Origin of the sequence: Bacillus sp. FSL K6-3431 (assembly GCF_038002605.1) — a bacterium.
Lineage (GTDB): Bacteria > Bacillota > Bacilli > Bacillales > Bacillaceae_C > Lederbergia.
In genome coordinates, this window is record NZ_JBBOCT010000001.1 from 2,938,772 (window position 1) to 3,054,114 (window position 115,343).

The window sequence follows — 115,343 nt, forward strand, 5'->3', positions numbered from 1 at the left end:
ACCAGTCCAGACGGAGTGTCGGTCCCCATGGTAGACCATCTACATTTTTATACTCTCCTATTAGTTGTAAATACTGATCTTCTGTACCCTCTTTTAGATTCATAATTGGACCTGGAGGAAGCGATTCTAACATTTTCATATAACGTGGAGCATATTTTTCCAACATTTCTTTCGGAATTGTTCTAGTTAAACCAGAATCAAATAATTCCTGTGATGTTTGTCCTCCTGTTGTGAATGCAAATGTATCTGGCAGATCACCTGAAGCAACCATTAAATTCACTTGGTCAGCATTCCAAGTATCTACTTTTACATTTTTAATTTTTACGTTAAATTGCTCTTCTAAACGTTTTTGAACATAGCTTCCTTCCTCAACTTTACCTCTCGTAAATGATCCGGAAAGTTCTAATGTAAGTTCTTCAGAAAAATCACCTGCATCTGGTAATACCGACACGTCCACTTTTTCTTCTACTTTTTTGCCAGCACTAGAGCTACAGCCTGCGATAACTAAGACCGATGCCAAGAATATCCCTAAAAAACAATGGTATATTTTCTTCATTTTTTTCTCCTCCTTATTATCCTTTTAGTGATCCAATCATAATACCTTTAATAAAGTATTTTTGTATAAACGGATATATCAAAACAATTGGCCCAATCGAAATCATCACGGTTGCTGCACGCACATTACTTAACAGCAAATTCTGACTTGATCCTCCTCCACCTCCAATGGCAGCTGCGTTGGTAGATTGTGATAAATCCATTGCAGTTAACATATCTCTTACAATCATTTGCAGAACCGTTTTTGCATCATCTTGAATATAAATCAATGCATGGAACCATTCATTCCAGTGAAACACTGCTGCCCATAAGGCAATCGTTGCAATAACAGGCTTCGATAATGGCAAGATGATTTTTGTTAGAATCGTAAAATAGCTAGCCCCATCCATGACTGCGGATTCTTCGATTCCTTTATCAATAGTCATGAAGTAGTTTCTCATAATAATGACGTAGAAAACATTGACAGCTGTAGGTAAAATCAAAGCCCATCTTGTATCCAATAATCCCAAGTTTTTAACTAATAGGTAATCCGGAATCATTCCACCAGAGAAAAACATGGCAATCAAGAAAAAGATTGTAATTGTGTTACGGTAAGGCAATTCCTTTTTCGATAAAGGATAAGCTGCCAACATAGTAAACACAACAATTAAAAATGTTCCTACTACAGTCCGAACAATCGTATTTACATACGCCCTCATTATTTCTCCATATCCGAACACATATTGATAGGCATCCGGTATCCATTTCTCAGGCCAAAGATTCATCCCAAGGCTAGATGCTTGGTTTGGATTTGAAAAAGATAAAACAAGCGTTTGCCAGAAGGGATACAGTACAGCAATTGAGAATAAGACAAACCCGATAATTAATACGCATTCAAATAACGAAAACCTTTTTTTACTAACCATGCTCTTTCACCCTTTCTACCAGATTCCATGCTCACTTCTTCTGCGGATGATCGCATTGGCACCCAATATGAAGATAACTCCAATGATGTTTTTAAATAAACCAACTGCAGTAGCGTAATCAAATTGAAATTGTTCCAAACCACTACGATACACATAAGTATCAATAATATCTGCCACTTCGTAGACAAGCGGATTATACAAGTTCAGGATTTGGTCGAAACCTGCATTCAGGATTCCCCCTAATCGAAGAATGAACATGATAGTCACCATCGGCATAATAGAAGGAAGTGTAATATGAATCATCTTTTTAAATCTGCTCGCTCCATCCATTTCTGCAGCTTCATAAAGTGCAGGATCAATAGAAGCAATCGAAGCTATATAAATAATTGCCCCGTATCCTATTTCCTTCCATATATCGGTTAGTACAATTGCAGGTATAAAGTAGAGCTTACTGGATAAAAAGTTTATCGGATTACCACCAAAAGCGGTGATAATATAGTTTATTATTCCTGTTTGTGGTGAAAACACCTCTATGACCATGGCTGATAAAATAACCCATGACATGAAATGAGGTAAGTACGAGATTGATTGTGTTACTTTCATAAATCTTTGACTCCGAATTTCATTGAGTAAGAGGGCAAAGATAATCGGTGCAGGAAATGAAATCAATATTTTCAAAAGACTGATAACGAGTGTATTCTTTAGTGCCCTAATAAACATGAAATCATCGAATAACCTAATAAAGTGTTCAAAGTTATTCCAAGGACTGTTCCAAATCCCTAAACCTGGTGAAAAATCTTTAAACGCGATAATAACACCATACATTGGTATGTAACTAAAAATAAATAACATAACCATAGGAAATAAAAGCATTATATACAGTAATTTCATTTTTTTCATTTGTTGCCAATTAGACTGTTTAGGACTTTTTACTTCTATAGATGGCTTCTTTGTAGCCATTGCTTCTGTTGCCATTATTTCACTTCCTTTCACGTTCGTAGAAGGTTCAATTACATTTTAAGAGTAAGATTTTATTGAACTCTCAATCTCTTCGTTAAGTTTTCTTAATTCTTCAAAATCCTCTTCTCTAACTGGTAATAACGGTAATCTTGGAGCTCCAGTTTCAATTCCTCTCAAGCTTAATATTGCTTTGGTAGCACCATATAATGAAGGATAACTTAATAGTCTTGTAATTATAGAATTAATCTTAGCCTGCAATAGTTGCGCTTCTTCGACCTCACCTTGTTTATAATAAGCATCAAGCTGGCAAAATAATTCAGGCATAACACCATATGTTCCACCTATTCCACCGTCCGCTCCCATAATTCTTCCACCTAAGTATTGCTCGTCCGGTCCGTTATAAACTAAGAACTCTTTTCCCGCATTTGCTTTAAATTGTTGGAGTTCGAATACGCTTTCACCAGACATTTTAATACCGATAACTTTATCTTGTGCAGCCATTTTCTTAAATAGAGTTTGTGTTAAATGAAAGCCTGTTGTTTGCGGGATATTGTAAATAATGAATGGCAATGAAGAACTATCGATCATTACCTGCCAATGCCTCTCTACCGAATCTTCAGATAATCGGTAATATATGGCCGGAACTGCCGATATGGCATCTGCCTTAACTTGTTCCGCATGAATCGCTAACTCCGCACTTTCTTTTGTCGAATTAGCACCGATATGAACAATAATTGTTAATTCATTTCCTACCTCTTCCATTACCGCTTCTAACACCTTTTTTCTTTCATCCACTGTTTGAAGGATGCCTTCTCCTGAACTTCCACCTACATATAATCCTTTCACACCAGTATTCACATAATAACGTGCTAGTTTCTTCACTCTTTTCTCACTTACTGCTCCCGTCTTATCGTAAGCAGAATACATTGCAATGAATACACCTTTAAACTTGTCCAAATCCCATGCTGTCATTATTGTCATCTCATTTCTATTTATGTATTATGTAACATTGTCATATTATGGTCCTACCAGATTACTAGAATAAATCATCCATCGTTATTCTTTAGTTGATGTTATATTTTTCATATTGTAATATGGTCTTACCAGTTAATTTAAATATTCTCATGACTTATACTTAAATTAACCGCTTTCATTAAATTTGTCAAGCCTTTTTAAATTTTGAAAAAGTGAGCTCGCACTCGTTTAGATAATAGTATACTATACTGGTAAAACCATCCATAAACATCCAATACATTAGGGGAGAAAATAATGCTAGAACGAAAACAAACTTTAGCCGAAATTGTTAGTGATCGAATTAAAACCTTCATTGCAGAAAATAATTGTCAACCCGGTGAGCGCCTACCTTCAGAGAAAGAAATAATTGACATGTTAGGTGTGAGCAGAACCATTGTGAGAGAGGCGTTAAAGACGTTGCAATCACAAGGGATCATAGAAATTAAACAAGGGATAGGGATTTTTGTAAAGGAAATAAAGCTACAAGGGTATTTTAAAAATATATCTCCTTTTTTAAAATTAGATAAATTAAAGTTTAAAGAACTAATAGATACACGGATTATTTTAGAATTGGGCGCGATTGAATTAGCTGTTGAACAGTATCATTTAGATAAAATAAAGCAAATGTCACACTGGAATAACCTCTTTCTTGAAAAGGTCAAGAATGGAGAGAAACCAAAGAACGAAGATTTATATTTTCATCGTTCTTTATTTGATGCTACCTGCAACGAGACTTATATTCAGCTATCTACTATTATCGCTGAATACTTTAATATGAACCAACTTGAACAAATCGTTGATTTTGAAGATTATATTTCTTCCTACGAGGAGCATAAATCAATTATTACATTGCTTATTAATAAGGAGACCGAGAAAGCAAAGCAAGCAATGAAGGTTCATTTACATCATCTATACGATATACTCCATGAATGGGAAGAGAATATTCCATCACGTAAATGATTGATTAGAACCACGGAAGATCAGGAGATTTCCGTGGTTCTTTGTTATTATCAAACTAAAGCGATGCTTTTTAAGAATGTAGAAATTGAGACAATTGTTGAGATAAGATTAACATTATTTGTTAATATGGTAAAATAAAAAGCAAGGTGGTCCTACCACGACTATTATTTTGTTCCCTTTCTATTATACATATCGATATTACATACTAATTTAAAAGCGGTGAATACAATGAAACCTATTGAAGATAAAGAAAGATATACATTAAGTAAAATAGTTAGCGATAATCTACGCAAGTATATTATGGAAAACAAGATGACTACAGGCGATAAACTTCCCTCTGAGAGAGATTTGGCAAGCATGCTTGAAGTGAGTCGAGTAATTATAAGAGAAGCACTAAGATCTTTGGAATCAACCGGGATTATTGTTATTAGACATGGAGAAGGAGCTTTTGTTAATACAGATGATTCAAGTATCATTTTCAATCATTTACTTTTTTTCTGGCAAATGAATAATGAAAAGATTGAGGAATTGTTTGAACTTAGACATCTCTTAGAAAAAACAGCAATTGAACAACTTATTGCCAATACCGAAGCTGAGCATTTGGAAAAACTTAATAATATTATTGATAGAATGAGCCACACAACTGACCCAAAATTATTTAAACAATTAGATATTGAATTCCATAGAGGTCTAATACAAGCTACTAACAATGAATTATTCTCACAGCTGACAGATATTATCGTTCAGTATTTTTCAAGTGTTCCACATTCACAAATGGACCAAGATAATAGAAATAAAACAGTATACGAACACAAAATGATATTAGAGGCTCTCAAAAATAAAAATAAAGAGCTTGCCCTTCAACTTTTAAGCGAGCATTTACAGTACTCCAAGAAATTTAAAATAAGCCATACGGAAAATTAGAAAAAGTACTTAGTTTAACACTTACAAAAAGCGGCTACTATTGATGATCTCAATGAGTGCCCCCAAAAAAGCAGCCTTTTTCTTCTACGAATTGGCTGCTTTTATATAGATCTATACTAGATTTTTACCGTTCAAATCAGAGGAGGGTGATTCAAGAATCAAGGAATTGGTCTAGTCTAGCAAACAGTAGATATTGAATCTATTCTGTCTACAGATGCCCGAATCTCAACCTGTTCAATATTCAAGAAAACTTTTTCCATTGTATCCGTCATAACTATAATAAAACGGATCTTTTATCTCTAGAAGCCATGAACGTAGTTTTCTATCCAGCTCTTCTGCAATTGGATGGTTTTTAAGCTCATTGTCTTGCTTAGGGTGAAGTTGGAATTTGTCATCTTTTAAATTATAAAGCAATCTTACTTGTTCTTCCCCCGGCACATAACCATTATGAATAACGTACGTATAGTTATGTGTCCGAACCGCTCTCCACCCATACGCTCGGTTATCTAATCCAGCTTCTCGGAAATTTTCAATTGCTTCCTTCCGACCTGGATATCCACAAATGTATGCAGCTTCAGGTCCATCACTTCTTTGATTGGTGATCAAATTTGATACATCAGTACCTTCTACCGAATTGGGAATTTCCAAATCAAGCAGACCAAGTAATGTCGGCATAATATCAACTGTATTTAGCAATACATTCGATTTCGCATATGGAATCTCCCTTGGCCAGCGAATAACAAAAGGCACACCAATAGATTCCTCATACCACACATGCTTCGCCATCAAGCCATGCGATCCCATCATCTCTCCATGATCAGAGGTCAATACAACAATCGTATCCTCTTCCAACTTCTCGTCTCTCAACAATTGCAGGATTCTCTCAAACTGATCATCAATACCCGATATTGCAGCAAAGTAATTAAGCTGATTTCTTTTTAACTCTTCCAAGCCTCCATCCACAGATTCACCAGTATGAACAATATATTTTGAGTCATGTACGTTTTCCCGTAAAGGTAAATCTTTTTCTTTATATAGCTCCCGGTATTTTTCTGGAACTTGTTCGAATGGGCTATGTGGAGGATTCCATGATATAAAAAGACCAAATGGCCTATCACTCTTCCTATCTTTTATAAAATCCAGCGCTCGATCTGTTTCATGCTCTACTGACCATTGATTTACTTTGACCTTCTCTGAGCTATCCTGCCAATAATGCGGGGAAAAATGATCATCCCAAGCCCCGTATGAATACCAATACTGAAATCCATGCCTTTTCGGTCCTGGAGGCGTATATGCGTCCCAGCCCATCGCCCCCGATTCAGGTTCATCCGTCACATTTAATTCCGGTAAATCAAGATGCCATTTCCCAATATAACCCGTTTCATACCCCGCTTTAGAAAGTACATCACTCACACATATTTCTTCTGGGCTTAGCATAAGGTCTGCACCCACTTTGCAATTCGTATACACCCCAGTGTTAATCGGATATTTGCCGGTAAGTAAGGAGCCTCGATGGGGCGAGCACAATGGAGAGACTGTGACTGCATCTGTTAAAACTGTACTTTCGCGGGAAAAAGAATCAATATTTGGCGTATGTACTGGGTCTTCGCCTTCATATCCTACTGCCTGACGGCGCCATTGATCTGCAAAAATATAAATGAGATTTGGTTGCTCTCTATTCCCCATTTTAGCCCCTCTCCTTTGCTTTATTTTTCTTTCGTTCATCATTTTATTCCTGTGTTTGCCACTCCCTCTATAAAGTGATCTTGGGCAAAGAAGTAAACAATGATCGTTGGTACAATAGCTGAAACAGCAGCTGCCATAAGCAGTGCGTATTCTGTGTTGTACTCAGTGATAAAGTGCTGGATTCCTAGCTGTAATGTGTATAAGTGATCTGATGTTAGATAAATCAACGGTCCAAGGAAGTCATTCCATGAGTGCATGAAAGAGAAAATGACCAGCGTGGCAATTGCCGGTTTTGATAACGGCATCATAATTTTCCAATAGATTCCGAACTCACTAAGGCCATCAATTCTCGCCGCTTCTAATAGTTCATCAGGAATGGATAAGAAAAATTGACGGAATAAGAATACACCAAACGGATTAAATGAACCAAGTAAGATCAATGCCCAATGGGTATTAACGAGTCCTATCTCCTTCATCAACATAAATTGCGGAATCATCATCACTTGATAAGGAATCATCATTGTTGCAACATATATGAAAAATAAACGATTGCTTTCTGGGAACTTAATTTTCGCAAAAGCATATCCTGCAAGCGAACTGTTGATAACAATCAAAATAGTTGTCAAGACAGCTATCTTCAACGTATTTAAGTAATAAAGATGGAATGGTACCTTTGTCCACACATCTTTATAGTTGCTCCAATGAAATGTTTCCGGGATCCATTTAATTGGAAATCCAAAAATTTCCGATTCTGCTTTTAACGAAGCTGATAGCATCCAGACAAATGGAAGAACCATCATCAATGAAACTAAAATAATCACCATATATTTAACTATTTTTTTTATCGGTACTTTTCGGACTTTTTGAGTAGATGTGTTACTTGAAGCTTTAGTTGCGATTTCCATTGAAAATGTCAGCTCCTTTCTGTTTTTATGATTATTTCCTGAGAATAACGATCAATCATTACCCCATTTTTTTTGGCCTTTAAATTGAAAAAATGCAAATAATAAAATGAGCATGAACAAGACATAAGCCATTGATGATGCGTACCCGTATTCAAATTGTTTGAAGGCCGTGTTATAAATGTCGTACACAAGCACGTGTGTAGATCTACCTGGTCCTCCGCCTGTCAGAATATAAATAAGATCAAATACTTTAAAGGAATTAATTACACCGATAATCGTTGTAAAAAAGACTATGGGAGAAAGCATCGGCAATGTAACATTGAAAAACTTAGAAACTGCACCTGCTCCATCCAAATCCGCAGCTTCGTAAAGATAGTTAGGAATACCTTGCAAACCTGCCAAAAATAGAATCATATAATAGCCGATAGAATGCCATATATACACGATTGAAACGGAAACTAACGCCCAACTGGGGGATGATAGCCAACCAGGGGGATTATCTATACCAAGTGTCATTAGAAATCCATTGATCGGTCCCATCGAGGGATTAAAAATGAGCTGCCACACAGCTGCAACCGCAATAGTTGCAGTTACATAAGGTAAAAACACTGCAGTTCGAAATACTTTTACAAATCGGATTCCTTTATTTAATGCAATAGCTATTAAAACGGACAATAATAAGGTAATTGGGACAGAAATTACTGTAAAAAGAATACTGTTAATAAATGAAATACGAAAGTTTTCATCAAAAAATAGATTTTTATAGTTTTCCAATCCAATAAACTCTATCTTTCCGAAGCCGTTCCAATCTGTAAAACTCATCACAAAGGAGGCTATAACAGGAATGAGTATAAATATTAAAAAGCCTAAAATGTTTGGCAAAAGGAATGTATAAGCAATCAGACGATTTCGTCTTACCACTTTTGATTTTGGCTTACTAATTTGCTTCATGGTGTTCAGTCCTTTCCATTAAAAAACCGGGCACTGCATATGGGATATACGGATCAACAGTGCCATATTTTACTTTTTACTTATCTTCATACTTGCTCGCCCATTCATTTTTTACACGTTTTGTAATGTTCTCGATTGCTTTATCAACAGATTGCTCGCCGATTATGGCTAGCTCACCTTCTTGTGTGAAAATTTGTCCGACGACAATATTTTTAACACCAAGTAGCATCGGATATTCAGGATATTCTTTCGTTTCTAGGAAGTAGTGAAGGTTTTCCGGTTTTTGCGATCCATCACCGAGGTAAGCTTTTTCAACATCCTCATTCATATATCCTGTCAAATATCCTTCAGAGGCAAATAGCTCGGCACCCTCTTTACCTGTCATGTATTGCATGAACGCAAATGCTTCTTTCGAATGCTTTGTATTTTTATTCATCATAATTGTTACTGGCAGCGCCAATGATGTGTTTTTCGCGACACCTTCAGGATGTGGAATTGGTACAACATCCCAGTCGAAGTCTATTGTTCCCTCTGCTTCCGCTTCGCGAAGTTGGGCAACATGCCAGTCCCCAATCAAGTTCATCGCAATATTCCCTTTTTGGAAAGCCGCATTGTAATGTGCTCCCGTTGTTACTTGTTCAGACCAACCCATGATTGACCCATCCTTTTCAAGGTCTATTCGTATTTGTAGCGCGTCTTTAAAAGGAGTCAAATCTTTATCGATAATGGAAGCACCAGCCTGAACAGCGCTCATATACCATGTCTGTGGCCATTGTTGTAGAAACGCGCCGTACACTTTTCTTTCTCCGCTCCCATTCGTCATTTCTTTCGCCAATTCACGGAATTCTTTCCACGTCATGTCATCACTAGGATAGTCTATACCTTTTTCATCAAATAAATCTTTATTATAATAAAGCATCCAGTTTGATTTTCTGTAAGGAAGACTCAATACTTCATTCTCCGACTTATACGTGTCATACATCGTTCCATATCCTGAAACATCCATTCCGCTTTCTTTAATATAATTGTCCAATGGTGCCAACAATCCCGTGTCAATCATATTATCCATTTGGCCAGTGAATAAATCGTATCCTTCTCCACTTGATAGCTGCATTCGAATTTTTTCATAGTATTGCTGTTGAGGAAAGGATTCAAATGTAATATCAATGTTAGGATTATTTTTCTTAAACTCTTCATATCCCCTTTCAAAGGTTTCTTGATCATCGGGAAAAACTGCCATTTTCAAGCTAATTTTTTCATTAGAATTTTCATTTGTATCTCCCGATCTTCCCTTTTCTGCACTGCCCTTTTTTGAACTGCCACCAGCGCAGCCCGCGAGCAAAACAAAGCAGACAAATAAAATTGCCAATATACTGAATCCCTTTTTCATGGAAATGATCCCCCTTAATTTTTGTGGTAAATTGTTGTATATTAAATGTAAGGGGTTTCAGTCGTAATAATAAGTAGAAAGTTTTATTCCCCCTTTAAGCGCATATTCAAACAGTCGCCGAATTAGAAACAAGAAGCTCGAGCGCGAAGGTTTAAGGATCGATCTTGCACACGATGTGCTTGACCTCTGTGTTGCTCACAGGACGGACTTGCACACGATGTCCTGACCTCTGTGTTGCTCACAGGACGGACTTGCACACGATGTCCTGACCTCTGTGTTGCTCACAGGACGGACTTGCACACGATGTCCTGACCTCTGTGTTGCTCACAGGACGGACTTGCACACGATGTCCTGACCTCTGTGTTGCTCACAGGACGGACTTGCACACGATGTGCTGACCTCTGTGTTGCTCACAGGACGTGAGCGTTCTTAACAGAGGTTCTTTTTAGTACAGTGGTTCCTTTAGTAGAGGTTCCTATCCAGATTCCTTTTACCTCATTGCCAAAGAAGAAAGTCGCCGTATATCATTTGATGATTTTTTGAAAACATTAGGAGTGACCATTATGATTTTCTTGTTTTTTGTATGTATCGTGCTTTTGATTTTTTTCATATATAAAAACTTAAGAAGTTCGTCTGTATTTTATTTAAGTACATTAACGATTGGCTGGATTTTGGCTTATACTTCTTTTACTCTCTACTTGTCGAAGTTCAATTACTATTTTAATATTGTTAATCAGTTTATTGATTTTAGTCCTGGTACGTGGAATAACCTCGTTCTACAAAACTTCCATGCGGATACATTAATTCGCCTCTTTAATTTCGGAATTGTTCTTTTTTATTTTTCCTTCTTAAGTTTCGCTATTTCTTTCGTAAGTACGCTGAAAATGAAAAGAAAGCAAGTCTATTTATATTTAATCTTAGGCGTTATCGGCATTATTCAATTTGTATATTACGATCCAAGTATTCATCTGATGCTTCAGGATTATGCGGTCGATACGGATAAGCTTCAAGAATACCAGTTATACAGCCATACTGGGGATATCATCTTTCAATCTATCAATTTCTTACACCTTATAGGAGGATTCGCTTTATTTTCCCATCATTTCGTTCTTTATTATAAGTTAAGATATATCCGCCATTACACGCTTTATAATGTCATCAGTCTTATTCCGCTAACATTCGTGCACTTGCTTATGTTTAATTGGGCTCCCATTAACTTTGTGAAGACTACGTTTAGCAGAAACTATACAAACTATATGCAGCCGCCAATCAATTTGTTTTTAGTTGAATATCGCTTTTTTCCCTTGATTGCTCTATTTGCAATCGGCATCATGATCTACAATGTATTTAAATATAAGTCGATTGAGGCGCATTATTCGAGCATTAATATTATTACAAAGAAAAAAATCGATACGGCTTCACTAGGAGTAAAAGCATTCACACATGCCATCAAAAACCATCTGCTTGCCATTCGTTCTGAAGCAGAATATTTACAGGAAAAGTTCGCTGATGATGAGGATGCATTATATAGCTTGAAATTGATGATAAACTCCTGTGAAACGTCCTTTCAAAGTATCGATGAAGCAAACCATAAGCTAAAACATATTACATTGAATATGAAGGCAGCTTCTTTGACCGTGCCGATTGAAAAAGCAATTGATCGTTTCCATACCAAATCCATGAACGCCACGATTCATTACAAACAACCGAGTCGAGACATCATGGTCTATATCGATGAAGAACATTTTCATGAGGCTATACATAATATTCTTAAAAATTCAGTGGAAGCTGTTGCACATCGCAAAGGAGATATTTGGATCAGTATTAAAGAGGTGGGTCAATGGGGGACTGTGACAATCGTGGATAACGGTACGGGCATCGCTGCTGAAAATGTGGATGAAATATTCACGCCTTTTTTTTCAACAAAACCAACCATTACTAATTGGGGAATCGGTCTTTCATTTTGTCATAAAGTGATTACGGCCCATGATGGGAAAATTGAAGTTACCAGCGAGAAAGGAAAATCAACTCAATTTGATATTTTATTACCTCTTTTTAAAAGGGTATAAAAAAAGCCCCCTTGGGTAGCTATTCCAAACGTCTTTATGATCTATCGTGCTTTTATTATACAAAAAAGGGGCTGCCCACCTAAATCGCCATTTATCTGACTTATGGAACAGCCCGCCTCGAATTCGTTATTACAATCCACCATTCTTCTTTAAGATTACTTCATTTTCAAACTGCCTTGGAAAGCTTGATCGTTAATTTCTATTGCTGGTTCCCTATCTTCTGCTTCACCTGTCCATACACGGACTGAAAGCTGCGACGATGATTTTGATATGATGTTCATTATCAACTGTACCGTATATATATTATTGTTTTTATCGAAAGCTTTTGCTTTTATTTCAGCATGATTTTTATCGAATCTGAGCAATTCGGCTTCCTTCAAATCTAAATGCAGCCCTTGAGGAGTAATATGAATACTGGCATTCCCAACTACTTTATTGTCTGCTCCAGTTGTCCATTTACTTTTAATATGCAATTTCTTTCCAGGCTCGATTTTTTTTGGAAGCACGACATGACCGTTTGCTTGGATTGTAATACCTGGCTTTATTGGTTCGGGACTGTCGCTAGTCATTTGAAGCTTAGCTGTGAACGATTCACCCTGGGCTTGATTCACATTTACTTCTAGTTTTATTAACTTATTGACTTGTTCTATTTTAATATTTTCATCTACTTCCAATACTTGGACCATTTGTCCATCAATATCGATGTCAATTACCCCTTTATTCTTCATCGTTGGGTCAGAAACAGCAATCTCAACAACTCCATCTTTCTCTTGGATTGTAACGGATGCTTTTTGATACACTGTGAGTGGTCCGACCGTTTGCTTTTCATCATTCCAGAAGTTTGCACCTGTAATATTTCCCTTGACGTCCTGTACAGCTTGAACAGCTGAATCGTTTCTTAAAATTTGAACATCAGGTTGTTTGACGTACTTCTCGATTTGCTTTTGGCTTTGTCCTGGAAGAAGAACATACGAATATGTGTCATTATCAGGATTGATGCCATGATCAAACCACATGGTTGCGTAGGATCTCTTTATGGAGTCAGCTGGTTCACCATAATTAATATCTTTCCAAGCGCCAGTACGTTCTTCTTTTTTAACTGTTAGTGCTTTTCCCTTTGGGAAATAATAGCCGATATCCGCGCCTTCAACATTCCCTTCAAGAAAAGCCCACTCGGCATCAATTATTTGCTCCTCGCCGCTTAAATCAGGTGCTTCACCATTAATAACAAGTTTATTAGAACCATCATCCCGAATCTTTCGATTTTCCACGATCGTTTCTATATTCCGTTCTTCGTCGCTATTAATGCCTGAGCCAAGCGCAACAATTTCATCATCGAACATAAACCAAGATTTTTTCGCAGTGAGTGAACTATTCCACCCTTTATAAGACATGCCGGTTGTTCCAAAGCGAGCGTTTAATGTTGAACCACCGACCCATGTTTCAGATGAAGTGTGTTCCCCACTTCCGTCCGCTCTTTTCATCGTATCGACTGTTGTTCCCGGCATCCGGTAAGGATCCACTGTCGGCCAAAACTCATTGCTGTATTGGCCTAAATCTGCATTGTATAAATACGTCATGCCGTCACCTGTATACCAGCCCTTACGATTTTCGTTGTTCATATCTTCATAGTTTTGAATGCGGTCTGAATACATACTGATTCCAAAAGCATAGCCTGGTTTTCTGTGGACTACACGGTCCATTGCTGCAAATGTCTTATGAAAGTCGAGATCTCCCCTTGCTGTTACTTGTTGGTTATCCAACAGCTGCTTTGCCAAGGTCATATCCCGGAAATTCCCTTCATTCTCAATATAATTTGAAAATGTATCTTCTTGCAGCCAGTATTTTGCCATTCGCTCGTATTTTTCAGCAAATGGTTCTGGTGCAAATTGTGCCATTCGTATTACACTTTTAATGATTGTATGACCTGCAATATGGTCCTGAAGGAAGCTCCTGGATATCGCTCTGCCTCTCACCATATCCATTAAAGCGCCTTTATACATAAAGAGCTCATAGGCATTTTCTATCCACTTATACACATTATTTACTTTAGGATCAGTAACGTCCCAAGTAGAATCGCTTAATAGATCTAGTAGTACAGTCAAGCCTTCGATTAAGACAATCCCGTATGACCCGTTATAGGCTATATTTTCATGTTGCACAAAGGAGCCATCTTTATAAAAACCGTCCCCTTCCGTGACATTTTCAAAGGTCTGACTAAGTGCATCACGTGCTGAAGCAATTTTATCTGCATCCTTCACTATGACCCCACGGACTCCTACTACTTTACTAACATCAATACGGTTCGCCCCAACGGCTTCGCGGTAATTTCCAGGAGTAGTTGCTCCAGATTTCGTCGGATCAGGCTGAAAATGATCCACAACTTTTAAATATCGATGTACGGTGTCTTTATCCATATAATCATATAAAAGAACCATGATATTATTTAATTCATTAGGTACACCAATTTCCCAATGCCACCAATTGCTGTACTGAACGATATTTTCGTTATATTGGTTTTGATATAACCACTCAAGTGCCGATAGAATATCCTGCAATAATGCCGGATTACGATAAAGTGATGAATGTTCATTAGCAAAAGCATGAGCCATTGCAGTTAGATTACGGTAATTGGCTCTTATGTCCGCGGAATCATCTTTACTGGAAAAATCAGTCCACAGATATGAACGGTTTTCATTTTTGACCATACTTTTCCACGTTTTCTCTGCTGTTTTTGTTTTGTTTTCAATGACCTCAACCATACGTTCATTCGTTGCATCAAAGTAGTCAAGACTTGTGATCTGACTTTCCCATTTTTTACGAAGTTGGTCATATTCGTCCTGCTCAGTATCTATCACAGTAATCTGGCTCTCACTTTTGATCCTTCCATCTTCTGTCTCGACCGTAATAGTAGCGGTTCCTGCAAAATGTGCTTCTACAATACCTTTTTGTACAGATGCTACTTCTTTATTTGAAGAACCCCAGATCAACTTTTCTGTATTCGCATTTTGGGGAGTAGTACTTGCATTTAGTAAACGGACTTGACCTGATTCCAATTTGAGTTCTTTAGGATGTAATTCAATCTCCTCAATAGCAGGGGCTTCTATCCCATCCTTCCCGACAACTTTTACAAGACTGCTAGCAGATAATCCATTATCTGTGGAAGCAGTAATTACAGCCTCACCTGCTCCAAGTCCAGTCACAGTGCCGTTTTCAACTGTGGCAACTGTTTCATCTGTAGATGACCAAGAAATGGCTGAACTAGTATCAACAGGATCCACCTGTACATTCAATAATGCTGTTTCTCCCTCTTTAAGGATCATTTCACTCTGTTCAATCCCGATCGATTGTGCGGGATTGATTAATTCTAATGAAACATCATCAAACATAGCTGTACCAGTTCCCGTTTCAAAAAAGAGCTGTACCCGAATGCTATCTGCATTAACTGGGATTTTCAATTCCATTTTGATCTGCGACCAATCATGAGTGCCTGTCAGTCGATTGGAATATAGCAAGTCAAGCTGCTGATTACCTTCATACAAAACAACTCTCATTCTTACACCTTGACTGCTAACAATATCCTCTGTTTTTACCCAAGTGCTAAGCGTATATGACTTCCCGCCTTCGACAGACACATCCTGTGAAACGGCTGCTCTACCATTATCAATAGCGGAAAATTTCAATCCGTAATCGCCTGTGTAGCTTGCATCATTTGATATCGACACAATAGGGCTTCCCATTGGTTTCCACACACTCCACTTTGAAACTCCTAATTGATCCCAACCTGTGTTTGCGATTTCAGTCTCTTCAAAGCTAGTGTTGAGTAATGGCTTTGATTCACTTGCACGCACACCATGCACATTTACTACCATTACCAGTAGTAAGGAAAGGCTACTAATAATAGATAAGCCCTTTTTCATCAACTGCTTCCTATTCATTGGTTTCTCTCCCCTATCCCTAAAGTTTTAGGGTTAATTATCATTTTCCTGCCTTTTTAAGCAACTTGGAATCATTCGATACAAAGTTCATCCACTATATATATCAGAATATACAGATAATTAAACTCACCATCTTTCTTTTCAAAAAGTAACATTAGTGTATAATAATTGTAAGGGGTTTCATCAATAAGGCTAAGTGGAAAATATTATCCCCCCATAAATAGACTTTATATATTCTTCTATTATAAATCCAATCTCTTATACTATATGTTTCATTATGTTTCAGCCACAGTGCAACTGAAAGAAGCAAAGGAAACGTCTCCAAAATTGTTTTTAAACAAGGTTAAAGGCGTGCGCATTCACAGTAGTAGCTTTTCAAAAACTACACGCAGACTTTCATTTTACATATGTATCTTTATGGATTAAAAGGTCATCAAATACTTTCATTAACAAAAGGGGGTGTAAACTGTACCACCCTGATATATGTGTTGGAGGGAATCTATTGGAAACTATTAGTATATTAATTGCAGATGATATGGAAGCCCACCGCAGGCGGCTTGAGAGGATTATAGGCAGTCAAGCAAAGCTAACGCTAACCGCTTCTGCCAAAAGTGGATATGAAGCAATTGCGTTTGCCGCAATCAAAAAACCTGACATTGTTTTAATGGATATCGAAATGGAAAGCCAAATGGCAGGGATTAAAGCAGCGGCAGAAATTCATAAAATCTTTCCGGATACCAAAATCATTATGTTAACTGTACATCATGATAATAATATCGTATTTGCAGCTTTTCAGTCAGGCATCATTGATTACTTAATAAAATCCGCTCCAAAAGAAGAAATTCTAGAAGCAATATATTCCGCTGCTAATAACCAATCCCCTATTCGCCCAATTATTGCAGGGAAAATTAGAGAAGAATTCGCTCGTATCAAAAAATCAGAAGATCATTTAACGGAATTTTTCAAAATCATTGCTACACTTACCCCATCAGAGCTAGAAGTATTAAAACTGCTTTGCAGTGGCTTAAAAAGAAGAGAAATTGCAAAAGAGCGTGCTGTAGAAATAGATACCGTAAAAAAACAGGTTACTAGTTTACTGAGGAAATTTGATAGGATAAGTACAAAAGAAATTGTGGAAGAAGTAAATGAGCTAAAACTATTCGATATGATTAAAGATATTTCATAACGAAATAAAACGAAGGAGCAGCAAAAAGCGCCCCTTCGTTATGTATTCTTAGCCTCCAAATCGTTTCTTTCTCAAGCTCAATTTAGGATAGAGCTTCTTCAATTGCTGTATTTATTTCTTCTCTTATGTTAAAAATATATGCACCTTCTTTAGGATACTCTGTAAATGTAATCTTTTCATTTTTTTCAATGATGTCCATTACATATTGTTTTCCTTTCAGTTCTTCCAGCCACTGAAACGCCCGTAGATCTTGCAATGCCTGATAAAAGACTCTTAAGCGGATAGATGGAATTGCTTCTCCATTTTCCCCTGGATAGACGAGGAACGGGTCACCAGATGGAAAACCTTTTTTAGCGTCAGTAACTAAGTAAGGATCAATCGGTTCAATGGAATATTGACTATTGTAAAAGTTATAACCCCAATGTAGGAACCCTTCTATGTCATATTTAAATAGTTGAGTAGCAATAATTCGGTTTCTGTAAGAAGGCATTGCCATGAATCGATTACTCACATCTTTGTTTTGTGAACAACAATAATAAGTCCATAAATTTGGTACATTATGATCGATGAATGGTTGAATATGGTCCGATGCTACTATTGGTTTCGTCACAATCCCCTTTTCGTAAAAGGAATAATTGCTTAAGGCATCAATAATAGTAAAGCCCTTAAGATAAGGCTCTGCCATTTCCTTGGCTTTTGAATATGTTTCAGTGTAATCTTCGTATGGTTCGTCAGAAATATGAAAATAAACATTTTCTTGCTCCCAATTTTCTTTTAGAAATGTAGTTAGAGATGGAAGAAAGGCATGTAAAAATACTCGATAGTCTTCACTATCTGCATGGACATCCCACCCGAATTTCCGTATTAGCTTTCCATCTTCCATAATCATAATTTTCGGGGTGAATTCTGCTCCCCACTGGGTGAATAGATGGGCAATTTCAATATACTTTATATTAGAACGCTTACAAATATCCAACCATTTTTTCAGTAGCGTAAAGTCAAAAATATATTCGTTATTTTCCAAAGATATTTGAACAAGTTGAACCGTTGTTCTCTCTCCACCAACTTTAGTATCTAATGGCGGTGTGAACACAGGGGTAAGAAGCATATTCATTCCATTTTCGCTAGCTATTCTAATAAAGTTCTCGATTATTCGCCAATGCTCTTCCGAAAACACTTCTACATGATAATAATCTGCCAAGCAATCTGCATGAAACCATTCTGTATGGATCAGTTTTTGCTCGGGAAGCTGATGTGGGATCACATGGATATTCAACGTTTCTTTAAAGAGAATTTGATCTTCCTCATTAATTACCTGAACCATGATCGGCTTCTCACCATTAGCAACATGGTCTGGCTGGATATCAATCCAAATTGCATTCCAACCATTTATCTCCAGTTCGATTGCCCCTTCGGAAACCGGCTCTAGTAGATCAGGAAATAATCCAGGAGTGATAGAAAGATAATTTTCATCATGCCGATCCTCGTATGCAGGTAAATCAGATGGGACACTTTTTACTTTGCTCAATGATTTTTTTACCGAATCGTCTGTTCTCACTTGAATCTTTACTTTTTGCTTCGCTTCATCGTTGCAACGATAAGCGAGTTGAAAAGAAAATTGTTCGTTTTGAAAAAGTGTTGCATGCTTTAGTGATAATTTTGCTGGTTCGTTTGTTGAAAATACCTTTTCTAACGAGTCTACTAGGTGAAATTCAATATTCTTCATCATTTCCCTCCATCTTTTCAAACTATGCATGCGCGACTCGCGGCATTGGCATTACTTCTTTGCCAAGCTCTGCCGACACATATTTCAACATTAGTTCCAGTTTTAAAGATTGATAATCTGGATTATGCCATAGATTGTTATATTCTTCTGGATCCGTTTGCAAATCAAATAAATCACCATATGTCTGATTATAATAAACCGTCAATTTATATCGATCATTCACATATGTCTTTTGGTGAATCGTCGTCGGTTCATGTCTAAATTCACATATGACATGATCCCTCACATACTCCTCTTCTCCACTCCACACTTGTGTTTGATCCATTCCGGTCATTTGAGTAGGAATGGAAATCCCAGCCATATTTAAAAATGTCGGCGCAAGATCAACAAGGCTTTGCATAGCTTTTGATACTCTTCCTGCTGGTACTTGCTCAGGGTAGCGGACGATAAAAGGAACCTTGATCAAATCCTCATAATGAAAACCGCCTTTATATTGAAGCCCATGTTGGCCAAAAAAATGCCCATGATCACTTGTAAATACGATAATTGTATTGTCAGCAATTCCAAGTTCATCAAGCTTATCGAGAATTTCTCCAATATATTTATCCATTAAGCTAATCATTCCATAATAAGTGGCCGTCAATTTTTTATGATCCTCTTCGCCTACATCTTTATGTGTGTGGTATCCATGAATGCCAAATCCAGTTTCTTGATAGGAAGAAAAATCCGGATTCTTTTCTTGTGTCATTTGAAAATGGGGCGGGTTTTGATCGTGCTCCCCTTCTTCCCCCCTTGGAATCGTTAACCGTTCAGGGTCATACATCGTATCCCACGGTTCTGGCACAAGATAAGGTGGATGAGGGTCAAAAAAGCTTGACCATAAAAAGAAGTTTTCATCATTTTGAACATACTGTTCTAGTAAAGAATTCGTCCGTTCTGCAATCCATGTATTATAATGATACTTTTCAGGGATGGCCCATTTATACTTTTCCTTGGGATCCATATTCCCTGTAGGTGCTAGAAAATAATCTCGCCAATTAGAACAACCCTTTTCTTCCATCCACAACGCATAATGTTGCCCTACTAAATGTTCATTCGTATGATTTCTTGCAAGTTCCACTTTTTCAAATCCATAAAAGGAATCATCAAACTTCTTCCAATACTCTAGATTACTTAACAATGGATACGATTCGATAGATGGATATTCTTCGGAATCCTTTGCTTGTTGAAAATGGGCCTTGCCGATCAATGCGGTTCGGTAATCATGTTCTTGGAATACTTCTCCAACTGTTAAGCGATCCTCTAATAACTTTGTTCCAAGTGTCCATGCACCATGCTGGCTTGGATAAGTACCTGTGATAATCGATGCTCTTGTTGGCGTACAGGTAGGATTAGGGCAATAAGCTCGATCAAACATCGTTCCTTCTTGGACCAATCGATCTAAATTCGGCGTTTTGATCTCTGGATTAAAAGCTCCGATCGTATGAAAATGCTGCTGGTCGCTCGTAATTAATAAAACATTGGGTTTCTTCATCAATAGCCACCTCTTTATTTTATCAGCTGATTGGCTGCAGCATATGCTCCGCATAAGGCAGCATCATTATGTAGTTGCGCCAACACGAGCTGCGTCGACTGCTTGTAAACATCCATCACTTTTTCATCGTATTTTTCCTGCATATCCTTTAAAAATATCTCACCTTGTTCGGTAATTCCACCGCCAATAATAATGATTTCAGGATTATATAAATGGGCAATATTGACGAGACCCGTCGCTAAATAGTCTAGGAAAATATGATATGCCTCAAGGGCCATTAGATCGTTTTTATGAACTAGATCCATAATCTCTTTCCCTCTTAATTCATGTCCGGAAAGGCTTTTATAAAATCGCACGAGAGCGGAGGTGGATGCGTATCTTTCTAAACAGCCTGCTCCACCACATGGACAGCTTTCACCGTTATGAACAATCGACATATGCCCCAGTTCCCCAGCTAAATTACCCGATCCCCTCATTAGCTTTCCATTAATAACCGATGCACCGCCTATCCCTGTACCAAGTGTGAGAAGCACAACCTCCTGCTTCCCGCGGGCTGCACCAAGCCACATTTCTCCAAGGCAGGCACTTCTGACGTCATTTTCAACGGCCACAGGCAGACCGGTCTTTGCTTCGAGAATATCAGCAATTCGCAGTCCTGAATAGCCTTTAATATTTGATGAAAAAAGCACTTTTCCTGCAGCATTGTCAACTAAACCACAAGAGGAAATACCAATGTTTTTGATTGAATAATGTTGCTTGAAAAATTGGAGTTTTTCATCAATCATTTCTGGAATACTCACTGCTGCATTTTCGAGAGGCGTTTCGATTTTCCCAGTTAAAAAAATATCCCCTTCTTCTGTAACTACACCGTATTTAATGAAGGTTCCACCGATATCAAAACAAGCACTATAGTTCATGTAAGTCACCCTCTACTTATTTCTTTTCTTGGAGCGCGCAAATTTTTATTTTTGGTAATAATTGCTTAACATTCTTTACTTGGACCGTTCCTGTCGTAGCTTCCATGGCATTCGCCATTCCACATGCACAGGCCCACCGTAAGCATTCATCTAAATCGTATTGCTGTTGCAGTGCATATGCCATTCCAGCAACCATACTATCCCCAGACCCAACTGGATTTACCGCTGTAATAGCAGGAATTTTCGCTTCCAATATAACTTCTTTACCAACTAGAACAGCACCACCTGCTCCCAAAGAAATGAGGACGTATTGGACTCCTTTAGAACAAATTGTTTTGGCAGCCTCCATCATTGATTCGAAAGATAGCTCCGATTCTCCCATATAATGACATAGCTCGGATTGATTCGGCTTAATCAAGAAAGGTTTCCCTTCGATCCCAAAGTCAAGAGATTTCCCACTTGTGTCCAGCAGAAATGGAATATTTTCTGCTCTAGCTAATTCTCCGATTTCGCGATAAAAATAAGAAGGTACTCCCATAGGTAAACTTCCAGAGGCAACAATTATCTTTGCCTCCCTTAAAATATGCGTCATTGTTGATCGGAATTTCTCTATTTCCTCTTCTGTCACAACAGGTCCTTTTTCCATTAATTCAGTCTGAGTGCCCTTCTCTTCATCGATCACCGCAAGACATGTCCTTGTTTCTTCTTTAATGCTTACAAATGAATGTTGAAGCCCTTGCTGATTTAACTGAGCTTGAACCCAGGCGCCACTTTCTCCACCTAAAAATCCAGTACAAAGTGGTTCACTACTAAGCGATTTCAAAACCCTTGATACGTTTAGTCCTTTCCCACCAGCAGTTTTATTACCATTTTCAACTCGATGGCCTTGGTCAATTTTAAAATCCGATACGCGATAGGAAACATCAATTGCTGGATTTAATGTTACTGTTACGATCATTTATAAGACCTACACTCTCTGTGCACTTTTGCACATCGCAATTTTATCTGCAACAACAAGCTTCAGTTCTCCAATAGCCTCTTTAAAATACTTTCTTGGATCATTTTCATCCGGATAATCGATAAAATGGTCCTTTAATCCTCCGACAAATGCATTTTTTAATTCGGTAGCAATATTCACTTTGCAAATCCCCATGTCTATTGTTTCTTGTACCAATGCATCTGGAAGTCCAGAACCTCCGTGAAGGACTAGCGGGATGTCAACGACCGCTCGGATCTCTTTTAATCTTTCCAAATCCAACTTTGGCTCACCTTTATATAAACCATGTGCAGTACCAATTGCTACTGCCAAAGAGTGGATTCCTGTTCGTTCAACAAATTCACTTGCTTGATCAGGATTCGTATAAATGGCATCTTTCTCATCCACGCTCATGTCATCCTCTATTCCACTCAAACGTCCCAATTCTGCCTCAACAAATACGCCATGTTTAGATGCGTAGTCAACAACTTCCTTCACAATTCTTATATTTTCTTCGAATGGGTGATGACTGGCATCGATCATGACAGATCCCACACCTGCGTCTATTAATCTTTTAATATCTTCGATGTTTTCGTGATGGTCTAAATGGACTTCAAAAGGAATATCAAATCTTTTTCGGGCTGCTTCCATAATGCCGATCAAAAATTCCTCGCCCATGTATTTAATCGTTCCTGGTGTTGCAGCAAGAAGTACCGGAGATCGCAGTTCTTCTGCCGTTTCAAGGACTGCCTTTGCTGTTTCCAAGTTATGAACATTAAAAGCTGGGACAGCATAATTTCCTATTTGTGCTGTTTGTAAAAGATTAGTTGTAGTAACCGTCATATTACTTTTCCTCCCCATATGGGTAAATTTGTACACCTTGAACGACACGATTTATTATTCCATCTGGAGATGGGTTATCTGGAGATATACCGCTATGCAATGATTTTTCAAAAGCAAATGATTGAGCAAAGATAACATAAGGGAATGCTAGGTACATATCATTTAAGTTTTCACTAGAAGAGATCTCGATGTGTGTATCACTATATTCCGCAACTTCTGGGTCAACATTTTCAGAAATTGCTACAAGTGGTCCCCTGTTCTTTTCAACAAACAACTCTTTCAACATATCAAGGTCATATTTTCGTGTATACGTATCATTCGACAAGAAAACAACAACCATTGTTTCCTGATCTAAAATTGATTTTGGTCCATGGCGGAAGCCTAATGGCGTGTCATACATCGTTGGGAATTTGCCACCTGTCAGTTCTAGGAACTTTAGAGAAGATTCACGAGCCAATCCCTCGAAAACGCCTGAACCCAAATAGACTAATTTTGAAATCTTCTCCTGAACAAGTCGGGGAATGATTTCCTTGCTTCTTTTCAACATTTCGTCCCCAGCATGCGCAATTTTCCCGACTACTTGTTCGAATGTAGCTTTGTTTTCGGCAAATAAATAAAGCGCTGACAACATCATTGTTGAATAACTACTCGTCATCGCTAAGCCTTTATCATTTGCTTCATCTGGTAATAATAGGACAAGTTGCTCCTCTGGCTCTCTTTCTCTTTTCGCTAAAGCGCCGCCACTGTTACAAGTAATGGTAATTTCATAAAAGTCTTTCACTAACTTTTCGGCTAGCTCAACTGCTGCGATACTTTCAGGACTGTTACCTGAGCGGGCAAAAGAAACAATGACAGTTGGAACGTCTGCATCTAAATAAGAATACGGAGCAGCTGTAAGATTAGTCGTAGAAATACACTCCGCTTCCCACCCTCTATTTCTAATTTCACAACGGACATAAGGATAAATCGTTTCTCCGATAAATGCACTTGTTCCTGCACCAGTAAAAATAACCCTTACTCTCGCATGTTTGTTTTCAATATTTTTTAAAAACGTGTCCATTGCCAATTTTTCTGCTGAAAATTGTTTAATTGCCTTCATCCATAAAGCAGGCTGTTGTTCAATTTCCCTAATTGTATGTGACTTTTCCATTTGATAATTCGCCATTTTCAATCATTCCTTTTCATGTTATGTCATCACTACCAGTTTATTAGCACGAAATGCTGATCATTCTTTCGTGCCGTTCAATTCTACTGAATACGTAAATTTATCGCCTCTTGCAATTGTGACAGTATACTCAATTACTGAATCATGCTCATACGTAATTCTTTCAATGAAAAGACTTGGTTCCCCTTTTTGAATATTCAGCTGATTCGCTTCACTTTCAGTTGTAGGAACTGCTTTAAATCTTTCATTCGCCTTCGTGATCATTACATGATACTTATCACGAAATAAGTTATACATAGGTATCTTCTCTAAATCTTCTTCCTTTAAATTAGGAAATCTACTAATCGGAGCGTAAGATGTCTCGTACATCATCGGTTCATCATCTGCATAGCGTAGCCTAGTGATTTTATAGAGTAAATCAGTCTCTGTAAGACCCATTTTTTTAGCTGTACTACTACCTGCATTGATTACTTCAAAGGCAAGCACTTTTGATGACGGTATTTTATTAATTTTACTCATTTCTTCTGTAAAACTATAAAACTTAACAAGGCTTTGCTCTATTACTTTTGGGGAAACAAAAGTACCTTTTCCATGCTGCTTGTAAATAAGTCTTTCTTTTTCAAGCTCCTGCATCGTTTGTCTAACAGTCGTACGGCTTACATTATACACTTCACATAATTCTCGCTCTGATGGTAGCTTGTCGTGCTCCTTTAATTCTCCAGATTCAATCTTTTCCAGAATAATGTCCATCAATTGATAATAAAGGGGCAAGCGGCTGTCTTTCTCAATCATGTTTATCTCCTTTAACACATTTCTTACTCCTAATTGTACAAAACTATTCCTAAAAACACATCTTTAATTTGCTTATAATTTTACCCCTCTTGTATCACTGTTACGTTGTCATTACCAGTTAGGTTAATTGTATCACTTGGTTAAATGATTTAAAAGGATTTATTATCTTATTCAAAACGTTTGAATTCATAAATCACCTTTTTAAAGTACTTTACAATGAATAAAGCATCATTGATTTATGAATTTCTGCTACCATGCTTAGTTACATTTATAACTTAAAACAAGTTCAGTATTATTATACTTTCACGCCATAAAAGACAGGTTGCCAAACCTGTCTTTTGCAAGCAATCCTCAGGTGGAGTGTCTAACTAAAAGCCAATCCGTGGAATCTCCTCAGCATGATCTGAATATGGCTTTTCAATTCCTGCAGCTACATCATATATTCTCTCATGTGCTTCGGTAATACCCTCCACAAAGTCTTTATAAGGTCTATGACAAATATCTACTACACCTATTTGGAAGTTCTCCCCATCAAAACGCCCTAATACAGCTTGATCATTTAAAGTGAAATAATGTGTACCAATGAGATCTGGCATTGCTGCTGCATTCTCAATATAGTACCGATAGGCTTTTGCTCTTTCAGCTTGAGTAGTTACTCCCTTTAATCCTGTTGATGGCAACCCTACATCTATTGCACCAAAGTGGAATTCTCCGATTAAAACGGGGAGTCCGGATTTTTTGCTGACATTCATAATATCCGCTTGATTCGGGGCCATCGAATAGTTATTTAATGTGAAGACATCAAAAAGTTTACTACCTTCAAAAATATTATCCGTTGAAATCCAGGCATATCTCATTCCAAGATTTAAATGGTGCTGATCTATCTCTTTTACAGCATCGCAAACTACTTTTGTATACTGATATACCAATTCTTTTGTAAAATTCTCTAAATCTAGTTTAGCTTGCTTTGAAAATGTGGATGGCTTTTTCATCGGGATGAGCAAATCCTCAAATTGATGTAGATTCATATTCCATGACTTATTAAATTGTTGAATATCATCCTTATACTTTTCTTTCATTTTGTTCATAAAAATATACTTTGATTCCAGGATCTCTTCTTTCTCCATTAATTCTTCAGCAAGATTTACATCTCCAGCGAAAGCCCAAAGGGGTTCGTTCGTTAAAAAATAGCCAATCATATATGGATCTTCCCTAAATTCCTCAAGTTGTTTAGCAAATTTCTTTGCTCCTGCGATGTATTCTTGGCTAAAAGCATCAGGAAAGTCTCTGAAAATAGTTTTTTTAGTACTTGGAAATCCACTTAATGGCAAGACATACGGAATATTTGCTTTTTTGATAAAATCCAATGAAGACCAGTTGCCAATTGTGTTAAATCTCCATTGCTTCATTCTATCCCTTGTCATTTCTATCCATGATTCTATATAGTCTTCTCCAAAAGCCCTGATTAAATTAGCTAAAGAAAAGTCTCCGTAATGTGAACCTTTTTCGTCCATATAATACATATCTTGAAATTCTTTTGTCTTGTCTGGAAGCCATTCATAAAACTTTTCTATTCCATCAAGTAGAGCTTGTACTTCAGGTCTAACGCAATCTAGTCCAGTACTCCAAAATGCATATCCTTCAGGATCAACTAACCACCATCGCTTCCCATCATGTTCAGTCCGAAAAAATCCAGTACCTTCAAACTGTTTATTTCTCCACCCACCGTATTTGCTCCAGTCTGTAGGAAACTCATTTTTTTGATTCAACTGTGATTGCAAATAAGTTAATAATTCTTCTTCTCCTTTTGTTTTCCCTTGCCAATCTTTTGTTTTGTTCTGACCATATGCGTCTACTAGTATCTGTTCAGGTAATAAATAATTCGGTTCTTCTGAATCAAGATACATTTCTTTTATCATGAAAGATTGGGATTGATGGCTACTACACGTTCCTATGGATATACGTGTAATCTCACTCTTATTTATTTTTGTTCCAGAAATAAGCGTTTTTAATTTTCCTGGTGTTCTAGACAAAAATACATTTTGTGCATCCAATGCAGATAAAGGAAATGCCACAATCACTTCCATCTGTGGAATTGTCCCAATATGTACTTGCAAACACTCGCCTTGAGCATTGTAAAATTTAATAATTAAAGGTACCAACCATTCGTTTTGTGTATCTATACTGCATACGAGAAATGCAGCATCGTGCCAATTTAATTCCTCAATTTTTGATAAAAAGACTTCTCCTCCGGCTTTTGAAAACTCGAACCTACTTTGCTCTAAACTTATGATTTGCTTCTTCATAATATCTCCCTATATAACATTCATTCTATTCATGATTGAAGTGTTTTTAATTATTACTTTTTAAGATATACCTTTCACTTTCCGCATGTACTTCTTTTCCTTCTGAATAAATACCAGGCCTTCTTAGCTGCCCAAACCCCGAAAGAGGTTCCTTTGTTGCATCTATGCTTGGGTCAACGTACTGATGAAACCATTTCTCCATTTCGTTTTTCAGCTTTTCAGTGATATCTGCATATTCACTTTTCCCATATACATTATTGTCTTCATTTGGATCTACTAGTAAATTGTAAAGCTCGTGGGGACCATATGGATATCTATGAATATATTTCCATTGCTTATTTCTAATCATCCGAACCGGTCCATATTCATCAAATACAACGATACTCTCATTTTGTTTTAGACTTTCACCTTTTAAGGCATGAACAAAACTATCCCCAGGGAGATGTTTATATTTCGATATATCGATCTGCAAATAATCTAATATTGTTGGAAAAAAATCATATTGACTTAGTAATTGATCAGAGACTTTGTTTTCTGGAAATTCCTTTGGATAGGAAACAATAAATGGAACTTTTATCGACGTATCAAACATATTCTGTGGAAAAGTCCCATTTCCTTTCCCCCAAATACCATGATGCCCCATATTCATACCATTATCTGATGTGAAAATGATGATCGTATCATCTATTAAGTCTTTCTCTTCTAGGTAGTTCATTAACCGTCCAACATTTTTATCCATCGCTGTAATAGAAGCATAGTAGCCTCTTAATAACTCTTTTCTTTTTTCCCCAGTTCCATGAGGTGCAGTATCTACTTGCCACGGATGAATAGGCAAATCCGGCAGTACGTTAAAATCATTATCTCTATACAAATCAATAAACTCTTTAGGATGATTATCCTCATCCCAAGGACTGTGAGGTGCAGTATAGTGGACACTTAAATAAAATGGCTCCTTTTCCGCACTCAATTCCTCCATAAAATCAATCGCCTTGTCGGTAATAACATCAGTAATATAATTATTTTCAAAATGGATCTTACCATCAAATACCATATCACCGTTATAATACCCGCAACCACCTCTTGCGATAGTAAACCACTTCGAATAGCCTTGCTGAGGGTGAACACTATCACCTAAATGCCATTTTCCAGAAAGTGCACAATTATAGCCGTTCTCAGACAGCACATCTGTATACGTTACTTGATCTTTTAAATACTCGATTGCCTTGTGTTCACTTGCAAATATAGGATTATCTTTTAGCTCAGGAAAAGCTTCCATATCAATATTTCCACCTCTAAGCCAATCTTGGATCCCATGTGCCGAAGGTATGTTGCCCGTCATCAGTGACGCCCTTGCTGGTGAACAAACTGGGGATGCACAAAAGAAATTTTCAAACTGAATGCCTTTGTTCGCTATTTTATCAATATTTGGCGTGTACAAATCACTAGTACCCGCACAGTTCAAAGCCCAAGCACCTTGATCATCAGTTAAAACAAATAAAATGTTCGGTTTTTTACTCATTGATAGACCACCTATCTTAATAATTTATTTAAAGTATATAAAAACTCACTTCGATATCCAACTAAAATGGGAGTTTGATATTTTCTTATTCTTTCACAGATCCGAGAACCAATCCTTTGACAAAGTATTTTTGTAGGAACGGATAGACCATTAGAATGGGTAGAGCACCAATAAATATTTGGGCTGATTTAGAAGTTCTTTCTGAAAGATTCTTTACTTCTTCTGGATCCACATTCATTTGTGATAGATCTTGTTGAACGATGATTGTTTGAAGAAAGGTAGACAATGGATATTTAGTAGCATCTGTCATATAAATAAGTCCATCAAACCATGAATTCCATTGTGTTACCATGGTAAATAATCCGATCGTTGCTAATGCTGGCATTGAGATTGGGAGATATACACTAAATAAAATTCTAAAATGCCCTGCACCATCCATAAAGGCTGCCTCTTCTAACGTTTTAGGTACCCCGGTTCTAAAGAAGTTCATTAACAAGATCATGTTGAATACATTGATGGCTGTTGGAAGTACTAGAGCCCAATATGAATTTATTAATCCTAATTTTTGAATTAATATGTATGATGGTATAAGTCCACCGTTGAATAGCATGATAAAGATAAAGAAAAAAACATATAATTTTCTTCCTTTAAAGTCATGATCGTCTTTTGACAAGGAATAAGCGGCAAAAACAATACAGATCATACTAACAAGTGTTCCTAAAACAGTACGATAAATCCCATTCCATAAGGAGCCAATAAAGCGGTCATTACCAAGTGTCTTCCCCCACGCATCAAATGTAAAATCAATTGGTATGAGAGAAACAAGGTTCGCATTTGCCGCCGCTGATCCACTAAATGAAATGGCAAGAATATGCACTAACGGAATAATACATACTATTCCTAATAACAATAAGAATGTATAGTTGAAAATAGTAAATATCGTATATGGCATACTTTTATAATGCATGATTTTCCCCCCCCCTTTAGAAAATACGATAGTTTGCATATTTATATGCAAGACGATAACCAGTTACAATTAGTATAAAGCCGATTACAGATTTAAATAATCCAACCGCAGTGGCGAAACTGAATTGGCCACCTAGTAATCCCATTCGATAAACATAAGTATCGATAATATCCCCTTTTTCATAGACAAGTGGATTATATAAGTTAAAGATTTGGTCGAAACCTGCATTTAATGTATTTCCTAATGCAAGGGTTGCAACTACAACGGTAATCGGTATCAGTGAAGGCAATGTAATATGTAAAACTTGCTGAAAACGGTTAGCTCCGTCAATCGTAGCTGCTTCATAAAGGTCTGGATTAATACCCGAAAGAGCTGCTAAAAAGATGACGGCTCCAAATCCAAAATCTTTCCATACGTCACTTATGATGACAGTAAATCTAAACCAGTCCCCATCACCTAGGAAAAATATCGGCTTCATACCAAATAATGAACCAAGTACATTATTTATAATTCCGCCATCGACGGACAGCATATCAAGCAAAATCCCTCCAAGAATGACCCATGATAAGAAGTGTGGCAAGTAAACAAAAGTCTGGATCGCCCGCTTGAAGAACATTTTTCGCACTTCATTTAATAACAGCGCAAATATAATCGGGATGATTAAATTAAAAAATATCTTTAACGATGAAATGATTAACGTATTCCAAATGACCTGTCTGGCATCATCAAATTCTATCATTTGCCTGAACTGTTCCAGACCAACCCATGTAGATTCAGAAAAACCTAAATAAGGTTTAAAATCCATAAAAGCCATGATCACACCTGGAAGTGGTGCATAGTTAAAAACAAGTGCCAATATTACCGCTGGTAGCATAAATACATGTAATGGCCACGTACGTTTTAAATTCCACTTCTGCTTTACTTTTATTTTTGTGTTCTTCTCAACTAAAACAGAAGGTTTTTGTGTTATCTTCACTTTTGATTCCATCGTTATTCACCTGTCCTTTCGAACTGTAAGCGTTTTCTATTCATATGCTAATTATAAATTCTACTTTACATATTGGACAGAGGATATTCTTAAGAATTATAAGAGTATTTTAATTACTTCTTGTCATATATTCCTATACTCTTGTGGGGTCATACCATAATAATTTCTAAATCTCCGAATAAAATAGGAAGGGTCACTGTATCCCAAAATAATGGAAATCTCATAAACTTTTTCATTTGTTTCTTTCAATAGATACCCAGCTCTCTCCATCCTTTTCCTATTTAAATACTCGCTGAAAACTTCTCCAGTTTCGATTTTATATACTTTAGATAAATAAGCTGGATGTAAGTATACATGTTCTGCAACAGATTGTAGTGAAATATCCGACCCAAGATGTTGTTCGACGTATTCTTGAACGTGTTCGATAACAGATTTATGATGACTATTAAGCTCTTCCTTAATACCCTTCCTTACTAGTTCGATAATTTCAAAGGTAATATTTCTTAACTCGCTTACATTTCCGTATTGAGCTTCATTAAACATTTTTCTGAAATTATCACCGATAATGTCAATCAAAAGTCGGCCATTTTTATGCGCAAGGTAAATAAATGAGTTGGAAATCATAAAATAAGCTTGCATAATAAATTCATTAGATCGATAACTATCTAGATTTAGCTGGGAGAAAATCTTGTCTATCTTAACTTCGATTAAATCCCATTGTCTTGCATCAAGCAAATGTATAAGCTGAGGATTTTCATATAAACAATGAAACGGCTTCACTTCCCCTACATGTTCATCTACAGGCATAAAAGTACTCATTAATTCTTCATAGGATTTCGCTTTATCTTGCTCCTGTCTTAACACTTCTCCAGCTCTTAATACCACATCGTATAACTCATCATCCATAGCAGGTTTAAGCAAGTAGTCGAACACCTCTAGCCGTATAGCTTGTTTTGCATACTCAAAATCAGCGTGCCCAGATAGTAAGATAGATTTCTTTTTACGTCCCACTCCAATTTTTTTAATAAATTCGATGCCTGACATATCAGGCATTTTTATGTCTGTAATGATTATATCTATCTTATGTTCTCTCATTATCTGTAGGGCTTTTTCTCCAGATGTTGCTTTATATACTTGATCTATATTTACGTTTTCCCAATCAAGAACGGATAACCCTTCAACAATGAACGGTTCATCATCTACTATCAGTAAATTGAATTTCATTAGTATTCTCCCCCCAGTATAAAACCACCTTCAATCCACCTAATTCAGATGTTGCAAATTCAAGACCAGCATTATTATTAAAGTGATACTTCAAGCGCTGATGTACATTCCACACTCCACAACCTGTATCATTGCTCATAGGAATTGAGATTCTTTCCATTAATTCTGCTATTCTTTCACTTGATAAGCCTTTTCCATTGTCCTCAATTATTATTTTATTTTTTCCACTAGTCTGAAAACCCGCAATAGAAATCTTCCCCTCTTTAAGGCTTGAATCAATCCCATGAACACATGCATTTTCCACGATAGGTTGAATCAACAAACGTGGGATAGTAATATCTAACATCTTATCAGGAACATTTATTACATAGGAAAGTCTTTGCATTCGTAGTACATGGATCTCTAAATAATTTTTTACAAAGTCCAGTTCCTCATGGATTGTAGAATATTTATTTTCTACTCTTGTCATATAACGATAGTATTTCCCAAGGTGTAAAGACATTGCTTCAACACCCTTATATTGTTTCAACTTAGCCATATTTTTCATAATAAATAGGCAATTATATAAAAAGTGTGGATTGATTTGTGATTGGAGTTGTTTAACATGTATATCCTGATAACGAATTTTTTCCTTATACACTTCTTCTATTAATGTTTCGATTTGTTTAGCCATCTCATTAAAGCTTGTCATCATGAAATCAAACTCATTATTATGTACAGGTTGTACCCTTACTGAATAATCTCCTTCTTTTACGCGATGAATCGCTTTAATCATATTTTGAAATGGGATTTGAATGTTTCTATATAGCAGTAAAGTCGCAGTTACACTTAAAAGCAGAAGTGCCACTACAAATGTATAAAATAAATTTCTGTTTTTTTTGACAGGCATCAACACTTCATCTAACGGTGTATAGTCAACAATTATCCAATCCAGTGTTCGTGATTTCATATAACTGATAAGATATTTATCTTTATCTACAGTAGCTGTAATGTTTCCGCTGTCTGATTGTAAACTTTTTGGAACTTGATGGATGATTTCTGTTATTAGTTGATTGTTAGCAGATGGTGAAACAATAATATTCTTTAATGGATCGTATATGAAGGGATCCCCGAAATTATCCAACTTTAATTGTTTTAAAAATTGCTCGATATTCTTCACAGGAATTCTTGCCTCTATTACTAAATCTGGCGACTGCCCCTTGAAAACACTAGTAATTGGATGAGTTAAATGTTTGATAAAATAAGAATGAAGATGATCATCTTCGCCACTTTCCCTATACTCCCAATCTCTAGTGATTACTTCTGGATTTTCCAGTTTGTCACTCGTTTTAAGTATCTCATTTGTATTTGGCGTATACACGGAAAAGTCATTCATCCATGAGCTTAAACCTTGATGAAAATACAATTTCTCTAAAATATCACGTTTAATTTCAAACGCTTCATAATTACTATAAATGTCTATATCCTTATATGCATTAATATTCGTATCACCACTTAAGGCTAACAATAGCATGGACATTTGATCAAAATTAGCGTCAATTTGATTTCGAACAATAGAGAGGCGGTTTAGATTTCGATCTTTCAGTTCTTCTTCAATTACTTGAATGCTAGTGTAATAAGAGTAACTATAAAATACAGTAATAGGGATAAGCAGCAGTAGCAATATGAAAATAATTTTAGTAAACAGTCTTTTCCACCATTTCATTGTATTTCCCCTCAATATATGATTTCACTCTATTACATTTGTCTACTGACAGCTGTATAGAAAAAAGTAAAAACCGAGCCCCTAGTTTCGTGACCCGGTTATCACACTTTATTGAACTGACTTATACCATTCGTTTACTTCCTCTGTTACTTTGTCCCCGCCAGAAGTTTTCCATTTATCAATAATCGTTTCAAACTCACTAATTGGTAGATCACCATAAATGATTTTATTAAATCCTTCATCTAGGATCTTATCAAGTGCCTGACCACGAGATTTCATTGTTGCTGTTGGAGCTCCAGTAAACATGCTTGGCATAGTAATATCTTTCTGATCCACTACAATCTTTGCTGCTTCGTATACTTCAGGTGTGTTATCAGCACTACGCTTGCGCACTTTTTCAAACGGTGTTTCTGCTTCTGCTCCATTTGCTAGTTTGTATAAAGTATCCATCGCCAATGATGGAATACGTGCAACATCAAAAGTTAAAGAATACTTCCCTGGATTTACTAAACCATCCGGTACTTCTGTAGATGGCTCTCCGTCCACCATTACATAATCGTAGCCCTCTGCAAATCCATATTCAAATTCACTACCAGCTTGCGGATTTGCAAAGTTTTCAAATAAATAATTCTGATAAACAAAGAAAGCTTTAATTGATTCTGGATCTGCTTCTTTGTTTATTAAGACAGCGCCATTATAATTAAATGTACCATGACGGCCCGCTTTTCCATCGGGACCTGTTGGAATTGAATAAGCTTTAAACTCCGCCCCTTCAACATTATTCTTCACATCACTTAATGGCCAACCAGCCATCCAGTGAGGACCTGCAATAATTCCTGCCCGCCCAGATGTAAACAATTCTGAAGCCTTTGTTTCATCCCATAATCCAGACTCTCTATGAATATATCCTTTTTCCATCCATTCATTTAATTTGGCAAGTCCTTCTTTTACTGCGGGATTTGTAGAACCGTGCTCGAGTTGTCCATCCTCTGTCTCATTCCATTGGTTCGGCATTGCTCCATAGGCTCCAAACACCCATCCAGCATCACTCATCCAAGCATTTAGATTATTCTTAAAACCAATTGTTAGACCGAAAGTATCCTTTTTACCATTTCCATCCGGATCTTCGTTAGCAAAGGCATCCATCACATTTTCCAAATCGTTTAATGTCTTTGGGGCTTCAAGATTTAGTTTTTTCATCCAATCTTCTCTAATAAATAAAACAGGATCTCCATTCATTGAATAATCAAGAATCGGGATTGCATACTTCTCCCCATCACGTATAAATGAATTCCATACAGTCGGGTCCTCATCCATCGCTTTTTTCCATGTATCGGACGCATACTTCTCGAATAATTCCCCAACTGGCATAAATCTTTTAGAATCAATTAGATCCTCTGTTACATTATCACGCAAAGCAATAAGATCTGGCATTTCCTCATTAGCAGAAAGAGCAAGTCTCATTTTTGTTGTAAAGGCATCTTGTGGACCGCTTGTTGTCCATAGATATTTAATATTCATATTAAATTTATCTTTTGCCCATTGTGTCATTACATTATCATCAATGGTTTCACCTTTTCTAAAATTTATATCTCCAGCAACATGTCTTACAGTTGTAAGTGTCACTTCTTCATCAAACTTCTCAGGTAATTCTCCCAGATTAGCGACTTTCTCACTGTCCTTCTTAGCATTCGATGAACTACCACTTTTACTACAAGCTAGAAGAGTAAAACTTAATATTAAAATTACAACTAGCATTGAATAAAACTTAAATTGTTTCTTCACTTATGTATCCCCCTAATTTATAATGAAAGCACTTACATAAAGCTTATATTAAAAGGATATTCAGTTATATAATAAGATTTTAATATTCATAGTACTTTCATTGTTATGACAAATCATTTTAACTTCGAATCCTAACAAAGCGATATACACTATTGACATCATGTTGTCACTACCAGGTGTTCCTCGTTGATTATAACACTTTTATTTTTAAAAAATAATAATGTTTCGTTCACCTAAGAAGAATAAAGTCATTAGAAAGTAAAAAACCCACACAATGTGGGTCCGTTTCCCTCAATTATTTTTACGGGCGCGCACGCCTTTTCTCATAAACTCGATCGCTTCTCTCGTTTCGTCAATATACGTGACTGCTTCTTCATATTGTTTGGATGCAACACACATAAAAATAATATCGATTGCTTGTAATTGAGCAATTCTCGATGATGTCGCACCACTTCTAAAAGCAGGTTCCCGCGTCGCCGAAGTGTATAGGCGAATATCCGCTTGTTCTGAGACAGGCGATGTTCCATACTTTGTTAGACTAATTGTTTTCGCCCCATGCCGATTAGCTAATTCTAAGATTTTCGCCACTTCAAATGTTTTTCCCGAAAAAGATATCCCAACTACGACATCTTCTTCTTTTGCATTTGCAACAATCGTTGCCGCCATATGCGCATCACTAAATGCAGTCGCATTTTTATTAATTCTTAAGAATTTCTGTTGCGCGTCTTGTGCAATAATACCTGAAGCGCCGACACCGAAAAAGTGGATCGACTTTGCCTTTTGGAGAACTTCAATTGCTTTGGTTAGCTCATCCGTGCTTATTAATTCCGACGTTTCTCGGATTGTTTGGATACTGTTGAATGTCATCTTTTCTATGATCGAGTATTTTGATTCATTCGGTTCAATATCCCGAAATCCTTGTGTTTGTGTCTTTTGTAAATCACCAGCAACCCTTAACTTTAATTCTTGGAAACCTTTTAAATCGAGCGATTTACATAATCTAATCACAGCAGCACTACTTGTCGAACTTTGCTTACCAAGTTCACTCGCTGTCATCGAAATCGCTTCTCGTGGATGTTTTAATATATATTCTGCAATTTTTCTTTCGGAAGGTGGTAGTGTTTCTACCATTTCAGAAATCATTACCAATCCGCCCATAGCAAATGCCATGAAACCTCACCTCACCCATTAACTGTTATTTTCATTACGTGAAATTGGCGTGTGATTTCAAATCCTGCCTTTTTATATAAATAACCGGCGGATGTCTTTTCTCCAGTCCATAAAAACCAAGCACCATGTAATCCTTCCGCACGCATGTTTTTCAAAGCTTCATATAATAAGACCTTCCCCAATCCTTTTCCTTGTTGAGACGGATCCACACCAAAAGGACCGAAGCGCTCAGGAATGCCCTCATATCCTCCGTATAAACAAAATCCTACTATATTCACTCCTTGCTTTACAATAAGAATACGATGTAAAGGGAGATTTCGCAAAATCCCTTCTCGGATCGCCCTCCCCCAGTCAGGGTTAAATTGGATACTTGCGAATGTGATTAATTCATATAAATCTTTATCCTCCACATTTACGAATGAATATCCTTCGATTTCTCGCTGCCTTTTTAATGACATTACTTCTTCCGGATAAGAATAGCCAATCAAATTGCGATGCATGGCTACAGGGGAATAGAGTTTCTCAAAGCCAATTTGATGGAGAAACTTCATTCCTTCCGGATACGCAGCTTCATCCAAACCAGGCAAAATATAATTAGGAGCATAAGAGGCAAAGAAGACCGATTTTCTTCCTTCTGCCTTTAAAAATTGCAATGCACTCATCATTAGTTTTTTACCGACGCTGTTTCCCCTTTCCTTTTTATCGACAAAGAAAAAGGGGATCCAGCCATTATCAGGTTCTAGATCCGCACCTACCATTGGTAATAATCTTCTCACAGCATAGACGCATCCTACTAATTTACCAGCTTTAAAAGCAAGTTGCATCCCAGATGGATCAAAATTGGCATCTAGCAATACAAGATTACGAAATCTGTCGGAGTTGATCGGGTCCAGTAATAACGAATCATTCCAAAGCCTTATAATTTCCCTTTCATCTCCAGATTGATAACAGCGAAATAAGATCAAACCCTCATCTCCTAATTATAAAGTAGATATGCTTTTTTATTCTCATTAAATATAGATAGTTCTTCATTACAGTTAGCTAAAAACTGCTTACTATTTCCAGATAATATTTGTTCTTTTAAAGCCTTCGTTCCAGCTAGCAAATCAAAGAATGATTTGTTTTTATCTTCATGTTGAACAAACTTAAACTGATTGGGATAAAGGGCAGCAATCGTTTCTAAAAGTACCAAGCCAGCTTCCAAGGAATGAAGAGATTTTCTCTCAACAACATGGAGCTGAACACCTTCACATACTTCATCCTTAAACTTTTGATACGTAGGGATGAACGAAACAGGTCTTGCTATAACCCCTTGTACATTTTTTTCGTTATAAACCTTTGCCAATCTATATCCTTCAATATATGGAGCACCAATATATTCAAACGGCCTTGTCGTTCCACGTCCTTCGGAAAGATTCGTTCCTTCCACAAGGCATGTACCTGGATATAAAATGCTCATATCCATTCCAGTCGAGTTCGGGGATGGTGGTACCCAGAATAATCCTGTTTCATCAAAGTACATCGATCGTTTCCAGCCAATCATCGGAACAACTGTCAGATCACAACGAATAGAAAACTCTTCGTTAAATAACAAAGCAAGTTCTCCAACTGTCATTCCGTGGCGATTTGGAATGGGATACAGTCCAACAAATGATCGAACGTCTTTCTCCACTAAATTCCCTTCTACCGCTTCACCAGAAATCGGATTAGGACGATCAAGTACGACGAATGCTTTTCCGAACTCTTTACAAGCTTCCATTACGTAAGCCATTGTATAAATATACGTATAATAGCGTGTGCCAATATCTTGTAAATCGAAAACGACAACATCTACATCATCAAGCATTTCCTTATTCGGTTTTCTTGTTTCACCATATAAACTGTAGACTGGAAGCTTTGTGTAAGGATCTTTAGAGGAGGCTACTATTTGACCTTCTTTTGCATCCCCACGAATCCCGTGTTCTGGCCCATAAAGTGCCGTCAATTGAATATCTGGATGCCCAAAGAATAAATCAATTGTTGGTACTAGCTGGCTATTTACGCCAGTCATATTCGTGACCAATCCGATTCTTTTCCCAATAAACTTTTCCACATATTTTTCTAAAAATACATCGAGACCAAGCTTCATCCATTTCACACCTTTCCATATCCTACATATTTTCTTAAGTAGTAGGTTGTTCTACCCCTTCAAATACGTTATCGTCCTTTTTCTCAAACTGTAAATTGGTTGTTGCGTTTAAAACGAAAACGGCCATCATTCCAATATAAAGCAGGAAGAAGCCAATTACAGAGATGCAAAGAAGGGCTGTCACCGACAGAATTTGAGTAAATAATCCAATTGTGTACCATGTATGTTTCATAAAATGCTTAATTGATTGATTCATTGCTTTAAAAGCTGTCAGATCCTTCTGCACTAAAAATGGGATAGCATAAACCTGTGTAGCTAGAAAAGTTAAACATAAATAGGTTTGAAAGACCGCAAAGATAAACACTAAATAACTGTTATTAATTGTTGCGTAATACCACCATTCTGAAATAGGAATGAGTACTGCCACACAATAAATGATCCCCATCAAACATGATCGTTTAAAGTAATAGAAGAAGTAGCGAGGAAATGATATTAGTTTGGCCTTATTTCTTTGTAAAACATGATTCATCACGGCATAAACCGCTACAGTTGCAGGGACAAATGTCAACGCTACAAACACAACCGCCCAATGAATTGGAAGCAAAAATACGACAGGAACGATAAACAATGACCAACCCACACTCACCCACATGACTGTTAACATATTCATAAAGATTTGATGTCCAGTTTTTTTAAGCAGTTTACTGATTGATAACATGATGTTCACCGTTCCTTTTTTTCTTGTGTATTTTTAAATATCAACAGATGCTTTGTCGATGAGTTCAATAAATTCTTTCTTGTGTATCTGGATTAAATAACTGCATTTTATTTAAGTTAAAATACAACTGCACAGGTTTAAATGCTTTTAATTTCGCATCCGCACTCACTCTACCCGTAATTTGGTCATCACCATTATCAAAGTAAATAAGTAGTTCCGCACCTAAATGTTCTACTACTTTTAAATTGGTCGTTAACACATTATTTTCTGGTAGATTGTTTAACAATTGAGTAGCCAGAATATCTTCAGGTCGAATACCGAATATGACTTCTTCACCATCATATTCCTTATACATCACAACTTTATCATCTGGGACAATAAATGTATGTGTAGCTGTATGCAATTTATTTCCATCCAATCGAGCCTTAATAAAGTTCATTGGAGGTGATCCAATAAATCCCGCTACAAACATATTGCTCGGATTTTCATACAAATCTTCTGGCGAAGCGATTTGTTGAATTTCTCCACCATTCATGACAACAATTCTCTGACCTAGTGTCATCGCTTCTACCTGGTCATGCGTTACATAAATAATCGTTGCACCAAGACGCTTATGAAGCTCCGATAATTCTACACGCATTTGCACACGGAGTTTGGCATCCAAATTACTTAGTGGCTCATCGAATAAAAATACACTCGGATTACGAACAATTGCCCTTCCTACTGCTATTCTTTGCTTCTGTCCTCCACTAAGTTCACGTGGTTTACGTTCTAATAAGTTTTCAATACTTAAAATAGATGCCGCCTCTTTAATTTTCGAATCTATTTCTGCTTTAGGCGTTTTTAAATTCTTTAAACCAAAGCCAAGATTCTCCCTAATCGTCATATGTGGATACAATGCGTAGTCTTGGAATACCATTGCGATATCTCGGTCTTTCGGATGTACTTTATTAACAAGTCGTTCCCCAATATATACATCCCCACTCGTTTGCCGCTCAAGACCAGCCACCATACGCAAGGACGTTGTTTTACCACAGCCTGATGGACCTACAAATACTAAAAACTCTTTATCTTTCACAGTAAAATTAGCGTCATTTACTGCTCGAACCTTACCTTTGTTTTCATCTTCAAATTCTTTTACAATATTTACAAATTTAACTTCTGCCATGAGTGTTCCTCCTACCCTTTAACAGCTCCGATTGTGATCCCGCGCAAGAAATACTTCTGTAACGCCAAGAAGACGATTATCATTGGTACCGCACTGCACACTGCTCCAGCCATCATTGCGCCGTAGTCTTGCATATTTTCAAATCTAAAACTTGTTAGTCCGACTTGCAACGTCCTCATACTATTTGTGTTTGTCACCAAAAATGGCCAGAAAAAGTTATTCCATTGTGCTACAAAAGTAAAAATTCCTAAAACAGCTAATCCCGGCTTTGAAATTGGCAAGATCACTTTCCAGAAGATCCCGAACTCACTACATGCATCAATCCTTCCAGCATCAATAAGAGAACTTGGAAGTGAACTCATGAATTGTTTCATTAAAAATATACTGCCTACACTGATCATCCCCGGTACAATTATTCCTATATAAGTATTTTCTAATTGGAACGTATTCACGACCAGTATGTATAAAGGAATAAGTGTAACTTGACCGGGAATCATCATTGACGCAAGCAAGGCCCAGAATATTCCATTACGTCCGGGAAATTTCAACTTGGAAAAGGCATAGCCTGCTAACGCTGCAAAAAACACGTTAATAATCGTACTAATCCCCGCAACGATTGTACTATTTAAGAACCAACGTCCAAGCCCACCTACTTCAAAAATCCGTCGGTATGCATCAAGAGTTGGTCTCGTTGGGAATAATTCTGGTGGTACAGCAGTGATCGCCGATGAATCCTTGAAAGATGAGCTAAGCATCCATAACAATGGAACAAATGTAAAGATAGCCCATAACCCTAGGAAAATATAAATAATGATCAAGCCGATTTTTTTTATTGTTTGTCTTTGTAAATCCTTTTTCTCATCGAGCTTGATCTGGTATTGAGTATCTGTTGCTGGTTTTAGCTCCATATCAATGCCCCCTAGTATTCTACGTCACTTGACATATATTTAAATTGTAAAACAGAGATCACAATGATAACGAAGCCAAGAATAAATGATTCTGCAGCAGCAAGTCCGAATTGATAGTACTCGAAAGCATGCTGATAGATTAAGTATGCAATCGTCGTCGTCGAGAAATTCGGTCCACCTTGTGTCATTACATATGTAGCTTCGAAAACTTGGAAAGATCCGATAATGCCTGTAATTAACATATACAGTGTTGTCGGTTTTAATAGTGGCCAGGTAATGTTTTTTAGTTTGGACCACCAGCTTGCTGCATCGATATCAGCAGCTTCATATAGTGATTTTGGTATTCCACCCATTGCCGCTAAATATAAGATTACCCCACTTCCATGTCCTCCAATATACGTCATAAGCATAATGGAGAATAGCGATGATTTAGAACTTGCGAGCCAGAGTTGCTGATCAAAGCCCATCCATCCCAATACGATATTCATGAGACCGGATTGAGTCGGATCGAACATCCACAACCAAATGAGTGACATCGTAATTCCTGATGTAACAGCAGGCAAATAAAAGGACGCTTTAAAAAATGTCTGCGAGCGCTTATTAATTGGAAAAATCATCATTGCTAAAAATAAAGTAATAACAATATTCACTGGAACAGTACCAAGTGTATAGATAGCTGTATTTTTCATAGACTTCCAAAAAATTTCATTACCCATTAAATATTTATAATTATCTAGTCCAATATATTTCGATTCAAGAATGCCATATTCCTGAAAACTCATGATAAAAGCCGTAATAAGAGGATAAACAGTAAAAACGAGAAACAAGAGGAAGGGCAAGGCAATAAACGCATAACACCATCCATAATCCTTCATCATTTGTTTAAAGTTATCCCATGACCTATTGCTTTGTTTCTTTTCTACAGTGGAGGCCATAGATTCATCTCCTTTTGACGAAATACCAATGAAGAAGAATGAGGCTCACGAATAAGTATCGAAACTTATTATGTAAAACAGCCTCATTTCATCTACTTTATTGCTGACATTCCCTTATTTTAAAACATCATCAGCTACTTTTGTCCATTGCTCAACTGCTTCTTCAGCTGAAAGCTCGCCTGCTAGGAATCCTTGAAACTTCGGTTTAATTCCGTCATTTAAAACCTTGGCTGATTTTTGTGCAAGCTCTGGATCAAGGATAGCTCCAGGAACAACATAATCTAATGTTCTTTGAATAAATTGTCCGTTATCTGTTTCAAGTTGAAGCAAATCGCTATACATTTCCTGCCCAGATTTTCTTGCAGGTGGAATAAACATTGTTGCAGCCGTTATACTCGATTTCGTACCAGTAATATGTTTCAATACCTTCGCAGCATTCTCTGTGTGCTCATCGCCTTTATAATTCTTTTGCTTAAAGAGCCACATTCCGCCACCACCGCCGGTTGCTACTTCCTTTTCACCTTCATTATGTGGGAATGGTAGCAAGACAAAATCAATTTTCTCGCCTTTCGTTTTTCCAGCATCAATTTCCGCATTGCGGTTATCGTTAAATCTTACTTGGTATGGACCTGTACGTCCGTAAATGCCTACTTCTTCAGCAGCAAACATATCAATTACCTTTTGTGAATCAATACCTGCTGTTTCTTTTGGCATTACATCTTTGTCCATCATTCCTTTAATGAAGTCCAGTGTTTCTACCGCCTTCTTATCATTCCAGTGGAACACACCATCTTCTGAAATTGTTTTTTCAACGCCATTATTTCTCATTAAATGAACAAATGTTTCCTCATCTTTACCTTGTGTAGCAAATCCATATACTTTTTTACCGGCTTTATTTTTTGTTTGTGATATTTTGTCAGCGATATCATAAAATTCTTTCCACGTCCAGCCGTCTTTCATGATTTTGTTAACATCTGCACCAGCTGCCTCCATCATCGCCCTATTGCCGCCCCATGTATGGATAGAAATCCATTGAGAAACAGCCCATAGTTTTCCATCACTAGAAAAGTTGTCTTTTGCGAATGGTTCAAGGTCTTCCAAGTCTTTATCGTCAAGATAATCATCTAATGGTACAGCAAGCCCTGTTTCAATATATTTTGGTTCCATAACAGAAAAGAAAATATCAGGTGGGTTTCCTGAATTCAGTGCAACGTCAAACTTTTTTGCACCTTCTGCCCATGATAAGATTTCATGTTTTACTTCTATTCCTGGATTATCTGCTTCTACTTCTTTTATAAGCTCAACAAGATGTTGTTCATAGCTCTTTTGGTCTGTTTCAGGATTTTCCTGATAATGCGGATAGGACCAAACCGTAATTACATCTTTCCCGCCCTTTTTCTTGCCTTTCCCATCTCCACCTGATTCTTTACTGCTACATCCCGCAAAAACTAATAATAAGGCAATCATCATAAACGCTAGTTTTTTCAAGTTTTTTCCCCCTTGATTATATGTTTAACGATAAAACAGCATGTTTTTCCCATTCACCCCCTTAAATCCCACTTCAACAGCAAGCGCTTACTCTCAAGGTAACTTGAATGAATTCGAAAATTTAAAGCTCCAATCCAGGGATGGTCACTCCTTTTCTTACATTTCCTCCTGTTGGGTATTTAAGAGTTTGGGCATATGTTGTTCGGTTTACACAACCTCTCACCGTTCCTAATGCTTGATAATAATCGTAATAACGGAAGGAAGAAGAATTCATAATGAACCAATATTGCGATAATGCTTCTAGATATGTATCAAACTCTTCGGAAACGTCGACATAAATGTCGGGAACATATTCCTCCATATCCTCCCAATTTTCACTATGTAAATAACCATAATAATGTGGTGCCAATCCCTCTAAGTTAAATCCTGGTAGACCCGCTTTTAACTGTGCTGCTTGAATAATTCTTGGACATAATGCATGGTCAGGGTGAATACTGTTCTCCCAATGAGTAATGACGAGATTAGGTCTTAATTCCCTCATAATCGTTGCGACTTTGGTTACGATTTCATCATCCAGTTTTAGCTCGGCATCTTTATAATCCAAAGTGATACTTTTTCCACCTAATATCTCGGCCACTTTTTCTGCTTCTTCCACTTTTTGTTGCCGATAGTCTTCTACCGAGACTCCTGGAGGATTTCCTTTTTCTCCTGCGGTTAAATGCAGGAAGGTTATCTCATGTCCTGCTTTTGCATATTTATGGGCAATTGCACCGGCCTGAATTTCTGCATCACCACAATGTGCACCAACAATCATAATATGAAATTTATTTTTCATATTCTATACACTTCCTTTAAAAGTAGGATCGGATCAAATTATGTAGCCTCGGTCTTAAACGTAAAATTGCTTGCTTGTTTGGGGCATGTACTCGATTTGTTAATAATATGACATGTAGTTGTATTTCAGGATCAAACCAAATACTCGTTCCTGTAAAACCTGTATGTCCATAAGAGTGTTCGGAAAATAAATCACCGCAAGACAATGCACCTGCACTTTTGATTTGCCAACCTAATCCTCTTGCCTCTTGATCAAATGAAGAGAAATTCCGTTTAGATAATTCCAACGCGCCTTTCGAGATAATGCTCTTACCTTTAAAAACACCATCATTTTCAATCATTGAAGTGAATTTAGCCAAATCTTGAATAGTTGAAAATATACCCGCATGTCCACTTATCCCACCCATTGCTTCCGCATTCTCATCATGAACGACTCCGTATTTAAAATCATTCAGTGTCTCACTATACTCCGTCGCTGCAAAGCGATCTTTACTAAACGGAAGATTAAAGCCTGTTTCCTGCATGCTTAAAGGATTAAAAATTTCATCTGACACATAATCACTAAATTGCTTCTCTGTGATCTTTTCAATTAGGAAGGATAATAATATGAATCCTAAATCACTATAAACTACCTTACTACCAATTGGAGAAACAAGCTTTTCAGCACAGATTCTGTCCGTAATTTGTTTCATGTTTAATGTATCCTTATAAAACGGACGATGCGCTGGCAAACCAGATGTATGTGTAAGTAGATGCTTGATGGTAATTTCTGCTTTACCATTTGCCTGAAATTCAGGAATAAAGTAGGCAACTTTATCATCTAGCCTAATTTCACCTTTATCTATTAGTTGTAAACAAGCAATCATTGTTGACACGATTTTCGTTAACGATGCAATATCAAAGATTGTATTATCATTTAAAGATATTTTCGTTGGTGTCAATGAGCGGTAGCCAATGGATGTTTCCAGTAACTTAACGCTTTGATGCGAAATGTAGATTGCTGCACCTGGTATATTTCCTTGATCTATCTCATTAGCGAGGAAACGACGAACATGGGTCTCCATCTTTGATTTGCTCCTTCCTAGCTATGGATATCGCTTTACGCACAAATCCTTCTGATTCCTCAATGGCTAATATTGCATCTTTATAGGAAACATCTGCTTCCAACATCACGATCGCAGGTTTCACCTTTAAATTTGTTTCTATTAATGCAGCCTCTGCCTCCTCATAAGTCTTATCCGTAATCGCCATCACCATATTTTTAGCGCGCTCAACCAGCTTCTTATTACTTGGATGCAAATCAACCATCAAATTTTCATACGCTTTACCTAGCTTGATCATCGAAACTGTCGTAAACATGTTCAAAACCAGCTTTTGTGCAGTTGCTGCTTTTAACCTCGTAGATCCTGTTAACACTTCTGGCCCGACGACTACTTCAATAGGATGATTTGCGAATTGGCTCATTTTTGCTTCACTATTACATGAAAGAGCTATCGTTGCTGCTCCAACTTTATTAGCATATTGTAATGCCCCTATTACATAAGGTGTTCGTCCGCTGGCCGCAATCCCAACTACGACATCACGATCCGTTAGTTCCTTTTCAAATAAATCTCTTTTTCCGCCTTCTATGTCGTCCTCTGCACCTTCAACAGCAACGAACATCGCACCATTTCCTCCTGCAATAAGCCCTTGAACCATCTCAGGTGGCGTATAGAATGTTGGTGGGCATTCCGCTGCATCTAGCACTCCAAGTCTGCCACTTGTTCCAGCCCCAACATAAAATAGTCGACCACTTTTTTTAAACGCTTGGTAAATGATATCAATTGCACCCGCTACCTCAGGTAAAACCGCATTCACGGCATTGATTACATTCCCATCTTCTTTGTTCATCAACGTAACCATTTCAACCGTCGAAAGCCGGTCAATATTTTTCGTTTCCTCATTTACTTGTTCTGTCGTTAACTTCGAAAGGTTGACTTTCATTTCCACACGCCTTCCTATACCATGGTGTCTAGTTTTAATTTGATGCTATTTTGTTTCCTAATTGTTTGCTATATTTTTGATACCCTTTCCACACTTGATAATCTAATTTCCCATAAAAATCAACTAGTCCCGTCCAATCAATCGCAATTCGCTTGATATTCCTAGTTCTTAAGAAATAAATACCTGCTTGTACTACCGCAAGTCCATAACCATTTCCACGCTCGTTTTGATCAATTCCTAGCGGACCAATCCCACCAAGCGGTTCAGCAAATATAGGTGCCCAATAAACGTTTTGCGCAATCATCGGTGATTCAGAGTCATTAATCCTACAAAATCCAATGATATTCCCATCTTTTTTTAACACAACAAATTCTCGTCCAGTTCCGCCTTTTTTAAAATAATGAATGGCTTCATACTCCCATCTACCCGGGAATACTCTGTGCAAGAATTGTAGGAAGACATCTTGTTCATCCTCCGTTAAAATAACCGCCTCCACCTCATCGATCTCCGGTTTTACAACTACGTCTGTGTGATCGTATTCCGCTATTAAGTCGTATTCATTAGGGCTGCATTTATAACCTTTTCGTTCAAACCACTTTGCACATTGTCCATATTCTGTTGGAATTCCCGGGAAGTAATGCCATGGATCTCTACCCAGTAAAATCTCTGAAGCACCATCCTTCTTTAAAGCGCTTTCAGCATGTTCTAATAAAAAAGTACCAATGCCTTGGTTTCGATACTTTGAACGAACGAGCAACACTTGAATCCATCCGATGTGTGAACCTATATTGAGAGGTAGCTCCTCTTGCCAGCGCTTACTTACAATAAAGCCAAGTAATTCATCATCTTCATTTATTGCCATTTGTGATCCTGGAAAAAAAACATTCTCATCTTGAACGCTATTCTGAATAAGTAGTTCTTCTCTCATCGGAAACTGTTCTGCTAATTCGTCATTCCAAATGGTTACTAATTCTTTTATTCTACTAATATCAATTTGAATAAGCTTCACTAATCGCTCTCCTTACTCTTATAAAGTAGTCAGATAATTACCTCTAATTGATATTATACATATATCTCCAGAAAAATGAAACAATAATTTATAAATTTTTTATTCTATTTGATTATTAATTTCAAACTTTCGTCTAAAATGAAAGTAATCTAAGAATAACTGGATCACATGCTATTTTTCTATTCTGAGCAGCAAAATTCTGTCCTCCTTAAAAAAGTTACCACGCCATTTTCCCCATAACGACTGAATGTTTAGCACCAGTTGCAGATGGAAGGTTATTTGGTGTTTTGTAATAACATTGATAACCTAACAAAGCAAAAACAATCGCCTCCTTTGCGTCAGATGGCATACCATAATCCTCTGTTCCTTTTACAGTGATTTTTTGAGGAAGGTGATTAGAAATCTGCTTCATGAGGGTATGATTATATCTCCCTCCACCACTAATTAAAACCTCAGCTATTTTTCCTTTTTCTACGAATTTAACAATCTCTTGAACAATAGTAATCGCAGTTAAATCAGTAATAGTTGCCATTTTATCGACATTGCTCACATGACTTTTTTCCGCCTCATCCCATAATATTTTTGCAAAGTCAGTACCAAACAATTCCCTACCTGTACTCTTCGGAGGCGAGAGTTTAAAATAATCATGCTGCAGTAATTGTTGTAACCAGCTTTTATTAACTTTACCTAAGGCTGCTAAAGAACCCTCCTTGTCATACAATTGGTTTCCGTCCGTTGCCCAGTTCGTAAATGCATCGATAAGCATATTTCCCGGACCGGTATCATAGGCAATAACTTCTGTTTCGGAACAATTCTCTGGAAGTACCGTTATATTCGCGATTCCACCGATATTTACAAGTACGCGGCCATACTTCTTTTCTTTAAAGAGTAAATAATCTGCATAGGGCACCAATGGCGCACCTTGCCCTCCAGCTGCCATATCACGTGGCCTAAAATCTCCAACAGTTATAATCCCTGTCCTTTCAGCAATAACGCTGATATCACCAATTTGCAGGGTGGATGCCACGTTATGACCAGCAATCGAAACCGAGTATGGCTGGTGGAAAATCGTCTGCCCATGTGAACTAATGAGTAAAATATCTTTTGGTGTTAACCCTGATTTTACGATGACATTTAATGCAGCTTCCGCAAATAATTTGCCCAGAAGAACATTCATGCCCGAGATATCTTGTAATCTCGATGTTTCAGGCACACATAGTTCTACTAATTTGTCCTTCATATCAGATGTAAATGGTAGTGATGAAAAACTAATGAGTTCTACACGAAGTGAATGGTCTTTTCCGGTTATTTTTACTAAAGCGGCATCAATTCCATCTAATGATGTACCTGACATCAGGCCTACTACATATTTACTTAAGTTATCTAACATCATCTACTCCTCTTTGAAATGCAGTCTGTTTCACTTTAATCTTTTCTGATAATTTACCCTTTCCATGGAAGCGATGGTTGCTGCCCCAATTGCCGGTGAAAGATCATTCATTATGAGGTCAAGCTTACCTGCGCTTTTTCGAAGTGTTGACTTAAACTGTGATTGAACATATGAGTTTTTTTCCAAAAGCGATCCTTTACATGCAATTTTTAAAGGTGAATCTAATTGTAGCTTTTTATATAACCATGCTGTCTGTTTAGCTAAATCACGTCCAGCATGATAAAAGTACTGTTTGGCAAACTCATTTCCTTTTTCCGCTTCTATAAAAACCTGGTAAGAAAGTGAAGCAATCTCACCTTTTGAAGCATTATAAATAAAGCCTTTTAACTCTGGTGCTTCTTTGATCCCAATTTCCTGTAAGATTGCTTGTGACAATTTCGAATATGGTAACCCACGATCAAACTCTTCCGTTATTTGCTGACAGACTTTGATGGCAATATCATATGAGCTACCTGAATCACCCAGTAAATGTCCCCATCCTCCGGAATATCCTTCATTTTCTCCATTCACACCATAAGAAATCGAACCTGTACCAGCAATCGTTAAAATCCCATTGGCTTCACCAAGTAGAGCATGATAGGCAAGCACTGCATCATTCACAAAAGTAACTGGTAAATCTGTATTTCCTTTAAAAAATTCAGAAAATCTCTCTCTATTCCCTGCTGCTTCAATCCCAGCAATTCCAGCGACTATCCTTTTGCAACTAATACCAAATTCACTTGATAGACAAGCGGAAACTGCTCCCCATACATTTGCTAACGCATCATCGAAATGAACATTAGGGTTACCAAATCCAGTTTCGATCTGGAAAACAATATTTTTTTGATCATCGATAATCAGTCCAGTCGTTTTTGTACCGCCTGCATCAATTCCAATGGTATAGTTCATACTTTTTTCCTCCTTTGCCTCTAGGTTCGCACTTATACAAAACTATATTTTATAAATACAATATTAAGAATAAAATAATATTTCATTTATACTATATTATGAAACCACTTACAAATCAATCACTTTGTAAAAGAAGTCTCTAACGTCCCGTTATATACTGTTTTTGTAAACAGCCTATTAAAGGTAAATAAACACATATTAATTTTAAAGAGATGTACAATTTCAACGGTAACTATTCACCATCATACAATTAGAAATTGTATTACTACTCATATTACTTTTCTGATTTCATAGACAGATTTCTTCTTGTTATTATTATAGTGCGTTTTACTTACATTTAGTGTAATTACTTTGTAAAAAATAGCAAATTTGTTGAATTATGAAAAACTATACCCTATTATCATGTAACAAAAGGTTCAGTCTAAAAGTCCCGCGAAGTAACAAACTACAACCTGCGAGAACACCGATTTTATTTACTAACCATTACCTGCATTCTCATATGACACTCCAAGTTAAGGTAAACATACTGTAAACTGCCATCCACTTTGAAAGACCTTCTACAATTCCGACTAAAAGATTGTATTAATAATACTTTATTCATCTCCTTGTAAGCGCTAATAAAGTTAATAACAATCCTAATTTTGAGTTACAGGTGTTCTATTAATATCCTGATATATATAACTACCGGTTACGTTCTAACTTATATGAGATACTGATCCGCATTTAAAAAATCGGTAAAGGCTAAGATCATAATCTATTAAACAAGAGGTGTATATTAAATGAAACGTTTTAGCTTTAAAAGTATAAAAATGAAAATTTTATTCGGCTTCTCTCTAGTTATTTTACTTGTTCTCCTATTAAGTACCTTTAACTTTTTCTCTATTAATAAGATGAATCAACAAGCAAAAACAATTGTAAATAAACAACTCCCACTGTTAATTGCAGATGAAAAGCTGGCTTTAAACTTGGCTCAAAGAATCGTTCTAGAACGTAGTTATCTTTTGTATGGAGACAGTGAATTTAAGGAAAAATTTATCGTGTTAACAGATGAGAGTAAGAATTATCAAGAAATGATTTTGAAGATGAGTAATGAAGAGGAAGTTCAAACCCTAATTAACCGTAACAACAAATGGGGAGAACTTGTTATAAATGATGTATTTAATGTATATGATCAAGGCTTCAAAGATTTAGCCATTGAAAAATCAGAATATATCCAACCAATTGCAAGTGACATTTTAGATAGTCTTGAAGAGATGGCAACATTTAGAGAAGTATCCATTGACGAAAATGGGAAAAGTAGTATTACAAGTGGAAAGACAACATTACTTGTAGGAATGGCAGTGTCCATTCTCGTTATACTTCTAGGTATATTAGCAGCACTTATTACATCTAGTTTGATTACCACTCCGATAAGAGCAGTTACAAAACGAATGGAATTAGTTGCGGATGGTGATCTTAGCCATAAACCATTGGAATCTAAAACAAAAGATGAAGTAGGTCAACTTGTAGCAGCTGTTAATGAAATGAGCCATAATACAAGAGAATTACTGAATAAAATCAATATCGTATCTGCAACAGTAAATAACCATAGTGAGGAACTAACTCAATCTACGAATGAGGTTCAGACTGGATCTGAACAAATAGCAATCACAATGCAGGAACTAGCAACTGGATCAGAAGCGCAAGCTAATAGTACGAATGAATTGTCTTCGATCATGGCAAATTTTATTTTAGAAATTCATGAAGCAAATGTAAATGGTGAACATATTCAGCAAACTTCCGATCAAGTAAATAAATTCACAGAAAAAGGTAGCCAATTAATAAAATTGTCAAAAGGCCAAATGTCTAAAATCGATCTTATCGTCCAGGAGGCCGTGCAAAAAGTACAAGGTTTAAATGCTCATTCTCAAGAAATCACAAAATTAATTTCCGTTATAAAAGATATTGCAGATCAAACAAATCTTTTAGCACTCAATGCAGCGATTGAAGCTGCAAGAGCTGGAGAACATGGCAAAGGATTTTCTGTTGTGGCGGCCGAGGTCAAAAAGCTTGCAGAGCAGGTATCTCTCTCATTATTAGAGATTACAGATATTGTAAATAACATCCAAAAGGAATCAAATATCGTATCAGACTCATTACTAAGCAACTATAAAGAAGTGGAACAAGGAACAAATCAAATCCAAGCTACTTCAGAGACATTCGAACATATACATATTGCATTAATCAAAATGGTTAGCAGTATCAATATCGTCATTGGAAATCTATCCAATATCTCGGATGAGAGTGAAGGGATCAATTCGGCCATTCAGGAAATAGCAGCAATTTCCGAAGAGGCTTCAGCAGGTGTAGAACAAACTTCTGCTACATCACAACAGGTAAGTAGTTCTATGGAAGAAGTAGCTGATCGTTCAGACGAGCTATCTACGTTAGCGGAACAGTTAAACGATTTAGTACGGAAATTTAAACTATCTTAGCAATCCGATAGTAAATTATATATGTGGAAACGAATTAGTATAAATATGAGCGGACAGGAAATCAGCTTTAGCCGCCTGTATTTGTGCGTCAGTGACTTGTTAGCTGCGCGAGTCATCAGTAAATAAATGCATGTGAGTGGCTCGTAAATGATGTGCGAGAGAACAATCAGAAAAAACGTGTTATTCCACTCGTTTTTTACCCTTTTTATTCCCGCATTTGCATAAAAAAAGGGTTAAAAAGGGGGCCTAGCTCCCTCAGGCTTTCGAGAAAGTACACAACCTTATATTCATTAAGGTACAATACTCGCCACTCGTGGAACACTTAACTAGCTGTACTCCATCTGAAATGGTTTTCTAATTATGAATCACATTACTAGCTATTGAATCACTTTCACCGTATTTTAAGCTATCCTATTGAATAAACTCTAGCCCTGCTCATTCAAATGAATGAATATGCGGTAATTACACATTTATCAGTGATTTTGCTTATGCCTTTGCGTGTAATTGGCCGATTAGCTTCTGTTATGAGCCACTTAGGAAATTTACTGGCCACCAGACTCTTTTATGAGCCACTCAGGGAATTTACTGACCACTCAGACTCTTTTATGGCCACTCAGCGAACTACTTGTAGGGAGTGATTGGGTTTATAAACTCAATTCTTGTTACATTTGGTATTTCAAATAAAAAACCCTCCCTCGAATTTGAACTTTTCGAAAAAGAGGGTTTCTTTACAAGCTGAAGGAGAATAGCACCCTTTTCTGTAACTAGTTAAATTCCGTCCGCCATCTCTTCTTTAAAACCAAACAAGTATGTGAATATGAAACCGAATACATAAGAAAGGAGCAGACCTAGGAAGTAAAATAAATATTTATTATCCGCAATCAATGGAATCAAAGAGACCCCTGATACACCAATTCCGAGTGCAGCCGTTTTCATCACTGCTTGAAATGCACCGCCTACAGCCGCTCCTAAACAAGCAGTGACAAATGGGCGGCCAAGTGGTAATGTTACCCCATATAGCAATGGTTCTCCAATTCCGAGGAAGCCAACTGGGAGACCACCTTTAATAATATTCCGTAGGCGTTTATTTTTCGTTTTAACGAAAATTGCAATTGCTGCACCAACTTGACCCGCACCTGCCATAGCCAAGATAGGAAGCAATGCTGTACTGTTAAATGTCTCAATTAGCTCTAAATGAATCGGTGTCAGACCATGGTGGAGGCCAACCATGACAAGTGGTAAGAAAAAGCCTGCGAGCAATGCACCTGCAAAAACCCCTCCAACATCTAGAATCATATTTAATCCTATAGTGATCCCGTCAGACAATAACCCAGCAACTGGGACAACCGCATAAAGGGAGAAAAAGCCAACAGCCAGCAAAGTTATTAAAGGAGTAAATATAATATCAACTGATCCAGGCATAAACGAGCGAACCCGCTTTTCTACGACCGTCATTAACCATGCTGCAAAAATAACTCCGAATAATCCTCCGCGCCCCACAACGAGTGGCTCTCCATAAATAACGATGTCAGCAAGTAATGGGTTAAACAAGAACGCCCCAGCGATCGCACCCAATACAGGTGTTCCACCAAATTCTTTTGCTGTATTCCAACCTACTAAGATAGCAAGATACGTAAAAATTCCACTTCCTAGTAAGAGTAGGATTTGCATCCATGTCGTACCAATACCATATTCAGCATTTTTTGCAAAGTTTGCCACACCGTTAATGATCCCTGATGCAACAAGTCCTGGAATTAGCGGAATAAAAATATTACCAATTTTACGGAGCAGTTGTTTAAACGGTGTCTTATTTTTTTCTTTTCTATCCATACGATCTAATGCAGCTTTTTCACTAAAAGTAAGATCGCCTGGCAGTGCTTCCTCGCCGATGGTCATCCCCGTTATACTACTCATTTCCGCAGCTACTTTATTGACGGTACCCGGTCCGACGACAATTTGCAGAGTTTCGTCTTCAATCACACCCATTACTCCATCTACCCTTTTCAAAGCGTCCATGCTAACTTTACTATCATCTTTCAATGCTAAACGCAAACGCGTCATACAATGAGAAATCTTTAGAATATTTTCTTTTCCACCAACATAATCTAAAATATCCTGAGCCAGTCTCTGATGTTTTTTCATTTTGATCCCCCATTAAAAAAATATTATATTGCCTTTCGGATAAAACCATCAGCTGAATCTAGCTTTTTTACTGCCTCATTATAAGAACACTTAAGTAGGATCATGACGATTGCAGTTTTAACTTGATATTGAGCATTTTCATAATATTCCTCAGCCATTGCGTAATCGACTTGGGTAGCATCCATAATGATTCTCTTGGCACGTTCAGCCAATTTTTGATTTGTCGCCTGTACATCAACCATTAAATTTTCATATATCTTTCCAATCCCGATCATTGATGCCGTTGAAATCATATTTAAAACAAGCTTTTGTGCTGTTCCAGCTTTTAATCTTGTGGAACCTGTTAACACTTCAGGTCCGGTTTCCACCTCAATAGCAATATCCGCGTACTTACTTATTGCTGCATCTTTATTGCAGGAAACTGCGGCCGTTTTCGCCCCAACCTCCCCTGCATATTGAAGCGCTCCAATCACATAAGGTGTTCTGCCGCTTGCCGCTATCCCAATGACAGTGTCTTTCTCTGTTAGGGAAATGGATTGAAGATCTTTCCTACCTAATTCGACATCATCCTCAGCTCCCTCCACAGCAACCGTGAACGCTTTCATACCACCTGCAATAAAGCCCTGGACCATTTCAGTTGAAACACCAAATGTCGGCACACATTCCACAGCATCGAGTATCCCAAGTCTTCCACTAGTTCCTGCACCTATATAAATTAAACGACCGCCTCGTTTGAAAGAATGAATAACATTTTGAATGACTTGATCAATACTTTCTATTTCTTTAGCAATAACAGCTGGAACGGTACTATCCTCCTTGTTCATTATTTGGAGAATTTCTTTTGTACTCATTTTATCTAAATGCATTGTCTTATTACTTCTTTTTTCTGTAGATAAGTTCTCTAACACAAAATCACCCTCACAAGCTTTATTTCTTGCCTTGATTGTAACTTCTTTAAAATTATATGTCAATCATACATATAAAATTACTAAAATATCATTTCAAAGATATAAAGTGAATCCGATACCCCATCTTAAGTTAAAAATGAAAAAAGTCGCCTATCTGCTTTTCAGCGTTAGATAGGCGACTCGAATCTATTTCTAAACATATTTTTAATGTTCAAGCTCATCCAATTGCTTATTCAATACTCGCAATTCTTCTTCCATCCCTGCCAATTGTTTTTCAAGTGGATGCAAATTACCTTTTACATACTCAAGCTTCTCCAAATCTTGCTGAAGCCTTACATAATCTGTTTTCAAATCGAGAATTTTATATTCAATTTCTTTTCTGCTCATTGTCTTCACCTCTTCATATTTCGTTCTTTGTTGGAAATCAAATAGGGTGTTTATCATTTGGACTTTTCGAACATCCTCTAAGAAGGAAAAGGAATTCCTGTAAAAAAACTACGCCGCTTTTTTAAACATCCTTTAGTAGATATTTGTTTTACTTCTTTAAATGAGTGATTAATCCGGCACCCGCACCAAGACCGGCTATCAGCATAGCTACCGCTATAGACACAAACGTATATAACGGCGCTGTCGAAGAGCCTGTTTGATCAAATAACATGCCAATAAAAATCGGACCAACTGCAGCTAAAAGATAGCCAAGTGATTGTGCCATTCCCGATAATGCAGATGCCTGATCACTACTAACCGTTCTTAATACAAAAAAGGTAAGAGCTAAACTGAATCCTGCGCCTTGCGCTATTCCTATTAGTAGAATCCAAAGTATCGTCAAACTCGCGTTCCCGTCTAAAACCAACCCTATAAAAGCTGTTATATACGTTAAAGCGATGACAATGACAATGCCCCTTTGGTTCTTCACTTTTGTAGCTAGGATAGGTGTAATAAATGAGAAAGGTAAGCCAAAGAGTTGTAAAAGAGATAACATCCATCCACTCGCCGTATCATTTAAACCCTGCTTCATTAGTATTTCAGGGAGCCAGGCGATCACGCAGTAAAATAGAAATGACTGTAATCCTATAAAAAAGGTTACATACCACGCTAGCTTTGATTGCAGTAGGGACGGAAGTGGGGGCGATAATTCGCTATCTGTTTGTAAGTTTTTGGCGCGTCTATACTTACGTACTTGTGGCAGCCAGATAACAAAGGCCGTAATGGCCAAACCAGCCCATACAAGAAGAGCATTTTTCCATCCAAATCCCATATTCACTGCAAGTGGAATACTAATCCCAGATGCAATTGCAGCAAATCCACCAAGCGATGCTGTATATAATCCTGTCATTAAACCGACCTTTGTAGGAAATCGTTGCTTTACAATACCAGGTAAAAGAACATTACAAATAGCAATACCAATGCCTGCAATCCCAGTACCAGCAAAAAGCATAAATGGAAAACCGAGAGAACGCAATACTATCCCAATAGTCAATAATATAAGGCCAAGTAAGATCGCTAGTTCATTACCGAGTCTTTGCCCAATTTTCGGTGCGAGAAATGATAATGCTGCAAAAGCAAGAAGCGGAAGGGTTGTGATTAAACCAGCTACACCATTGGAAAATTCCAAATCAGCTCGAATGAGACCGATCACCGGACCAACTGATGTGATGGCTGGTCGTAAATTGAAAGCAACAAATACAATGCCTATTATTAATAACGCTTGATTTGCTACTGTTTGTTTTGACTGTGCATGTATATCCTTATCCATCTGTTAACCTCATTCATGTTTTGTTTTTCTTAATAAGCTGATATATTGTATTTAAATCCTCTCTCATATACGATAACAGAAATTAATGCTTTTTACATGGAATGGAGCGAATTTACATGAAAGCAATTTTAGTCGATAACAATACAAAAAAATTACATATTGGCGAAACTGAGACACCATCCTTTTCAGAGAACGAACTCCTCATTCGAGTGAAAGCAACTGCATTAAATCGAGCAGATCTTTTACAAAAACGTGGATTATATCCTCCGCCTGTCGGTGCCTCCACTATTTTAGGTTTAGAAATGAGTGGGGTGATCGAAGAGGTCGGTGAACATGTTCGGGGATGGAAAAAAGGCGATCAAGTTTGCGCTCTACTTCCAGGGGGAGGATATGCTGAATATGTGGCTATTCCCGCAGATATGGCGATGCGAATGCCCAAAAATCTATCGTATGAAGAAGCTGCGTCCATACCTGAAGTTTTTTTGACTGCATACTTAAATTTATTTTGGCTCGGAAGATTGAAAAAAGATGAAACTGTGCTTATCCATGCCGGAGCGAGCGGTGTTGGGACAGCTGCTATCCAGTTAGCGAGAGAAGCTGGTGCAAAAGTAATCATAACTGCAGGATCTGCGGAAAAAAGAGAACTTTGCTTGTCCTATGGAGCAAGTATTGCGATCGATTATAAAGCGGGACCTTTTATATCCGCTGTTAATGCGGCGACAGAAGGAAAAGGAGTTCAGCTAATTCTTGATTTTATTGGCGCACCCTATTGGGAACAAAATATCGATTCCCTCGCTATGGATGGGAAATTAGTCCTCATTGGTGTGATGGGTGGATCAAAAGTTGATGGAGTTGACCTTGGGAAACTACTTTTTAAAAGGGGTCAAGTAATCGGCACCGCACTTCGTACCCAGCCTGTCGAGAAAAAAATTTCCTTAACGAGAGAATTCGCTGATGTAGCGCTCCCTACATTTGAAACTGAAACTTTAAGGCCAGTCATTGATTCTATTTGGAACTGGGATAAAGCGAATGAAGCCCACGATCATATGGAAAGAAATAAAAATGCTGGAAAAATCGTATTGCGTGTTAAATAATTTCCCTTTATCCACTAAATTATTTGCTGGGTTTCAGAAGGGTGATTACTTAAAAATCAACTGATTCATTGCACCACTTAGATTTCCAGTTAAGATATTTGGTATTGTGTCTACCATTATAATTTTGTGAGGAAACTTAATTATGATACTTTTGGACAATATATAATTAACGCTTTATGGGAGATGAGTGATGTGTATGGATATTATCTTTACTGTTTTGAAACGATTTTTTACTGATCGCTTCCACGACCAGTCCGCGCAAATGGCTTATTTTTTTATGTTGGCCATTTTCCCATTACTCATTTTTATTGTTTCTTTATTAAGTTATTTGCCAATTTATTCCGGAGATGTACTGGAAATCATCGAGCCGTTTGCCCCTGAAGGTAGTTACCAATTAATTAAAAATACATTAATCAATATTCTCGATCAAAAACGAACAAAGCTTATCTCCTTTAGTTTGATTGCAACTTTCTGGATTGCATCCATGGCTGTTCAGGCGCTAGTCAGAGCGATGAATGATGCCTATCGAATCATAAGAAAGGAACACTTTTTTTCCGCTCTTTTAAAAGATATGCTTTTGACTGCAGTCCTTATGGCTACTTTGGCCATTTCCCTCCTCGTTCCAATTAGTGAAGAAATAGCTCGCGTATTTCTTGCAGATTATCAACATATGCTACCTGGCTACTATCATTGGTGGATCATTGCAAAATGGGCAATTAGCTCGATTTATTTATTTATGTTTTTTATTTTATTATATAAATATGTTCCAAGCACAAAAATTAAACTTTTATCTATTTTTCCTGGTGCACTGTTCGCAACTGCTGGATGGCAGGCTGTTTCTGTTGGTTTTTCCTATTACGTTTCCCTCGCTGATTACTCACAGCTATATGGGCAGCTTGGAAGCATTGTCGTTCTGATGATTTGGTTTTACTTAACAGCTGCTGTGTTACTTACAGGTGCTTTAATCAACGCAGCATATATTGAAAAAAGTCAAAAAGATAAGTGAATTCGTTTCAGCAAGCTCAGGTGGAGTTCTAAAAATCTCTAAGGAAAGACTGGGATAAATAAAGAGGCTAGCTTAAGGAATCGTTGCTTTACGATTCTTAAGTTAGCCTCTTCTTTATTTTCATATAAACTAATTTCAACCTACTTCCTATACTTGTAGATTGCCTTTTGGCTGATTATATACATCTTCGTTAATTTCACCTGTTATTTTTCCTGTCAGTACGCCCGCAGTCATACTTCCACTTACATTCAGCGCTGTTCGACCCATATCAATTAGTGGTTCAACTGAAATAAGTAGTCCAACGATAGCGATTGGTAAATTCAATGAGGAAAGTACGATTAATGCAGCAAATGTGGCGCCACCACCAACACCAGCAACACCAAATGAACTAATTGCAACCATTACAATCAATGTAGCAATAAACGTAGGGTCAAGCGGGTCTACACCAGCCGACGGCGCAACCATGATTGCTAGCATCGCTGGGTATATTCCTGCGCAGCCATTTTGACCAATAGACAATCCGAATGAACCTGCAAAGTTTGCAATCCCTTCCGATACGCCAAACTCCTTATGTTGTGTTTTAATATTTAAAGGTAATGTCCCAGCACTTGATCGCGATGTAAATGCAAATGTAAGTGTAGGCATCGCTTTTCTTATATAAGTAATTGGATTTTGCCTTGCAATTGCTAATAATATAAGGTGGACGATAAACATTGCTATAAGGGCCACATACGACGCAATTACAAACTTACCAAGCTTAGCAATCGCTGAATAATCACTCGTTGCTGTTACCTTGGTCATTAGTGCCAAAACACCATATGGTGTGAGACGTAATATCAACGTTACGACACGCATGACAATCGTATAGATTGTATCAATGATTTTTGCAAAAAATTCCGCATGTTCAGGTTCTTTTCTTCGTACCCCTAGGTATGCGATCCCGATGATAGCAGCAAATATAACAACCGCAATTGTAGATGTAGGTCGTGCTCCCGTTAACTCCATAAAAGGATTTTGTGGAAATAAACTGATAATCTGTTGCGGGATGGTCATATTTTGTACATCCCCTGCAGTCTGTTCTAATTGTGTATTACGAGCCGTTTCAGCTGCACCTTCATTTAGCTCAATTCCTTCAAGCTGGAAACCGAGTGCAGTAATGATTCCAATTGAAGCTGAAATCGCGGTCGTACCAATTAGGATACCAATAACAAGTCCGCTGATCTTTCCTAGATTCTTCGTGAACTTCAGTTTTGTAAAAGCAGAAACAATTGAAATAAACACTAAAGGCATGACGATCATCTTCAGCAATGATACATAGCCACTTCCAATAATATTGAACCATTCAATCGATCCTGTTGTTACATCTGTATCCGTCCCATAGATAATATGAATAGCAAGACCATACAAAATGCCGATCCCTAACGCTGCAAATACACGTTTCGAAAAGGAAACATGCTTTTTTTGCATATAAAACAAACCTATTATCAGTAAAAGTAAAATAGCGATATTTATGATAATAAATAAAGTAGTCATATCAGTTCTCCCCTCAATGAATAAGTCTCTTTTCCAAAAATAAAATCTTAATCTGTATACTATAAGTCAAATAATCCAACTAGTCAAATCGGAATTGATTAGTTATCTAAAGTTACAACTAAAATGTAAATTTTAGCTTTTTGAACAGTATTCCCCTTCCTAAATTAAATACCCTTTAATCGCTCTCCTTCTTAAAAACGTTTATGCCATGAAAGTTTTTGTTTTGTAAAAAAGGGTAAGCTACTATAAAAGAAAGTATTTTTCTTTACCACTATCCTATGGAAGGAATCAGTATATTATGGGAAGATTATCAAAAATTATTCGCGTTACACTTAAATTAGCACCAGTCGTCTATCCGATTGCAAAAAAAATGTTAAACAATCGCAAATTAAATAAGTCAAAAAACCAAAATACAAATAATAAAGACAAAAAAAGGAATCCTTAATTTGCGGATTCCTTTTTGCAATAAAGTATAGGTTTTTAGGCTCCTCGCACGATGCAAATCATAACAGCGTTGCCACAAGACGTGGCGATCTTAACCGAAGATCCATTTTGTTTGTACGCCGCTGAACGGGTGCTTTCGTTTTTCGTGCTATACTTTAAACTTTCTAATAAGGTCATTTAGGTTTGCTGCGGCGGCTGAGAGTGACTCGGCGTTAGCGGAAATTTCTTGCATTGAACTAGTGGACTGTTCAGCGGAAGCAGCGGTTTCTTCAATTCCGGCAGATGTTTCTTCAGATATAGAAGCGATATTGGAAATAGAATCGTTCATTGAACCTGTACGACTAGCTATTTCTTCTAGATCTGATGATATCGTTTGAATTTGTCCAACCACTTGTCCAACTGCTTGACTAATTGATTCAAAGGCATCGCCTGTTGACTCAATCTGTTTGGTCCCAAGTTCAACTTGCTCAAAACTACCTTCCAACGAGCTTACAACATCGCCTGTTTCTTTTTGAATAGCTGATACGATTCCAGTGATATTGGATATGGAACTCGCTACTTGCTCAGCTAATTTTTTTACTTCTCCAGCAACAACTGCAAATCCTTTACCATGTTCTCCTGCCCGTGCCGCCTCAATTGCAGCATTCAATGCCAATAGATTAGTTTGCTCAGCAATATCGGAAATAACCTTTACTAGTTGAGATATCTCGGTTGAATGCCCCTCTAGTCTTTGCACCTTAGATACAGCTTCGTTCACATTTTTATCAATTACTTTCATTACAGATATAGAATCCCTCATTGCTTCATTGCCTTTTTCCGTCAATTCAAGTACTTCCACAGTCACCTCACTAGCTCTATGCCCATGTTCATTGGCATCGTGAATATTATCTGCTAATGCCATCATCGAATCAACCAATTCGGAAGTAGAGGAAGCTTGCCCTTCAGAAGCTAGTGCTAGTTCTTCCATTGTCGTCGCTACCTGTTCGCTTCCCGCATTTACCTCCAGCGATGAGTGACTTAGCTCTTCACTACGATTCGTAACCGATTGTGACACAGCTCCAATTTCAAGGACTATTGTTCTAATTTGTTGATTCATTTCATTTACAGCATGGATCAAAGTGCCCACTTCATCTTTTGACCTTGTTTTCAAGTCATCATTTGTTAAATCACCATCCGCTATTAACCTCATGCGATTTGCAACCCTAACAATCGGACGTGATAAAGAATTGGCCATGTAAAGGGCAACTCCGACACCTATTATAGCGATGGATACAGCAAGAATGGCAATAATCCATGTTGCCCTCATTCCACCTTTTATTACATTTTCTCCATTAATCGTAATATCCTTTGCTCTATTTTGAGCAAAGTCTTTGAATGATCCTCTTACCTGCATACCTACTGGTTCAACAATACTTTTAAAATTTGACCTGGCCATCTCTCTATTTTGATTTTCATAAGGAGAAAAAACTTGATTTTCCATCAACTTTTCCCATGCGCGTATTCTTTCAATCGCTTCCTCTGTTGCAACAGTTGGGAGGATTTTCAATAGCTTTGCTTCTAATTCTCTACTTTCTTCTGTAGCTGCTATGTACGAATTATGATATGCCTTCTGATTATATAAAAGAAAACCACGTACAAATGATGTTCGTTCAGAAATGTTAAGATTTATCTCATCGTAGAGAATCAGTAGTGGTAGGTCTTCTTTCACGACTTTTTCCGACTGTTTATTTGAAGATGTTGTAGAGATAAAACTAGCTACGCCCATTATTAACACTAAACCTATTACAAATAAAAAACCACTCAATATCTTCCCTTTTAAACTTTTCATTTACATCCCCCTATAAACTTCCTGCGTGATATTTAGTTTATTATTTCTTCATATTTATTATTGGAACAATTATATATTATAATTAGGTAAAATAACCCATGACTCAAGAACCGATTATACACTATATATAATGATTCCACAATTGACAATTTGTAGCGTCAATTGTCGTTTTAACCCCGAATGATAACGTAAGCATTGGCGAACAATGCCCTGCTCTAATATTTAATATTGTAGGTTTTCTAAAGGGGGTAAAAATAGATTCAAATATTTCTTCTTTTTTAAAACTTGCTTTACCCGTTACACAATCGGTCCACGTCCCTAATATGATTCCAACAGCGTCAGAAAATTTACAAGCATGGGCCAGTTGAGTGAGCATACGATCAATTTTATAAGGCTCTTCTCCAATGTCTTCAAGGAATAAAATTTTTCCACATGTATTGATTTCAAACGGAGTACCTAATGTACTCACCACAACACTTAAATTTCCGCCAGTTAGCATCCCTTGCGCAACTCCAGGAAAAAGGCAGCCGATCTTTTCTTCGGGAGGGTTATTTATTGGACCAAATGGCTTTCTCCCCAGTAACACCTGAAGTAAGAATTCCTTAGTAAAGTTATTTGCGGTTATTAAATCTGAAGCAGGCATGGGCCCATGAATTGTTGCAAGCTTACTTCTTTGTTGAAGTGCAATATGCAGAGCGGTTATGTCACTATATCCTACAAACATTTTAGGATTCCTAGTAATTAATTCGTAATCAAGTAAATGCAGAATCTGAAGAGTTCCATAACCACCTCGCAAACAAAAGATGGCAGCAATATGCGGATTGGCAAACATCCAATTTAGTTCTTGTGCCCTCATCGTTGCTGGACCAGCCAAGTAACCTCCGTAATTCTCGTAACACGTTGATCCAACTATGACTTGAAAGCCTAGCTCTTGTACGGCAAGAATGGACTGTGCTAATTGTTCCTTATCAACTGGTCCGGCTGGTGCTGTTAAACCGATTATGTCACCAAACTTTAACGTCCTGCCACAATTTAAATGCATGTCACTTCCTCCTTTGGATTCCATTATTATTATATTTAGGCAAATATTATAAAGAACATATCTGAATCCTCTATCGATCGCTATACACTCCCATTTCACAGATTATTTCCGAGGAAATACGACAATTAATTTTCTCCTACTTTTTATGAAAAGGTTAAGATAGAATAATTACTAGATTCCATTTTTAAAAACAGGAGCGATTTAATTGCCATTAATGACATCTAACCAATATGTAAGAAGCGTGAAGTTACTTCGTGAAAATATTCCTAACACAAATGAATATCCGTTTCATTTACCTGTTGTACATTCTCTTAATGAACTTGACTTTCACCCGCAAGTTACCTATTTGATCGGGGAAAATGGTATGGGCAAGTCGACATTGCTTGAAGCTATTGCAATTGCCGCTGGATTTAATCCCGAAGGCGGGACTTTCAATTTCAATTTTTCTACGCATGAATCCCATTCGGTATTGGGGGAATATTTGCGGCTTATTAAGGGAGTACAAAGACCTAAGGATGGTTTTTTTCTCCGTGCTGAGACATATTATAATGTTGCGACACATATCGAAGAGTTGGATAAGGAGCCTGGAGGGGGGCGGGTCATAGATCAATTCGGTGGTGTTTCTCTACATGAGCAATCACATGGGGAATCTTTCTTTGCGGCATTTTTAAATCGATTCCAAGGGAAAGGCCTTTATATTATGGATGAGCCTGAGGCAGCACTCTCACCATTGCGTCAGTTATCAATGTTATCAAGAATTCATGAACTTGTTCAGCAAGATTCTCAATTCATTATTGCCACTCATTCCCCAATATTGATGGCATATCCAAATGCACAGATTTATGAGTTCTCACCAGAAGGTATTCAGGAAAAAGCGCTAGAAGAGACACAACATTATTTACTTTTGAAGCAATTTTTCGATGATAAGGATAGGATCCTTCATCATTTATTTAAAGAATAAAATTATCAATGTGGATAATTTTTGATCCTTCTACTCACATAAAGAAAGCTACTAAGTTATAATGAGGTGTAACTGAAAAAAGTAGAAATAATAAACGATCGGAATGATATGAATGAATGGACAAAATCGAGAAAATGTAAAAGTTGGGTTAACAGTTGATATTGTATTAAAGCAAGATCAGCGTTCAGGTAAAACAACGAGAGGCATAGTAAAAGATCTTTTAACAAAATCTCCCTCTCACCCTCATGGTATTAAAGTAAGATTAGAAGATGGACAAGTAGGAAGAGTAAAACAAATCTCCCCTGAAAGCTGATTTACTTTCACTTCGCGAGATTACTCAAGAGGTTTATATTGGAGGCGAATGCACTGCACGATGCAGTCTAAAAAACGTCGACACAGGACATGCATTTTTAGACTTTATTCCTACATAAATATAGTCGATAACAAAAAAATGCAACCATTTTTCTTTACCTCACTTTCCTATACACATGTTATACTGAAAAAAAATAGAAAAGGAACGAGATTATGATACTTGGACTAACCATCATATTAATATTTGTTTTAATTTTACCGTTTACTGTTAAAATGGTCGAACGCAATTTGGAAGCATTCTTGTTTATTATGGGTCTTGCTGCAGCAGCGATTAGCCAGGTACTAACTGGAGCATTATTTACGAAAGCGTTAGTAGATCCTATCAATATTAGTTTGGCTGTACTAATCGCCGGACTTTTATTTAAATGGTTACAAGATCCGCTGGAAAAAGGAATACTTGGAATGAGTAAAGCGATACCATTCCGTTTGTTCATCGCGCTTGTTGTCATTATCCTCGGATTGATTTCTAGTATTATCACTGCCATCATCGCCGCCATTGCTCTTGTGGTTATTGTCAGTGTCTTACGACTTGATCGTAAATCTGAAGTTCGACTAGTCATTTTGGCATGTTTCTCGATCGGACTTGGTGCAGCTTTAACGCCAATTGGAGAGCCCTTATCGACAATTGCTGTTAGCAAATTAGATGAAAACTTCTTCTTTTTACTAAAATTAATTGGACCCGATGTTATTCCCGCTGTCATTATCTTTGCTGTACTTGCTGCTATATTTGTCAATCCGAAACAAAGTAAAGATGGATTGACTGCCCAACAGCAAACAGAAAATTATAAAGAGATTATCATTCGTTCGTTAAAAATTTATTTATTTGTAATGGGCTTAACATTGCTTGGTGCAGGTTTTGAACCATTTATTGAGGAATATTTACTAGGGCTAAGTCCGTTAGTATTATATTGGATTAACATGATTTCTGCTGTTTTAGACAATGCAACACTTGCTGCAGCCGAGATCAGCCCTATGATGGATGCACCAACTCTTAAGGCAATATTACTTGGACTACTTATCAGTGGAGGTATGCTCATTCCGGGAAATATTCCAAACATCATCGCTGCTGGAAAGCTTAATATTACAAGTCGCGAATGGGCACGTTTCGGTGTACCTGTCGGCTTGATCGCTATGGTTGCATATTTTATCGTGATCCTAATTTTCGGATAAAAATTTTTTAAGAACTCCTTTACTACACAGGATGATCATATCTGCTGTAAGCAGATATGATAAAAAACTTATTAAAAGGGAGCAACTGCTATGATAATTGAAGTTATCATCCAAAATGAATTAGAAGCAATTCAAGCCGAAGAGTATGGGGCAGATAGATTGGAGCTCGTATCTGCCATTAGTGAAGGCGGATTAACACCTAGTTATGGTACATTGAAAAGAGTGCTCCGCAGCACACAGCTACCTGTTCAGATCATGATTCGACCACATAGTTACGGTTTTCTTTATAATGATGCTGACTGGGAAGTAATGAAAGAAGACATTTCGCTTATTCGGGAACTTGGAGGAACAGGAATCGTCTTTGGCGCGTTGAACTCTGACAATACAGTGGACGAGCAATTGCTGGAAAATGTAATTAATCATGCACCTGATCTAGATATTACGTTCCATAGAGCGTTTGATGAGGTCGCATCATTGGAGACGGCGTATAAAACTCTAACTAACTATAAACAACATGTTAGAAGAATTCTTACCTCGGGTGGAAAAGCAAGCTGTGTAGATGCAACGAAGGAATTAAAGTGGCTAGTTGATCAATCGCGTTTAACAGAAGGTCCTGCAATTTTACCAGGCTCCGGTTTATCCCATGAGAACCTCGCAACCATACATCAAGTAGTTGGAGCTGGTGAATACCATTTCGGTTCAGGAGTAAGGCTAGACAAAGCATTTAACAATGAGCTATCTAAAATTTCTATGAATCAAATCCGCAATACTTTGGGATAAGCATTTAAAGCCGAGACACTCTCTCGGCTTTTGATACAACATATTATGTGTTGCTACACCTCAGACTTATCCGACTGACTCACATTGTCCCTATTTTCTCTATTTAGAGACTACTACTGCAAAGTCAGCTAACAGACGTGCACCATAGCCGGTTGCTGTTTTAGGATAGTAGCCCATAGCTTGACTTTTTGCCATGACCCCTGCCATGTCAACATGAAGCCATTTTGCTGTTTTTGGAACAAAACGACGCAAGAATAAGCCCGCTGTAATTGACCCAGCAGCTCCTAGGGAACTAATATTATTCATATCAGCATAATCGCTGTTTAAAGATGAATCATACTCATCAATAAGCGGCATTGGCCAAACATAATCTCCATTTTCTCCACCGATTTTTTTTAATGCTTCGGATTGTTCTTCATCACCAAAAACCCCTGCCATTTTTGATCCAAGTGCGTTACCGATTGCTCCAGTTAATGTGGCAATATCAACTATGTACTCGGCATTCCATTCACCTGCTCTAATGAGGCCATCCGCTAAAATGAGTCGTCCTTCTGCATCCGTATTACCAACTTGTACCGTTAATCCATTTTTATAGCGAATAACTTCAGAAGGTAATAAGGATTGATTATCCGGCATATTTTCTACGATTGGAATGAGTGCAACTACATTTACTTTCGCTTGTGACTCTACCAACAGCTTCATCGCGCCAGCAACAGCTGCGGAACCACCCATATCCATCCTCATATCACTTATATCACGACCGCTTTTCAAACTAATTCCACCCGTATCAAAAGTGACCCCTTTACCAACCAGTGCAACAAGTGGTTTTGTTTCATCCCCACGATACTCAATTTCAACAAATGCTGGTTCATACTTACTTCCCCGGCAGACTGACAATACACCATTCATTTCTAACTCCACTAATTTTGCATTGCGGTGGACATGAATAGTTGCATCTGTTCCTTCGAATGCTTCCTTCAACACATTTGGATATGTCTCAGGATTCAAGACATTGGGAGTCTCATTCATTAAATCTCGGGAAAATGCTACAGCTGCAGCGCGGATTTCACCTTTTGTTATAAATGATTGCATATCATCAAAACCCGCTAGCTTTAATTCTGTTTTGAATGGCTTTCCATCTGATTTATATTGTAAAAATTGATAGGTACCTAGCTCCCAACCTTCGACGAATGCACAAACTACTTCATCTATTTCTAGATTGACACACCCATCCTCTAAAACAGCCCGTTCTATTTTAGCCTTTTCAACCCCCCTACGACTTAAATCTCTGGCAATAGCTCCGGCAATATTTCTTACTTGTTCGTATGTATCTTCTTTTAATCGTTCGACCACCACATATATACTACCATCCATTAATATTGTAGTGAATCCACCCCCGCCATTTTTAATAAATGGCTTTAATTGTTCGTTCTTTTCCATTCGCACATCGTTGTTAAATATAATACTAGTCATTTTAACTCCTCCTTTTACTCTGTATTACCTATTCGCTACATATTCAAAAAAACCTGTTTTTGTTCAGCAACTGAATTCTGTTATAATTAATGCATTAGATAGACAAGACAGGAGCAGAGTTAAATGACCACAGAAACAATTATTACAATTAAAGATAAATATAAGAAAAACTACCAACAAGGTTATCCTTTAATTGAAAAAGAAGCTATTTCAAATATAAAAACTTTAACATCCGAAGGTATTATTATCAGCTTGATAGACGATCAAGGAAATTTTCTTGGAAAAGGATATTTCGGCAAACAAAATAAAGGCTATGGTTGGATATTGAGTAGCAATAAGCACGAGACGATTAACCGTGCCTTTTTCACCCATAAAATCTCTACAGCGATTAAAGCAAGGGATGTTTTTTTCAATAACAAAGAAACAACTGCTTTTCGTGTTTTTAATGGAGAAGGTGACGGAATCGGTGGATTAACAATTGACTATTTCGCAGGCGCTTATCTCATTACTTGGTATAGCCAAGGAATTTATGCGTTTAAAGAGGATATCCTTTTTGCATTGGAACAAGCAGTCCAATATCAAGCTATTTATGAGAAAAAACGCTTTTCTAATACAGGTCAATATATGGAAGATGATGATTTTGTAAAAGGCGAACGCATTGAATTTCCTATTATCGTCAAAGAAAATGGCGTAAATTTCGCGATTTACTTAAATGACGGGGCGATGGTTGGTGTTTTCCTCGATCAACGTGATGTGCGTAAAGCAATAATGGATCGATATGCTAAGAACAGAACGGTGTTAAATACTTTTTCCTATACTGGGGCATTTTCGATATTTGCTGCGTTAGGTGGTGCTAGTAAAACAACAAGCGTAGATTTGGCAAACCGAAGCAAGGGGCGTACAATCGAGCATTTCCAGATCAATGCAATCGATGATGAAAAACACGCCATTATTGTAGAAGATGTTTTCCAATACTTCAAATACGCCGTCCGGAAGCAATTAAAATTTGATACTGTCATTCTTGACCCACCTAGTTTTGCTCGTTCAAAAAAAGTAACATTCAGTGTAGCTAAGGATTACAAGAATCTATTGAAAGAAGCGATCGTCATCACAGAAAGAAATGGGATAATCATCGCTTCAACTAATAGCACAGCTTTTGGTATGAAAAAATTTAAAGGATTCATTCAGACTGCTTTTAAAGAATTAGGCAGCACATACCAAATCCTAGAGGAGTTTTCACTCCCCAATGATTTTAAAACTACGAGAGACTTTCCAGAAGGAAATTATTTAAAGGTCGTCATTATTAAAGCCAATACAACTGATTAATGTGAAAATGAAGCAATTGCAGCTTTAGCTAGCCCGTTTACTACTGCATCATCCATTGGTGGGTTATGAAGTCCTGCTCTGACATCCCGATACATTCGCTCCAACGGGAGTGTTTTGGACAGACTTCCCCCGCCAACAATGCGCATGGCTATATCTACAATGGTAAGGGCAGAATTGGTTGCAACATATTTCGCAAGACCTAACTCCGACTTTAAATGAAGGCGTTCTTCAGGATTTTGATCCCAACGGTCAGCAACAGAGTATAACAGCATTCTTGCTGTTTTCAACTCCACTTCCATTTTACCGATTTTTTCTTGAATATGTGGCACCTCAGAAATAGGCCCAGGCAAACTGTTCGGGCGATAATTATTCGCAAATTGAATGGCATAGTCTCTTGCTGCATGTGCGATTCCAATATAGCATGCTGGTATATGCAACATCCACCCTAGGTCTTGCTGAATATGTTTATTACTGCCTACTTCATCCACGCCTATTAACGAGCTTTCAGACACTTCCACTTGCTCTAAAATAACATCATGACTTCCCGTTGCACGCATCCCGAGCGTATTCCATGTTTCTTCAATATGTACACGGTCAGACTTCTTAACTAAAAATCTACCAATTTTCTTTTCCCCTACAATACTTGCCGTAACAATAAAGTAATTTAGTATGGGACTTAATGTACTGAATGTTTTTCTTCCTGTAATTAACCAACCGCTTGCCGTTTTTTCAGCTGTTGTTCCCGGCATTCCGCCTCTTGTAGGACTTCCAGTTGCTGGTTCACTAGCAAAACTATTTAACATTTCTCCATTTCCGACAATTTCCCAGCACATCTTTTCAAAAAGCGATTCCGGCCAGCTACGGGATTCACGAAGACTAAGTATAAAACCGATATGCCATCCAAGTCCAAGTGCTGTTGATCCGTCCCCTTTCGCCAATTGTTCCAATATTAATACCATTTCATATAGGGAAGCCCCATCGCCGCCATATTCATTCGGAACTGTTACTTTTATGAGACCCGCTTCTTTAATATCTTGAAAGTTCTCAAATGGAAAGGCAGCCTTTTCATCATAGCGGCTTGCCCGTGGTGCGATTTTTTCAGCTAATTTAGCTGCCAGTGCAACATAGTTAGCTTCGTGCTCATTTCTAATAAAATAATCGTTATATGCCATACTATTTACCCCTCTTTCACATTGGAACACTTGCATTTATTTTACGTTCTCTGTAATTAAAAGGCAAACATTGGGATTATATAGCAATGGCATTAATCTATCAACAAAGAACACAATTTTCACTGCGAAAAGTCATGTGTTTTTGCATATATTTTATTATTCACACTTATGAAGCGATCCCTTTATTTTAAGATTAGAATATTTTTTGCATAAATTTTATAATAAAATCATTTCGGTTTCATCGCTTTACCTTCCAATTCTACCAACAGCATTCTCATTAAGTATAATCACCTTATTTTCTTTCATCGATTCAAAGCAAGCATCCATTACTTTCATAGTGTCTAATACTTCGCGTCCTGATGCTAATGGTTCCCTATTTTCAAAGATGGAATCTACGAATTCCTCCAGTTGCCAGGTGAAATTGTAAATGGATGAATTGTGCTCCTTTACTTTTTCCGAATTTAAATAAAGTTCATATTCATCCTTTAGATGGAGCATTCCATTTGTACCGATGATGTATCGCTCATAAATGCTATTTTGTGTAGACCAAATTCTCTTTCCAGAAAGACCTTCTTCATCAGTTGGATGTGCTCCCGCATTAAATGACATAAGTACATTGGCCATCCGTCCATCACTAAATTTAAGCGAGATTGAGCACTCATCTTCTCCATCCCAATTCGAATTATTGGTATATCCTTGGGTATAAACGGTTTGTGGTAATTCTCCATAGGCCCATATGATGTAATCTAAAATATGGCTTCCCCATAAAGGAATAATAAATCCACCTATTTGAGATTTATCCTTCCACCATTCAGTCGCTGGTTGGTGCATTTGGGCTAAAAGTAATGCATTGATGTTAATGACCTTACCAATCTCTTTTGCACGAATACGTTTAATTGAATCCATTACTGGTTCAAAAAAACGGCGACTTTGACCAACCATTAAAGTTACATTATTCCTCTCCGCCACCTCTACCATTTGGCACGCTTCTTCTTCATTCATTGCCATTGGCTTTTCAATTAGAACATGCTTGCCGGATTCTAAGGCTTTAATCGTATAAGAAGCATGTAAATCATGGGGTAGTAAAAGCAAGAAAGCATCGATGTTGGAATCCTCACAAGCCTCTTCAAAAGAAGTGTACACCTTAACTTTCTCCCATTTCTTTGCTTCATTTTTAGACTTTTCTTCGTCCCGTGAAACAAGGGCTGTTAATTCAATTTTTTCACTAAGTGCTTTAACAGCCGGAAGATGTGACTTGGAAACACGTCCTAGCCCAACTACTGCTAACCTTAATTTATTTGACATAGTTTTCTCCTTTCTTTGTATCTTATAATTTAATGATTTTCTTGTTTGCCTTACTTATTAGACTCCTTAAATATTTTAGATCTGATTCAATCTGAGCTAAGATTTGTTCTTGATCTCGATTCATATAATATCCATGTAATCCTAATGGGCCTTCATATCCGATTTTATCTAAATGGGAGACAATTTCTTTCCAGTTGACAGCCCCATCAGGAAGTGGTGCCCATAGACCTTCCCATTTGCCGTCATTTCTTGTAATAATGGCATTTTTCACACCCACGAAGGATAGATATTCCCTAGCAACCTCAAATGTTACTTCTGGAAGTTCTCTCCCTTCCTGTGCAACCTGATTTCCAGGATCAGCATAAAATCCTACATATTTAGGGTCAAATCCATTTAATACCATTGCCATTCCACTGGCAGATGCATACAAAGAACCACCATGCTGTTGAAAAAAACCACGGACACTATATTTTCTGCCTAGCTCTTCGAACCCAGCTATCCTTCTGCGTACTCTATCAAAATTTTCTTGATAACTCTTGTTTCTATCATATTGTTGAAGACCAAGCCTCATTTGCTTAATTCCGCATTCTGCACTAGCTTCATAGATTCTTTTCGTAATATTAGAATCTGGATCGGTCATGTCGTGTTCAATCATCGGAACACTTAATCCTACCATCTCAAATTGTTCTACGATTTCTTTTAATTTTGCTGGTGTCACTTCGTCAGGGGCTAGTGGATAACCATCACGTATTAAAAAATCAACACCGTCAAGTTGTAATGGTGCTAATTTTGCAGCCATTTGCTCTAGACTATTCCCTACTAAAAATTTGGTCATTACATAGATAGGTAGTTCTGTCATTACAATCCCTCCGTTGTGTTTTCATTTAGTTGAAGCAAGTCATTTAATCATTTAAACTGCGGGTATATTTTAACCAAATCTTCCGTTTTCGTTTGACCTGATTTACTATCACATTTAACAATAGAAGAAAATAACATCAATACCTGATGACACTCTACTCCATTATCCCTTAGATTAGTTTCCGTATTTTTCCCTATATCCTATATTCATTTCTTCAATTATTTTTTGATAGTTATCATCTGATTTTAGTTCATTCACAAATCTATCCCAGGCTTCAATTGGTTCTTTTCCCATTATCACCTTTACCTTCAGATCTTCAATTTTCTTTTCAAATTCAGTTCCATATTTATTATATGTTTCAGAGATTATACCTATCGATAGATTAGAAAGACTAACCTTCGATCTTTCATCAATGATCCCCTTATTTCTTTCAAATATTTCTTTCGGCATCCCTGTACGGTAAGCCCATAAATATGGATCACTCCTTTCAAAAATTTTACCAAAAGAAGCTTGGGCTACACTATCTTTAAGCGCTTGTTCAGTTGCGGTTTTGAATCCATTTTCATCAACTGTAAAATGAATTTCCTCAAGACCATAACATGCTAGCTCAAATCCCTCTTCAGACGCCCCATAATCCATTAGCTCAAGAATTCTTTTCATTTTGTCTTCAGGGACTGTCTTTGGAATCGCATAAACGAATGAATAGCCTTTTGATTGTCCGACATATTTTTCGCCTTCATCATTCATCAACCAGCTCAACGGCAAAAAGTCAGCTTTCGGATCAATCTTTTCTGCTTCCATCGTCGATCTATAAATTCCTTCTACGGTATCACTAGAAACACCGGCTATACCACCCTTGGCTAAATCTTCTGATTGAGATTGTTGCATTACAGCAAAGTCCTTAGGCATCAGGCCCTCATCATATACCTTTTGCAACCAAATTAAAGCATTTTTTGTACCAGGTTCTAAAGTAGCGTCTATTAACTCTCCATCAGCTAATTTCCACTTGCCATTACTATTAGTAAATGTATCGTACACCCAAGCAAAACCACGTGCAGAGTAGCCAATGGTATCGTCTTTACCATTTCCATCTGGATCATCGTTCGTAAAAGATTTCAAAACCTCAAACAAATCATCCATGCTCTCAGGTACGTCCATTTCAAGATTATCTAACCAGTCTTTTCTTACTGCGGGAAGGGATGATGCTCCTTCTAAAGGACGAACAGAAGGAATAACATAATTCTTCCCATCTACACTAGTTGCTTTCCAAGTTTGCTCAGGGTACTCCATTAAATTAGGGTAATCCTGAATATATGGTGTTAAATCCCAAAACACTCCCTTTTTGACTAGCTCTTGAAAGTTTGGGTGCGTTACATCAGGAAGTTTCATCAAGTCAGGGATGTTACCGGAAGCAAGCGTAACACTAATTTTTTCATCAAACGTATTGGGGGAAGTCCAAAGGATATCAAGCTCTGTATTTGTGCGTTTTTCGAACTCCTTTGTAATCGGGTTATCCTTCGTAGGCGGTTCAGCTGTATGGTATTCTGTTAAAATTGAAATCTTATATTTTTTCTCTTTGTCCTCACCTTCCTTACTACTTTTGTTGGAACATGCGGATAAAACTAGCATCAATGCAAGTAAGCCAATGAACAAATAAATAGGCAACTTATACAATTGAATTTGTGATTTCATCTCCAAAATTTTGACCTCCCTATTTTGATTTGAAATGTCACATTCTTACTTTACCATTACTTCTTCGTATTTAATTCCTATTTATCACCTCTAAAAATGCATAATAAAAATATTGGATATTGTAATTCCTTGTTATATCTAGTAACACTGGGTTCCCTGAAAAAGTCTAAACTGCTCATTAATAGACATAAACCTTATCCTTTCACAGAACCAAGCATGACCCCTTTCGCAAAATGTTTTTGTAAGAAGGGATAAACAAATAATATTGGTAGAGTAGCTATAACAACAGCTGCCATTTTTAATGTTTGAGTAGGGATATTCTGCTCACTTAACATTTCAACAGCATTTGATCCACCACCACTTGCGGTCGATGATTCAATTAACATATTCCTCAACAACACTTGTAATGGCCATTTTCCTGGATCGTTGATGTATAATACGGCATGGAAAAATGTATTCCAGTACGAAACCGCATAAAACAGACCAAATGCAGCCATTGCTGGTAGAGCTAAAGGGATCATAATCCTAAAGAAAACACCAAGGTCATTACACCCATCCATCAAAGCAGATTCTTCAAGTTCGAGAGGAATGTTATCAAAAAAACTTTTCATTAAAATGACATACCAGCCACTTGTAAGCACCGGTAATATTAAGGACCAAATACTATCGAGTAATCCTAAATCACGAACGAGTAAATAAGGTGGAATCATCCCCGGACTGAACAAAATTGTAAATAAAATTAATATCATAATAACCTTACGCCCTATAATCCTCTTTCGGGATAACGCATAAGCCATAGCAGATGTAAGTATTAAACTTAAGGCTGTTCCAACAACCGAAAGAAAGGTGCTTACACCTAATGCACTTAAAAAGCTACCTGATGATAACAGGTATTGATAAGCAGCAGTAGACCATCTCTCTGGAAATAAAATGAAACCTTGTTTTTGTACATATTCTAACGGATCAGTAAAAGAGACAACAAAGACATAATAGATAGGAAATAAAGTCGCTATTCCAATAATGGCCAATAAGCCTATGATAAAAATATCTAGTGAATGTTCTTTTAATCTAGCATTCATTCATCTTCACCTCTGTATAAATTTATCTTAATAGACCCCTTCTTCTCCAAACCTTTTAGCCATACTATTAGCGGCGACTACTAAAATTAAACCAACGATGGATTTAAATAATCCAATAGCGGTGCTATAACTAAACTGACCACCTATAATACCGATTCGGTACGTATACGTATCAAATACATCAGCCACTTCTGAAACAGCTCCGTTCATCATAAGAAATACTTGTTCAAAACCGACATCCATTATATTACCGAGTCTTAAGATGAACAATATAATTATGACACCCCTAATTGCTGGTAGTGTAATATGCCAGGCTTGCCTTAATCGAGATGCGCCATCGATTTTAGCCGCTTCATACAGTTCTGAGTTAACTCCAGCGATAGCTGCCAAGAATATGATCGTTCCCCATCCTGCATCTTTCCAAATACTTTGTGCCGTCAATAAATACCAGAAAGTACTAGAGTTTGTCAAAAAATCATATTCACTTAATCCTATGATTACAAACAAATTATTTACTATTCCCGTCTGTGACAAAAGTAAGAAACTAATACCGGCTATAATGACCCATGATAGAAAATGAGGAAGGTATATTACCGATTGAATAACCCTTTTATAACTATTACTTCGAAGTTCATTTAAGAGTAGAGCGAGTATAACAGGCATTGGAAAAAAGAATGTGAGATTTAATAAATTAATCATCATTGTATTTCGAAATAACATATAAAAGTCGTCCGTTGTGAAGAAACGTTTAAAATGGTCCAATCCTACCCAGGCGCTACCAAGCACACCATCGTAAGGGGAATAATCCTGAAAGGAAATGATAATTCCCCACATCGGTATGTATTTAAACAAGATAAAGAAAATCAGACCTGGTGCTAGCAACAAGTATAGATACCTATCTCGTTTAAACTTTGGCCAAAAACTAGAAGAACGAGTCTGCTCTTTTGTCTTTATCTTTTCTACCTGGTAACTAGCCTTAGTTTTCAACTTTTACTCCCCCTCTATTATTTAATTAAATTTTTAAAGTGATTACTAGATTACCTTCGCCGCCTTTAATATCATTCTTCTACGGTGCTTATAGCAACTGTGGACCATCTACCTTTAAAAGATTTTTTTCTTGGCCAAAAAGGTTTTACTAGATAACCATTTCTTAGGGATATCCTCCTACTTTTTACGTGTTCCCAGATATAATAAAACGCTATCATTTTTTTATAAAACGGTAATCGATTATCTCACGCCAATACCTTCCACATTTCTTCATTTACAACATATTTAGTAGATCCGCCATTAAAGTCGGTAATAATATCTTTAACAACTTCCTCCATCAAAGCCAAGTGGCCTTCTTTCGTATCGCCGGCTATGTGTGGTGATAGTAAAACATTATCTAAAAAGCGTAGAGGATGATCGATACTTAATGGTTCTTTAGAAAATACATCAAGCGCCGCTAAAAATCGGCCAGTCTTTAAATTTTCAACTAAGGCCTGCTCATCAAGCACAGTTCCTCGAGATGAGTTAATAAATATCGCTCCATTAGGAATAAGACGTAGTAAATCCCGATTTAGCATATTTTCAGTTGCAGGTAATGCTGGTGCATGTACAGAAATGATGTGACATTGCATAACCTCTTCTAGCGATGCCTTTTCAACACCCAAACGATTTGACGCTTCATCACTAAGGTACGGATCAAATAGAAGAATTTTCACATCGAATGGAGCAAGAAGCTTAATAAATGCTCTAGCTGTTGAACTAGCCGATACAATCCCTACAGTTGCACCTGTTAATTCACGTCCCCTTAAACCAATCTTCCATTCCCCTTGACGGATAGCAGCATCGAACCTCGGCAATTGTCTAATTAACGTCAGCAAAGCGGTGAGACAATATTCGCCAACAGAATGAGCAATACGAGGCGCTGCGGAAAACACTTTAATATTTCGTTCAAAGACAGCCTGCGGTACACGTCCCTTTACTGTTCCGGCAGCATGAGCGATCACACGTAGGTGTGGAGCTATATCCAACATTTCGTCTGTTATTTTTGGCGAGCCCCAACTCGTTAGAACAACTTCTGCGTCATTTATGATTTCGTAAAGTTCTACTTCTGTATATTCACGCCCTAAATCATTCCATACAGGATCAAAATGCTTGTTCAACAGACGGTAACATTCTTTAGAACAGACATCATCCAATCGGTCCTTTGCCGGCAATACAATTGTTTTTAACTTCATTTATAAGCCCCCCAAATCTTTCTTTTCATTGACTTCACAATCAATCATTACATGAACCGTATCACCTTTATGTTCATTTCGTAGTTTAAATGCGGAAGCAACATCAGCAAGTGGAAGTCTATGTGTAATCATTTCGCTTGTGTTGACAAGTCCGTCTAATACTAACCGCAAACCTTCCTCGAAATATCGGCGGTTGTCAATATCTCTTTTTGGCTCTGTGGATAATATATCTAACCTTTTTTTATGAATTTTAAAAAAGTCAATCGGTTTTTGGCTGGTTCCGATACAGCCGTACATGACTATTTTCCCGTTTTGCGCAGTCGCATCAATTGCATCAATCATACCGTCACCTTCGAGCAAGCATGGAATGACGACATCAAAACCGTCCGGAAAATCATCACCTAAAATATCCATCGTCCTAATATTTGGTGAAGGTATTTTATATGTGTGTGTCGCACCATATTTCTTAGCTAGCTCAAGCTTTTCATCAAACAGGTCCGTAACTACAAGATTACGCGGACTAAATAAACTAATTACTTGCGTCATAACTAGGCCGCTTACTCCCTGACCCATGATTAAAACACTTTTGTTAGGTGAAATCTCTCCAAGTTCCGCAGCATGGAGTATACCTGGCAACACCTCAATCAAAGATCCCTCAATCAATGGAAAATCTTTCGGAAGAACTTTAATCGAGAATGGCGAACAACACACATACTCTGCAAATGCTCCCCATACATACCTTAAAGAAACATGGTCTCCTACCTTAATACCACCTACGTTTTTTCCTACTTTATCGATCACACCGGCAACTTCATGCCCAAGACGAGTTGGATAAGAGATAAACTCCGGCTCTCTGGCACCCCGAAACACTTCAACATCACTGCCGCAAATACCAACCCACTTTACTTTGACCCTTACTTCCCCTTCAGCTGGCTCTGGAATACGCGCTCTCCTTATCGATATTTTTCCGACCTGATCAACAACCGCACACATTTGTGTTCCAGGTCCATCACTATTTACTAACTCTAATGGCGGAACTGTCATTTTTCTTACCATCCATAATCCTCTCCCTATATTAAAGATCAAAGCTAAATCGACCGAATACTTTAAATTATATAATAAGTAGTAACGTAACTTTTGTCAATAACTAAATTAAGTGTCATCATCAAATAGGAGGAGCTTATAATATCATTTCGCAAACACATTTGAGAACGAAAGACCATATATTCAAATCACAGAATTCACCTATAAAACTAGCATTGATATGGATCATGCAGTCAATATATTTCCTTGTTACACACAATAATATAACAATGGTGGTTCTTTGCCTGTTTTAAATTTTCTGTTATAATGATTTGACTACGCTTAATACTTTTGCGTAAAAATAAACTAATACAACAAGCGAAATTATTCACATAAAGGAGCGAAATAATGCTAAACATTAATAACATTGGGAAACAAAAAGGGAGCAAAGAGAGTATTATTCAAGCTCTAAGGCTAAATGGCCCTGTTTCTCGAATTGAGCTCGCGGAACTTACCGGTTTAAGCAGAGCAACTATTTCGATTGCAGCTGCAGAATTAATAGATTCTAATCTAGTTAAGGAAACAGAATTACGTCAGTCTACAGGAGGAAGACCCGCAATAGCATTGCAATTGGCTCCTAACACTAAGGCTATTCTAGGTGCTGAATTCGGCAATCAAGAGTGGACACTTGGTGCCTTCGATTTATTAGGGAACGTTTTACAAAAGGCGAATATTCCGGTGACTGATAATTCACCTGAAACTGTTGCAAATACTTTAATAAATAACATTGATACATTCGTCCAAAATCTTAATATCAGTCCGGTTGAACTTCTCGGCTTGGGACTGCCAGGTTTAGTTGATTCTAAACAAGGTATCATTCATAGCGCTTCAGACATAGGTTGGTATAACGTTGATATAGGTAAGAAGATTAGCGAGGAAATAGGCTGGCCAACTGTTTTAATGAACCGTCATCGAGCTCAAGGACTTTCTGAATGCCGATATGGGGCTGGTCAAAATTTTAATCAAGTCATATATATTGGTATTGGTACGGGAATTGCTGCAGGATTATTTCATAATCGAAATTTTATATCCGGCGCTATTGGTGGAGCTGGGGAGCTGGGGCATATTACAATCGAACCGAATGGACCTTTATGCCCGTGCGGAAATCGTGGCTGTCTTCAATTACTTGCGACTGGTCCTGCCATGGAAAAGGAAGCGAGAATGTTGCTTCGTAGCGGTACAAACTCACTTATTTATTCCGATCCTTCATACGATTTACAACTTCTTAAGGCAGAGGATATATACATTGCAGCAGATAATAATGATGAATTGTCGCTCCAGGTTGTCCAAAAAGCTGCCACTTATTTAGGTATTGCTATGGCCAATCTTGTGAACATCCTAAATCCGGAAGCTATTATCTTGGGGGGCTCAATCCCGAGAAACTGTGACAATTATGTAAAAACGGCTGTAAAGGTGATGAAGCAACGCGCTATGGGTCCTCTAACAGCCAACATATTAGTTACTAATGCCTCATTTTCAGAAATCGGTGGAGCTTTAGGTGCGGCAAACTTTGCATTTGACAAACTTATATCCTCTCCGCTGTTTAATAGTACTAATCTGTGAGGTTATTGGTTAAACAGCGGAAAGCAAGAAGAAGCTAGGGCTTGACTATTAAATTTATAGCACAATACGACAAATATTGAAACGTGGAATTTCAAAAAGGAACTGGGTAAAAGACCATTTCCTTTTCTACCTATCTTTATTTTATACTCGGATCAACTAGGACGTTTACGTTTATTTCTATTTAAAAATATTGGCGATTGAATCAAACAACTTTTTGAAGAAATTAGAGACACTATCCCAAAATCCCTCGTCGCCAATAACGTCTTCCATCTTTTTCTTAATATCTTTTGTAATACCTTCAAGCTGCTGTTTCACATTTCCAAAATCTATATTAAGTGAACGCATTTTTTCAAACAAATCAATAAGTAACTGCCGATCCGTTTCACTTAGTTCAATATTCATTTTATTTAATTGTTCCTCAACAATTTGCTCCACTTCTTCCCTTGTAACAGGGTTCTGTTCCGCAATCATCTTTTTAATCTCAGTTAAAAGCTCCCCAACTTTTTCATCATCAAGGCCCTCTTTTTCGGCAAGATCCGTAGCAAGGTCAAGCTCTTCATTCGCTACACCCATCCGGTCTTTATCAAGCATTTCTCCTCGGCTTTCATATGCTTTATAAATTCCAACAAGAGCAGAGTGTCCGCTAACCTTCATAGGTGACGCCACTTCGACATTCGCATTTTCTATTCCCGCAGTTAATAAAGCATTGGCGTACATTTCTTCTGTTACTTCAGTAATATTTTCTGGATTGACCCTCGTAATAACAAGGCCATTCCCTTTTTCCTTCAATGTGATCTTTGCAGATGAAAACATACGTGAGTTTGGACTTCCATCTATGAGCCGCGCAAGGTCCTTCGCTGTAACTATTATCTCTTCAACATTTGCTTGATCTTTAATTTTAAGTAGCTTTCTTACTTCTTCTTTTTGTGCTTCTGTCAAAGTCTCTCCATATACGACGATTGGTAAGCCAAATTTTTCGTTAATACTTTCTTCTGCCGCGGCTTGTCCTCCTCCTTGTAAAAGAAGGCCTAAGCCTAATATAACCAATAGCAATAGCTTGCCTAATTGTTTAAACATCATCTTGCTCCCTTCAGCACTCCAATAAGAATATCTGCTCACATAATTTAACTATGCAACGCTTTGTTTAGGAGGCAATTCTTTCAAATAGTTGATAGCTTCTTGTATTGTTTTTACAGGTACAATCTTGACCTCATACCCATTTTTCTTTGCTTCATCTAGTACATCTTTTTCATTTGTATCCGTTATGTGTACATCTGCTGGACAGAAAAAAACGTCAATCCCTGCTTTATCAACGGCCGTTATTTTTTCCCGTATTCCTCCAATTTGACCCACATTTCCAACCATATCAATTGTTCCAGTTCCTGCAATTTCGTACCCCTTGGTTAAATCGCCTATCTTTAACTGATTGTATACTTCTAAAGAAAACATTAAGCCAGCAGAAGGTCCTCCAATATCGGCCGCATTTATTTTTACGCTCCTTGCTGTTTCAATTAAGAACTGGTCCTCTAGGACAATACCGACTCCCACTTTATTTTCACTATTTTGAAGTGGAATGAGTGCTATGTCTGCACTCTTTTCAACCCCATCACGAGTAAACGTAAGCGTCACTTTTTCTTCTGCCTTTTTATCACCAAGAAATGCAAGGAAATCCTCCATTTGATTAATCGGCTCGCCATCCACCTTACGAATAATATCTCCCACTTCTATTTTTCCTTTTGCATCAGATGTTCCCAGCACAGTGCTTACAAATAGACCATTTGGCTTCACTTGAACTTCTTCTCCAGCAGCCCGAAGGCCCGCAACCAATGCATTTTGTTGCGAAGAGGTCATCATGTGCTCAAGCATCCTGTCATATTCTTTGTCTGTGAAATCACCTTTTACTTCTACTATACTTCGCATATCTGTGTGCGGAGCCAATAACCCATATGCTAAATAGTATATATTACTAGCTTTCATTGAAAGGACAGTCGTTAAATAGAGATTCCCATCAGATTTCTTTTCTCCACCCTCCACCGTTACTTTTGATGCAAGCTCTTCAACAGAACCTGGCTGAAAAAGATAATATGGAGTCGGAATGAAAAATGAAATAAGGATTAGAATAGTAATAGTTCCTAGAACTTTTTTTGTTTTTATTTTTGAAAAAAAAGTATTCATAATTTGTCCTTTCTTTTTCCAATATCTAAATAGCGGATTGTGTTGAATACTATACTTCATATAGACGAATTTAAAAATAATAAGTTTCACTTTTGAGCAAGACGTTTCCGCTTTTCTTTTTAGTTTAACATTTTTGATTTGTATTCAGCAAAATTGCCTTTGGATTTTTACAAGTTATGATTTGTCGTTACAATAAGGCAGAAAAATTATGCGATATAAATATATAGAAAGAAGATTGATTCTTATGCAAAAACGACTTTTATTTATTTTTATGCTGAGTACATTTGTTGTAAGTACTGTAGAACTAATTATTACTGGGATTCGGAGTTAAATGTGAGTAAATCATTATCAGGTAGCCATAACGATTTATGCATGTTCTTTAACAATAGTAGCGCAAGTTTTAGCCGTTAAAACAGCAAAGCTAGAACGAAAAAAGGCTCTTTTAATATCCTTAGCAATCTATACTTGTAGGAATATTGTTTCCGCAGTTAGTTCCTCTTATTCCATGCTTGCAGGTGTTCGCGTTACCACAGGACTGGCGGTCGCTTTATTTATTGTGTCGTGTTATCTAACTAAGGAGAATTTAGGACTCGTCTATATGGGATATAGTCGGCGATATTAATATGTCTTGTCTTAATCATCTCTTCCTACCTGAAACAGAGGGCGCTGCCTTGAAGGCGCAACCCTTTTAACAGTTACAGCTGTATGGTTAGCTGCTCATTATGTTGTATATTCTTATATTAGCCCAATGATGACAGATAACGATTATTCATTAGCAACTGTTAGCTTTATACTATTGCTTACAGCGGTTCCTGGTACGCTAAGGTACTTGGAAGTCGGAGGTAGTTTGTCTGAGTATGACTCCATAGGCCCGCGGAGTACACTGTGGAAAGCTGCGGCTTTTTATGATAGCTTTGCTGTTATACGTGCATCTTCTTTACCATATATACTTTTATTCAGTATTGTCGTTTTTATTAGGAACTTCGTTCAATGCTCTACTAATCCATTCAAAGAATGCTGACTTTCATTAAATTTAACTATCAGAATCGGGCTCGGTGCCTTAATTGGTGGTGTGATTATTCATCATAGCGGCTTACATTATTCACTTTTACAGCAGCTACAATGGCCGTCATACCATTGGTATTAATAAGAAAAATCCATGCTTCGCCACAGTAGTTAGACGAAGCATGGACCTTTATGCACTTTGGTTAGCTTTTGTTCCATTCCACCATCGGATCATTAACACCTGGATCAAGCGGCATATGAATCATCTCAATCGATCGCTCTTCCTTTGGTAAAGCAAGTTCTGTATAGATCATCCCGGAAGTGCCAAGCCCAACTGCTTTTGCATTTTCGAGTGACCCACAGTAAAAGACTTTATTTATTCCTGACATATATATGGCGGCCATACACATTGGGCATGGCTCCCCACTTGCATACATTGTATATCCACTCAAGTCTAGCGTCTGCAACTCAGTTTGTACTTTGCGTATAGCAATGAGCTCCGCATGACCACTTACATCAAATGTACGATGAAGCTCATTCACACCTTCTGCTACTACTGTTTTATCTTTGACAAGCACTGCTCCAAATGGCTGACCGCCTTCTTTTACATTATTTAAAGCGAGTTCTACTGCTTTTTTCATGAATTGATCCAAATCGAACCCCTCCTGAAAATTATTATAAAACAATTAATTTTTCTAATGCCAATGGCTCAATATACACGCCATCTTTGTATGCTCTCATATTCCCACCAGAAATCTCATCAATTAGCGTAATTTTCTTTTCTTCACCTACACGGCCAAACTCTAACTTAATATCGAATAGCTCTATGCCTTTTTCGGCTAGTTGTTCCCGTACAATACCACTAATTTTCACAGTTAAATCCTTCATTTCCTCATATTCTGCAAGCGTCAAAATACCAAGCATGTCCAACGCGTCTGCACTGATCGGTGGGTCCTGACGGTCATCATCTTTCAGCGTCACTTCTACAAACCCATCTAGACCTTGACCCTCCCGCACGTACATACCATATCTTCGCAAGAAGCTGCCAACTGCTTTATAACGGCAGATTACCTCTAATCCTTTACCGAACATTTTTGCCGGTTGCACAATCATTTCTGCCTTTTCAATATCCGCATCCACATAATGAGTCGGAAGACCCTTTGCTTGTAAAATTTCAAAGAAATACTTCGTTAATCTTAGCCCCGCTTTTCCGGCACCTTCCATTTGCAAGCCGACTGTATTTGCTCCAGGATCAAAGACCCCGTCTTCACCAGTCACATCGTCTTTGAACTTCAATAAATAGTTTCCATCCTCAAGCGAAAATACATTTTTTGTTTTTCCTTGATAAATTAAATCCATTTGGCATTCCTTCTCCCCTGCAGAAATTTGAACATATACTGATTATAACAAAAAAAGTGGAACACTACCCACTACTCGGAAAAATCATATAGAATTACTTTTAAAGACAGTAATAATACATTTATCAATTTCTCTGAAAGGAAGTTTTTCCATGCAACTAGATATATTTCATAAAAAGATATATGACACATTTGATTATCTCCATGCCAATCCTGAAATTAGTTGGAAAGAGCACAACACAACAGAATTTATAAAAGATCAGCTTGAAAAAGCAGGCTGTATTGTCCAAACTTTTAAAGATTGTACGGGAGTAATCGGAGACTTTGGTACCGGCTCTGAAGAAACCCCAGTCATTGCGATACGTGCTGATATGGACGCACTTTGGCAGGAAGTGAATGGCACATATAAGGCTAATCATTCCTGTGGTCATGATGCACATATGACAATGGTACTTGGTGTCCTTTGGAAGCTAGCGGCTGATCCAGCAATCAAAGAAAAAGTTTCCGTTCGGTTTATTTTTCAACCTGCTGAGGAAGTCGGGAAAGGAGCAATTGCATTAACAGAAATGGGAGTTGTCGAAGGTGTCGACTATTTATTTGGCATTCATTTACGTCCAAGCGCAGAGACATCAAATGGCTTTGCTGCCCCCTCTATTATCCATGGTGCAACTGGTGCGATTGAATGTGAAATTATTGGAGAAGATGCTCATGGAGCAAGGCCGCATTTAACAAGTAACGCGATTGAGATCGGGATGCATATTGTCAATCTACTTAATACCATTCACCTGAATCCGACTGTGCCTCACTCTATAAAAGTAACAAAATTTCATTCTGGTGGAAAAAACACAAATATTATTCCAGGCCAAGCTTCTCTCTCCTTTGATTTGCGTGCGCAAACAAATAAACATATGAAACTGCTACAAAAAAAAGTGTACAATATTCTTGAAACAACACAACAGCTGTTCGACTCGAAAATAATCATTACAAATGATTACGCTCTTGCGGCTGCGGAAGTAGATCTAGATGCAGAGGAAATTGCTAGGCAAGCGATTGTGAATGTATTAGGTGAGAGGTTTATAGTTCCACCACTCCTTACCCCTGGCGGCGATGATTTTCACTTCTATACCATCAAAAGACCATCTCTAAAAGCAACGATGATTGGCCTAGGTTGTGATTTGAAACCCGGCCTTCATCACCCTAATATGGCTTTTGACAAGCAGGCACTCTTCAATGGTATTAATATCCTTACAGAAATAATTTTATTAACAAGTCTGAAGAAATTAGTTTAAAATATTCTTACTTTCATCAATACCACTGTCTACTGATGGCGGTATACTACTAGACCTTTAAATAATAGTCATCAACATTAAGGAGAATTTTTTATGATCGCAGGCTTGTTTAGCTTTATATAAGAATGAGATCAAAAAACACTAAAGACCACGATAAATCTTATTCTTGGTCTATATACAGCAAAAAAAGAAGCCGGAAAAGGATGAAGTATATCCCTAATCGGCTTCTTTTTTTATCTATTAGTATTTTCTAGTAATACGAACATAAGTCGTAAAATTGTTATTATTTATATATTGTTTAATTTTATTATGTATGGGCCTTTATTCTAATGATCGCAAATTTATCAATATATGCGCTCTAATCAACGGACTGAATTCACATTAATTAAATTTGGAGCGGGTGAAGGGAATCGAACCCTCATCATCAGCTTGGAAGGCTGAGGTTTTACCACTAAACTACACCCGCATTGCAATATTTTTTATGGGGCGACTAGTGGGGATCGAACCCACGATGTCGGAGCCACAATCCGATGCGTTAGCCATTTCGCCATAGCCGCCACGTATTTCACATCAAATATTAAATGGTGGCTCAGGACGGAATCGAACCGCCGACACAAGGATTTTCAGTCCTTTGCTCTACCGACTGAGCTACTGAGCCACTATGTATATTCCAAAAATGGCGGTCCCGACGGGAATCGAACCCGCGATCTCCTGCGTGACAGGCAGGCATGTTAACCGCTACACCACGGGACCTTTAAATTATTGGTTGCGGGGACAGGATTTGAACCTGTGACCTTCGGGTTATGAGCCCGACGAGCTACCGAACTGCTCCACCCCGCGACGATAAAGATAATAAATAAACTATGGAGGAGGAAGAGGGATTCGAACCCCCGCGAGATTTGACTCCCCTGTCGGTTTTCAAGACCGATCCCTTCAGCCAGACTTGGGTATTCCTCCGTATAAATGGACCCTGTAGGACTCGAACCTACGACCGGACGGTTATGAGCCGTCAGCTCTAACCAGCTGAGCTAAGGGTCCACTATACTACTAACATTAAAATATTCATTCTCGATAGCGGCGGAGGGAGTCGAACCCACGACCTCACGGGTATGAACCGTACGCTCTAGCCAGCTGAGCTACACCGCCATTTTCAAATAATATGATGAGCCATGCAGGATTCGAACCTGCGACCCTCTGATTAAAAGTCAGATGCTCTACCAACTGAGCTAATGGCTCAAAAATGCAAGAATACATGGTGGAGGATGACGGGATCGAACCGCCGACCCTCTGCTTGTAAGGCAGATGCTCTCCCAGCTGAGCTAATCCTCCATTTTAAAAGAATGATAATCCGCATATTTCTGCGTCAGTTTCATTCGGGCATACAATCACTTTCTTGAATTACCTGCTGCTTCTAATCCTTTAAATAAAATGGTGACCCGTACGGGATTCGAACCCGTGATACCGCCGTGAAAGGGCGGTGTCTTAACCGCTTGACCAACGGGCCCTATTCAAATGACATCAGTAAAACAAGAAAAAGAATAGCCCCTAAATGGGGCCTTGTGCCTGGCAACGTCCTGCTCTTGCAGGGGGAAACCCCCAACTACCATCGGCGCTGAAGAGCTTAACTACCGTGTTCGAGATGGGAACGGGTGTGACCTCTTCGCTATCGCCACCAGACTTGCACACGGATGTGCTGACTTCTGTGTTGCCACATGACGTGGCGATCTTAACAGAAGATCATTGAAAAGAACTTTTCATTCTTTCAAAACCAGATAAATGAGAAGGTAAACGTGTGAAACATCTTTTGAATCTAGCTCCAGCGCCCAGCCCCTCGAGGTCGCAAGCCATCTTGCTGTGGTGGCTAAAAATCTGCCTCCTCGCAATCTGTCTTGCGCTTGTCGGGGCTACCCGGGCGCTTCCGTTTTTTACTTTAGATTAAGTCCTCGATCGATTAGTATCCGTCAGCTCCATGTGTCACCACACTTCCACGCCGGACCTATCAACCTGATCATCTTTCAGGGATCTTACTAGCTTGCGCTATGGGAAATCTCATCTTGAGGGGGGCTTCATGCTTAGATGCTTTCAGCACTTATCCCTGCCGCACATAGCTACCCAGCGATGCTCCTGGCGGAACAACTGGTACACCAGCGGTGCGTCCATCCCGGTCCTCTCGTACTAAGGACAGCTCCTCTCAAATTTCCTGCGCCCACGACGGATAGGGACCGAACTGTCTCACGACGTTCTGAACCCAGCTCGCGTACCGCTTTAATGGGCGAACAGCCCAACCCTTGGGACCGACTACAGCCCCAGGATGCGATGAGCCGACATCGAGGTGCCAAACCTCCCCGTCGATGTGAACTCTTGGGGGAGATAAGCCTGTTATCCCCGGGGTAGCTTTTATCCGTTGAGCGATGGCCCTTCCATGCGGAACCACCGGATCACTAAGCCCGACTTTCGTCCCTGCTCGACTTGTAGGTCTCGCAGTCAAGCTCCCTTGTGCCTTTACACTCTGCGAATGATTTCCAACCATTCTGAGGGAACCTTTGGGCGCCTCCGTTACTCTTTAGGAGGCGACCGCCCCAGTCAAACTGCCTGCCAGACACTGTCTCCCAGCCGGATCACGGCTGCGGGTTAGAATGTCAGTACAGCAAGGGTAGTATCCCACCAGTGCCTCCACCGAAGCTAGCGCTCCGGTTTCTACGGCTCCTACCTATCCTGTACAAGCTGCACCAACATTCAATATCAGGCTGCAGTAAAGCTCCACGGGGTCTTTCCGTCCTGTCGCGGGTAACCTGCATCTTCACAGGTACTATAATTTCACCGAGTCTCTCGTTGAGACAGTGCCCAGATCGTTGCGCCTTTCGTGCGGGTCGGAACTTACCCGACAAGGAATTTCGCTACCTTAGGACCGTTATAGTTACGGCCGCCGTTTACTGGGGCTTCAATTCGCACCTTCGACCGAAGTCTAAGCGCTCCTCTTAACCTTCCAGCACCGGGCAGGCGTCAGCCCCTATACTTCGCCTTGCGGCTTCGCAGAGACCTGTGTTTTTGCTAAACAGTCGCCTGGGCCTATTCACTGCGGCTCATCTGGGCTATTCACCCAAATGAGCACCCCTTCTCCCGAAGTTACGGGGTGATTTTGCCGAGTTCCTTAACGAGAGTTCTCTCGATCACCTTAGGATTCTCTCCTCGCCTACCTGTGTCGGTTTGCGGTACGGGCACCTATTTCCTCGCTAGAGGCTTTTCTTGGCAGTGTGGAATCAGGAACTTCGGTACTAAATTTCCCTCGCCATCACAGCTCAGCCTTAGAGTGAAGGATTTACCTCCACTCCAGCCTACCTGCTTGGACGCGCATATCCAGCAGCGCGCTTACCTTATCCTCCTGCGTCCCCCCATTACTCAAACGGAAATAAGGTGGTACAGGAATATCAACCTGTTATCCATCGCCTACGCCTTTCGGCCTCGGCTTAGGCCCCGACTAACCCTGAGCGGACGAGCCTTCCTCAGGAAACCTTGGGCATTCGGTGGAAGGGATTCTCACCCTTCTTTCGCTACTCATACCGGCATTCTCACTTCTAAGCGCTCCACTAGTCCTTCCGGTCTAGCTTCACAGCCCTTAGAACGCTCTCCTACCATTGACACCAGAGGTGTCAATCCGCAGCTTCGGTGATACGTTTAGCCCCGGTACATTTTCGGCGCAGAGTCACTCGACCAGTGAGCTATTACGCACTCTTTAAATGATGGCTGCTTCTGAGCCAACATCCTGGTTGTCTAAGCAACTCCACATCCTTTTCCACTTAACGTATACTTTGGGACCTTAGCTGGCGGTCTGGGTTGTTTCCCTCTCGACTACGGATCTTATCACTCGCAGTCTGACTCCCATGGATAAGTCTTTGGCATTCGGAGTTTGTCTGAATTCGGTAACCCGTTGAGGGCCCCTAGTCCAAACAGTGCTCTACCTCCAAGACTCTAACCATGAGGCTAGCCCTAAAGCTATTTCGGAGAGAACCAGCTATCTCCAGGTTCGATTGGAATTTCACCGCTACCCACACCTCATCCCCGCACTTTTCAACGTACGTGGGTTCGGGCCTCCAGTAAGTGTTACCTTACCTTCACCCTGGACATGGGTAGATCACCTGGTTTCGGGTCTACGACCTCATACTTATTCGCCCTATTCAGACTCGCTTTCGCTGCGGCTCCGTCTCTTCAACTTAACCTTGCATGAAATCGTAACTCGCCGGTTCATTCTACAAAAGGCACGCCATCACGCATTAACGCGCTCTGACTACTTGTAGGCACATGGTTTCAGGATCTATTTCACTCCCCTTCCGGGGTGCTTTTCACCTTTCCCTCACGGTACTGGTTCACTATCGGTCACTAGGGAGTATTTAGCCTTGGGAGATGGTCCTCCCAGATTCCGACGGGATTTCTCGTGTCCCGCCGTACTCAGGATCCACTCTGGAGGGAACGAAGTTTCGATTACAGGGCTGTTACCTTCTCTGGCGGGCCTTTCCAGGCCTCTTCGTCTACCCCGTTCCTTTGTAACTCCGTATAGAGTGTCCTACAACCCCAAGAGGCAAGCCTCTTGGTTTGGGCTTTTCCCGTTTCGCTCGCCGCTACTCAGGGAATCGATGTTTCTTTCTCTTCCTCCGGGTACTTAGATGTTTCAGTTCCCCGGGTCTGCCTTCTATTTCCTATGTATTCAGAAATAGATACTACTCCATTACGAGCAGTGGGTTTCCCCATTCGGAAATCTTCGGATATAACGCTTGCTTACAGCTCCCCGAAGCATATCGGTGTTAGTCCCGTCCTTCATCGGCTCCTAGTGCCAAGGCATCCACCATGCGCCCTTTCTAACTTAATCATTTGGCCGAAAATAAGCGGCACATATCTTCGTCAGCTTCCCTCACTCCCATCCTCACGTATTGCATACGCTACGGTGGTCGCTCAGTCGCTTCCTCGAACTGCTTGCTTCTTTTCACCCAATATTTAAAAAGGTCATACATACTTACGGATACAATCCATAAGGTGATGTTTCTCGGTTTATTGCTTCTCATTTTATCTGGTTTTCAAAGAACGAATAATAAGAGAGTTTAACCTCTCAAAACTGAACGAAACAAAAACGTCTGTTTATGTTGGCACCGCGGCCAACAGTTTCCTTAGAAAGGAGGTGATCCAGCCGCACCTTCCGATACGGCTACCTTGTTACGACTTCACCCCAATCATCTGTCCCACCTTCGGCGGCTGGCTCCCGTAAGGGTTACCCCACCGACTTCGGGTGTTACAAACTCTCGTGGTGTGACGGGCGGTGTGTACAAGGCCCGGGAACGTATTCACCGTGGCATGCTGATCCACGATTACTAGCGATTCCGGCTTCATGCAGGCGAGTTGCAGCCTGCAATCCGAACTGAGAATGGTTTTATGGGATTAGCTAAACCTCGCGGTCTTGCAACCCTTTGTACCATCCATTGTAGCACGTGTGTAGCCCAGGTCATAAGGGGCATGATGATTTGACGTCATCCCCACCTTCCTCCGGTTTGTCACCGGCAGTCACCTTAGAGTGCCCAACTGAATGCTGGCAACTAAGATTAAGGGTTGCGCTCGTTGCGGGACTTAACCCAACATCTCACGACACGAGCTGACGACAACCATGCACCACCTGTCACTCTGTCCCCCGAAGGGGAAATCCCTATCTCTAGGGTGGTCAGAGGATGTCAAGACCTGGTAAGGTTCTTCGCGTTGCTTCGAATTAAACCACATGCTCCACCGCTTGTGCGGGCCCCCGTCAATTCCTTTGAGTTTCAGCCTTGCGGCCGTACTCCCCAGGCGGAGTGCTTAATGCGTTAACTGCAGCACTAAAGGGCGGAAACCCTCTAACACTTAGCACTCATCGTTTACGGCGTGGACTACCAGGGTATCTAATCCTGTTTGCTCCCCACGCTTTCGCGCCTCAGCGTCAGTTACAGACCAAAGAGCCGCCTTCGCCACTGGTGTTCCTCCACATCTCTACGCATTTCACCGCTACACGTGGAATTCCGCTCTTCTCTTCTGCACTCAAGTCCCCCAGTTTCCAATGACCTTCCACGGTTGAGCCGTGGGCTTTCACATCAGACTTAAAGGACCGCCTGCGCGCGCTTTACGCCCAATAATTCCGGACAACGCTTGCCACCTACGTATTACCGCGGCTGCTGGCACGTAGTTAGCCGTGGCTTTCTGGTCAGGTACCGTCAAGGTACCGGCAGTTACTCCGATACTTGTTCTTCCCTGACAACAGAGTTTTACGATCCGAAAACCTTCATCACTCACGCGGCGTTGCTCCGTCAGACTTTCGTCCATTGCGGAAGATTCCCTACTGCTGCCTCCCGTAGGAGTCTGGGCCGTGTCTCAGTCCCAGTGTGGCCGATCACCCTCTCAGGTCGGCTACGCATCGTTGCCTTGGTGAGCCGTTATCTCACCAACTAGCTAATGCGCCGCGGGCCCATCTGTAAGTGATAGCCGAAGCCATCTTTCAACCTTCCTCCATGAGAAGAAAGAAATTATCCGGTATTAGCTCCGGTTTCCCGAAGTTATCCCAGTCTTACAGGCAGGTTGCCCACGTGTTACTCACCCGTCCGCCGCTAACTTCCGGGAGCAAGCTCCCTTCCATTCGCTCGACTTGCATGTATTAGGCACGCCGCCAGCGTTCGTCCTGAGCCAGGATCAAACTCTCGTTAAAGTGTTTGTAGCTCATTTGCTGGTCTTACATGTATTACTTTTTGACGTTTCTGTTTTGTTTAGTTTTCAAAGAACTTTTTAGGACAGAAGACTATCTTACCATCTCGTCTCTACTATGTCAAATACTTTTTTCAGCTGATTATCTTTCCTCAGCAGCAACTGATTAACTTACATCAGCGACAGTTATTAATATTACTCTATTAAATTACATAAGTCAACACATATTGTAAAAAAAAGAAGCTAATATATTTATTGCGTAAAATTGCGATTAAGTCACTAAGGATTATACGCTATTAAAAATAATTGCATATTATATGAAGTAACACGTCAAATATTCGTAGTGAGCGAAAATACACAGCGATGAAAAACCAAATATATTCTAGACCCAGTAACCTCAGATTCTAGAACATTATGGATTTACAATATTAGATTAGATTCTAATTACGATGTTCGAAGGTACATTCACTAAAAATCTTTTATGTAAGATAGCAGCGAGTTAATTTATTATTTAAAGATAAAATAGTTCTGACATAATTCTACTTGCCGCCAAGGTCAGTGCTATCCAGAAAAAATAATCATATCTCGATCTTTATAAACCACATTGGTTTAATACTCGGCCGAGGTTGAGTTTACATTAATTACAGACAGGTATATGTTAGTGCATTCCAATGTTTATGTGTGGTTTATTCTATAAGTAGTCTCATTTGATATATAAATTATGAGCATGTATATTGTTCAGCTGACACTTTTTCACAAAAAACTTAGACAAGTTTTTTTGTAAGCATTTTTTGTTGTTATTCCAGTTATTTTCTCTTTCAACCCTATAATTCATTGCTATAATTAATTCATTATTGTACTCTACAAAAGGAAGTACGATTTTTCAATCAATTAGAAGGAGGACATTATGATTTTCAAAGAGCAATATGAAGCCATCAAAAATATTGGTACATCTATCTTCAATAATCCAGAGCTTGGTTATAAAGAAGATAAAACAAAAAGAACTGTTTCTGATTTTCTCACAAGCGTGAACCCTGAAATAGAGTTAGAAGAGTTTAGTACGACTGGCCTGAAAACCTCCTTAGGTAAATCCAAAAAATTTAACATCGCCTTCATCGCAGAGCTTGATGCAGTTTATGCTCCTTCCCACTGGTGTTCTGATAAAGATACTGGCGCTGCGCATAATTGCGGACATTATACACAAGTAGCCATTGCGCTAGCTTTGTATAAATACCTCTATGAATCCGAAGCATACAAAAAGTATGATTTTCAAATTACTTTTATTTTTATTCCCGCGGAAGAATATTTAGATTTAACTTATCGCGATCAGTTAATGAAGGAGAACAAAATATCCTATTATGGCGGAAAGCCAGAAGCCATGAAATTAGGCGTTTTTGATGATATCGATATCGGCATTTGTGTCCATGCAATGGGTGGAGAATTTCCTGAACGAACAATTGAAGTCAACTGCGATCTAGCTGGATTTTTGTATAAAAAATACACTTTTCAAGGCAAAGCAACACATGCTGGATTTGATCCTTTCTCTTCAAAAAATGCATATAGCATGTCCACTTTATTCAATGTCGCATTAGGCCTTTCCCGTCAACAGTTAAAAGACGATGAAATGGTTAGATTAAATCCAATTGTAATGGATTCGGACATGTCTACAAATGTGATTCCAAATCAAATTACAGTAGGATCCGACTTACGAACACAATCGGTCACTTATATGAAGGAAGTTGCTTTAAAAATGGATGATGCAGCTAAAGGCAGTGCCATGGCTCTCCAAGGAGAAGTCTCACTGCATACACAGATGGGGTACCTACCCTTTGTTCAAAATCGCTATTTATCAGAATTCGTTAAAGAAGCATTTAATAAAAATGAAGAAATCACAAATATTTTAAATGAAAATGCCATTAGCGCTGCTGGCGACATCGGAGACCTTTCATTTATGATTCCTTGCATTCAAATTGGTTATAGTGGTTTTACCGGAACGATACATGGTGATGATTTTAAAGATATCGATCCTGAGTATATTTATGAAACTTTCCCTAGATTTTTAGCTTCTGTTTTAGCGCAATTGAACGGAAATATTGATCCGTCTAAACTTTATAGAAGATCATATTCAGAATATGAAAAGTTGATCCAATCAATCATCGAATAACTTAATAGGAGACATGAACATGAAAGCAAACTTTTTATATTTACTCGTTTTCTCATTAATCATTATCACTACTGCTGAATTCATTGGTTTTCAACTGATTACAATCGGTTCAGTGAATATTGGTATACTACCGCTGGTATTCGCTATTCTACTTACGATGTTCCTAGGCTTCCAAGTCTTTCGAAAAGGAATATTAAAAAAGGTTTTTAGTAAAGGGAATATTGGATTTGCAAATAAATATTTATTATTTCTTATGCTACCTTTAATGGCAAGATACGGTGCTGATGTGGCTCCTCATATTAAAGAAATCTTGAAAATCGGCTGGGTGTTCCTTTTACAGGAGGTCGGAAATTTAGGTACTGTTTTAATTGGACTTCCAATCGCTATTTTAATCGGCCTAAGACGTGAAGCAATTGGCGCGACACTCGGAATAGGCAGGGAAGGTGAACTTGCATATATTTCTGAAAAATACACACTCGATTCCAGTGAAGGTAGAGGGGTACTCTCTCTTTATATTATCGGAACACTTTTCGGCGCTATTTTCTTCAGTATTTTCGCACCGTTATTATTAGACTTAGGCTTCAGAGTCGAGGCATTAGCAATGGCATCCGGAGTAGGATCTGCAAGCATGATGACAGCCGCATCTGCCACTTTAGTCGCTCGACTACCAGAGATGGGAAGTACAATTACTGCCTATGCAGCTGCCAGTCAGCTACTAACAAGTTTTTTAGGAACATTCACGATGGTGTTTTTAGCAGTGCCACTTCAGAAGTTTATGTATAACTTAATGGTTAGGGATGGTAAATAATGGACAAGGGATTAAATAAATATATTAAATATGCACTCGTATTATTACTCAGCTTAGGGCTTATCTTATTCACACAGCAAATCAAATTAATTAAAAATCCTGACTCTACTCCGATTACTTGGTTGACGATGTATGGAATGGCATTACTATGGCTCTTTTCCTTCATCGGCATCTTAATATCAGATTTAGTAAAGAAAGTACCCGTGAAGATCCTTCAAAGTTTCCCAATCTTAGGATGGGTATCAATTGTTTCTCTTATTTTTTGTTTGATTTCAGAATCATTTGTCAAAGCGATCGGAGCGGTAGATTTCCTTTCAATCACGACGCCAATTTTGACCTATGCTGGAATTTCTGTAGCAGATCGTTTAGTCGATCTTCGAAAAATATCCTGGAAAATTGCGATTGTAGCAGTGTTCGTTTTCATGGGCACATATCTCGGAAGTGCCGTTCTCGCACAATTCGGACTTTATATTACAGGAAGTTAACCCATATGTAAAACGAGGTTGATTAAGATCTACTTCGTATCTTTACAAGAATAAATATGTTCTAACTGGATAACTTAAAACGACAAATAACAAGCATTATTGTCCTCATCGGTCAACAACGCTTGTTATCCAATTATATATAATTAACATAAAATGTATGAAGTAAATTTATCACTATTGATATTCCGTTAACGTCTGGAAAAAATCCTTCAGAAATTCATAAAACAATAATTCTGTAGGCATAAGTTCCCGGTCTCTTGGAATGATCACTCCAACAGTACGAGTGACATTAGTTTCCAAAATTGATGCTTTCACTGTTGCTCTCGGCAAACTGTCAATAAGCGTGATTTCAGGTAGCATTGTTACACCGAGCCCTGCAGAGACAAGACCTTTAATTGCGTCAATATCTTTTCCTTCAAATGATACATCAGGAACGAATCCATGTTGCTGGCAAGCCTGGATTACTACATCACGTAGAATATAACCTTTTGGCGACAAGATAAATGGGTCATTTCGTAAATCATCTAATGCAATAGAGCGTTTGCTTGCAAGTGGGTGACTTGAATACAAAAGCGCAACAAGCTTTTCTACAAATAGAATTTCACTTTGCACCCGACGCTCCTGCATCGGAAGAGGTCCCATTAGCGCCATATCAATTTCACCTTTTATAACAGAATCGATTAAACGATAATAGGAATCTTGATGTAGCTGAAATTTCACGTCTGGATGTTTTTTTCGAAAAGTAGAGATAACAGTTGGCAATAGATGCGCAGCTAAGCTACTAGGGAAGCCGATCCTCACAGTGCCTTTTTCAGGATCTAAACATTCGTTTATTTCTCTTTTTGCTTGCTCTATTACATCCATAGCCTGTTGCATTTTTTCTAAAAACATTTTGCCAATTGGAGTTAAGCGAATATTTCTGCCTTCCCTGATAAACAGATCGACGCCAAGCTCGGCTTCCAAATTAACGATTTGCCGGCTAACAGCCGATTGCGCTACATGTAAAGCATCCGCTGCACCTGTCATATGTTCGCGTTTTGCTACCTCTATAAAATATTGGATTTGTCTTAGTTCCAAAAATCTCACCCTCTTCCGGACCAATCTAATTATAGCATGAATCTTATCTCAATTTCATATTGCTTAGATTGATTGCAAAAGATAAAATATTTACAAGAAGTTTTTTATGTGCGATTGGAAATTTATGTATGCACTCTTGTGGAGAGTAGCGGAAAAGGAGTGTAAAATATGGCGATGGTGATAAATATGAAAAATGAAAAAATGCAAGCAGCCCGTGCTTATATCGACGATGTATATGATACGGTAGTTAACCGAAATCCAAATGAGTATGAATTTCTTCAAGCTGTAAAAGAAATCTTCCACTCACTTATTCCTGTTTTCGCAAGAAATCCTCATTATATAGAAAATGGTATTTTGGAAAGAATGGTTGAACCTGAACGACTGATCTCATTTCGCGTACCATGGGTGGATGATCAAGGTAAAGTGCAAGTAAACCGTGGTTTCCGCGTGCAATTCAATAGCGCGATCGGACCTTATAAGGGAGGATTAAGATTTCATCCTTCTGTAAATGCTAGCATTATCAAATTCTTAGGTTTTGAACAAATATTTAAAAATGCATTAACTGGTCAAGCGATTGGTGGCGGTAAAGGTGGAGCTGACTTTGACCCTAAAGGAAAATCGAATGCAGAAGTGATGCGTTTTACTCAAAGCTTTATGACGGAATTAAGTAAGTATATTGGTTCAGATGTCGATGTACCAGCTGGAGATATCGGAGTTGGCGCACGAGAAATTGGTTATATGTTTGGCCAATACAAAAGATTACGCGGGAATTTTGATCCTGGCGTGTTTACTGGCAAAGGCGTAAACTACGGTGGTAGTCTTGCACGAACAGAAGCAACAGGCTATGGCACGGTCTATTTTGTCGAGGAAATGCTTAGAGACCAAGGACTTTCTTTCACCGGAAGTACCGTCGTTGTTTCCGGCTCAGGTAATGTATCCACTTATGCTATTGAAAAAGCCCAGGAGTTCGGCGCAAACGTTGTTGCTTGTAGTGACTCAAATGGCTATATATACGATAAATACGGCATTGACCTTGATACGATAAAAAGACTGAAAGAAGTAGACAGATGTAGAATCAGTGAATATGTAAAAGAACGACCTCACGCGAAGTACGTGGAAGGTAGTAACGGCATCTGGACCATCCCTTGTGATATCGCTCTACCATGCGCTACACAAAATGAGATTGATGAGCACTCCGCTAGAATACTCGTAGCAAACAAAGTGAAAGCAATTGGCGAAGGAGCGAATATGCCATCTACGCTTGAAGCTGTTGAAGTCTTTCATGACAGTGATGTTCTTTTTGGACCTGGAAAAGCAGCAAATGCTGGCGGTGTAGCCGTTTCCGCTTTAGAAATGGCGCAAAACAGCTCACGCGTTGCTTGGACATTCGAAGAGGTTGATGACAAACTGAAGCTGATCATGTCAGATATTTATAATAACAGCATGAAGGCAGCTGAAGAATACGGTCAACCTGGCAATCTTGTTACTGGCGCAAATATCGCTGGCTTTACAAAAGTTGCTGACGCGATGCTCATGCACGGTATTATTTAAGATATGTAAAAAAGACGATCCCTTCACTTTCGTGAAAGGATCGTCTTTTTATGTATGTAATCACATCAACACCAGTGAAATAACGATAGACACTTTGTATTCTTTAGACAAAAAAAGCGTAGATGAGAAAATCTCATCTACGCTTTTTAATGTTAATTATAATTTAACAACGTTAGCTGCTTGGTCGCCGCGGTTGCCTTGAGTGATTTCAAAGCTTACTTTTTGACCTTCTTCAAGTGATTTGAAGCCGTCTCCAGTGATTGCTGAGAAATGTACGAATACGTCTTCTCCGCCTTCAACTTCGATGAAACCGAAACCTTTGTCTGCGTTAAACCATTTTACTGTACCTTGATTCATTATGAAAAACCTCCAGAAATTTGTTACTTAATAGCGATGTAAAACAAAAATTCACATGCTTTCTCGGTTATACCATCAAAATATAATCCGAGAAAACATGTGAATTATAAGATTTAGTACTTATTAAGTGTATATAGAGCATACCATGACCAGAAGTAGAATGCAAATTCTTTTTAAAGATAACCCATATACCATGTTTTTATCTACGAATATATTAACAAAGACTCACAATACTCGCCTTCTTATTACGTTAAACTAACAGATCCTCCCTATTCAATTGCACGAAATCGACTTCAAAACCCATATCCTCTAGCATCCGCTTGTCGGAAAAACTTTCCTGTCCTTCCGTCGTTAAGTAATCCCCAATAAATATTGAATTTGCCGGATAAAGTCCAAATGGTTGCAAACTACGCAAATTGACTTCACGTCCTCCTGAAATTCGAATTTCCTTCGTAGGGTTGATCAAACGAAATAAGCATAAAACTTTTAAGCAATAGCGCGGATTCAGTTCGTTTGTTCCTGCAAGCGGCGTACCATCTACTGCATGCAAGAAGTTTACGGGAATCGAATCTGCATCCAAAACCTTCAAACTCCGCGCCATATCAATCACATCTTCCATTGATTCCTTCATTCCAATAATAACTCCTGAACATGGAGAGATTCCGGAATCTTTGACATGGCCAATTGTTGAAACACGCTCGTCGTATGTATGTGAAGTTGTAATATTTTCATGATGTTTGCTTGAGGTGTTGATGTTGTGATTATAACGATCAACACCCGCCTTCTTCAATCGTAAGGCTTGTTCTGGCTTCAAAATACCAAGACAAGCGCAAACAGTCATTTCCTTATGTAATAATTTAATTTCTTTTACTGAATCCACAACGATGTCCATTTCTCGATTTACGGGACCTCGTCCGCTCGCTACTATACAGTATGTACCTGCATTTAATCGTGCTGCCTTACTCGCACCAGCAACAATTTCATCCTTTTTCATCATTGCATATTTCTCAATCGGTGCTTTTGAAATAATGGACTGTGCGCAATATCCACAATTCTCAGGACAAAGACCTGATTTCGTGTTAATAATCATATTAAGCTTTACTTTATTACCATAAAAGTGTTTTCGAATTTTGTATGCTGCATGTAATAGCAGCAAAATTTCATCGTCCGGGCACTTGAGAATTGCAAGCGCCTGTTCATCGGTAATCTCTCCACCGGCAAGTACCTGATTAGCTATATCCATATATCGATTCACTTCGATCACTCCTTACCTAGACCTTTTGACAATTTTCCGCATACGATGGGCAAATACCCCTGCTAAAATGGCTAAAATCACGTCTTTAGGGAATGGGACCGCCATCCATATCCATGCTACTTTATATGAAAAAGCCTCTGGTGCGGAAAACCATAGCTTGTAAGCTGCATACATCCAGTTCGTTCCAAACAAATAACTCACTATTGTGCCTATTAGAGCTGCAATCACGTAAGTATGTAGTTTATTATTTTTCTCAATGATCTTCCCAGTTATATAAGCGGTAATAATAAATGAAATTATAAATCCAAAAGTTGGGTTTAATAACGATCCAATTCCACCGCTGAATTTCGCAAAAACCGGCGCTCCAACAAGGCCAATAAACGCATACACGGACATTGAAATTGCTCCAAGTCTACTTCCTAAAAATGCTCCCGCCAATACTGCAAAGAATGGCTGTAAAGTAATTGGTACTCCTCCAACTACCATAAATGGAACAAAAGAGGTAATATTCGCTCCTATCATCATTAACGCTGCGAACATACTCACATACACCATTTCTAGTGTTCCTAGCTTGTTTTTTGTTCTTACTGCCATTTCACTCATCGTTCCACCTCGAATTTTTAGTATATTAAGATCATAATAGATAGGCTGATTATATGTCAACCATAAAATAAAAATGGTTAACATATAGTTTTTTTGTAACGAAAACATTTCTCAAGGTACTAAACTATTGAATGCACGGTTCGGAAAGGAGGTTATCATGAGCGAGCTTGAGGAGCTGTATAAAGAAATTCAACCAAAGATTTATGCATTTTTCTATGTAAAAACATTTGATTCTGAGGCCGCAGAAGATTTAACACATGACGTGTTTTATGAAGCGCTAAAAGGATTTCATTCATTTTCAGAAAAATCCTCTATGCAAACATGGATCTTTTCCATAGCACAGAACTTATTAAAGAAATTCTATCGTTCCAAAAGATATATACGCAATTTGGAAAATATACTTGCCGAAAATAAAGATAATATCACTATTACTCCTGAAGATTTATACATCATGAAAGAAGGTAATCGGGCTCTTACTAAACAAATAAGCCAACTAGATAACCTCTCTAAGGAAATCGCGACTTTACGTATTTATGGCGAATTATCATTTAAAGAAATTGGTGATTTACTGAATAAAAGCGAGAATTACGCAAGGGTAACATTTCATCGCACAAAATTGAAACTTCAGAGGGAAATGAGGGTGAAAGATGAATAAAGACTGCTTTATCGCTGAAGACTTGCTGCCTTTACACAATGAAGGCTTGCTCCAAGAGGAAACAGCTGAATGGCTAGAGTCACACTTAAAAAGCTGTCCAAAATGCAATGAACTTGCTCAACATTCGAAAGAACCAGTTGAAAAGGAGACGATCACCTCTACTGTTAACCACGATAAAATGATGGGGAAAATCAAATTAAAATTAACTATTTACCAAATTATCTTTGTTAGCATATCATTTTTCTTTGCCATTAAAACATCACTTTTAAATGACAGCTTCGGCTTTATTTTATCGTATACTGTCTTAGGATTAATCACCTATTTATTTTACAAAAACTTTTTAATTGTCACTGCAATTGCATTCCTACCTGTTTTCTTTTGGGAAATCATCCAATCAACAGCAGGAGACATTTCGCTGTTACTAGGGCTCACTAGCGCGGCTTTTCTTGCCATTTTACATCTCATATTCGCACTTATGGGATGTTTCATCGGCTTACTGATTTTAAAACTTAAGGAGAGAGGTTGATGAGCATGAAAAAGAAAAAATGGCTATATACGATTTTACTTATCATCTTAATTGTACCGATATTATTTTTTTACCAGGCATTTAACGGAAATCCTGTTTCAAAAATAGCAGCAAAAAATTCATTACAAGGCTATCTAACTAGACAATATCCTCATAAGGAATATCGCATGCTTAATCAGTTTTATGATTTTAAAATTGGTGGTTATACTTTTGAAGTTGTGCAAATAGGAGATGAGCAACAAGAAAAATATGAATTTCAAGTAACTGGATTTTTTAAACCAACAATCACTTTTGATGGCATCTATTACGCTAATCTTGATGAGCCACTTATGGAGAAATTATCGAGAGAGGCAGTAGACGAATTAAAATCTGTGTTCCATGATAATGGGATTCAAATTGTCGACATGTATGTACAGCTTGAAATTTCACAAGGTAAATACACCGGCAATACTATATGGTCAAAAGGGTTACAATTAGAAAAACCAATGTATATTCACCTTACTATCGATGTAACAAATATGAACAAAAAAGATGTTCTAGCCGCTGTAAAGTCGATTCAACAAACGCTCGATTCTGAGAATTACCAATATAGTAGAGTTAGTTTCAATGGTAATATAATCGATAAATCCACCATTGGTAAGAATTATAACGGATATGTCAAATACCATATTGGGTTTGACAAAGGTGCCAATATTGAATTAAGTGATATCGAAACAGAAAAACAGTAAGCAAAATTGGCAAAAAGCTAAGAGAAATATCTCTGAGCTTTTTGCGAGATGTGAATTTTCTCTGGATAAAAAGATATTACAATGCTCTTTTTACTCCTAGGAATATCTAGTGATTAAGCAACTCCTTATCGTCCTTCACTATCCCACATGAAACACGTTTAACGATCCGTGTCGGAACAAGTATGTTACGCTTCATCATATGGGGATTTTCTATTAAATCAATAAGTGTTTTTGCTGCTTCAAAACCTAGTTGAAATGGGTGGATATCCACTGTTGTTAGCGGTGGACTCGATAGTTCGGACAGTAGTGAATACATAAATGTTGTCAATGAAAAATCATCCGGAACGCGAAGTCCTCTTTCATAAAGGGCTGATAAAATACTCATTGCCATCAATTCATCTGTAGTCAGGATCGCTGTCGGACAATCTTCCATTGCTAACAAATCATTTACCACTTTTTCCCCACTTTGCTTCGCAATATCCATCCGAAAAATTGACTTCTTATGGATGCCTGAAAGGGTTAACGCTTCCGTATATCCCTGTTCGCGGTCTTTATGTACTTCAAACTTTGGATCCCCACCAACATAAGCTATATGGCGGTGACCATGGGAAATTAAATGTTCTGTCATATCGCGCGCCGCTTTGACATTATCATTATCGACAAACATCACTTGATCAATTTGAGTAGTCGGTTTGCCGATCATAACAAAGGGGAATTGCCTTTGAAGAAGACGTTGCAGTATTGGATCATCATCTTCGGAATATAGCATGATGATCCCATCAACATTTTGCCCCGCGACCATCTTCACTACATCTTGAAAAATCTCCTCTTTTGTTTCACCTGTCGTCATTAATATGCTGTATTCACGGTCGTGAAGTAGATCCCCCATACCCTTTAACGCTTCAGGGAAAAACGGATCATATAGAGAATGCCTTGACGACTCCTTCATAACAATTCCGATTGTTCTCGTAGAGCGTTTAACAAGGTTTCTTGCAAGTAAGTTTGGATGGTAACCTAATTCATCCATCACTTTCCGAACCTTTTCTTTTGTATTCTGTGATATTTTTGGGCTATTAGCGATTACTCGAGAAACAGTTGAAGGCGCTACTCCCGCTTTTCTCGCGACATCTTTAATCGTTACATTCATCACCACTCCCCCCTCCTACTATTTATACAGACTCTCGGCATTCACCAAGCCGGATGGTACAAGATTTTCTTGTGCCATTTTTTCGTGTCTCCTCCTACGTTCACTTTTTATTAGTAGAATTACCCATTCTGTATTGAATAAATAACCTACATAAAAGGTGTACGCCTTCCACCGTTGATTTCCGTTCCAGGCGGACGCGTTCAGGGGGGCAGCCGCCTCAGGCCAACAGGATGTTGGTCATGAAGCCGTTGCCACACGATGTGGGGACTTTAGGCTTCGTTCCGTAATAGCGTCTTGCGGGGTCTCACCTGCCACGCTGATCCCCCAGGAGTCGCCCCCTTCCACTCCAATCAACGGAGATATTCTTTTGCTTATGGTAGGGCGACTGTTCATACCTTGTTCTTTTACAAGCTATGGATTACAGACCTATTGTATCTTATGTCGTGGCTCCAGAGTTCTTATTCGAATAGAGATCCTGAGCCTCGAGACCCAGCTTCCATGATTCGTTCCTACCTTCTGCTTCTCTTAGCTAAAAGCCAGCCCTTAGTATCACAGAATGGGTGGATGAATTACACCGGGTGCCTTTCTATGCCATCATGAGTGGCTTTGAACCTAGAGATGTTCCCATTATAGGGACTTTCTACGACTTCTTTCACCGTCTTTTGGGAAGGGAAGATGCCGATATTGAATTTCTGGATCACTATCAGATTGAGCCTTTCATCGATTTAAATGTCCGAACCAAGAATTATTTTAGCACGGAAAGTGATATACAAATCTCTCCCGTTCAAACAAAAGGGAAAAAGTAGATTATCACTTGGGATCTGGGAGGCATCGGTCTACAAAAATGCGGTACATAAGGACATATACCATCACGATGTGCCAACACATTGACGCTTGGTATGCTCATCAAAAAGATGAACGATCGTTTCTTAGTCATATTTTCTCTTCCATGGCTAAATCTTTTTTAAGGCTCTTTTCTAAAGGTTTGTTGCTTTTAAAACAAAATCTGTTGAAGGTTGATTAGAGCGAAAGTGCGAGACTCCTGGTCGGCTAAAGACGGCCACGTCCTGTCCGTCGCGGGATCAGCGGGACAGATGAGACCCCACAGGCGTTTACGCCGAGGAGGCTCTAAGAAAAGCGAAAGCGCCTTGATCAGCCCCGACAAGCATAAGACAGATTGCGTAGTGGCTTGCCTTTCAGCCACGTAGAAATATGACTTATGACCTCGAGGGGCTAGGGGCTATAGCTAGACAAACCGCCTGCCCCGCGGAAAGCGAGCAACTGTAGCGGAAATCAACCACGCACTACTTTATAAAGCAACAATGTTTTCAAAAACAGCCTTTTTTAAAAAATATGTGAACTTCTTTGGCATCTCTCTTTTTGAAAAGACTTGAAAACGAATACCAAATATTCAATAAAGCTTAGTTCCCAGTAGATTTTTCGGCAGATTTACGCCTCGAAATTCTGAGAGTCTATTTATTTTACTTCACCGCTCCATCCGATACACCTTTAATAATTTGCTTTTGGGCGATGAAATAACCAATAATGACAGGAATAATAGAGATGGTCAGCCCAGCAAGCGCCAAATGCCACTGTTTTGTATACTGTCCGAAGAATAAAAATAGTTTTAACGGTATCGTATCTGTTCCTTCCCCACTAATCACAAGCGAAGGAAGTAAGTAATCATTCCAAATCCAAATAACATTCAATATTCCAACTGTAATCGAAATAGGTTTTAATAGCGGAAAAATAATGTACCAAAATACTTGTAGTCGATTACAACCATCAATTGTCGCCGCTTCATCCAATGATTTTGGAATTCCTTTTAAAGCACCGTGATAAAGGAAAATTGACAAACTGGAACCAAAACCAAGATACATAAAAATCAATCCGTATATATTCAACATATCCGCCTTACCAAATAAAGAAACAAGCGGGATCATTACTGATTGGAACGGAATAAGCATCGCTGCGACAAACAGAAAGAATATAATATTGCTTAATTTACTACCATTACGGGATAATGCATACGCTGCAAGCGCTGAGAAAATGAGAATAGCCGCAACGCTAAGTAATGTAATAAGAACGGAGTTCATAAATGTTTGTAAAAAACTCAATTCCTCAAATGCTTGCTTAAAATTCGCAAACGTCCATTCGGCCGGAAATTTTAACGTATCTGCAAAAATTTCTCGTTTCGTTTTAAATGCATTGACAATCATCAAATAAAAAGGTGAGATCCATAATAGCGCAAGAACGATGCCGATAATTTCAAGTGTGTATCGTTTCCCCCTATTTTGCATTACATCTCAACCTCCCTTTTTTTGTTAATATATACTTGCGTTAATGCGATAATGGCGACAAGTATAAAGAAAATCACTGCCTTTGCCTGCGCGGCGGCCATTTGGTTCATTTGGAATGCCGTATTGACAATATCCATTGCCACCATCTTTGTTGAGTTAAACGGACCACCGTTAGTTAGTGATAAGTTTTGATCATAAATTTTAAAGGCATTAGACAATGTTAAAAACAAGCTAACCGTAAACGCTGGTGCCACAAGTGGAAATGTAATGTTACGGAACCTTTGAAATGCATTCGCACCGTCAATTTTTGCTGCCTCCAATAACTCTTGTGGAACATTTTCAAGATAAGCGATATAAATAATCATAATGTAGCCTGCCATTTGCCATGACATTAAAATGACCATTCCCCAGAAACCAGTATTGGTATCTGCTAACCATCCCTGAAGCCATTCAATTCCAGTCAAGCGACCGATCGAATCAAACACTTTCGTGAAAATAAACTGCCATATAAATCCAAGTATTAGTCCACCAATCAAGTTCGGCATAAAGAATATAGTACGAAGCATGTTCTTCGATTTAATATACGATGTAACGAGCATGGCTAGTCCAAGCCCAACAATATTGATCACAATAACAGATGCAATGGAAAATTTAAAAGTAAACCATAGCGAATTTAAAAATTCCTGATCACTAAATATATCTATATAGTTCTTCAAACCAATAAAATCTGGACTATTTACACCATCCCAGCTTGTGAAGGAATAATAAAAACCATTTAGGAGAGGAATTACTACTACAATAGCAAGTGCAATAATCACCGGGGCGAGAAAGAGCCAAAACATAATATCCTTATTTCTCACTTTATTTCAACCTCTTTTCTAGATAAATTATTTAAGAAAAAAGATAACAGCAAGAATAAGCCTGTTATCTTTTCTTTTTCCTGTCATTTATTCACGTGATTTAGCCCATTCATCTTGGGTTTTTTGTATTGTTTCTTCCCATGTTGCTTTATCTGATAAGTACTTTTGAAGCTCGGCACCAAGAACATTTTCACCCCATCCGATCGGATAGCTTTGGAATACCCATCCTGTTGTTTGACCTTTTTCCGCATATTCATAAATTTCTTTTGAAAGTGGGTCTGAGATTTTTTCTGTATCATAGCCTTCATAAGCTGGGATAAACTTAAACTCTGTTAAAGAAGCTTCTTTCCCTTCTTCAGATGTGTACATCCAATCTAGGAATTCACCAGCAGCTTTTTGTACTTCTTCATCCACCTTTTTGTTCACAGCCCAGAAATTAGGCACGCCAACCGGCATGTTCATTTCTCCATTTAATGGAATTGGCATAATGCCAATTCCCGATTCTGCAAGTTCTGGATCCATTTCTTCTACTGTTGGATAAACCCAGTTACCTTGCTGGATAATCGCTACACGCTCTGTGGAGAATAACTCTTCCACTTGCTGTGAGTAGTCTAGACTCATAACTGGCTGAACCGAATATTCATTTTGTAAATCGATATATTGTTTAAATGCATCAGAATTTGAAAATGCAACCTCTTTCGCTTCATACGCTTTCAGTACATCATTATCAAAGTCAGAAGCAAGGAAGACACTAGCCGCATGGTTCCCTGTTACCCATTTCTCCTTAGCCGGAAATGCGAAAACTGCATCAAGCTTTAATTCTTCTTTCTTTCCATCAATCGTTTCCACCGCTTTAATTAAATCTTCCATTGATGTAATCGATTCGGGATCTACACCCGCTTCTTTAAAAATATCTTTATTATAAATCAAGCCATATCCTTCTTGGTTATAAGGAAGACCTAGTACTTGTCCATCTTCTTCCACACCAGCAAGTGTTCCTTCCAGCGCGCTTTTTGCTGCTTCCGTCTCACTTAAATCAGCAAGGCGATCTCTGTATTGTTGGATATCTACGATACCATTAATATTAAAAATTGCCGGTTCATCGCCTGAAGCAAACTTAGCTTTTAACGCAGAAGCATAATCATTTCCGCCGCCAACTGTTTGAATATTCACTTTCACATCTGGATTTACTTCTTCATATTGTTTAGCTAGTTCTTCAAATTGCTTTTTAAACTCCACTTTAAACTGGAATACATCGACTGTTACTTTTTTTCCTGAATCAGCTGAATCATTTTCTTTTTCGCCTGTTGAACAACCGGCAAGTACAAGAAATAGTGCAGCAAGTAGGAACAATACTTTTCTATTAAACACGATATCTACCCCTTTATCATTTTATGTAATCCGGGAAACCGCTTTCAATTTATAAAGCTAGTATAGCACCCTCTTTTCGAAGAAGTCAACACTTTTAGTGAAACCGTTTGCCTAATGATAAATCATTGATATATATAGGTATATCCATGCTCATGATCCTAAATATCTCATAACAATGGCAGAATTTGGTCACACGATTGCATTGAGTTTCCTCTTTAACTATCAAAAAAAGTGAGAAATGGAAACACTATTTAGAGAGTAATACTGTTGATAGTAAATAAAGAAACAGCACTTCTATAAAAAACAAAAAGAGGTATTTACATTATCTTTATAAAAAAAAGTGCCCCTCAACGGGGACACTTTTTTAGTTATTTCTTAAAAACTTTACACACACGACTTCTGGAACATCAACTTCTGAATCCAACTTCGTGAGTTTTCCTGTTTCTTGATCTCTTGCGAACAATACTAAATTTCCTGTATGTTGGTTCGAAGCAACAATGAATGCTCCACTTGGATCCAAAACAAAATCACGCGGCCATTCTCCACCAGTTGGTGTATTTTCAATATGTGTCAGTTCACCAGTCTCCTCGTTCACACTGAAAACCGCAATGCTATTATGACCACGGTTTCCAGCATATACAAACCTACCGTCGGAAGAAATATGTATTGCACTTGCATCATTCGTTCCGCTAAAATCTTCCGGAATTGCACGGATATATTGTTTTTCTGCAAAACTACCTTGATTAGTGTCATAATCCAGAACAACTACTTCCGAAGTCAACTCTGTCAGTAGATAAGCAATTTTCCCATAAGGGTGGAAAGCAATATGGCGTGGACCACTGCCCGCTTTTACGTTGAGTGTATTTACTTTTACAAGTTTATCATTAGCTACTTTATATGTTACAAGCTCATCTATACCTAGGTCTGCTACTACCACATATTTCCCATCTGGAGTAGTTGCCGTGTAATGGACATGTGGTTTTTCCTGGCGCTCATGTGGCCCCTTACCCGCATGTTGCACAATAGATTGAGCCGAGTTCACAGCGCCATTTTCAGCAATCCGATACAGCTCGACTGTCCCCTCATGATAATTTCCTGTTACAAGCTCATTTTGAAGTGTATCAAGATGACATGGTGGTGCACCTTCTTGTACGTGACTACCAACTAATATCAAATCACCTGTCTCTGCGTTAATGGAATAGGCAGCCACACCACCAGACTTTTCCTCTTGGGCAACTGAATATAAATATCGATTATCATCACTCATTGTTAAATAGGTAGGACTGCCAACCTGGGCAGCTACTTTTACATTCCCGAGCTTTCCTGTTTCTGCGTCAAGCGTAAACGAGTAAATTCCCTTGCTACTTTCACGTGTATACGTACCTGCATATCCTATGTACTTTTTCCCCATCAATATCTCCCCTTTCAAAATTTTCTACCATTATTATACCATCACTGTCACATAACGCGAAAAAAGCCACCCTAAAATCAGTGTAGTACCGATTTAAAGGCAGCCTTTTTTATTTGTGTTATTTATATACTTTCATACGCGCGTCTATATCATTAAATTGTTTTTCCCCAGGTGCTGCTGTTGGTTTGCCAAATGGCATTTGAGCTAATAGCGTCCAGTCTGCTGGAATGTCCCAGATTTTTTGTACTGCTTCGTCAATTATTGGTTGGTAATGTTGCAATGAAGCCCCGAACCCCTCTACTTCCAATGCTGTCCATACAATATATTGAAGCATGCCCGATGATTGAAGGGAATACTCAGGAAATTTATCTGCATATAAAGCAAATTGTTCTTGTAAACCTTTCACCACTTTTTGATCTTCAAAAAATAGTACTGTTCCATAACCATTGCGAAAGCTTTCCATTTTTTCAGCAGTCGGTTGGAAACTTTCAGCTGGAACAATTTCCTTCAATGCTGCTTCAGTGATATTCCAAAGTTTATCATGGTTTTCCCCTAATAAAACAACGACTCTTCCACTTTGTGAATTAAATGCTGATGGTGCATGTTTCACTGCATGCTCGATAACTTCTTCAATTCTTTCATTTGATACGACACTTTCCTTACTAATTCCATATAATGAACGTCTTTCTTCTACCGCTGTATAAAAGTCCTGTTTTGTATTAATCATATTCATTCTCCTCTAGTCGTTAATTTGATCGAAATACCTGATGGATCTTTTATGATTAGATTACCATCCTTTTTAGTAAAAGATGCGTTTATTTTTTCTAACCTACCAATTGTTTCACTCAATGCTTTTTCGTCTGGTAATATGATCGTGAACCTTTTTAACCCAGCACTATTTTCAGCTGGTGCAGGTGCTCCGGCACTATTCCATATGTTCAGCCCAATATGGTGATGATACCCATCCTTGGCGACAAAAAGTGCCTGGCTACCATATTTTAACATCAGATCAAACCCTAGGGCATCACAATAAAATTCTCTTGTTTTTACTAACTCAGATACTTGTAAATGAATATGACCAATGATGGTATCTTTAGGCATTCCTGTCCAACCTTGTTCCGTTCCATCCTTCAATACATCCGCTACATCAAGTGCTTCGGTCGTCATATGCACCTGATCACCGTCCCACTTCCATGTATCCGGCGCTCTATCAATATAAATTTCAATCCCATTTCCTTCAGGGTCATTTAAGTAAAGCGCCTCACTTACATGATGGTCAGAAGCCCCTTGTAACTGTGTGCTTGTATGAATAAAATGATGTATAATATTAGCTAAATCTGAACGATTCGGCAATAAAAGGGCTATATGGTATAAGCCCGTTGTCCGTTGACGTGGATTCACATCTTTCACCTGTTCAAGCGTCAAAAGTGTTGTTTTTCCATCAACTGTTAGGGATGCAAAGCTATTTGTTTGTTCGAGCACTTGAAATCCAAGAACATCTATATAAAACGCAAGCGTGCGCTCTAAACTTTCTACAATAAGCTCAACATTGCCAATGACAGAATATGGTGGAGTAATTGATTTTTTCAATATGGAATCTCCTTTCTAAATTAAATTACTTACTTCATGTAACTAACTATATATTAGTTATGTTATAATTTCAAGTAAGTTATATACAAAACAATAGTTAGGTAAATAATACAACAAGTGTTATAATTTAATGAGTGAGGTGAACAACATGAATACATTTGTGTGTCCAAAATTTGAGAAGGCAATGAGTATACTTGGCCAGCGCTGGACTGGGTTAATTATTCATCAACTACTCAACGGCCCTCAGCGTTTTTGCACAGTAGAAGGTGCAATGCCCATTAGCGCCCGAGTTCTATCAGAAAGATTGAAGGACTTGGAACATGAAGGCATTGTCAATCGAAAGGTATATCCGGAAACACCAGTCCGAATTGAATATTCTTTAACAGATAAAGGCTTAGCTTTACATCCTCTCATTAAAGAAATTGAAATTTGGGCCGAAAATTGGCTCGATGTCGATAAAAAAGAATCCATTAATCCTTAATGCCGACTGCTCTTAACGAGACAGCCGGCTTTCTTTATTTTCTCTGTAGATATACGTTATTATGTACATAGTATTAAAATAGGAGGTTTTTTAAAAATGAAGAATGAAATCATTCAAAGATTTGTATCATACGTGAAAATAAATACACAATCAGATGAAAATAATCCTGTTTGCCCTTCAACGAAAGGCCAATTAATGCTTGCTAATAACCTCGTTGAGGAATTAAGAAAAATCGGGATGAAAGATGTATCTGTTGATGAAAACGGATACGTGATGGCGACACTTCCAGCTAACACAGAAAAAAAAGTACCTGTAATTGGATTTCTGGCTCATGTCGACACGGCTACTGATTTTACAGGGGATGGAGTTAATCCGCAAATCGTGGAAAATTATAACGGTGAAGCCCTAACTCTAAATAACGACATTATTTTATCACCGGCAGACTTTCCATCACTTAGCAATTATAAAGGGCAAACAATCATCACGACCGATGGGACAACATTGCTCGGTGCAGATAATAAAGCAGGAATCGCTGAAATTATGACAGCAATGGCGTATTTGATACAGCACCCAGAAATAAAACATGGGAAAGTTAGAATCGCTTTTACTCCAGACGAAGAAATAGGAAGAGGCCCACATAAATTTGATGTTGGCGCATTTGGTGCAAATTTTGCCTATACAATAGATGGCGGTCCACTTGGCGAATTGCAATATGAAAGCTTTAATGCCGCTGGTGTGAAGTTAACCTTTAAAGGCACCAATATCCATCCAGGAACAGCAAAAGGCACAATGGTCAATGCTGCTAAAATAGCAATGGAGTTTAACAGTCGTCTTCCCATTGGAGAATCCCCTGAATTAACAGAAGGTTACGAAGGATTTTATCACTTACTTGCTTTTAATGGAGATGTAGAGGTGACTAAATTAACTTATATTATTCGGGATTTCGATCGTGATCAATTTGAGGCACGTAAAACAAATGTGAAAAAAATTGTTAATGAACTTCGTGAGCAATATGGTCATGAACGCATTGTACTTGAAATGACAGACCAATATTACAATATGGGAGAAAAAATTACGCCTGTCATTGAAATCGTTGACATTGCTTCTGATGCGATGAAACGATTAGACATCAAACCCCTAATTTCGCCAATTCGCGGAGGTACCGATGGCTCGCAATTGTCCTATTTAGGACTCCCGACTCCAAATATTTTTACTGGTGGGGAAAACTTCCACGGTCCATACGAGTTTATTTCCGTTGAAAGTATGGAAAAAGCAGTGAAAGTGATCGTAGAGATAGTAAACTTGTTTGAAGATAGGGCCTAACCGAGAAAGACGAGAGCTTACTGATGGCACATGACAATTTACCGGCCGCTCCGTCGGGTTTACTGGCCACTCATGACAGCTTACTGGCCGCTCGACCGATTTATTGGCCACTCATGATAGTTTACTGGCCGCTCGACCGATTTATTGGCCACTCGTCGGATTTATTGGCCACTCATGATAGTTTACTGGCCGCTCGTCGGGTTTATTAACCACTCATAACAGCTTACTGGCCACTCATGCATTTTATGAGCCGCTCGCTA

Annotated in this window: 91 protein-coding genes, 11 tRNA genes, 3 rRNA genes and 1 pseudogene (1 of these 106 cut by a window edge); 24 read left to right on the forward strand and 82 right to left on the reverse strand. The window is 38.3% G+C overall.

What is annotated here, in order from left to right; all coding sequences use genetic code 11:
• The 4 genes in view from MHB53_RS14405 to MHB53_RS14420 are tightly spaced (at most 42 nt apart) and all read right to left on the reverse strand, a layout consistent with a single transcriptional unit that may run on beyond the window.
• On the reverse strand, nt 1-556 hold the 5' end (the start) of the coding sequence (locus tag MHB53_RS14405) for an ABC transporter substrate-binding protein (protein WP_340919545.1). The gene continues 1,145 nt to the left of window position 1, outside the view; the window shows 556 of its 1,701 coding nt (coding positions 1-556); it begins with the start codon at nt 554-556; its stop codon lies off the left edge, out of view.
• Between the two features lie 16 nt (nt 557-572).
• Nucleotides 573-1,460, reverse strand: coding sequence for a carbohydrate ABC transporter permease (locus MHB53_RS14410; protein ID WP_340919546.1), 888 nt, complete (start codon nt 1,458-1,460; stop codon nt 573-575).
• 15 nt (nt 1,461-1,475) lie between these two features.
• The gene (locus tag MHB53_RS14415) at nt 1,476-2,435 is read right to left on the reverse strand and encodes an ABC transporter permease (protein ID WP_340919548.1); all 960 of its coding nucleotides are present in this window, start codon (nt 2,433-2,435) and stop codon (nt 1,476-1,478) included.
• Between the two features lie 42 nt (nt 2,436-2,477).
• Complete coding sequence (locus MHB53_RS14420; protein ID WP_340919550.1) at nt 2,478-3,392, reverse strand: dihydrodipicolinate synthase family protein; 915 nt, start codon at nt 3,390-3,392, stop codon at nt 2,478-2,480.
• 297 nt (nt 3,393-3,689) lie between these two features.
• Between MHB53_RS14420 and MHB53_RS14425 the strand changes: the two genes are divergently transcribed.
• Nucleotides 3,690-4,394 carry a FadR/GntR family transcriptional regulator gene (locus MHB53_RS14425; RefSeq protein ID WP_340919552.1) on the forward strand — a complete coding sequence of 235 codons (705 nt, stop codon included), beginning with the start codon at nt 3,690-3,692 and terminating at the stop codon, nt 4,392-4,394.
• Between the two features lie 228 nt (nt 4,395-4,622).
• Nucleotides 4,623-5,318, forward strand: a complete 696-nt coding sequence (locus MHB53_RS14430; RefSeq protein ID WP_340919554.1) for a FadR/GntR family transcriptional regulator — start codon at nt 4,623-4,625, stop codon at nt 5,316-5,318.
• Nucleotides 5,319-5,552: 234 nt separating this feature from the next.
• On the opposite strand, the gene MHB53_RS14435 is transcribed toward MHB53_RS14430, so the two are convergent.
• The 4 genes from MHB53_RS14435 to MHB53_RS14450 form a co-directional block, all read right to left on the reverse strand.
• The gene (locus tag MHB53_RS14435; RefSeq protein WP_340919556.1) at nt 5,553-7,004 is read right to left on the reverse strand and encodes a sulfatase family protein; all 1,452 of its coding nucleotides are present in this window, start codon (nt 7,002-7,004) and stop codon (nt 5,553-5,555) included.
• A gap of 38 nt (nt 7,005-7,042) precedes the next feature.
• Nucleotides 7,043-7,909 carry a carbohydrate ABC transporter permease gene (locus MHB53_RS14440; protein WP_340919558.1) on the reverse strand — a complete coding sequence of 289 codons (867 nt, stop codon included), beginning with the start codon at nt 7,907-7,909 and terminating at the stop codon, nt 7,043-7,045.
• A 51-nt stretch (nt 7,910-7,960) separates the two neighbouring features.
• Nucleotides 7,961-8,860, reverse strand: a complete 900-nt coding sequence (locus MHB53_RS14445; RefSeq protein ID WP_340919560.1) for a carbohydrate ABC transporter permease — start codon at nt 8,858-8,860, stop codon at nt 7,961-7,963.
• Between the two features lie 76 nt (nt 8,861-8,936).
• Nucleotides 8,937-10,250 carry an ABC transporter substrate-binding protein gene (locus MHB53_RS14450; protein ID WP_340919562.1) on the reverse strand — a complete coding sequence of 438 codons (1,314 nt, stop codon included), beginning with the start codon at nt 10,248-10,250 and terminating at the stop codon, nt 8,937-8,939.
• A 563-nt stretch (nt 10,251-10,813) separates the two neighbouring features.
• On the opposite strand from MHB53_RS14450, the gene MHB53_RS14455 reads away from it, so the two are divergent.
• On the forward strand, nt 10,814-12,319 hold the full coding sequence (locus MHB53_RS14455; protein WP_340919564.1) for a sensor histidine kinase: 1,506 nt from the start codon (nt 10,814-10,816) through the stop codon (nt 12,317-12,319).
• A gap of 155 nt (nt 12,320-12,474) precedes the next feature.
• On the opposite strand, the gene MHB53_RS14460 is transcribed toward MHB53_RS14455, so the two are convergent.
• Nucleotides 12,475-16,257 carry a polysaccharide lyase family 8 super-sandwich domain-containing protein gene (locus tag MHB53_RS14460; RefSeq protein ID WP_340919567.1) on the reverse strand — a complete coding sequence of 1,261 codons (3,783 nt, stop codon included), beginning with the start codon at nt 16,255-16,257 and terminating at the stop codon, nt 12,475-12,477.
• A gap of 502 nt (nt 16,258-16,759) precedes the next feature.
• Here MHB53_RS14460 and MHB53_RS14465 point away from each other — a divergent pair.
• Nucleotides 16,760-17,443: a response regulator transcription factor gene (locus MHB53_RS14465; RefSeq protein ID WP_340919569.1), complete on the forward strand. Its 684-nt coding sequence runs from the start codon at nt 16,760-16,762 to the stop codon at nt 17,441-17,443.
• An 82-nt stretch (nt 17,444-17,525) separates the two neighbouring features.
• Here the strand turns inward: MHB53_RS14465 and MHB53_RS14470 are convergent, their stop codons facing one another.
• The 28 genes from MHB53_RS14470 to MHB53_RS14605 all read right to left on the reverse strand — a co-directional run bounded on the left by MHB53_RS14470 (nt 17,526) and on the right by MHB53_RS14605 (nt 50,569).
• On the reverse strand, nt 17,526-19,169 hold the full coding sequence (locus MHB53_RS14470; RefSeq protein WP_340919571.1) for a DUF4091 domain-containing protein: 1,644 nt from the start codon (nt 19,167-19,169) through the stop codon (nt 17,526-17,528).
• 22 nt (nt 19,170-19,191) lie between these two features.
• Nucleotides 19,192-20,703: a sulfatase family protein gene (locus MHB53_RS14475; RefSeq protein ID WP_340919575.1), complete on the reverse strand. Its 1,512-nt coding sequence runs from the start codon at nt 20,701-20,703 to the stop codon at nt 19,192-19,194.
• A gap of 14 nt (nt 20,704-20,717) precedes the next feature.
• Nucleotides 20,718-21,620, reverse strand: coding sequence for an ROK family protein (locus MHB53_RS14480; RefSeq protein WP_340919577.1), 903 nt, complete (start codon nt 21,618-21,620; stop codon nt 20,718-20,720).
• 16 nt (nt 21,621-21,636) lie between these two features.
• Nucleotides 21,637-22,578: a 1-phosphofructokinase gene (gene pfkB, locus MHB53_RS14485; RefSeq protein ID WP_340919579.1), complete on the reverse strand. Its 942-nt coding sequence runs from the start codon at nt 22,576-22,578 to the stop codon at nt 21,637-21,639.
• A 9-nt stretch (nt 22,579-22,587) separates the two neighbouring features.
• Nucleotides 22,588-23,439: a tagatose-bisphosphate aldolase subunit GatY gene (gatY, locus tag MHB53_RS14490; RefSeq protein ID WP_340919581.1), complete on the reverse strand. Its 852-nt coding sequence runs from the start codon at nt 23,437-23,439 to the stop codon at nt 22,588-22,590.
• Nucleotide 23,440: 1 nt separating this feature from the next.
• A complete protein-coding gene (locus tag MHB53_RS14495) occupies nt 23,441-24,604 on the reverse strand; it encodes an SIS domain-containing protein (RefSeq protein ID WP_340919584.1) in 1,164 nt (387 codons plus the stop codon).
• Nucleotides 24,605-24,664: 60 nt separating this feature from the next.
• A complete protein-coding gene (locus MHB53_RS14500; RefSeq protein WP_340919586.1) occupies nt 24,665-25,396 on the reverse strand; it encodes a GntR family transcriptional regulator in 732 nt (243 codons plus the stop codon).
• Between the two features lie 368 nt (nt 25,397-25,764).
• Entirely contained in the window at nt 25,765-27,702 is a 1,938-nt protein-coding gene (locus tag MHB53_RS14505) for a beta-galactosidase (protein ID WP_340919589.1), read from the reverse strand.
• Nucleotides 27,703-27,748: 46 nt separating this feature from the next.
• The gene (locus MHB53_RS14510; protein ID WP_340919590.1) at nt 27,749-29,221 is read right to left on the reverse strand and encodes a sulfatase-like hydrolase/transferase; all 1,473 of its coding nucleotides are present in this window, start codon (nt 29,219-29,221) and stop codon (nt 27,749-27,751) included.
• Between the two features lie 85 nt (nt 29,222-29,306).
• A complete protein-coding gene (locus MHB53_RS14515) occupies nt 29,307-30,188 on the reverse strand; it encodes a carbohydrate ABC transporter permease (protein WP_340919593.1) in 882 nt (293 codons plus the stop codon).
• Between the two features lie 16 nt (nt 30,189-30,204).
• Nucleotides 30,205-31,176, reverse strand: coding sequence for an ABC transporter permease (locus MHB53_RS14520; RefSeq protein ID WP_340919596.1), 972 nt, complete (start codon nt 31,174-31,176; stop codon nt 30,205-30,207).
• A gap of 123 nt (nt 31,177-31,299) precedes the next feature.
• A complete protein-coding gene (locus MHB53_RS14525) occupies nt 31,300-32,400 on the reverse strand; it encodes a response regulator transcription factor (protein ID WP_340919598.1) in 1,101 nt (366 codons plus the stop codon).
• Nucleotides 32,372-34,105, reverse strand: a complete 1,734-nt coding sequence (locus tag MHB53_RS14530) for a sensor histidine kinase (RefSeq protein ID WP_340919600.1) — start codon at nt 34,103-34,105, stop codon at nt 32,372-32,374. The genes MHB53_RS14525 and MHB53_RS14530 overlap by 29 nt, the downstream gene beginning before the upstream one ends.
• A gap of 108 nt (nt 34,106-34,213) precedes the next feature.
• Nucleotides 34,214-35,890 (reverse strand): extracellular solute-binding protein, encoded by a 1,677-nt coding sequence (locus tag MHB53_RS14535; RefSeq protein ID WP_340919605.1) that lies wholly within the window; start codon nt 35,888-35,890, stop codon nt 34,214-34,216.
• A gap of 291 nt (nt 35,891-36,181) precedes the next feature.
• Nucleotides 36,182-37,060, reverse strand: coding sequence for a MurR/RpiR family transcriptional regulator (locus MHB53_RS14540; protein ID WP_340919607.1), 879 nt, complete (start codon nt 37,058-37,060; stop codon nt 36,182-36,184).
• An 11-nt stretch (nt 37,061-37,071) separates the two neighbouring features.
• Nucleotides 37,072-38,025, reverse strand: coding sequence for a GNAT family N-acetyltransferase (locus MHB53_RS14545; protein WP_340919609.1), 954 nt, complete (start codon nt 38,023-38,025; stop codon nt 37,072-37,074).
• 11 nt (nt 38,026-38,036) lie between these two features.
• Entirely contained in the window at nt 38,037-39,188 is a 1,152-nt protein-coding gene (locus tag MHB53_RS14550) for an exo-beta-N-acetylmuramidase NamZ family protein (protein WP_340919611.1), read from the reverse strand.
• A gap of 34 nt (nt 39,189-39,222) precedes the next feature.
• Nucleotides 39,223-39,906 carry a hypothetical protein gene (locus tag MHB53_RS14555; RefSeq protein ID WP_340919614.1) on the reverse strand — a complete coding sequence of 228 codons (684 nt, stop codon included), beginning with the start codon at nt 39,904-39,906 and terminating at the stop codon, nt 39,223-39,225.
• Between the two features lie 64 nt (nt 39,907-39,970).
• A complete protein-coding gene (locus MHB53_RS14560; protein WP_340919615.1) occupies nt 39,971-41,074 on the reverse strand; it encodes an ABC transporter ATP-binding protein in 1,104 nt (367 codons plus the stop codon).
• A gap of 11 nt (nt 41,075-41,085) precedes the next feature.
• Nucleotides 41,086-41,982: a carbohydrate ABC transporter permease gene (locus MHB53_RS14565; protein ID WP_340919617.1), complete on the reverse strand. Its 897-nt coding sequence runs from the start codon at nt 41,980-41,982 to the stop codon at nt 41,086-41,088.
• Between the two features lie 11 nt (nt 41,983-41,993).
• Nucleotides 41,994-42,917, reverse strand: a complete 924-nt coding sequence (locus tag MHB53_RS14570; RefSeq protein WP_340919619.1) for a carbohydrate ABC transporter permease — start codon at nt 42,915-42,917, stop codon at nt 41,994-41,996.
• 114 nt (nt 42,918-43,031) lie between these two features.
• The gene (locus MHB53_RS14575; RefSeq protein ID WP_340919622.1) at nt 43,032-44,405 is read right to left on the reverse strand and encodes an ABC transporter substrate-binding protein; all 1,374 of its coding nucleotides are present in this window, start codon (nt 44,403-44,405) and stop codon (nt 43,032-43,034) included.
• A gap of 121 nt (nt 44,406-44,526) precedes the next feature.
• On the reverse strand, nt 44,527-45,240 hold the full coding sequence (locus MHB53_RS14580) for a PIG-L deacetylase family protein (RefSeq protein WP_340919624.1): 714 nt from the start codon (nt 45,238-45,240) through the stop codon (nt 44,527-44,529).
• Nucleotides 45,241-45,256: 16 nt separating this feature from the next.
• Nucleotides 45,257-46,303: a serine hydrolase domain-containing protein gene (locus MHB53_RS14585; protein WP_340919626.1), complete on the reverse strand. Its 1,047-nt coding sequence runs from the start codon at nt 46,301-46,303 to the stop codon at nt 45,257-45,259.
• Nucleotides 46,272-47,222 carry an N-acetylmuramic acid 6-phosphate etherase gene (gene murQ / locus MHB53_RS14590; protein ID WP_340919628.1) on the reverse strand — a complete coding sequence of 317 codons (951 nt, stop codon included), beginning with the start codon at nt 47,220-47,222 and terminating at the stop codon, nt 46,272-46,274. Before murQ (MHB53_RS14590) ends, MHB53_RS14585 begins: the two co-directional genes overlap by 32 nt.
• A 34-nt stretch (nt 47,223-47,256) precedes the next feature.
• Nucleotides 47,257-48,231 (reverse strand): GNAT family N-acetyltransferase, encoded by a 975-nt coding sequence (locus MHB53_RS14595; protein WP_340919630.1) that lies wholly within the window; start codon nt 48,229-48,231, stop codon nt 47,257-47,259.
• Between the two features lie 217 nt (nt 48,232-48,448).
• Nucleotides 48,449-49,624 carry an anhydro-N-acetylmuramic acid kinase gene (locus tag MHB53_RS14600; RefSeq protein WP_340919633.1) on the reverse strand — a complete coding sequence of 392 codons (1,176 nt, stop codon included), beginning with the start codon at nt 49,622-49,624 and terminating at the stop codon, nt 48,449-48,451.
• Between the two features lie 27 nt (nt 49,625-49,651).
• The gene (locus tag MHB53_RS14605; protein WP_340919635.1) at nt 49,652-50,569 is read right to left on the reverse strand and encodes a BadF/BadG/BcrA/BcrD ATPase family protein; all 918 of its coding nucleotides are present in this window, start codon (nt 50,567-50,569) and stop codon (nt 49,652-49,654) included.
• Between the two features lie 1,334 nt (nt 50,570-51,903).
• Here MHB53_RS14605 and MHB53_RS26415 point away from each other — a divergent pair.
• Together MHB53_RS26415 and MHB53_RS26420 are read left to right on the forward strand one after the other, a co-directional pair.
• Nucleotides 51,904-52,098 (forward strand): annotated as a pseudogene (locus MHB53_RS26415) (HAMP domain-containing protein); the annotation flags it as partial.
• A 123-nt stretch (nt 52,099-52,221) separates the two neighbouring features.
• Nucleotides 52,222-53,043, forward strand: coding sequence for a methyl-accepting chemotaxis protein (locus tag MHB53_RS26420; RefSeq protein ID WP_445661525.1), 822 nt, complete (start codon nt 52,222-52,224; stop codon nt 53,041-53,043).
• Nucleotides 53,044-53,811: 768 nt separating this feature from the next.
• Here MHB53_RS26420 and MHB53_RS14615 read toward each other — a convergent pair.
• The 4 genes from MHB53_RS14615 to MHB53_RS14630 form a co-directional block, all read right to left on the reverse strand.
• Nucleotides 53,812-55,185, reverse strand: a complete 1,374-nt coding sequence (locus tag MHB53_RS14615) for a PTS transporter subunit EIIC (protein ID WP_340919638.1) — start codon at nt 55,183-55,185, stop codon at nt 53,812-53,814.
• A gap of 23 nt (nt 55,186-55,208) precedes the next feature.
• Nucleotides 55,209-56,093 carry an N-acetylmuramic acid 6-phosphate etherase gene (gene murQ / locus MHB53_RS14620; RefSeq protein ID WP_340919640.1) on the reverse strand — a complete coding sequence of 295 codons (885 nt, stop codon included), beginning with the start codon at nt 56,091-56,093 and terminating at the stop codon, nt 55,209-55,211.
• 204 nt (nt 56,094-56,297) lie between these two features.
• Nucleotides 56,298-56,480 carry an SE1832 family protein gene (locus MHB53_RS14625; RefSeq protein ID WP_340919642.1) on the reverse strand — a complete coding sequence of 61 codons (183 nt, stop codon included), beginning with the start codon at nt 56,478-56,480 and terminating at the stop codon, nt 56,298-56,300.
• Between the two features lie 148 nt (nt 56,481-56,628).
• A complete protein-coding gene (locus MHB53_RS14630) occupies nt 56,629-57,849 on the reverse strand; it encodes a CynX/NimT family MFS transporter (RefSeq protein WP_340919644.1) in 1,221 nt (406 codons plus the stop codon).
• 116 nt (nt 57,850-57,965) lie between these two features.
• Here MHB53_RS14630 and MHB53_RS14635 point away from each other — a divergent pair, with 116 nt between their 5' ends.
• Together MHB53_RS14635 and MHB53_RS14640 are read left to right on the forward strand one after the other, a co-directional pair.
• Nucleotides 57,966-58,943 (forward strand): NAD(P)H-quinone oxidoreductase, encoded by a 978-nt coding sequence (locus tag MHB53_RS14635; protein ID WP_340919646.1) that lies wholly within the window; start codon nt 57,966-57,968, stop codon nt 58,941-58,943.
• Between the two features lie 190 nt (nt 58,944-59,133).
• Complete coding sequence (locus MHB53_RS14640) at nt 59,134-59,949, forward strand: YihY/virulence factor BrkB family protein (protein ID WP_340919648.1); 816 nt, start codon at nt 59,134-59,136, stop codon at nt 59,947-59,949.
• 147 nt (nt 59,950-60,096) lie between these two features.
• On the opposite strand, the gene MHB53_RS14645 is transcribed toward MHB53_RS14640, so the two are convergent.
• The 3 genes from MHB53_RS14645 to MHB53_RS14655 form a co-directional block, all read right to left on the reverse strand.
• Nucleotides 60,097-61,482: an L-cystine transporter gene (locus MHB53_RS14645; RefSeq protein WP_340919651.1), complete on the reverse strand. Its 1,386-nt coding sequence runs from the start codon at nt 61,480-61,482 to the stop codon at nt 60,097-60,099.
• Nucleotides 61,483-62,074: 592 nt separating this feature from the next.
• A complete protein-coding gene (locus MHB53_RS14650; RefSeq protein ID WP_340919653.1) occupies nt 62,075-63,754 on the reverse strand; it encodes a methyl-accepting chemotaxis protein in 1,680 nt (559 codons plus the stop codon).
• A 121-nt stretch (nt 63,755-63,875) separates the two neighbouring features.
• Nucleotides 63,876-64,796, reverse strand: coding sequence for a S66 peptidase family protein (locus MHB53_RS14655; protein ID WP_340919654.1), 921 nt, complete (start codon nt 64,794-64,796; stop codon nt 63,876-63,878).
• A gap of 214 nt (nt 64,797-65,010) precedes the next feature.
• On the opposite strand from MHB53_RS14655, the gene MHB53_RS14660 reads away from it, so the two are divergent.
• The 4 genes from MHB53_RS14660 (at nt 65,011) to MHB53_RS14675 (ending at nt 68,079) form a co-directional block, all read left to right on the forward strand.
• Nucleotides 65,011-65,757 (forward strand): AAA family ATPase, encoded by a 747-nt coding sequence (locus MHB53_RS14660; protein ID WP_340924733.1) that lies wholly within the window; start codon nt 65,011-65,013, stop codon nt 65,755-65,757.
• A gap of 112 nt (nt 65,758-65,869) precedes the next feature.
• The gene (locus tag MHB53_RS14665) at nt 65,870-66,070 is read left to right on the forward strand and encodes a YwbE family protein (RefSeq protein WP_340919657.1); all 201 of its coding nucleotides are present in this window, start codon (nt 65,870-65,872) and stop codon (nt 66,068-66,070) included.
• Nucleotides 66,071-66,282: 212 nt separating this feature from the next.
• On the forward strand, nt 66,283-67,299 hold the full coding sequence (locus MHB53_RS14670) for a DUF1646 family protein (RefSeq protein ID WP_340919659.1): 1,017 nt from the start codon (nt 66,283-66,285) through the stop codon (nt 67,297-67,299).
• 90 nt (nt 67,300-67,389) lie between these two features.
• On the forward strand, nt 67,390-68,079 hold the full coding sequence (locus MHB53_RS14675; RefSeq protein WP_340919661.1) for a copper homeostasis protein CutC: 690 nt from the start codon (nt 67,390-67,392) through the stop codon (nt 68,077-68,079).
• Nucleotides 68,080-68,178: 99 nt separating this feature from the next.
• On the opposite strand, the gene MHB53_RS14680 is transcribed toward MHB53_RS14675, so the two are convergent.
• On the reverse strand, nt 68,179-69,552 hold the full coding sequence (locus MHB53_RS14680; protein WP_340919663.1) for a leucyl aminopeptidase family protein: 1,374 nt from the start codon (nt 69,550-69,552) through the stop codon (nt 68,179-68,181).
• 123 nt (nt 69,553-69,675) lie between these two features.
• Between MHB53_RS14680 and MHB53_RS14685 the strand changes: the two genes are divergently transcribed.
• The gene (locus MHB53_RS14685) at nt 69,676-70,878 is read left to right on the forward strand and encodes a class I SAM-dependent rRNA methyltransferase (RefSeq protein ID WP_340919666.1); all 1,203 of its coding nucleotides are present in this window, start codon (nt 69,676-69,678) and stop codon (nt 70,876-70,878) included.
• On the opposite strand, the gene MHB53_RS14690 is transcribed toward MHB53_RS14685, so the two are convergent.
• From MHB53_RS14690 to MHB53_RS14725, 8 genes are all read right to left on the reverse strand, one after another.
• Nucleotides 70,875-72,050 (reverse strand): acyl-CoA dehydrogenase family protein, encoded by a 1,176-nt coding sequence (locus MHB53_RS14690; protein WP_340919668.1) that lies wholly within the window; start codon nt 72,048-72,050, stop codon nt 70,875-70,877. The genes MHB53_RS14685 and MHB53_RS14690 overlap by 4 nt on opposite strands.
• A gap of 246 nt (nt 72,051-72,296) precedes the next feature.
• Nucleotides 72,297-73,355 carry a Gfo/Idh/MocA family protein gene (locus tag MHB53_RS14695; protein WP_340919671.1) on the reverse strand — a complete coding sequence of 353 codons (1,059 nt, stop codon included), beginning with the start codon at nt 73,353-73,355 and terminating at the stop codon, nt 72,297-72,299.
• A 22-nt stretch (nt 73,356-73,377) separates the two neighbouring features.
• Nucleotides 73,378-74,214: a sugar phosphate isomerase/epimerase family protein gene (locus MHB53_RS14700; RefSeq protein WP_340919673.1), complete on the reverse strand. Its 837-nt coding sequence runs from the start codon at nt 74,212-74,214 to the stop codon at nt 73,378-73,380.
• 174 nt (nt 74,215-74,388) lie between these two features.
• Entirely contained in the window at nt 74,389-75,906 is a 1,518-nt protein-coding gene (locus tag MHB53_RS14705; protein WP_340924735.1) for an extracellular solute-binding protein, read from the reverse strand.
• A gap of 194 nt (nt 75,907-76,100) precedes the next feature.
• On the reverse strand, nt 76,101-76,985 hold the full coding sequence (locus MHB53_RS14710) for a carbohydrate ABC transporter permease (RefSeq protein WP_340919675.1): 885 nt from the start codon (nt 76,983-76,985) through the stop codon (nt 76,101-76,103).
• A gap of 27 nt (nt 76,986-77,012) precedes the next feature.
• Nucleotides 77,013-77,939 carry an ABC transporter permease gene (locus tag MHB53_RS14715; RefSeq protein ID WP_340924738.1) on the reverse strand — a complete coding sequence of 309 codons (927 nt, stop codon included), beginning with the start codon at nt 77,937-77,939 and terminating at the stop codon, nt 77,013-77,015.
• A gap of 278 nt (nt 77,940-78,217) precedes the next feature.
• On the reverse strand, nt 78,218-79,207 hold the full coding sequence (locus tag MHB53_RS14720) for a hydroxyacid dehydrogenase (RefSeq protein ID WP_340919678.1): 990 nt from the start codon (nt 79,205-79,207) through the stop codon (nt 78,218-78,220).
• Nucleotides 79,208-80,263, reverse strand: coding sequence for a zinc-dependent alcohol dehydrogenase (locus tag MHB53_RS14725; RefSeq protein ID WP_340919680.1), 1,056 nt, complete (start codon nt 80,261-80,263; stop codon nt 79,208-79,210).
• Nucleotides 80,264-80,638: 375 nt separating this feature from the next.
• Here MHB53_RS14725 and MHB53_RS14730 point away from each other — a divergent pair, with 375 nt between their 5' ends.
• On the forward strand, nt 80,639-81,853 hold the full coding sequence (locus MHB53_RS14730) for an ROK family transcriptional regulator (protein ID WP_340919682.1): 1,215 nt from the start codon (nt 80,639-80,641) through the stop codon (nt 81,851-81,853).
• A gap of 177 nt (nt 81,854-82,030) precedes the next feature.
• On the opposite strand, the gene MHB53_RS14735 is transcribed toward MHB53_RS14730, so the two are convergent.
• The 4 genes from MHB53_RS14735 to MHB53_RS14750 all read right to left on the reverse strand — a co-directional run bounded on the left by MHB53_RS14735 (nt 82,031) and on the right by MHB53_RS14750 (nt 86,392).
• On the reverse strand, nt 82,031-82,930 hold the full coding sequence (locus MHB53_RS14735) for a DUF1002 domain-containing protein (protein ID WP_340919684.1): 900 nt from the start codon (nt 82,928-82,930) through the stop codon (nt 82,031-82,033).
• Nucleotides 82,931-82,981: 51 nt separating this feature from the next.
• The gene (locus MHB53_RS14740) at nt 82,982-84,028 is read right to left on the reverse strand and encodes a SepM family pheromone-processing serine protease (protein ID WP_340919686.1); all 1,047 of its coding nucleotides are present in this window, start codon (nt 84,026-84,028) and stop codon (nt 82,982-82,984) included.
• Between the two features lie 1,208 nt (nt 84,029-85,236).
• A complete protein-coding gene (locus MHB53_RS14745) occupies nt 85,237-85,686 on the reverse strand; it encodes a nucleoside deaminase (protein WP_340919688.1) in 450 nt (149 codons plus the stop codon).
• A gap of 22 nt (nt 85,687-85,708) precedes the next feature.
• Nucleotides 85,709-86,392 (reverse strand): phosphoribosylaminoimidazolesuccinocarboxamide synthase, encoded by a 684-nt coding sequence (locus MHB53_RS14750; RefSeq protein ID WP_340919690.1) that lies wholly within the window; start codon nt 86,390-86,392, stop codon nt 85,709-85,711.
• Between the two features lie 151 nt (nt 86,393-86,543).
• On the opposite strand from MHB53_RS14750, the gene MHB53_RS14755 reads away from it, so the two are divergent.
• Complete coding sequence (locus MHB53_RS14755; RefSeq protein ID WP_340919692.1) at nt 86,544-87,680, forward strand: M20 peptidase aminoacylase family protein; 1,137 nt, start codon at nt 86,544-86,546, stop codon at nt 87,678-87,680.
• 392 nt (nt 87,681-88,072) lie between these two features.
• Here the strand turns inward: MHB53_RS14755 and MHB53_RS14760 are convergent.
• From MHB53_RS14760 to MHB53_RS14825, 14 genes are all read right to left on the reverse strand, one after another.
• Nucleotides 88,073-88,146: transfer RNA gene (locus tag MHB53_RS14760), tRNA-Gly, on the reverse strand.
• A 16-nt stretch (nt 88,147-88,162) separates the two neighbouring features.
• Nucleotides 88,163-88,237 (reverse strand) — tRNA-His (locus MHB53_RS14765).
• A gap of 25 nt (nt 88,238-88,262) precedes the next feature.
• Nucleotides 88,263-88,338: transfer RNA gene (locus MHB53_RS14770), tRNA-Phe, on the reverse strand.
• 19 nt (nt 88,339-88,357) lie between these two features.
• Nucleotides 88,358-88,433: transfer RNA gene (locus MHB53_RS14775), tRNA-Asp, on the reverse strand.
• A gap of 10 nt (nt 88,434-88,443) precedes the next feature.
• Nucleotides 88,444-88,520, reverse strand: a tRNA-Met gene (locus MHB53_RS14780).
• 24 nt (nt 88,521-88,544) lie between these two features.
• Nucleotides 88,545-88,637: transfer RNA gene (locus tag MHB53_RS14785), tRNA-Ser, on the reverse strand.
• 7 nt (nt 88,638-88,644) lie between these two features.
• Nucleotides 88,645-88,718, reverse strand: a tRNA-Ile gene (locus tag MHB53_RS14790).
• 34 nt (nt 88,719-88,752) lie between these two features.
• A tRNA-Met gene (locus MHB53_RS14795) sits at nt 88,753-88,826 on the reverse strand.
• Nucleotides 88,827-88,843: 17 nt separating this feature from the next.
• A tRNA-Lys gene (locus MHB53_RS14800) sits at nt 88,844-88,916 on the reverse strand.
• 17 nt (nt 88,917-88,933) lie between these two features.
• Nucleotides 88,934-89,009, reverse strand: a tRNA-Val gene (locus MHB53_RS14805).
• A 100-nt stretch (nt 89,010-89,109) separates the two neighbouring features.
• Nucleotides 89,110-89,184 (reverse strand) — tRNA-Glu (locus MHB53_RS14810).
• Nucleotides 89,185-89,241: 57 nt separating this feature from the next.
• Nucleotides 89,242-89,357: ribosomal RNA gene (gene rrf / locus MHB53_RS14815) — 5S ribosomal RNA — on the reverse strand.
• Between the two features lie 254 nt (nt 89,358-89,611).
• A 23S ribosomal RNA gene (locus MHB53_RS14820) occupies nt 89,612-92,544 on the reverse strand.
• Between the two features lie 299 nt (nt 92,545-92,843).
• Nucleotides 92,844-94,395, reverse strand: a 16S ribosomal RNA gene (locus MHB53_RS14825).
• The 16S, 23S and 5S rRNA genes sit together here with 11 tRNA genes alongside, the layout of an rRNA operon.
• Before the next feature lie 903 nt (nt 94,396-95,298).
• Here MHB53_RS14825 and MHB53_RS14830 point away from each other — a divergent pair.
• Genes MHB53_RS14830 through MHB53_RS14840 form a run of 3 tightly spaced genes read left to right on the forward strand, consistent with a single transcriptional unit; the run spans nt 95,299 to nt 97,848 of the window.
• Nucleotides 95,299-96,555, forward strand: coding sequence for a M20/M25/M40 family metallo-hydrolase (locus MHB53_RS14830; RefSeq protein WP_340919694.1), 1,257 nt, complete (start codon nt 95,299-95,301; stop codon nt 96,553-96,555).
• Between the two features lie 19 nt (nt 96,556-96,574).
• On the forward strand, nt 96,575-97,363 hold the full coding sequence (locus tag MHB53_RS14835; RefSeq protein ID WP_445661438.1) for a DUF3100 domain-containing protein: 789 nt from the start codon (nt 96,575-96,577) through the stop codon (nt 97,361-97,363).
• On the forward strand, nt 97,363-97,848 hold the full coding sequence (locus tag MHB53_RS14840; protein ID WP_340919698.1) for a hypothetical protein: 486 nt from the start codon (nt 97,363-97,365) through the stop codon (nt 97,846-97,848). The genes MHB53_RS14835 and MHB53_RS14840 overlap by 1 nt, the downstream gene beginning before the upstream one ends.
• A gap of 174 nt (nt 97,849-98,022) precedes the next feature.
• Here the strand turns inward: MHB53_RS14840 and MHB53_RS14845 are convergent, their stop codons facing one another.
• Nucleotides 98,023-98,925: a LysR family transcriptional regulator gene (locus tag MHB53_RS14845; protein WP_340919700.1), complete on the reverse strand. Its 903-nt coding sequence runs from the start codon at nt 98,923-98,925 to the stop codon at nt 98,023-98,025.
• A 168-nt stretch (nt 98,926-99,093) separates the two neighbouring features.
• Here MHB53_RS14845 and gdhA point away from each other — a divergent pair, with 168 nt between their 5' ends.
• Nucleotides 99,094-100,476, forward strand: coding sequence for an NADP-specific glutamate dehydrogenase (gene gdhA, locus MHB53_RS14850; protein WP_340919702.1), 1,383 nt, complete (start codon nt 99,094-99,096; stop codon nt 100,474-100,476).
• Between the two features lie 156 nt (nt 100,477-100,632).
• Here gdhA and MHB53_RS14855 read toward each other — a convergent pair whose 3' ends face one another.
• The 3 genes from MHB53_RS14855 to MHB53_RS14865 all read right to left on the reverse strand — a co-directional run bounded on the left by MHB53_RS14855 (nt 100,633) and on the right by MHB53_RS14865 (nt 102,682).
• A complete protein-coding gene (locus MHB53_RS14855) occupies nt 100,633-100,833 on the reverse strand; it encodes a cold-shock protein (protein ID WP_340919704.1) in 201 nt (66 codons plus the stop codon).
• A 250-nt stretch (nt 100,834-101,083) separates the two neighbouring features.
• Entirely contained in the window at nt 101,084-102,076 is a 993-nt protein-coding gene (gene bioB, locus MHB53_RS14860; protein ID WP_445661526.1) for a biotin synthase BioB, read from the reverse strand.
• Between the two features lie 24 nt (nt 102,077-102,100).
• On the reverse strand, nt 102,101-102,682 hold the full coding sequence (locus tag MHB53_RS14865; RefSeq protein WP_445661527.1) for a biotin transporter BioY: 582 nt from the start codon (nt 102,680-102,682) through the stop codon (nt 102,101-102,103).
• Nucleotides 102,683-102,848: 166 nt separating this feature from the next.
• On the opposite strand from MHB53_RS14865, the gene MHB53_RS14870 reads away from it, so the two are divergent.
• The 3 genes from MHB53_RS14870 to MHB53_RS14880 are packed head-to-tail and all read left to right on the forward strand — an operon-like array spanning nt 102,849 to nt 104,600.
• Nucleotides 102,849-103,346 (forward strand): RNA polymerase sigma factor, encoded by a 498-nt coding sequence (locus tag MHB53_RS14870; protein ID WP_340919712.1) that lies wholly within the window; start codon nt 102,849-102,851, stop codon nt 103,344-103,346.
• Nucleotides 103,339-103,872 carry a zf-HC2 domain-containing protein gene (locus MHB53_RS14875; RefSeq protein WP_340919715.1) on the forward strand — a complete coding sequence of 178 codons (534 nt, stop codon included), beginning with the start codon at nt 103,339-103,341 and terminating at the stop codon, nt 103,870-103,872. The genes MHB53_RS14870 and MHB53_RS14875 overlap by 8 nt, the downstream gene beginning before the upstream one ends.
• Nucleotides 103,872-104,600, forward strand: coding sequence for a YfjL-like protein (locus MHB53_RS14880; protein WP_340919719.1), 729 nt, complete (start codon nt 103,872-103,874; stop codon nt 104,598-104,600). The genes MHB53_RS14875 and MHB53_RS14880 overlap by 1 nt, the downstream gene beginning before the upstream one ends.
• A 106-nt stretch (nt 104,601-104,706) precedes the next feature.
• Here the strand turns inward: MHB53_RS14880 and MHB53_RS14885 are convergent, their stop codons facing one another.
• The 7 genes from MHB53_RS14885 to MHB53_RS14915 form a co-directional block, all read right to left on the reverse strand.
• On the reverse strand, nt 104,707-105,747 hold the full coding sequence (locus MHB53_RS14885; RefSeq protein ID WP_340919721.1) for a LacI family DNA-binding transcriptional regulator: 1,041 nt from the start codon (nt 105,745-105,747) through the stop codon (nt 104,707-104,709).
• A 1,481-nt stretch (nt 105,748-107,228) separates the two neighbouring features.
• The gene (locus tag MHB53_RS14890) at nt 107,229-108,047 is read right to left on the reverse strand and encodes a carbohydrate ABC transporter permease (RefSeq protein ID WP_340919722.1); all 819 of its coding nucleotides are present in this window, start codon (nt 108,045-108,047) and stop codon (nt 107,229-107,231) included.
• Nucleotides 108,047-108,907, reverse strand: coding sequence for a carbohydrate ABC transporter permease (locus tag MHB53_RS14895; protein WP_340919724.1), 861 nt, complete (start codon nt 108,905-108,907; stop codon nt 108,047-108,049). The genes MHB53_RS14890 and MHB53_RS14895 overlap by 1 nt, the downstream gene beginning before the upstream one ends.
• Nucleotides 108,908-108,994: 87 nt before the next feature.
• Complete coding sequence (locus MHB53_RS14900) at nt 108,995-110,278, reverse strand: ABC transporter substrate-binding protein (protein WP_340919726.1); 1,284 nt, start codon at nt 110,276-110,278, stop codon at nt 108,995-108,997.
• Between the two features lie 364 nt (nt 110,279-110,642).
• Nucleotides 110,643-111,689, reverse strand: coding sequence for a lactonase family protein (locus MHB53_RS14905; RefSeq protein WP_340919728.1), 1,047 nt, complete (start codon nt 111,687-111,689; stop codon nt 110,643-110,645).
• 118 nt (nt 111,690-111,807) lie between these two features.
• Nucleotides 111,808-112,416: a nitroreductase family protein gene (locus MHB53_RS14910; protein WP_340919730.1), complete on the reverse strand. Its 609-nt coding sequence runs from the start codon at nt 112,414-112,416 to the stop codon at nt 111,808-111,810.
• Nucleotides 112,417-112,418: 2 nt separating this feature from the next.
• A complete protein-coding gene (locus tag MHB53_RS14915) occupies nt 112,419-113,279 on the reverse strand; it encodes a VOC family protein (RefSeq protein WP_340919732.1) in 861 nt (286 codons plus the stop codon).
• 148 nt (nt 113,280-113,427) lie between these two features.
• Between MHB53_RS14915 and MHB53_RS14920 the strand changes: the two genes are divergently transcribed.
• On the forward strand, nt 113,428-113,760 hold the full coding sequence (locus MHB53_RS14920; protein WP_340919734.1) for a winged helix-turn-helix transcriptional regulator: 333 nt from the start codon (nt 113,428-113,430) through the stop codon (nt 113,758-113,760).
• 96 nt (nt 113,761-113,856) lie between these two features.
• Complete coding sequence (pepT, locus tag MHB53_RS14925; RefSeq protein ID WP_340919736.1) at nt 113,857-115,083, forward strand: peptidase T; 1,227 nt, start codon at nt 113,857-113,859, stop codon at nt 115,081-115,083.
• Nucleotides 115,084-115,343 lie beyond the last annotated feature (260 nt).

What these genes read in the sequence shown, in the direction of transcription:
- MHB53_RS14410 (WP_340919546.1), bottom strand. Translation starts at nt 1,460, where the DNA reads ATGGTTAGTAAAAAAAGGTTTTCGTTATTTGAATGCGTATTAATTATC.
- MHB53_RS14415 (WP_340919548.1), bottom strand. Translation starts at nt 2,435, where the DNA reads ATGGCAACAGAAGCAATGGCTACAAAGAAGCCATCTATAGAAGTAAAA.
- MHB53_RS14420 (WP_340919550.1), bottom strand. Translation starts at nt 3,392, where the DNA reads ATGACAGCATGGGATTTGGACAAGTTTAAAGGTGTATTCATTGCAATG.
- MHB53_RS14425 (WP_340919552.1), top strand. Translation starts at nt 3,690, where the DNA reads ATGCTAGAACGAAAACAAACTTTAGCCGAAATTGTTAGTGATCGAATT.
- MHB53_RS14430 (WP_340919554.1), top strand. Translation starts at nt 4,623, where the DNA reads ATGAAACCTATTGAAGATAAAGAAAGATATACATTAAGTAAAATAGTT.
- MHB53_RS14435 (WP_340919556.1), bottom strand. Translation starts at nt 7,004, where the DNA reads ATGGGGAATAGAGAGCAACCAAATCTCATTTATATTTTTGCAGATCAA.
- MHB53_RS14440 (WP_340919558.1), bottom strand. Translation starts at nt 7,909, where the DNA reads ATGGAAATCGCAACTAAAGCTTCAAGTAACACATCTACTCAAAAAGTC.
- MHB53_RS14445 (WP_340919560.1), bottom strand. Translation starts at nt 8,860, where the DNA reads ATGAAGCAAATTAGTAAGCCAAAATCAAAAGTGGTAAGACGAAATCGT.
- MHB53_RS14450 (WP_340919562.1), bottom strand. Translation starts at nt 10,250, where the DNA reads ATGAAAAAGGGATTCAGTATATTGGCAATTTTATTTGTCTGCTTTGTT.
- MHB53_RS14455 (WP_340919564.1), top strand. Translation starts at nt 10,814, where the DNA reads ATGATTTTCTTGTTTTTTGTATGTATCGTGCTTTTGATTTTTTTCATA.
- MHB53_RS14460 (WP_340919567.1), bottom strand. Translation starts at nt 16,257, where the DNA reads ATGAATAGGAAGCAGTTGATGAAAAAGGGCTTATCTATTATTAGTAGC.
- MHB53_RS14470 (WP_340919571.1), bottom strand. Translation starts at nt 19,169, where the DNA reads ATGAAGAATATTGAATTTCACCTAGTAGACTCGTTAGAAAAGGTATTT.
- MHB53_RS14475 (WP_340919575.1), bottom strand. Translation starts at nt 20,703, where the DNA reads ATGAAGAAACCCAATGTTTTATTAATTACGAGCGACCAGCAGCATTTT.
- MHB53_RS14480 (WP_340919577.1), bottom strand. Translation starts at nt 21,620, where the DNA reads ATGAACTATAGTGCTTGTTTTGATATCGGTGGAACCTTCATTAAATAC.
- pfkB (WP_340919579.1), bottom strand. Translation starts at nt 22,578, where the DNA reads ATGATCGTAACAGTAACATTAAATCCAGCAATTGATGTTTCCTATCGC.
- gatY (WP_340919581.1), bottom strand. Translation starts at nt 23,439, where the DNA reads ATGACGGTTACTACAACTAATCTTTTACAAACAGCACAAATAGGAAAT.
- MHB53_RS14495 (WP_340919584.1), bottom strand. Translation starts at nt 24,604, where the DNA reads ATGGCGAATTATCAAATGGAAAAGTCACATACAATTAGGGAAATTGAA.
- MHB53_RS14500 (WP_340919586.1), bottom strand. Translation starts at nt 25,396, where the DNA reads ATGATTGAGAAAGACAGCCGCTTGCCCCTTTATTATCAATTGATGGAC.
- MHB53_RS14505 (WP_340919589.1), bottom strand. Translation starts at nt 27,702, where the DNA reads ATGAAGAAGCAAATCATAAGTTTAGAGCAAAGTAGGTTCGAGTTTTCA.
- MHB53_RS14510 (WP_340919590.1), bottom strand. Translation starts at nt 29,221, where the DNA reads ATGAGTAAAAAACCGAACATTTTATTTGTTTTAACTGATGATCAAGGT.
- MHB53_RS14515 (WP_340919593.1), bottom strand. Translation starts at nt 30,188, where the DNA reads ATGCATTATAAAAGTATGCCATATACGATATTTACTATTTTCAACTAT.
- MHB53_RS14520 (WP_340919596.1), bottom strand. Translation starts at nt 31,176, where the DNA reads ATGGAATCAAAAGTGAAGATAACACAAAAACCTTCTGTTTTAGTTGAG.
- MHB53_RS14525 (WP_340919598.1), bottom strand. Translation starts at nt 32,400, where the DNA reads ATGAAATTCAATTTACTGATAGTAGATGATGAACCGTTCATTGTTGAA.
- MHB53_RS14530 (WP_340919600.1), bottom strand. Translation starts at nt 34,105, where the DNA reads ATGAAATGGTGGAAAAGACTGTTTACTAAAATTATTTTCATATTGCTA.
- MHB53_RS14540 (WP_340919607.1), bottom strand. Translation starts at nt 37,060, where the DNA reads ATGGCATTTGCTATGGGCGGATTGGTAATGATTTCTGAAATGGTAGAA.
- MHB53_RS14550 (WP_340919611.1), bottom strand. Translation starts at nt 39,188, where the DNA reads ATGAAGCTTGGTCTCGATGTATTTTTAGAAAAATATGTGGAAAAGTTT.
- MHB53_RS14555 (WP_340919614.1), bottom strand. Translation starts at nt 39,906, where the DNA reads ATGTTATCAATCAGTAAACTGCTTAAAAAAACTGGACATCAAATCTTT.
- MHB53_RS14560 (WP_340919615.1), bottom strand. Translation starts at nt 41,074, where the DNA reads ATGGCAGAAGTTAAATTTGTAAATATTGTAAAAGAATTTGAAGATGAA.
- MHB53_RS14565 (WP_340919617.1), bottom strand. Translation starts at nt 41,982, where the DNA reads ATGGAGCTAAAACCAGCAACAGATACTCAATACCAGATCAAGCTCGAT.
- MHB53_RS14570 (WP_340919619.1), bottom strand. Translation starts at nt 42,917, where the DNA reads ATGGCCTCCACTGTAGAAAAGAAACAAAGCAATAGGTCATGGGATAAC.
- MHB53_RS14580 (WP_340919624.1), bottom strand. Translation starts at nt 45,240, where the DNA reads ATGAAAAATAAATTTCATATTATGATTGTTGGTGCACATTGTGGTGAT.
- MHB53_RS14585 (WP_340919626.1), bottom strand. Translation starts at nt 46,303, where the DNA reads ATGGAGACCCATGTTCGTCGTTTCCTCGCTAATGAGATAGATCAAGGA.
- murQ (WP_340919628.1), bottom strand. Translation starts at nt 47,222, where the DNA reads ATGAAAGTCAACCTTTCGAAGTTAACGACAGAACAAGTAAATGAGGAA.
- MHB53_RS14600 (WP_340919633.1), bottom strand. Translation starts at nt 49,624, where the DNA reads ATGATGTTAGATAACTTAAGTAAATATGTAGTAGGCCTGATGTCAGGT.
- MHB53_RS14605 (WP_340919635.1), bottom strand. Translation starts at nt 50,569, where the DNA reads ATGAACTATACCATTGGAATTGATGCAGGCGGTACAAAAACGACTGGA.
- MHB53_RS26420 (WP_445661525.1), top strand. Translation starts at nt 52,222, where the DNA reads ATGCAGGAACTAGCAACTGGATCAGAAGCGCAAGCTAATAGTACGAAT.
- MHB53_RS14615 (WP_340919638.1), bottom strand. Translation starts at nt 55,185, where the DNA reads ATGAAAAAACATCAGAGACTGGCTCAGGATATTTTAGATTATGTTGGT.
- MHB53_RS14625 (WP_340919642.1), bottom strand. Translation starts at nt 56,480, where the DNA reads ATGAGCAGAAAAGAAATTGAATATAAAATTCTCGATTTGAAAACAGAT.
- MHB53_RS14630 (WP_340919644.1), bottom strand. Translation starts at nt 57,849, where the DNA reads ATGGATAAGGATATACATGCACAGTCAAAACAAACAGTAGCAAATCAA.
- MHB53_RS14635 (WP_340919646.1), top strand. Translation starts at nt 57,966, where the DNA reads ATGAAAGCAATTTTAGTCGATAACAATACAAAAAAATTACATATTGGC.
- MHB53_RS14640 (WP_340919648.1), top strand. Translation starts at nt 59,134, where the DNA reads ATGTGTATGGATATTATCTTTACTGTTTTGAAACGATTTTTTACTGAT.
- MHB53_RS14645 (WP_340919651.1), bottom strand. Translation starts at nt 61,482, where the DNA reads ATGACTACTTTATTTATTATCATAAATATCGCTATTTTACTTTTACTG.
- MHB53_RS14650 (WP_340919653.1), bottom strand. Translation starts at nt 63,754, where the DNA reads ATGAAAAGTTTAAAAGGGAAGATATTGAGTGGTTTTTTATTTGTAATA.
- MHB53_RS14655 (WP_340919654.1), bottom strand. Translation starts at nt 64,796, where the DNA reads ATGCATTTAAATTGTGGCAGGACGTTAAAGTTTGGTGACATAATCGGT.
- MHB53_RS14660 (WP_340924733.1), top strand. Translation starts at nt 65,011, where the DNA reads ATGACATCTAACCAATATGTAAGAAGCGTGAAGTTACTTCGTGAAAAT.
- MHB53_RS14665 (WP_340919657.1), top strand. Translation starts at nt 65,870, where the DNA reads ATGAATGGACAAAATCGAGAAAATGTAAAAGTTGGGTTAACAGTTGAT.
- MHB53_RS14670 (WP_340919659.1), top strand. Translation starts at nt 66,283, where the DNA reads ATGATACTTGGACTAACCATCATATTAATATTTGTTTTAATTTTACCG.
- MHB53_RS14675 (WP_340919661.1), top strand. Translation starts at nt 67,390, where the DNA reads ATGATAATTGAAGTTATCATCCAAAATGAATTAGAAGCAATTCAAGCC.
- MHB53_RS14680 (WP_340919663.1), bottom strand. Translation starts at nt 69,552, where the DNA reads ATGACTAGTATTATATTTAACAACGATGTGCGAATGGAAAAGAACGAA.
- MHB53_RS14685 (WP_340919666.1), top strand. Translation starts at nt 69,676, where the DNA reads ATGACCACAGAAACAATTATTACAATTAAAGATAAATATAAGAAAAAC.
- MHB53_RS14690 (WP_340919668.1), bottom strand. Translation starts at nt 72,050, where the DNA reads ATGGCATATAACGATTATTTTATTAGAAATGAGCACGAAGCTAACTAT.
- MHB53_RS14695 (WP_340919671.1), bottom strand. Translation starts at nt 73,355, where the DNA reads ATGTCAAATAAATTAAGGTTAGCAGTAGTTGGGCTAGGACGTGTTTCC.
- MHB53_RS14700 (WP_340919673.1), bottom strand. Translation starts at nt 74,214, where the DNA reads ATGACAGAACTACCTATCTATGTAATGACCAAATTTTTAGTAGGGAAT.
- MHB53_RS14705 (WP_340924735.1), bottom strand. Translation starts at nt 75,906, where the DNA reads ATGAAATCACAAATTCAATTGTATAAGTTGCCTATTTATTTGTTCATT.
- MHB53_RS14710 (WP_340919675.1), bottom strand. Translation starts at nt 76,985, where the DNA reads ATGAATGCTAGATTAAAAGAACATTCACTAGATATTTTTATCATAGGC.
- MHB53_RS14720 (WP_340919678.1), bottom strand. Translation starts at nt 79,207, where the DNA reads ATGAAGTTAAAAACAATTGTATTGCCGGCAAAGGACCGATTGGATGAT.
- MHB53_RS14725 (WP_340919680.1), bottom strand. Translation starts at nt 80,263, where the DNA reads ATGGTAAGAAAAATGACAGTTCCGCCATTAGAGTTAGTAAATAGTGAT.
- MHB53_RS14730 (WP_340919682.1), top strand. Translation starts at nt 80,639, where the DNA reads ATGCTAAACATTAATAACATTGGGAAACAAAAAGGGAGCAAAGAGAGT.
- MHB53_RS14735 (WP_340919684.1), bottom strand. Translation starts at nt 82,930, where the DNA reads ATGTTTAAACAATTAGGCAAGCTATTGCTATTGGTTATATTAGGCTTA.
- MHB53_RS14740 (WP_340919686.1), bottom strand. Translation starts at nt 84,028, where the DNA reads ATGAATACTTTTTTTTCAAAAATAAAAACAAAAAAAGTTCTAGGAACT.
- MHB53_RS14750 (WP_340919690.1), bottom strand. Translation starts at nt 86,392, where the DNA reads ATGGATTTAATTTATCAAGGAAAAACAAAAAATGTATTTTCGCTTGAG.
- MHB53_RS14755 (WP_340919692.1), top strand. Translation starts at nt 86,544, where the DNA reads ATGCAACTAGATATATTTCATAAAAAGATATATGACACATTTGATTAT.
- MHB53_RS14830 (WP_340919694.1), top strand. Translation starts at nt 95,299, where the DNA reads ATGATTTTCAAAGAGCAATATGAAGCCATCAAAAATATTGGTACATCT.
- MHB53_RS14835 (WP_445661438.1), top strand. Translation starts at nt 96,575, where the DNA reads ATGAAAGCAAACTTTTTATATTTACTCGTTTTCTCATTAATCATTATC.
- MHB53_RS14840 (WP_340919698.1), top strand. Translation starts at nt 97,363, where the DNA reads ATGGACAAGGGATTAAATAAATATATTAAATATGCACTCGTATTATTA.
- gdhA (WP_340919702.1), top strand. Translation starts at nt 99,094, where the DNA reads ATGGCGATGGTGATAAATATGAAAAATGAAAAAATGCAAGCAGCCCGT.
- MHB53_RS14855 (WP_340919704.1), bottom strand. Translation starts at nt 100,833, where the DNA reads ATGAATCAAGGTACAGTAAAATGGTTTAACGCAGACAAAGGTTTCGGT.
- bioB (WP_445661526.1), bottom strand. Translation starts at nt 102,076, where the DNA reads ATGGATATAGCTAATCAGGTACTTGCCGGTGGAGAGATTACCGATGAA.
- MHB53_RS14865 (WP_445661527.1), bottom strand. Translation starts at nt 102,682, where the DNA reads ATGGCAGTAAGAACAAAAAACAAGCTAGGAACACTAGAAATGGTGTAT.
- MHB53_RS14870 (WP_340919712.1), top strand. Translation starts at nt 102,849, where the DNA reads ATGAGCGAGCTTGAGGAGCTGTATAAAGAAATTCAACCAAAGATTTAT.
- MHB53_RS14875 (WP_340919715.1), top strand. Translation starts at nt 103,339, where the DNA reads ATGAATAAAGACTGCTTTATCGCTGAAGACTTGCTGCCTTTACACAAT.
- MHB53_RS14880 (WP_340919719.1), top strand. Translation starts at nt 103,872, where the DNA reads ATGAGCATGAAAAAGAAAAAATGGCTATATACGATTTTACTTATCATC.
- MHB53_RS14885 (WP_340919721.1), bottom strand. Translation starts at nt 105,747, where the DNA reads ATGAATGTAACGATTAAAGATGTCGCGAGAAAAGCGGGAGTAGCGCCT.
- MHB53_RS14890 (WP_340919722.1), bottom strand. Translation starts at nt 108,047, where the DNA reads ATGCAAAATAGGGGGAAACGATACACACTTGAAATTATCGGCATCGTT.
- MHB53_RS14905 (WP_340919728.1), bottom strand. Translation starts at nt 111,689, where the DNA reads ATGGGGAAAAAGTACATAGGATATGCAGGTACGTATACACGTGAAAGT.
- MHB53_RS14910 (WP_340919730.1), bottom strand. Translation starts at nt 112,416, where the DNA reads ATGATTAATACAAAACAGGACTTTTATACAGCGGTAGAAGAAAGACGT.
- MHB53_RS14920 (WP_340919734.1), top strand. Translation starts at nt 113,428, where the DNA reads ATGAATACATTTGTGTGTCCAAAATTTGAGAAGGCAATGAGTATACTT.
- pepT (WP_340919736.1), top strand. Translation starts at nt 113,857, where the DNA reads ATGAAGAATGAAATCATTCAAAGATTTGTATCATACGTGAAAATAAAT.